This window comes from Bacteroides cellulosilyticus, from assembly GCF_020091405.1.
Classification (GTDB): Bacteria; Bacteroidota; Bacteroidia; order Bacteroidales; family Bacteroidaceae; genus Bacteroides.
In genome coordinates, this window is record NZ_CP081903.1 from 5,653,780 (window position 1) to 5,769,122 (window position 115,343).

At 43.2% G+C, this 115,343-nt stretch carries 87 protein-coding genes and 4 tRNA genes (2 of these 91 only partly in view); 44 read left to right on the forward strand and 47 right to left on the reverse strand.

Annotation, left to right across the window (positions count from 1 at the left end; translation table 11 throughout):
- On the reverse strand, positions 1-880 hold the 5' portion of the coding sequence (locus K6V21_RS21695) for a biotin/lipoyl-binding protein (protein ID WP_007213628.1). The gene continues 896 nt to the left of window position 1, outside the view; only the first 880 of its 1,776 coding nucleotides appear in the window; the start codon lies at positions 878-880; its stop codon lies off the left edge, out of view.
- A gap of 345 nt (positions 881-1,225) precedes the next feature.
- Positions 1,226-1,729, reverse strand: a complete 504-nt coding sequence (locus K6V21_RS21700) for an RNA polymerase sigma factor (RefSeq protein ID WP_007215087.1) — start codon at positions 1,727-1,729, stop codon at positions 1,226-1,228.
- A gap of 266 nt (positions 1,730-1,995) precedes the next feature.
- Between K6V21_RS21700 and K6V21_RS21705 the strand changes: the two genes are divergently transcribed.
- Entirely contained in the window at positions 1,996-4,896 is a 2,901-nt protein-coding gene (locus tag K6V21_RS21705) for a M16 family metallopeptidase (RefSeq protein ID WP_007217891.1), read from the forward strand.
- A gap of 137 nt (positions 4,897-5,033) precedes the next feature.
- Here K6V21_RS21705 and K6V21_RS21710 read toward each other — a convergent pair whose 3' ends face one another.
- Positions 5,034-5,666, reverse strand: a complete 633-nt coding sequence (locus K6V21_RS21710; RefSeq protein WP_044266995.1) for a trimeric intracellular cation channel family protein — start codon at positions 5,664-5,666, stop codon at positions 5,034-5,036.
- 121 nt (positions 5,667-5,787) lie between these two features.
- On the opposite strand from K6V21_RS21710, the gene K6V21_RS21715 reads away from it, so the two are divergent.
- On the forward strand, positions 5,788-6,891 hold the full coding sequence (locus tag K6V21_RS21715) for a UDP-N-acetyl glucosamine 2-epimerase (RefSeq protein WP_224319844.1): 1,104 nt from the start codon (positions 5,788-5,790) through the stop codon (positions 6,889-6,891).
- Positions 6,892-6,919: 28 nt separating this feature from the next.
- On the opposite strand, the gene K6V21_RS21720 is transcribed toward K6V21_RS21715, so the two are convergent.
- Complete coding sequence (locus tag K6V21_RS21720) at positions 6,920-7,780, reverse strand: glycosyltransferase family 2 protein (RefSeq protein WP_007217888.1); 861 nt, start codon at positions 7,778-7,780, stop codon at positions 6,920-6,922.
- 142 nt (positions 7,781-7,922) lie between these two features.
- On the opposite strand from K6V21_RS21720, the gene K6V21_RS21725 reads away from it, so the two are divergent.
- The 8 genes from K6V21_RS21725 to K6V21_RS21760 all read left to right on the forward strand — a co-directional run bounded on the left by K6V21_RS21725 (position 7,923) and on the right by K6V21_RS21760 (position 16,724).
- Positions 7,923-10,511, forward strand: coding sequence for a DUF5686 and carboxypeptidase-like regulatory domain-containing protein (locus tag K6V21_RS21725; protein WP_034753835.1), 2,589 nt, complete (start codon positions 7,923-7,925; stop codon positions 10,509-10,511).
- Between the two features lie 85 nt (positions 10,512-10,596).
- The gene (locus tag K6V21_RS21730; protein WP_217713653.1) at positions 10,597-11,874 is read left to right on the forward strand and encodes a replication-associated recombination protein A; all 1,278 of its coding nucleotides are present in this window, start codon (positions 10,597-10,599) and stop codon (positions 11,872-11,874) included.
- Positions 11,875-11,923: 49 nt separating this feature from the next.
- A complete protein-coding gene (locus K6V21_RS21735; RefSeq protein ID WP_195425984.1) occupies positions 11,924-12,877 on the forward strand; it encodes a D-2-hydroxyacid dehydrogenase in 954 nt (317 codons plus the stop codon).
- 94 nt (positions 12,878-12,971) lie between these two features.
- Positions 12,972-14,084, forward strand: coding sequence for an endonuclease/exonuclease/phosphatase family protein (locus tag K6V21_RS21740; protein ID WP_224319845.1), 1,113 nt, complete (start codon positions 12,972-12,974; stop codon positions 14,082-14,084).
- A gap of 60 nt (positions 14,085-14,144) precedes the next feature.
- Positions 14,145-14,390 carry a DUF3791 domain-containing protein gene (locus K6V21_RS21745; protein WP_224319846.1) on the forward strand — a complete coding sequence of 82 codons (246 nt, stop codon included), beginning with the start codon at positions 14,145-14,147 and terminating at the stop codon, positions 14,388-14,390.
- Positions 14,387-14,866: a DUF3990 domain-containing protein gene (locus tag K6V21_RS21750; RefSeq protein WP_224319847.1), complete on the forward strand. Its 480-nt coding sequence runs from the start codon at positions 14,387-14,389 to the stop codon at positions 14,864-14,866. Before K6V21_RS21745 ends, K6V21_RS21750 begins: the two co-directional genes overlap by 4 nt.
- Complete coding sequence (locus tag K6V21_RS21755) at positions 14,863-15,090, forward strand: hypothetical protein (protein WP_224319848.1); 228 nt, start codon at positions 14,863-14,865, stop codon at positions 15,088-15,090. Before K6V21_RS21750 ends, K6V21_RS21755 begins: the two co-directional genes overlap by 4 nt.
- A gap of 38 nt (positions 15,091-15,128) precedes the next feature.
- Positions 15,129-16,724, forward strand: coding sequence for an endonuclease/exonuclease/phosphatase family protein (locus tag K6V21_RS21760; RefSeq protein WP_224319849.1), 1,596 nt, complete (start codon positions 15,129-15,131; stop codon positions 16,722-16,724).
- Between the two features lie 384 nt (positions 16,725-17,108).
- Here K6V21_RS21760 and K6V21_RS21765 read toward each other — a convergent pair whose 3' ends face one another.
- From K6V21_RS21765 to ettA, 5 genes are all read right to left on the reverse strand, one after another.
- Entirely contained in the window at positions 17,109-17,873 is a 765-nt protein-coding gene (locus K6V21_RS21765; protein WP_217713649.1) for a hypothetical protein, read from the reverse strand.
- A gap of 317 nt (positions 17,874-18,190) precedes the next feature.
- Positions 18,191-19,480, reverse strand: coding sequence for a DNA/RNA non-specific endonuclease (locus K6V21_RS21770; RefSeq protein ID WP_195425864.1), 1,290 nt, complete (start codon positions 19,478-19,480; stop codon positions 18,191-18,193).
- A gap of 97 nt (positions 19,481-19,577) precedes the next feature.
- Positions 19,578-22,166 (reverse strand): hypothetical protein, encoded by a 2,589-nt coding sequence (locus K6V21_RS21775; protein WP_224319850.1) that lies wholly within the window; start codon positions 22,164-22,166, stop codon positions 19,578-19,580.
- A gap of 12 nt (positions 22,167-22,178) precedes the next feature.
- A complete protein-coding gene (locus tag K6V21_RS21780) occupies positions 22,179-24,926 on the reverse strand; it encodes a TonB-dependent receptor (protein WP_195425863.1) in 2,748 nt (915 codons plus the stop codon).
- A 237-nt stretch (positions 24,927-25,163) separates the two neighbouring features.
- Positions 25,164-26,861 carry an energy-dependent translational throttle protein EttA gene (gene ettA, locus K6V21_RS21785; RefSeq protein ID WP_224319851.1) on the reverse strand — a complete coding sequence of 566 codons (1,698 nt, stop codon included), beginning with the start codon at positions 26,859-26,861 and terminating at the stop codon, positions 25,164-25,166.
- A 145-nt stretch (positions 26,862-27,006) separates the two neighbouring features.
- Here ettA and K6V21_RS21790 point away from each other — a divergent pair.
- The 11 genes from K6V21_RS21790 (at position 27,007) to K6V21_RS21840 (ending at position 39,093) form a co-directional block, all read left to right on the forward strand.
- A tRNA-Lys gene (locus K6V21_RS21790) sits at positions 27,007-27,079 on the forward strand.
- A 239-nt stretch (positions 27,080-27,318) separates the two neighbouring features.
- A complete protein-coding gene (locus tag K6V21_RS21795; protein WP_224319852.1) occupies positions 27,319-31,524 on the forward strand; it encodes an acyl-CoA dehydratase activase-related protein in 4,206 nt (1,401 codons plus the stop codon).
- Positions 31,525-31,532: 8 nt separating this feature from the next.
- On the forward strand, positions 31,533-32,159 hold the full coding sequence (locus K6V21_RS21800) for a TetR/AcrR family transcriptional regulator (protein WP_217713646.1): 627 nt from the start codon (positions 31,533-31,535) through the stop codon (positions 32,157-32,159).
- A gap of 37 nt (positions 32,160-32,196) precedes the next feature.
- The gene (locus K6V21_RS21805; RefSeq protein ID WP_217713645.1) at positions 32,197-32,694 is read left to right on the forward strand and encodes a DUF4251 domain-containing protein; all 498 of its coding nucleotides are present in this window, start codon (positions 32,197-32,199) and stop codon (positions 32,692-32,694) included.
- Between the two features lie 64 nt (positions 32,695-32,758).
- The gene (locus K6V21_RS21810; protein WP_217713644.1) at positions 32,759-33,334 is read left to right on the forward strand and encodes a TMEM175 family protein; all 576 of its coding nucleotides are present in this window, start codon (positions 32,759-32,761) and stop codon (positions 33,332-33,334) included.
- 51 nt (positions 33,335-33,385) lie between these two features.
- Positions 33,386-34,204, forward strand: coding sequence for a helix-turn-helix domain-containing protein (locus tag K6V21_RS21815; RefSeq protein WP_217713643.1), 819 nt, complete (start codon positions 33,386-33,388; stop codon positions 34,202-34,204).
- 79 nt (positions 34,205-34,283) lie between these two features.
- The gene (locus tag K6V21_RS21820; protein WP_224319853.1) at positions 34,284-34,691 is read left to right on the forward strand and encodes a pyridoxamine 5'-phosphate oxidase family protein; all 408 of its coding nucleotides are present in this window, start codon (positions 34,284-34,286) and stop codon (positions 34,689-34,691) included.
- 152 nt (positions 34,692-34,843) lie between these two features.
- Complete coding sequence (locus K6V21_RS21825; protein WP_217713641.1) at positions 34,844-36,172, forward strand: MATE family efflux transporter; 1,329 nt, start codon at positions 34,844-34,846, stop codon at positions 36,170-36,172.
- Between the two features lie 95 nt (positions 36,173-36,267).
- On the forward strand, positions 36,268-36,942 hold the full coding sequence (locus K6V21_RS21830) for an OmpA family protein (protein WP_007213591.1): 675 nt from the start codon (positions 36,268-36,270) through the stop codon (positions 36,940-36,942).
- A 134-nt stretch (positions 36,943-37,076) separates the two neighbouring features.
- Entirely contained in the window at positions 37,077-37,811 is a 735-nt protein-coding gene (gene mtgA, locus K6V21_RS21835; protein ID WP_224319854.1) for a monofunctional biosynthetic peptidoglycan transglycosylase, read from the forward strand.
- Positions 37,812-37,845: 34 nt separating this feature from the next.
- On the forward strand, positions 37,846-39,093 hold the full coding sequence (locus K6V21_RS21840) for a DUF5103 domain-containing protein (protein ID WP_224319855.1): 1,248 nt from the start codon (positions 37,846-37,848) through the stop codon (positions 39,091-39,093).
- Between the two features lie 86 nt (positions 39,094-39,179).
- On the opposite strand, the gene K6V21_RS21845 is transcribed toward K6V21_RS21840, so the two are convergent.
- The 3 genes from K6V21_RS21845 to K6V21_RS21855 are packed head-to-tail and all read right to left on the reverse strand — an operon-like array spanning position 39,180 to position 42,210.
- Positions 39,180-40,325 carry a cytochrome d ubiquinol oxidase subunit II gene (locus K6V21_RS21845; protein ID WP_007213588.1) on the reverse strand — a complete coding sequence of 382 codons (1,146 nt, stop codon included), beginning with the start codon at positions 40,323-40,325 and terminating at the stop codon, positions 39,180-39,182.
- Positions 40,326-40,362: 37 nt separating this feature from the next.
- Entirely contained in the window at positions 40,363-41,916 is a 1,554-nt protein-coding gene (locus K6V21_RS21850; RefSeq protein WP_217713637.1) for a cytochrome ubiquinol oxidase subunit I, read from the reverse strand.
- Between the two features lie 36 nt (positions 41,917-41,952).
- Positions 41,953-42,210 (reverse strand): DUF4492 domain-containing protein, encoded by a 258-nt coding sequence (locus K6V21_RS21855; RefSeq protein ID WP_217713636.1) that lies wholly within the window; start codon positions 42,208-42,210, stop codon positions 41,953-41,955.
- Between the two features lie 191 nt (positions 42,211-42,401).
- On the opposite strand from K6V21_RS21855, the gene K6V21_RS21860 reads away from it, so the two are divergent.
- The 6 genes from K6V21_RS21860 (at position 42,402) to K6V21_RS21885 (ending at position 49,422) form a co-directional block, all read left to right on the forward strand.
- On the forward strand, positions 42,402-43,829 hold the full coding sequence (locus K6V21_RS21860; protein WP_224319856.1) for a TolC family protein: 1,428 nt from the start codon (positions 42,402-42,404) through the stop codon (positions 43,827-43,829).
- Between the two features lie 251 nt (positions 43,830-44,080).
- Positions 44,081-45,301: an efflux RND transporter periplasmic adaptor subunit gene (locus K6V21_RS21865; RefSeq protein WP_224319857.1), complete on the forward strand. Its 1,221-nt coding sequence runs from the start codon at positions 44,081-44,083 to the stop codon at positions 45,299-45,301.
- Positions 45,302-45,473: 172 nt separating this feature from the next.
- Positions 45,474-46,220: an ABC transporter ATP-binding protein gene (locus K6V21_RS21870; RefSeq protein ID WP_044270558.1), complete on the forward strand. Its 747-nt coding sequence runs from the start codon at positions 45,474-45,476 to the stop codon at positions 46,218-46,220.
- A 102-nt stretch (positions 46,221-46,322) separates the two neighbouring features.
- Positions 46,323-47,543 carry an ABC transporter permease gene (locus K6V21_RS21875; protein WP_044270557.1) on the forward strand — a complete coding sequence of 407 codons (1,221 nt, stop codon included), beginning with the start codon at positions 46,323-46,325 and terminating at the stop codon, positions 47,541-47,543.
- A gap of 109 nt (positions 47,544-47,652) precedes the next feature.
- Positions 47,653-48,711 carry a sensor histidine kinase gene (locus tag K6V21_RS21880; protein ID WP_217713634.1) on the forward strand — a complete coding sequence of 353 codons (1,059 nt, stop codon included), beginning with the start codon at positions 47,653-47,655 and terminating at the stop codon, positions 48,709-48,711.
- 9 nt (positions 48,712-48,720) lie between these two features.
- Positions 48,721-49,422 carry a LytR/AlgR family response regulator transcription factor gene (locus K6V21_RS21885; RefSeq protein ID WP_217713633.1) on the forward strand — a complete coding sequence of 234 codons (702 nt, stop codon included), beginning with the start codon at positions 48,721-48,723 and terminating at the stop codon, positions 49,420-49,422.
- A 518-nt stretch (positions 49,423-49,940) separates the two neighbouring features.
- Here K6V21_RS21885 and K6V21_RS21890 read toward each other — a convergent pair.
- The gene (locus K6V21_RS21890; RefSeq protein ID WP_224322079.1) at positions 49,941-50,978 is read right to left on the reverse strand and encodes a linear amide C-N hydrolase; all 1,038 of its coding nucleotides are present in this window, start codon (positions 50,976-50,978) and stop codon (positions 49,941-49,943) included.
- A gap of 184 nt (positions 50,979-51,162) precedes the next feature.
- Here K6V21_RS21890 and K6V21_RS21895 point away from each other — a divergent pair, with 184 nt between their 5' ends.
- Positions 51,163-52,206 (forward strand): DUF2776 family protein, encoded by a 1,044-nt coding sequence (locus K6V21_RS21895; RefSeq protein ID WP_007213544.1) that lies wholly within the window; start codon positions 51,163-51,165, stop codon positions 52,204-52,206.
- A gap of 20 nt (positions 52,207-52,226) precedes the next feature.
- Here the strand turns inward: K6V21_RS21895 and pgl are convergent, their stop codons facing one another.
- The 3 genes from pgl to gnd form a co-directional block, all read right to left on the reverse strand.
- On the reverse strand, positions 52,227-52,952 hold the full coding sequence (gene pgl / locus K6V21_RS21900; RefSeq protein ID WP_217713629.1) for a 6-phosphogluconolactonase: 726 nt from the start codon (positions 52,950-52,952) through the stop codon (positions 52,227-52,229).
- Complete coding sequence (gene zwf / locus K6V21_RS21905; RefSeq protein WP_217713628.1) at positions 52,949-54,436, reverse strand: glucose-6-phosphate dehydrogenase; 1,488 nt, start codon at positions 54,434-54,436, stop codon at positions 52,949-52,951. The genes pgl and zwf overlap by 4 nt, the downstream gene beginning before the upstream one ends.
- A 93-nt stretch (positions 54,437-54,529) precedes the next feature.
- Complete coding sequence (gnd, locus tag K6V21_RS21910; RefSeq protein WP_007217855.1) at positions 54,530-56,017, reverse strand: decarboxylating NADP(+)-dependent phosphogluconate dehydrogenase; 1,488 nt, start codon at positions 56,015-56,017, stop codon at positions 54,530-54,532.
- 127 nt (positions 56,018-56,144) lie between these two features.
- Here gnd and K6V21_RS21915 point away from each other — a divergent pair, with 127 nt between their 5' ends.
- The 6 genes from K6V21_RS21915 to K6V21_RS21940 all read left to right on the forward strand — a co-directional run bounded on the left by K6V21_RS21915 (position 56,145) and on the right by K6V21_RS21940 (position 64,339).
- On the forward strand, positions 56,145-57,299 hold the full coding sequence (locus K6V21_RS21915; RefSeq protein ID WP_224319858.1) for a dicarboxylate/amino acid:cation symporter: 1,155 nt from the start codon (positions 56,145-56,147) through the stop codon (positions 57,297-57,299).
- Positions 57,300-57,452: 153 nt separating this feature from the next.
- Complete coding sequence (gene gmd / locus K6V21_RS21920) at positions 57,453-58,529, forward strand: GDP-mannose 4,6-dehydratase (protein WP_217713626.1); 1,077 nt, start codon at positions 57,453-57,455, stop codon at positions 58,527-58,529.
- Between the two features lie 21 nt (positions 58,530-58,550).
- Positions 58,551-59,627: a GDP-L-fucose synthase family protein gene (locus tag K6V21_RS21925; RefSeq protein WP_224319859.1), complete on the forward strand. Its 1,077-nt coding sequence runs from the start codon at positions 58,551-58,553 to the stop codon at positions 59,625-59,627.
- A gap of 222 nt (positions 59,628-59,849) precedes the next feature.
- Positions 59,850-61,508, forward strand: coding sequence for a long-chain fatty acid--CoA ligase (locus K6V21_RS21930; RefSeq protein ID WP_217713624.1), 1,659 nt, complete (start codon positions 59,850-59,852; stop codon positions 61,506-61,508).
- Positions 61,509-61,544: 36 nt separating this feature from the next.
- Entirely contained in the window at positions 61,545-63,101 is a 1,557-nt protein-coding gene (locus K6V21_RS21935) for a sulfatase (protein WP_224319860.1), read from the forward strand.
- 5 nt (positions 63,102-63,106) lie between these two features.
- Positions 63,107-64,339 carry an LA_2272 family surface repeat-containing protein gene (locus K6V21_RS21940; protein WP_224319861.1) on the forward strand — a complete coding sequence of 411 codons (1,233 nt, stop codon included), beginning with the start codon at positions 63,107-63,109 and terminating at the stop codon, positions 64,337-64,339.
- Positions 64,340-64,480: 141 nt separating this feature from the next.
- On the opposite strand, the gene K6V21_RS21945 is transcribed toward K6V21_RS21940, so the two are convergent.
- The 5 genes from K6V21_RS21945 to K6V21_RS21965 form a co-directional block, all read right to left on the reverse strand.
- Positions 64,481-66,466, reverse strand: coding sequence for a fructose-bisphosphatase class III (locus K6V21_RS21945; protein WP_007213534.1), 1,986 nt, complete (start codon positions 66,464-66,466; stop codon positions 64,481-64,483).
- 153 nt (positions 66,467-66,619) lie between these two features.
- Positions 66,620-68,284 carry a putative transporter gene (locus K6V21_RS21950; RefSeq protein WP_217713621.1) on the reverse strand — a complete coding sequence of 555 codons (1,665 nt, stop codon included), beginning with the start codon at positions 68,282-68,284 and terminating at the stop codon, positions 66,620-66,622.
- A gap of 116 nt (positions 68,285-68,400) precedes the next feature.
- Positions 68,401-68,473 (reverse strand) — tRNA-Lys (locus tag K6V21_RS21955).
- Between the two features lie 17 nt (positions 68,474-68,490).
- A tRNA-Glu gene (locus K6V21_RS21960) sits at positions 68,491-68,562 on the reverse strand.
- A gap of 9 nt (positions 68,563-68,571) precedes the next feature.
- Positions 68,572-68,658: transfer RNA gene (locus K6V21_RS21965), tRNA-Ser, on the reverse strand.
- Between the two features lie 272 nt (positions 68,659-68,930).
- On the opposite strand from K6V21_RS21965, the gene K6V21_RS21970 reads away from it, so the two are divergent.
- The 4 genes from K6V21_RS21970 to K6V21_RS21985 all read left to right on the forward strand — a co-directional run bounded on the left by K6V21_RS21970 (position 68,931) and on the right by K6V21_RS21985 (position 72,260).
- Positions 68,931-70,271 carry an MATE family efflux transporter gene (locus K6V21_RS21970; protein ID WP_224319862.1) on the forward strand — a complete coding sequence of 447 codons (1,341 nt, stop codon included), beginning with the start codon at positions 68,931-68,933 and terminating at the stop codon, positions 70,269-70,271.
- A gap of 93 nt (positions 70,272-70,364) precedes the next feature.
- Positions 70,365-70,949 carry a Crp/Fnr family transcriptional regulator gene (locus K6V21_RS21975; RefSeq protein WP_217713619.1) on the forward strand — a complete coding sequence of 195 codons (585 nt, stop codon included), beginning with the start codon at positions 70,365-70,367 and terminating at the stop codon, positions 70,947-70,949.
- 243 nt (positions 70,950-71,192) lie between these two features.
- A complete protein-coding gene (locus K6V21_RS21980) occupies positions 71,193-71,825 on the forward strand; it encodes a YiiX/YebB-like N1pC/P60 family cysteine hydrolase (RefSeq protein WP_224319863.1) in 633 nt (210 codons plus the stop codon).
- A gap of 30 nt (positions 71,826-71,855) precedes the next feature.
- On the forward strand, positions 71,856-72,260 hold the full coding sequence (locus tag K6V21_RS21985; RefSeq protein WP_217713617.1) for a DUF4878 domain-containing protein: 405 nt from the start codon (positions 71,856-71,858) through the stop codon (positions 72,258-72,260).
- Between the two features lie 14 nt (positions 72,261-72,274).
- On the opposite strand, the gene K6V21_RS21990 is transcribed toward K6V21_RS21985, so the two are convergent.
- The 24 genes from K6V21_RS21990 to K6V21_RS22105 all read right to left on the reverse strand — a co-directional run bounded on the left by K6V21_RS21990 (position 72,275) and on the right by K6V21_RS22105 (position 102,293).
- Entirely contained in the window at positions 72,275-73,036 is a 762-nt protein-coding gene (locus tag K6V21_RS21990) for a creatininase family protein (protein ID WP_224319864.1), read from the reverse strand.
- 62 nt (positions 73,037-73,098) lie between these two features.
- Positions 73,099-73,971 (reverse strand): helix-turn-helix domain-containing protein, encoded by an 873-nt coding sequence (locus K6V21_RS21995; protein WP_007213525.1) that lies wholly within the window; start codon positions 73,969-73,971, stop codon positions 73,099-73,101.
- Between the two features lie 186 nt (positions 73,972-74,157).
- A complete protein-coding gene (locus K6V21_RS22000; protein ID WP_224319865.1) occupies positions 74,158-76,479 on the reverse strand; it encodes a TonB-dependent receptor in 2,322 nt (773 codons plus the stop codon).
- A 77-nt stretch (positions 76,480-76,556) separates the two neighbouring features.
- A complete protein-coding gene (locus K6V21_RS22005) occupies positions 76,557-76,886 on the reverse strand; it encodes a hypothetical protein (RefSeq protein ID WP_022210170.1) in 330 nt (109 codons plus the stop codon).
- Between the two features lie 55 nt (positions 76,887-76,941).
- The gene (locus K6V21_RS22010; protein WP_224319866.1) at positions 76,942-78,687 is read right to left on the reverse strand and encodes a bifunctional metallophosphatase/5'-nucleotidase; all 1,746 of its coding nucleotides are present in this window, start codon (positions 78,685-78,687) and stop codon (positions 76,942-76,944) included.
- 9 nt (positions 78,688-78,696) lie between these two features.
- Positions 78,697-80,631 (reverse strand): sensor histidine kinase, encoded by a 1,935-nt coding sequence (locus tag K6V21_RS22015; protein WP_224319867.1) that lies wholly within the window; start codon positions 80,629-80,631, stop codon positions 78,697-78,699.
- 204 nt (positions 80,632-80,835) lie between these two features.
- Positions 80,836-81,792 (reverse strand): MraY family glycosyltransferase, encoded by a 957-nt coding sequence (locus tag K6V21_RS22020; protein ID WP_224319868.1) that lies wholly within the window; start codon positions 81,790-81,792, stop codon positions 80,836-80,838.
- A gap of 21 nt (positions 81,793-81,813) precedes the next feature.
- Positions 81,814-82,788: an NAD-dependent epimerase/dehydratase family protein gene (locus K6V21_RS22025; RefSeq protein WP_224319869.1), complete on the reverse strand. Its 975-nt coding sequence runs from the start codon at positions 82,786-82,788 to the stop codon at positions 81,814-81,816.
- Positions 82,789-82,843: 55 nt separating this feature from the next.
- Positions 82,844-84,160: a UDP-glucose dehydrogenase family protein gene (locus tag K6V21_RS22030; RefSeq protein WP_224319870.1), complete on the reverse strand. Its 1,317-nt coding sequence runs from the start codon at positions 84,158-84,160 to the stop codon at positions 82,844-82,846.
- Positions 84,161-84,178: 18 nt separating this feature from the next.
- Complete coding sequence (locus K6V21_RS22035; protein WP_224319871.1) at positions 84,179-85,231, reverse strand: NAD-dependent epimerase; 1,053 nt, start codon at positions 85,229-85,231, stop codon at positions 84,179-84,181.
- Positions 85,228-86,352 carry a glycosyltransferase family 4 protein gene (locus tag K6V21_RS22040; RefSeq protein WP_224319872.1) on the reverse strand — a complete coding sequence of 375 codons (1,125 nt, stop codon included), beginning with the start codon at positions 86,350-86,352 and terminating at the stop codon, positions 85,228-85,230. Before K6V21_RS22040 ends, K6V21_RS22035 begins: the two co-directional genes overlap by 4 nt.
- A 3-nt stretch (positions 86,353-86,355) precedes the next feature.
- Positions 86,356-87,264, reverse strand: a complete 909-nt coding sequence (locus K6V21_RS22045; RefSeq protein ID WP_224319873.1) for an ATP-grasp fold amidoligase family protein — start codon at positions 87,262-87,264, stop codon at positions 86,356-86,358.
- 10 nt (positions 87,265-87,274) lie between these two features.
- Positions 87,275-88,378: a glycosyltransferase gene (locus tag K6V21_RS22050; RefSeq protein WP_224319874.1), complete on the reverse strand. Its 1,104-nt coding sequence runs from the start codon at positions 88,376-88,378 to the stop codon at positions 87,275-87,277.
- A gap of 39 nt (positions 88,379-88,417) precedes the next feature.
- Positions 88,418-89,167, reverse strand: a complete 750-nt coding sequence (locus tag K6V21_RS22055; RefSeq protein WP_224319875.1) for a glycosyltransferase family 32 protein — start codon at positions 89,165-89,167, stop codon at positions 88,418-88,420.
- A 681-nt stretch (positions 89,168-89,848) separates the two neighbouring features.
- Complete coding sequence (locus K6V21_RS22060; RefSeq protein WP_224319876.1) at positions 89,849-91,018, reverse strand: EpsG family protein; 1,170 nt, start codon at positions 91,016-91,018, stop codon at positions 89,849-89,851.
- 10 nt (positions 91,019-91,028) lie between these two features.
- Positions 91,029-92,258 (reverse strand): hypothetical protein, encoded by a 1,230-nt coding sequence (locus K6V21_RS22065; RefSeq protein ID WP_224319877.1) that lies wholly within the window; start codon positions 92,256-92,258, stop codon positions 91,029-91,031.
- Between the two features lie 111 nt (positions 92,259-92,369).
- Positions 92,370-93,362, reverse strand: coding sequence for an NAD-dependent epimerase/dehydratase family protein (locus K6V21_RS22070; protein WP_224319878.1), 993 nt, complete (start codon positions 93,360-93,362; stop codon positions 92,370-92,372).
- A complete protein-coding gene (locus tag K6V21_RS22075; RefSeq protein ID WP_224319879.1) occupies positions 93,359-94,543 on the reverse strand; it encodes an acetyl-CoA carboxylase biotin carboxylase subunit family protein in 1,185 nt (394 codons plus the stop codon). Before K6V21_RS22075 ends, K6V21_RS22070 begins: the two co-directional genes overlap by 4 nt.
- A 99-nt stretch (positions 94,544-94,642) precedes the next feature.
- Positions 94,643-95,749 carry a DegT/DnrJ/EryC1/StrS family aminotransferase gene (locus K6V21_RS22080; protein WP_224319880.1) on the reverse strand — a complete coding sequence of 369 codons (1,107 nt, stop codon included), beginning with the start codon at positions 95,747-95,749 and terminating at the stop codon, positions 94,643-94,645.
- A 12-nt stretch (positions 95,750-95,761) separates the two neighbouring features.
- Complete coding sequence (locus K6V21_RS22085) at positions 95,762-97,207, reverse strand: lipopolysaccharide biosynthesis protein (RefSeq protein ID WP_224319881.1); 1,446 nt, start codon at positions 97,205-97,207, stop codon at positions 95,762-95,764.
- 382 nt (positions 97,208-97,589) lie between these two features.
- The gene (locus K6V21_RS22090; RefSeq protein ID WP_224319882.1) at positions 97,590-98,066 is read right to left on the reverse strand and encodes a UpxZ family transcription anti-terminator antagonist; all 477 of its coding nucleotides are present in this window, start codon (positions 98,064-98,066) and stop codon (positions 97,590-97,592) included.
- 114 nt (positions 98,067-98,180) lie between these two features.
- On the reverse strand, positions 98,181-98,753 hold the full coding sequence (locus tag K6V21_RS22095; RefSeq protein WP_217713598.1) for a UpxY family transcription antiterminator: 573 nt from the start codon (positions 98,751-98,753) through the stop codon (positions 98,181-98,183).
- 1,055 nt (positions 98,754-99,808) lie between these two features.
- A complete protein-coding gene (locus K6V21_RS22100) occupies positions 99,809-100,960 on the reverse strand; it encodes an ISAs1 family transposase (protein ID WP_224319883.1) in 1,152 nt (383 codons plus the stop codon).
- Positions 100,961-101,141: 181 nt separating this feature from the next.
- Positions 101,142-102,293: an ISAs1 family transposase gene (locus K6V21_RS22105; RefSeq protein WP_224319883.1), complete on the reverse strand. Its 1,152-nt coding sequence runs from the start codon at positions 102,291-102,293 to the stop codon at positions 101,142-101,144.
- A gap of 659 nt (positions 102,294-102,952) precedes the next feature.
- Between K6V21_RS22105 and K6V21_RS22110 the strand changes: the two genes are divergently transcribed.
- Positions 102,953-105,079, forward strand: a complete 2,127-nt coding sequence (locus tag K6V21_RS22110) for a Tex family protein (protein WP_224319884.1) — start codon at positions 102,953-102,955, stop codon at positions 105,077-105,079.
- Here K6V21_RS22110 and K6V21_RS22115 read toward each other — a convergent pair.
- A complete protein-coding gene (locus K6V21_RS22115; RefSeq protein WP_224319885.1) occupies positions 105,018-105,920 on the reverse strand; it encodes a CPBP family intramembrane glutamic endopeptidase in 903 nt (300 codons plus the stop codon). The genes K6V21_RS22110 and K6V21_RS22115 overlap by 62 nt on opposite strands.
- 110 nt (positions 105,921-106,030) lie before the next feature.
- Here K6V21_RS22115 and K6V21_RS22120 point away from each other — a divergent pair, with 110 nt between their 5' ends.
- Positions 106,031-107,095 carry a leucine-rich repeat domain-containing protein gene (locus K6V21_RS22120; protein WP_224319886.1) on the forward strand — a complete coding sequence of 355 codons (1,065 nt, stop codon included), beginning with the start codon at positions 106,031-106,033 and terminating at the stop codon, positions 107,093-107,095.
- 80 nt (positions 107,096-107,175) lie between these two features.
- Here the strand turns inward: K6V21_RS22120 and K6V21_RS22125 are convergent, their stop codons facing one another.
- Positions 107,176-108,789 carry an ABC-F family ATP-binding cassette domain-containing protein gene (locus K6V21_RS22125; protein ID WP_217713594.1) on the reverse strand — a complete coding sequence of 538 codons (1,614 nt, stop codon included), beginning with the start codon at positions 108,787-108,789 and terminating at the stop codon, positions 107,176-107,178.
- A 218-nt stretch (positions 108,790-109,007) separates the two neighbouring features.
- Here K6V21_RS22125 and K6V21_RS22130 point away from each other — a divergent pair, with 218 nt between their 5' ends.
- The 4 genes from K6V21_RS22130 to K6V21_RS22145 all read left to right on the forward strand — a co-directional run.
- Positions 109,008-109,640 (forward strand): nucleotide exchange factor GrpE, encoded by a 633-nt coding sequence (locus tag K6V21_RS22130; protein WP_044270446.1) that lies wholly within the window; start codon positions 109,008-109,010, stop codon positions 109,638-109,640.
- A gap of 10 nt (positions 109,641-109,650) precedes the next feature.
- A complete protein-coding gene (dnaJ, locus tag K6V21_RS22135; protein ID WP_224319887.1) occupies positions 109,651-110,832 on the forward strand; it encodes a molecular chaperone DnaJ in 1,182 nt (393 codons plus the stop codon).
- Positions 110,833-111,099: 267 nt separating this feature from the next.
- Complete coding sequence (locus tag K6V21_RS22140; protein WP_224319888.1) at positions 111,100-113,727, forward strand: zinc-dependent metalloprotease; 2,628 nt, start codon at positions 111,100-111,102, stop codon at positions 113,725-113,727.
- 147 nt (positions 113,728-113,874) lie between these two features.
- On the forward strand, positions 113,875-115,343 hold the 5' end (the start) of the coding sequence (locus tag K6V21_RS22145; RefSeq protein ID WP_224319889.1) for a SusC/RagA family TonB-linked outer membrane protein. Its footprint extends 1,798 nt past the window's final position; 1,469 of the gene's 3,267 nt are visible here — the first part of the coding sequence; it begins with the start codon at positions 113,875-113,877; its stop codon lies off the right edge, out of view.

Sequence of the window (115,343 nt, forward strand, 5' to 3'; positions counted from 1 at the left end):
ACATGTGTTTATTGGTCGGATCCATGAAATAGCCCAGGAAGTCATCTATAAATTCCTGTGTCATGGCACGTGCCTTCATATATGCCTTCATATTGATATCGGGCACCTGGAAGCCCTTATCTTTCAGCATGGCTTGTACGGAGATTACGTCCGGATGTACTTTACCCCAGGACATCGGTTCCATAGCCACATCAATAATGTCGGCGCCATTCTCGCAAACTTCCAGGATAGAAGCCATCGACAAACCCGGTCCGCTATGACCGTGATACTGGATAATCACTTCGGGATGCCTTTCCTTAATCGTCTTCGTCAACCGTCCCAGCATACCCGGACGACCGATACCTGCCATATCTTTCAGACAGATTTCGGGTGCTCCCGCTTCAATCAGCTGGTCGGCAACATGGGCATAATATTCCACCGTATGCACAGGCGAGTGTGTGATACAAAGAGTTGCCTGCGGTATCATCCCTGCCTCCAATGCATATTTAATAGAAGGAATTATATTCCGTGTCTCGTTCAGTCCACAGAAGATGCGGGTGATATCCACCCCTTGCGCATGCTTCACACGATACATCAGACGGCGTACATCGGCAGGCACAGGATACATGCGCAAAGCGTTCAGACCACGGTCCAGCATATGCGTTTGTATACCCACTTCATTGAAAGGTTTGGTAAAAGCACGTACGGCTTTGTTAGGATTCTCACCATACAACAGATTCACTTGCTCAAAAGCTCCCCCGTTCGTTTCCACACGGGCAAAACACCCCATTTCAATAATCAACGGAGCGATACGTACCAATTGGTCTACACGAGGTTGATATTTACCGGAAGATTGCCACATATCACGGTAAACAAGACTGAATTTAATTTCCTTTTTCATCGCAGTCAGCAGTTAGCGGTTTAACATATATGAATTACTTGGTTAACTTAATAAGTACAAATATAAAGGTTTATTCTGACATATAGTCAAATTTAGATTTGAATTATTCAGCATAAAAGATATGTTTAATATCATATTGAAACAGTTTTTTCATTTTATAACATTTCCCACCATTTCATTCCTCTATGATTCAGACGATAATTTATCGGAAAGGATGGAGGGGAGTCATTACGGTTTAGAAAGAAACCAATCCCATCACTCCCCTCCCACAAAAAAACATGCCCAGAGCATTGCTCTGGGCTATAAATATTAAGTTTGTCAGTCTTCAGTCTGCACTGTTTGTTTTCAAACAAAGTCTTTCAGTTCTTGTTGTAGCCGTTGGCGGGTAAAGAAGATACGGCTTTTTACGGTTCCTAGAGGCAATCCGAGACGGTCAGCTATTTCACGATACTTGAAACCGGAGACATGCATGGAGAAAGGAACTTTATAATCGCGGGGTAACGAATTCACGATGCGATGCATTTCTTTTAAATCATAAGATCCTTCGGCATTTGCAAAACCGGAGTTTTGCGGCAGGTTTAAATGATAAAGGTTATCTGTCTGGTCCACGAAAGTTTGTTCGCGAACGATTCTGCGGTAGTTATTAATAAAGATATTCCGCATAATGGTGTACATCCACCCTTTGAAGTTGGTATCAGGCATGTACTTGTCTTCGTTGTCCAATGCCTTGAGCGAGGTTTCTTGCAATAAATCATTCGCCTCCTCTTTATCGGCTGTCAACTTATATGCAAAGCGAAGCAGTTCTTCTTGCACACTAATCAAATCCTTCCTAAAACTGTAGGTATTCATACTTTGCTCTTTTAAATAGTTAATAATTATTTTAAATTCACGATTGCAAGTATAGGGAAGTTCTGGGGTTTCCAAGAACCGAGTTTTGTTTTTATTTAGGGCGAAAACTATCAATTGACAGTTTTCACCCCCTTTTTGAGAGTTTTCTGGTGGTGATTTTTGTAAAAAGCGTATCTTTTTCCGAAGATTTCGTAAACTGTTTGTGATTTTTTTATAGTTTTGCCTACATATAGCAAAAACACTTTATTTAAAAACACTTTATTTTTATGAGACGAATTATTAAATCAATCACTCTTTTGGCTATCATGGCTATCGCTTTGCCGTCATTCGGTCAAGGATTGAAAGCTTTCAAGCTGAAAAACGGCCTTTCCGTATATATATGGGAAGACAACACGAAATCGGATGTATTCGGTGCTGTAGGTGTACGTACTGGCTCAGTCAACGATCCGGCTGAATATACCGGTTTGGCACACTATCTGGAACATGTCATGTTCAAAGGCACGGATAAAATCAGTACACTTGACTGGGCGGCAGAAGAACCCATCTACCAAAAGATCATCGCAAAATACGACGAGATGGCTGATGAAACTGATCCGGTAAAGAAAGAAGCTATCGGAAAAGAAATCAACGAACTCACAATCGAAGCAGCCAAAGTCAGCGTATCTACTGAATTCTCCAATTTAATGGAGAGCATGGGTGCTAAAGGGCTGAATGCCGGTACAAGCTACGACTTCACTTATTATCATAACTCTTTCCCGGCATACCAAATCAACAAATGGTTAGAAATCAGTTCTCAACGTTTCATTAATCCTGTATTCCGTACTTTCCAGTCCGAATTGGAGACGGTATACGAAGAATATAACCGCGCACAGGATAATCAAGGCAGAGTGCAACAACAATTCTTGTTGGATAAAGCATTCGAAGGACATCCTTACTCCCGCTCAGTACTGGGATTGCCCGAACATCTGAAAAATCCGCGACTGAGCAAACTGATTGAATTCTATAACCAATGGTATACTCCACAAAACATGGTATTGATTCTTGTAGGTAACGTCAATGCCCAGCAGATCAGCGGACGTATCAATGCTGCCTTCGGACGTTTGCAAAACCATGAATTGCCGGCACGCAAGGAATATCCCGATCTGAACATAAAAGGCCGTACGCAATATACAGCCAAAATAGGTTATTATCCCAGTGTCTACCTGGTTTACAAAGGTGTGCCTGCCGGACATCCCGATGAAAATGCACTGAAAATAGCTCTCTCATTGCTCTCCAACAGTAGCAACACAGGTGCGTTGAACAAGCTGATCATCGACGGTGAGTTGACCAGCGGCTATGCAGCTACCCTCACGTTCCGTGAACAGGGCCGTAACATAGTTCAGGTCACTCCATTATACGACGAGAACCAACGACGCTTCGAATCAAACAAAAGTGCAGAGAAGAAGGCACTGAAAGCCATTGAAAAGATTGCCAACGGAGACTTCGCAGACTGGACAATCGATGCCATCAAGAACAATATGTGCCGTGACTTCGACTTGATGATGGAAGACAACGAAACGAAAGCCGAAATGCTGTTGGAAGCTTTCACCAATGAGCAAGATCTGGGCAAAGTGCTCAACTACAAAGATGAAATTATGTCCATCACCAACGATGACATCAAGCGTGTAGCCAAACAATATCTGACCAATGATTATCTGGCACTCTACATCGAAAAAGGTAAGACAAGCAAAGAAGGCAAACTGAAGAAGCCCGAATACAAGCCTATCGAACCGCCTGTTGGCAAACAATCTCTTTACGCTACTCAGTTCAAGAGCATGCCTATCGGACAAGTAGACGAAAAGTTCATAGATTTCAGTAATGTGCAGACGAAACAGCTGAATGACCGCTCTAAGATGTATTATTCGCCCAACCCTGAAAACAACGTATTCAGCCTGACAGTAAGATATGGAGCTGGAACACGCGAATTCCCCAAACTGGGCATTGCCGCCAACCTGATGAACAATGCCGGTATCATGGGCACCTATGAGCCCCAACAACTGAAAGAAGAACTCAGTAAACTGAATGCTACCTGCCACGTTAGTGCAGACGATGATTATCTTTATGTTACAATGAGAGGATATGAAGAGACATTGCCACAAGCCTGCCAACTACTCGCCCGCCAAATCCTTATGCCGAAGTTGGACGACAAGCAGTTGAGCCGTATCAAAGGTTCCATGCTGGGAACCCGTCAGCAACGCAAGGAGAATGTAGCTCTATTGGCAGATGCCCTTTTCCAATATATCCGTTACCAGAATAAATCGGACTATATTGAAGAACTGACGGATAAGGAAGTCTATGAACTTCAGATTTCCGAGTTGACAGGAGACATCAACCGTGCATCCAATTACGAGGCCGAAATTTTCTACTGCGGAACTCTGCCTTTCGATAATGCTTATGAAATTCTCAGCAAGAATCTGCCGCTGGTAGCCAACGAGCGCCCGACAACTTCTCCACAAGACAAACCATTGGCACAGGTTACTGAAAACACTGTTTATTTCCTGCCGAACTCAGATGCAGAACAAGCTCAAGTATACCTTTACATGCCTATGCAGAAGTATGACAAGAAAGATGACGTTTTACGTGATGCTTTCTACCAATACTTCTCAGGTGGTTTCAATGGTTTGGTGATCAATGAAATCCGCGAGAAAAGATCCATGGCATACACGGCCGGTGCATACGTTTCCACACCTTCCCTGCCTGGCAATCCAACGTACCTGATAGGACGTATCGGTACACAGAATGATAAGGCAAACGATGCCATAGATGTTTTCATGGAACTGATCAGCGACATGCCGAAAAATGCAGAACGTATTGAGAATATCAAGAGCTACATGCGCCAGGAAGCATTGACTTCACATCCGGACTTCCGCTATAAAGCACAATACCTCCGGATGTATCAGCGTATGGGCTACCAAGGTGACCCTGCCGAGGAAAACCTGAAGAAAATTGATGCATTGACTTTTGACGATATCGTGAAGTTCTACGAAGAGAATATTAAGGGAAAACCTTACTGCATCGGCATCATGGGTAACCCGAAAGATATTGATCTGAAGAAACTGGAGAAATACGGCAAAGTAGTGAAACTGAACGAAAGAAAACTGTTCAACACGAAAGACGCGCTGTTCTAACAGTTACGAGCTACAAGCAACGAGCTACAAGTTGCTGCGCTATGACACTGAAAAGAGCTACAAACTACAAGTTGCTACGCTATGACGCTGAAAAGCACTTGTAGCTTGTAGCTCGTAGCTTGTAGCTCTTTCTCTTATTACTCCTTGCCTTCCTCCTCTTCTCCGCCTCCCGTAAGAATCGGCAGACAGATATTATACTTCACCGCCAGAATGCGCGTCACAAACACCGATACTCCGCCCACCACCTGACAAGCATAGGACTGCATTCCCAGCAGATCGCACAACCAGTAGGCCGTACCGCCTACCACACATGCCATCGCATAAATCTCTTTTCGGAAAATCAGCGGTATCTCATTGATAAACACATCACGGATCACTCCACCCGCAGCACCCGTAATGCTACCCATAATGATGGCTACCCAGAACGGATATCCCAATGCAATGCTCTTCCCTACACCGACCACCGTAAACAGTGCCAGACCGATACTGTCGAAGATGAAAAACGTATTATGCAAGTGAATGAGATGCTTTCCGAAAAGAATGACCCAAAGTAAAGCCAGTCCCGTACAAATCAGATAGATAGGATCAGTCATCCACCCCGGCGTCACTCCCAGCAATACATCACGGATGGTACCGCCGCCGATAGCCGTCACGAAACCTACCACGTACGCCCCAAACCAGTCGAACCGCTTTGCCGATGCCAGACGGATACCGCTGATGGCAAAAGCGAACGTACCTATAAAATCGAGAATTTGAACAAATGTAGGCATGATAATCAATGATTAACGTTAAATGTTTAATGATTTATAATCGGTATTCATTAAAATTATGGGCAAAGTAACGAATAATTTCCCTAAGAAAACGTATTTTTGTCTCATCAATTTATATGCAATGAAAATAACAATCGTATCGGGCGCACGCCCCAACTTCATGAAAATAGCTCCTATCACCCGGGCCATCAAAGCCGCGCAGGAAGCTGGAAAGAAGATTTCATACCGTCTCGTCTACACCGGGCGACAGGATGATACCAGTCTGGATGCCTCCTTGTTTTCCGACCTGGACATGAAGCGGCCGGACGGTTATCTGGGAGTCACCGGACACGACCATTCGGAAGTGGCAGCCGCCATCATGCTTGCTTTCGAGAAGGAACTGAACAATCATCCCGCGCAGGTAGTACTCGTTGTAGACGATCTTACCGCTACCATGAGCTGTTCCATCGTCGCCAAAAAGCGCGGTCTGAAAGTCGCGCACCTCATTGCCGGAACCCGTTCGTTCGATATGAATATGCCCCGCGAAGTAAACCGCACCATCGTAGATGCCATTTCCGACTATCTGTTTACCGCAGGCATGGTAGCCAACCGCAACCTGAACCAGGAAGGCATGATTCCCGAATACATCCATTATGTAGGCAATATATTGATAGATACCGTCCGCTACAACCGTCACCGTCTGTTGCAACCTGTATGGTTCTCCACCATAGGGCTGGAAAAGCGCGGTTACCTGTTGCTGACCCTCAACCGGCACGACCTGCTGACCAAGAAACATGTACTCAAATCGTTGATACAAACATTGATTGAGAAATCCGAAGGCATGCCCATCATTGCGCCCCTGCACCCTTATGTGCAAAAAGCCATCAAATCGCTGGACATCCCCGCGCCTAATCTGCACATCCTGCCGCCTCAAAGTTATCTGCATTTCGGTTACCTCATCAACCATGCAAAAGGCATTATAACGGACTCCGGAAACATTGCCGAGGAAGCTACCTTCCTCGATGTCCCCTGCATCACGCTCAACTCCTATGCCGAGCATCCCGAGACCTGGCGTGTAGGTACCAATGAGTTAGTGAATGAAGATTCCGTGGCTCTTGCCAATGCTTTGGAAAGACTAATGCTCGGCGAATGGAAACATACGACCCTGCCCGACCGTTGGGATGGACGTACAGCGGAACGTATCGTACAGACGTTGATTAACGGAGAATTAAAGGAGCATTACTGAATCAGGGGTTAACTCCTCTACCTCCTAACTAAACAGATAACCAACAGAAATAACCTAACTTATAGAAAGCGAAAAGCCGTAAAGAGGGGTGTTTTCCAGTCAGGTTCTTTTCCAAAAGACTCTCAGATATACGAAATAGGAAAGCGGTTAGTGCAACAGCATGAAACCGCTTTAAACTACTGTACCAGCGCAATAAGCGGACGTAAGGAAGCAATTCCTGTTCACAGCCCAAGAGGTTTTTCACAGAACGGCGTGTTTTCACCAAAAAAGAAGCCGCATCTTCCTCCACCAGATGCCAGACCGGATTTTCAATATGCAACACCGGTATACCCGCATCTTCCAGCCTCTTTCCGAAAGCGGTATCCTCATATCCCAGATGAAACGTTTCGTCAAAACGGACACGCAGAAAAAGCTCTCTCGGAATAAAAAAGTTCATACTTATAAATCGCTGATAAGGATGCTTGCGACGTTCGGCAGCCGGTTGCGCTTCCACCTGCGCTCCGTATTTATTGCGCAGAAAGGAGTCCCCCTCCTCCGGATAACAAAAGCCACCGCAAACTACTTGTCCGCCCGCATTCTTGAGGTATAAAGAAAGAAAGTCCTCACCTACCGGACTTGTGTCCGTATCCAGAAAAAGCAAATAAGGATAACGCGCCTGTTCACCCAAATAATTGCGGATAAATGCCGGACCATGATTCGTCTCCAGTTCCAGCACACGACATCCGTCCAACCGGTTCAACACACGATTTTCTTCCCTCACTTTCCGGCACGACGCGTCGTCCGCCAGCAAAATTTCGAAAGGAAACTCCGTCAGCAAGGCCATCTCATATAATTTCCGAACCAACGAGACGCAATTTATATTATACACCGGAATGAGTATGGACAGCATATTGTGAATTTTACGCGACAAATATAGCACAAATCATATGAAAGTTAAAGCAGATATAAACATTCCTCTTATTTCTTTAGATTATATTTACTTCTTATTTAACTGTATTTTGTTAACTTTGCGGCCTCATACTGACTTAAATATGAAACAACAATATATAGCTCTCATCCTTTTTCTGCTGTCATTATTCGTCGCACACAGCGCATCCGCACAGATTAAAGGTGTCGTGACCGACTCCCTCACCAATGAACCATTAATGTACATCACCGTTCAATACGAGGGAAAAGGCGTGGGTGCCATCACCAATGCCGAAGGCGAATACACAGTGGAAACCCGCAAAGGCTGGAATGAATTATCATTCTCCGCCATCGGATACGTGACCAAGAAAGTCACCCTGAAGCCCACCACCAAAGTACTGAACGTGAAGCTGGCACCTGCCGACGTCATGCTCTCCGAAGTTGTGGTGAAGCCCCAGAAAGAGAAATACTCCCGTAAGAACAATCCCGCTGTGGATTTTATGAGGAAAGTTATCGAGAACAAGAAAGAACTGAAACTGGAAGCCAACGACTTCTACCAGTATCAGAAATACGAAAAGATGAAGATGTCCATGAACGACGTCACCCCCGAAAAGATGGAAAAGGGCATCTACAAGAAATTCTCATTCTTCAAAGACCAGGTGGAAGTATCGCCCAAGACCAACAAGATGATCCTCCCCATCTCCATCAAGGAGACGTCTTCGAAGACCATCTACCGCAAAAGTCCCAAAAGCGAAAAAACCATCATCGAAGGTGTGAATTCCAGCGGTATCGAGGAGTTTTTCAATACGGGAGACATGTTGGGAACCATCCTGACCGATGTCTTCTCCGATGTCAATATCTACGATGATGACATCCGGCTCCTGCAACGCCGCTTCGTCAGCCCCATCGGTCGTGGGGCCATCAGTTTCTATAAATACTACCTCATGGACACCGTCATGGTGGACCGTCAGGAGTGTGTGCACCTCACCTTCGTGCCGCAAAACTCACAGGATTTCGGTTTCACGGGACACCTCTACGTAGTGAAGGATTCTACTTATGCCGTCAAGAAGTGTACCATGAACCTGCCCAAAAAGACCGGTGTGAACTTTGTGGACAACCTCGACATTGTACAGCAATTCGAGCAGATGCCGGACGGAAACTGGGTACTTACGGACGATGACATGACCGTGGAACTGCAATTCGTAAAAGGTATACAAGGACTTGAAGTGCAGCGTACTACCAAATACTCCAATTACAACTTTGAAGACATTGAGCCTCGTCTCTTCCGCCTGAAAGGCAACGTCATCAAAGAAGCCAATATGCTCAACAAGAGTGATGAATATTGGGCGAGTGTGCGTCAGGTTCCCCTCACAAAGAAAGAGAGTAACATGGACGTCTTCATGAACCGCATTGAGCAAATTCCCGGATTCAAATATGTCATCTTCGGTGCGAAAGCCCTGATTGAGAACTTCGTGGAAACGGGCACCAAGAAGCACCCCAGCAAGTTCGACTTCGGGCCTATCAATACCACCATCACAAGCAATTACGTGAATGGCACACGTTTCCGTCTCAGTGGTATGACCACCGGTAACCTCGATCCGCACTGGAGTTTCAGCGGATATGCGGCCTACGGTACGAAGGACAAGAAATGGTTCTATAAAGGTCAGGCAGCCTACTCGTTCAACAAGCGCGAATATGTATTGTGGGAATTCCCCAAGCACTACCTGGCTTTCGATTACAGTTACGACGTCATGTCTCCCATGGATAAATACCTCTCAACGGACAAGGATAATATGTTTGTGGGCTGGAAGTGGACCAAGGTAGACCAGATGTCGTACATGCGCGACGCTACCCTGACCTACGAACTGGAAACCAATACCGGTTTCTCCATCAAAGCCATGGCACGCCACCGCAACGACCAGCCTGCCGGGGGTGTATTGCAATACTGGAAAAACGATGGTAACATCGCCGGAATATGGGATGATACGAATACCTTCATCAAGGACATCACCACCACCGAGCTCGGTGTCACCCTGCGTTACGCACCGGGTGAGACATATGTCAACACGAAGCAGCGCCGTGTGCCCGTATCGCTGGATGCCCCGATCTTCTCCCTCTCCCATACCCTCGGTCTGAAAGGCGTGTTAGGTGGCGAGTACAACTTCAACCTTACGGAAGCCAGTATCCGTAAACGTTTCTGGTTCGGTTCGTGGGGTAAACTGGATATTACCGCCCGTGCCGGCGCGCAGTGGAACACTGTACCGTTCCCCTTGCTAAACCTGCCCATGGCGAATCTATCATACATCACCCAGCACAACGAGTCATTCAGCCTGATCAACAACATGGAGTTCCTGAACGACCGTTACGCCTCTCTCGCCCTGACCTACGACATGAATGGAAAGCTGTTCAACCGCATCCCGCTTATCAAGAAGCTGAAGTGGCGTGAAACTTTCCGCATCCGTGGTATGTACGGCACCCTGACGGACAAAAACAATCCGTACAAGAGCCATAACAGCGAGTTGTTCCTTTTCCCCATGCGCGACGGTGTCCCCACCAGCCACGTAATGGGCAGCACTCCCTACTTGGAAGCCAGTGTAGGTATCTACAACATATTCAAGCTGTTGCACATCGAATATGTACGCCGCCTCACCTACACCGATATACCGGGAGTGAAGAAAGATGGCATACGCTTCATGATATTAATGATATTTTAGAAATTACAAATTGCGAATTACAAATTACGAACTATTAATTTGTAATTCGCAATTCGTAATTTATAATTCGTAATTCGTAATTAAAATGACTCCATTAGCAGAAAGGCTTCGCCCTAAAACCTTAGACGAGTACATCGGTCAAAAACACTTAGTAGGACCGGGTGCGGTGCTGCGCAAGATGATTGACGCAGGACGTATTTCTTCGTTCATACTATGGGGTCCTCCGGGTGTAGGGAAAACCACTCTGGCACAGATCATCGCGAATAAGCTGGAAACTCCGTTCTACACATTGAGCGCTGTGAGTAGCGGGGTGAAAGATGTGCGCGAAGTGATAGACCGCGCGAAGAGCAACCGTTTCTTCTCGCAAGGCAGTCCCATCCTGTTCATCGATGAAATACACCGTTTCAGCAAGTCACAGCAAGACTCACTGCTCGGAGCTGTGGAACAAGGCACAGTGACGCTGATAGGCGCTACCACGGAGAATCCGTCTTTTGAGGTAATCCGTCCGCTGCTGTCACGCTGCCAACTCTATGTGCTGAAATCTTTGGAAAAAGATGATTTACTGGAACTGTTGCAACGTGCCATTACCACCGACCATATACTGAAAGAGCGTACCATCGAGCTGAAAGAAACCACCGCCATGCTTCGCTACAGTGGTGGAGACGCCCGTAAATTGCTCAACATCCTGGATCTCGTTATTTCTTCCGAAGCCGGAGATCCCGTCGTCATCACCGATGAGATGGTGACAGAACGCCTGCAACAGAATCCGCTTGCCTACGACAAAGACGGAGAGATGCATTATGATATCATCTCCGCCTTCATCAAGTCCATCCGTGGCAGTGATCCCGACGGTGCTATCTATTGGCTGGCCCGCATGGTAGAAGCCGGAGAAGATCCCGCATTCATCGCCCGCCGCCTTGTCATTTCCGCTTCGGAAGACGTGGGACTGGCAAACCCGAACGCCTTGCTGATTGCCAATGCGTGTTTCGACGCCGTAATGAAAGTGGGTTGGCCCGAAGGACGTATCCCTCTGGCGGAAGCCACCGTTTACCTTGCCACAAGCCCGAAGAGCAACTCCGCCTACATGGCCATCAACAATGCCCTGGAACTTGTACGCCAGACCGGCAATCTGCCCGTCCCCCTGCACCTGCGCAATGCACCTACCAAACTGATGAAACAGTTGGGTTATGGAGATAATTATAAGTATGCGCACGATTATCCCGGTCACTTCGTCAAGCAACAATTTCTGCCCGACGAGCTGAAAGACCGCCGTCTGTGGGAAGCACAGGACAATGCTGCCGAGCAGAAACATGCGGAACGGATGAGAGCGTTGTGGGGCGAGGATAAGTTCAGAAAATCGTAATCTCAAATCTTTTCCCTAAATTTGCGTACTCACTTTAAATATATACAAAATGAGAATTGTAGTATTAGACGGTTACACCACGAATCCCGGTGATCTGTGCTGGGATAAGTTGAAAGAGTTAGGCGAGTGCACGATCTATGATCGCACCGCTCCCGGCGAAGTTCTTGAACGTGCTGCCGGTGCAGAAGCCATCCTTACCAATAAGGTAGTGATCAACAGCGAGACAATGGCCGCCCTGCCCGATCTGAAATACATCGGCGTGATGGCTACAGGCTACAACGTGGTAGACATCAACGCCGCCCGCGAACGCGGCATCATCACCACCAATATCCCTGCATACAGCACCCCCTCTGTCGGACAAATGGTATTTGCCCATATCCTGAACATCACCCAGCAAGTACGCCATTATTCCGAAGAAGTCAGCAAGGGAAACTGGAGCAAGAATCCCGACTTCTGCTTCTACGACACTCCACTCATCGAGCTGCTCGGAAAAAAAATCGGTATCGTAGGACTGGGACAGACCGGCTACAACACCGCCCGTATAGCCATCGGCTTCGGTATGAAGGTATGGGCCTACACTTCCAAATCACGCCTCCAACTTCCTCCCGAAATCCGTAAAGCGGAACTCGACCAATTGTTCCACGAATGTGACATCGTCAGCCTGCACTGCCCGCTGAACGACAGTACCCGTGAACTGGTCAACGCCAACCGCCTCTCCTTGATGAAACCCACCTCCATCCTCATCAATACCGGACGCGGCCCGCTCATCAACGAACAAGATCTTGCCAATGCCCTGAATACCGGCATAATCTACGCCGCCGGACTGGATGTTCTTTCTGAAGAACCACCCCGTGCCGACAATCCGTTACTCACCGCCCGGAATTGCTTCATCACCCCTCACATCGCATGGGCCAACTTTGAAGCCCGCCAAAGGCTGATACATATTCTTATCAGTAACTTAAAAGCATATATTGACGGAAAACCGGTAAATGTAATAAAATAAGCTACGAGCTACAAGCTACGAGTTACAAGTGCCTTCGGTATGATAGCGCAGCCCCTCGTAGCTTGTAACTCGTAGCATGTAGCTTTATCACAACATGGGAAAATCAGAAATCAAAAGTTTATTCCGCAGCATTCCAGTCCTCCTGAGCATCGTATTGGCCCTTGTCACGATGATTGCTGCATTCTCCGGGAACTTCGACCCCGCCAATTCAAGGTACATGCCCGTACTGGGATTAGCACTGCCCGCACTATTACTGTGCAACCTGTTAGTCGCCATCTGCTGGGCATTCGCCCGCAGGCGTTGGGCATTCATTCCCCTTGCAGCATTAGTTTCCAACTACGGATATATCCTTGCCATCTTCCAGTTCAGCTTCACCAAGAAGATTCCCGAAGGCCACTACAGCAGCAATTATGCCGACGGATACCTGAAAATAGCCACCTACAACGTTGGCAATTTCGGAGGGGAGATTACAGGCTACTCCTGCAAGGAAATCGCCCGCTACATGAAAGAACAGGAAGTCGATGTCCTCTGCTTCCAGGAATGTGGCGACAACAAATACTTCCCGATGGACAGCATCCGTAACGTATTTTCCCACTGGCGCTACGCCTTGATCCCTACCGAGGATTCTATCCGCGGAGTGCTTCCTATCGCCGTGTTCAGCCGTTACCCGCTCGTCAATCCCCAGTTCATTTCCTACCAGCAAAGCGCCAACTGTAGCATGCAGTGCGACATTATCCTGGGACGCGACACCGTCCGTCTGCTCAACAACCACTTGCAGACCACCAGCGTCAGCCAGAACCGCCGGAAATGGGAACGCGGACTTGCCAACAGTAACGACACCCGTCGTGAGGCAGAAGTCGTGCAAGGCGCCATCACTTCCCTGCACGACAACTTCGTGAAACGCGCCGAACAAACGGACAGCATCCGCCAACTGGTAGTTGCCAGCCCCTACCCCGTACTGGCCTGCGGTGACTTCAACTCCCTGCCATCCTCCTACACCTATGCCGAACTGTCCGATGTCCTCAAAGACGGCTTCCGCACCAGCGGTCGCGGCTACATGTACACCTACCGCTACTTCAAACGCCTGTTGCGCATCGACTACATATTCCATTCGCCCGGCATCCAGGGATACCGTTACTACTCGCCCGATCTGGACCTGTGCAGCGACCATAATCCGGTGCTGATGGAAATGAAAATTAAGAAATGAAAGGTATATATTTTCAAAGAAAAGAATTATATTTGTCTATTACGTAAAAAAGCATCGTTTATGGATAAACAGAAAACAAATATACAGATACCCGATGTAAATGAGTTAAACTTTACAATAGCCCTCATTTCCGAATTTTCCAAGCGATTCAATTTGGGACAGAAACAAGCGTTCAATTATATTAACCGTTTCAAAGGTATGCAGTTTCTTCGTAAACACTATCAAAGTCTGCACACTCAATCATTTGATGATGCTATAGATGATATTCTCACCGTATGCCAACATAACGGAGGAAAGCTAAAATGAAATTATTTCATGGTTCAAATATTGAAATACATGTCCCCGATCTATCACGTTCAAAACCGTATAAGGATTTCGGACAAGGTTTTTATTTATCGGACAACTATCTACAGGCAGAAGAAATGGCTATGCATAAGGTAGATCAGCTTCGGACAGGCAGTAAATGTATCTCTGTTTTCGAATTTGATGAGCAGCATCTGATATCCGGAGAATTGGATATAAGAATCTTTGATGATTACAGTGAAGAATGGGCATATTTCATTCTTGCTAACCGAGATAAATATAACACTAAGCCGATACATCATCATGACATTGTCATAGGTCCTATTGCGGATGATGGAGTAACCTTTCAATTAAGACGTTTCTCCACAGGAATCATTCCAATGGAAAAACTGATAGAAGAATTAAAATTCCACAAAGGAAAAACAATTCAATATTTCTTCGGGACAGAAAAAGCCCTCAATTATTTGAAGAAGTTATGATAAAGCAAGAACAAATTCAATTCTTAATAGAAGAAATGACTCGTGAAATCATCATATATTTGATGCAAGACTTCGGGTATGACATGGATAAAGCTTTTGAAATTTTCTATAATTCAGATACTTTCGAACGCCTTAATAATACACAAAGCGGACTCTATTATCAAAGCTCCGGCTATGTATATAGTTTCCTGAAAGAAGAATTGCTTACTGGAAAAGTAGGATAATTTCAGAAATTTATTTCAACTATCTAATGAAACTACTTATGAAAAAACCGCTACTTCTACTTCTTAATCTGATCCCTATATTACTGTTTGCCCAGCAACCGGTTATTTTCCCCGATGACTTCAAAACAAACGCCCTGAACGGGAAAGAAGTGACCATTACAAACACCCTGACGCTGACAAACAACTACAGCTACACGTATGGCACACTGACCTTTTCCAACGGCCAGCTATGGACTCCTACCGAAAAGTTCGAACCGGGTGTGGATATGTTCAATCAGAAGAACCTGGAGAACCAGAAAAACCAACTCACCGTAAAGCAAGGTTCCTTCCCCATCGTCGATGCAGACGGAACCTGCCGCATCGGACAAACCATAGAAGGGCTGACCGGAAAAGCCAGCTACAGCAACGGCACATATACCATCACCCTGACCCGGAAACCCGAATTCAAAGGTAACGAACGCCCCACCTCCTGCGACATCCCGGAAACGTACAACTTGAAAGTGGTCAGCTTCAACCTGGAACACTTCGGCAAAAACGTAAGCACCTATAGCATCAAGCTGCCCAAAGTAGCCCTCGCACTGCAAGCACTGCAAGCCGACATCTACGCCCTTGTAGAAGTAGAAGGAGCCGCCGGACTGGAAGAACTCTGCCAGCTCCTGAACCGGAACTGCAACACGCAGAAATACAAGACACGCTATTATAAAGACAACGTGCAGGGCATGGCCTGTTTCATCTACAATAGCGATGCAGTTACCCCCGTGGGTGCCATCAGTCTGAACAAACTCGCCGACAATTACCTGCCGGAACGCAAAACCGCCCAAGGTTTCCAACTGAACAGCAATCAGGAGCGTTTCATTCTCTGCTGCAACCACTGGAAATCAAAATCAGGCAGCAATGTTCCGGAGCAATACAAAGATAAAGGTGACGGCCAGGGCGCCTATAATCCCCGCCGTGTGCAGGAAGCCGAAGCCACTTTGAAGTTCATCAAAGAAATCACGAAAACCTACAATGATCCCGACGTCCTGGTGGTAGGCGACCTGAATGCCTATACCTGTGAAGACCCCATCCGTACCCTCGAAGACGGTGGCCTGGTCAATCTGCTCACCACCTATGCCCCCAATCAGTACAGTTACGCTTACTTCAGCAATGGCAGCTACGCAGTAGGCTATCTGGATCACAGTCTGGCCACAAGTACCCTTGAAAAGCAAGTAACCGATGCTCGTCCCTTCCGTATCAACGCCGACGAACCACAGAAAATGGACGTCGACCAAAGCGGCGTACAGAAAGACAATATGTACCGCTGCTCCGACCACAGCCCCATCGTCACCTTCCTGAACCTAGGGAACGGCAGCACAGGTATAGAAACTCCGACAATTTCCCGCCCAGCTATCCGCCTGACAGGCGATCCGCGCAGCGGCTACCTCACTTTAGTAACTTCTGCCAACCTCGCCCTTGCCCGTGCAGAGATTGTCAGCGTCAGCGGACAAGTCATCGCCTCATACAACGCTCCCGATACAGGAAGCACCGACAATCATTTCACCCTGCCCGTCCGGAATCTGGCGCGCGGCTTCTATCTGGTACACGCTTACGACTACCAAGGTGGCTGCACCACCTGCAAAGCAGTGCTCCCATAACGAAAGAACACAGACTCATCGTCACTTTAGAGGTCCTTTAACTCGTTATACTTTAAACAGTCACTTTTTTGTATTATCACTCAGAAATGAAGTAGTACTGCCTAGATATTTAGATAACCTATTAACTATCAATAGATAGTATTTACAATTTATTTCCCTCACGGTGTAAAAGCATTTACTCCAGTATGTAACGGCCTTTACCTCCTATTGTAACGCTCTTTACCTCGGTATGTAACGACTTTTACCTCGGTATGTAAATGGAGTTACCATATGGGGTGAACCAAGTTACCATTTGGAGTAAACAGAATTTCCATGAAAGGAAACTGTCAATGCTTTGAGGTGTCATGCTTATAAGGCAAGATAACGGACTCAGATATGCAATAGTTAAATTAAAGGGAGGTTAAATTTCTTCATTTTATCATCCATTCTGTCAGTCATTGTAATCCAATTCGGAACAAAGGTAAAATATTTATTCTTTGTTCGTTTATGAACATCGTAATAAACTTGGTTATATATCAAAAATGATTCTCTCCACCACACATAATAGAAATGTATAGCTTTTATTGTTGCTTCATTAAATTCATAATAGGAAATTGTATCAAATAAGCGCGACAAAGCGGTGAATGCATGAAATTGTTGATATGTTTCATCCTCTAATATTTTTTTATACTCTTCCATATTTCCCCAAGAATCAAGAATAACATATTCGAAGATTCTCTCTAATTCCTTCTTTTCGATATCGGTTCTTAAATATTCACGAAAAAGCGAAGCCTTCTTTCTCATCTGTTCAGTTGATTCGGATTGTAATTCTCTGATTAATCCTAAAACAAGTGAATCGTATGTGTCCTCAGCCATCTTAAAATTGTGATTATTTGAGGTGTTTAGTTGATCCAATTGTTCACCTTGCAATTTCATCTGCTTATGTTGAAATACCAAAGTTATAGCAACTGTAGCTAGAGAAATTGAATTAATAAATACTCCACAGTATTGAACGAAAAATTGGGGCTTATCAGGTGTCCACCCTTCAATTGTTCCTAAATACAAAGGTGTCATACTCGCAGCAAGAGTTATTGTTATTAATACAGTTATTAATATAACAAGCCATGTCTGTGATTTCCCAACATTAAATATACCATTCTGTGTTTTCATAGTAATAAACTTTTGTGATTATTTCCACAAAGATATATTTTTTATTGAATAACCAAGCATATTATACGACCACTTTAAATTCATGATTGTTCCGGCACTTATATTCTTGAGAACCTCTATCCCTATCCTATGACAGTAATGGCAAAGAAAGTAATTTCAAATGGAAACGGGAAAGTGGAGCCAATGGAACAAACAAAAGAGTGCATGTGTTTTGAGGCGAAGAGGAAACAGTGGTAACAAAGAAAAAGGGAATCTAAAAAAAGAGGTTGTGTCAAAACGTTGACCCAACCTCTTCTATTTTTATTATATCTTGTCTTTTACCAAACCCAGTCTTCGGCATTGTAAACAGCTTCAACTTTTTTCTCTATCTCATTGGGCAAGTTACAGAAAAAGTCAATGCCTGTCTCATACTCCAAACTTTCAATGGAAACAGCATAAACCATAAACTCATTTTTTCCGGGATTATCTGGCAATAACTCTGAATGAGGAACAAAGAAAGCGATAGCATGATAAACGCCTGCCTTCTCACTCAACAGAGCCATGTAGTAATAACTGGGACAAATCAAACCACCAGGAGTCAGCCCCTCGGCATTTGTAGTAGGATAAAGTCCGTCATTGGCTTTCTTCACACCAGTGAAGTTAGTGAGTAAACGGTCGGTAGTACCGCCTTTCACCACATAAAGCTTATCATACACGCCATTGCCGGTAGAGCGTCCCCAAGTCTGTACCTGTTTCTCCAAAGCGGCCCAATACTTCTGATTAAAACTTCCTATCTGTGGTGAAATGTTACTGTAATAGAACGTCTGCTTATTAGCGCTCGTACTGTACACACGGTCTTCACTGGCACAGATGTGTCCTTTGTCATAGCCGTCACTCTTGTGCATGGATTCGGTCACCTCCACGCTGTTGTCTATATTAGGATCGTCTTGTTCCCACTCGTTGGTACGTTTAACATTGTCTTGCGAAGTAATGGGATCAAAATCGAATGCCACCCAAGCCGAATGCTTCTTAGAAGCAATATACTCTAAAGAGAAGTTAAGCACCTGCTCGGCACCCTCTTCATCGGATACACTAGCATAATATTCGATATACTGATTGGCAGCATTGAGAGCTGGAATTTCGAGTTTGTCTGCCTTATTACCATTAGCAACGTTGGCATTGTTCACGTCCACATCATCAGCGGCCACATACTCTATGCCCACTTCGTTGCCGTTAATATAGGCCACGCGAAGCTTTCCCATTTGATAATGGTTGTAACGATTGAAACGCACCCAATAGCAAGTAGCAGGTTTCACTTCAGCATTTTCGCTGAAAGCATTGGCAGCCGGAACGGTAGTAAGCCCTTCGAGCGATTCACCACTGACAGGAGCAAACGCATAGTTACGACCAGTAAAAGCCTTGGACTTAATATAGAAAGGAGTACCGATAGCCTCAGGTTTATAAACGTTGAAGCCATTACCAGTCGACTCGTAGCCTTTCATCACGTAAGTGTCAGAACCTTGCTCAGTAGGTATTATCTCGGGAATGAGCGAAGCGTCTGAAGAATCATCACAACCTGCCAGCCAAAGACCAGCCAGCAAAAGAAATAGGTAAGATAGTTGTTTCATCTTTGTTTCTCTTTTTGATTTAATAGTATTAAGAAAGCAAATGTGGTAATGATCATCTAAGTTCATTACCACATTGTCTATTGTATTCTCTCAGGAATTATTCCTTCACCACAAAGTTTCTCATGTAGAATGTAGGAGCAAATCCGGGTTCGCTAGTACTTACATAGCGGAATGCTACATATACCTTCTTGCCCACATAGTCGGCCATAGAAGAATGCATTTCAATCTCTTTAGTGCTTGTAGGCCACTCGAAAGACAACGGGTCGCTCCACGTCGCAGCCTTCAATGCAGCAATCTGCTCTTCTCTTTTATCAGAAGTAGAAGGAATATAATCCTCAGACACATGTACAGATACGGCATTTTCAATCTTTCCTCCAGACAAATAATCCGCTGAAGCCATGAACACCACCTGCGGAGCAATAGCCTCGGTAAGGTCTATCTCACCGGTAACAAGCCAAGACTCCGTATCACGATTGCGCTGATAGTATCCGCTTGCCTTAATGCGGGTATAGCCTGCGCCATCACTCCATACGTAAGACATACCATCGAGCTCCACTTCCACCTTATGGGCACCGTTGTGAACTACACCGGCAAAGTCGTTGCTGTAGTACTCTTTGGCTTCCACCCAACTGCCGGCAGTCTTCAAAAATGCCATTTCAGCAATTTCCGTTTCGGTGTTCTTCTTCACCCATGCAGTACCGTCGAAACCATATTCATCAGCCATCACCTTATAGTCCTTATTACCGAAATAAGCCACCGCCTTGGTATCACCACTCTGTGCATAGGGGAACGCATTCTTCAAATAAACAGGCAATACGGCATCGGCATTGCTCAAATAATCCGAACCGGTAGCAACATAATCGGCGGGTTGCATCACGCTGATGCCGATACTTGCACTTTCTTCGTATGCCGTCCAAGCCGAACCATCGTACCGATAGAGAGCGGCAGCATTGGGCTTCACGTCCGAAGCACGGGTAACAGCACGAGAAATAGCCTTAGTAGTAGTGGCTTCGCTCACTTTGACCGCCATAGTATTAATATACTTACCGCCACTTACGCCTAATGTATAACCTTCTACCGTCACTTGCTTACCATTAAGTGATTGGTCAACAACTCCATCAATAGGATATTGAATACTGCCCTGGCACTTATCCGTACCCGAAATGATTACATTATAATAAGTACCTGATATACTCAGCTTGCCGGTATATTCCACATAAGCGATATAAGGCGCGGTAAGATACTCTTCCATTGCAGCAACATCCAGACTCAAAGCTGCCGGAGCTTTAGCTGCACCATCCGACAATTTTTCGCATACAGGTGTTGTCCCAAACTGATTAAATCCAGAAAAATTAGTAACTTGGCCAGATACCTTTACAATGTCACCAGGTACGAATTCAAACCCGTTTTTGTCAAATACCAGAATTGTTCCGGAACCGTCACTCAACAAGAATCCACGCTGGTACTTGGCTATCACTTGTCCTTTTACAGCATATTCGCCAGGTTTGGCAAATGCAACCTCACCTATCGGGGAGAAAGTGCTCGTAGCATCTACCGGTTCAATCGATGTTGCCATAACATTATAACGGCTGGTTGCACCAATCAGATAGCCAATTACTTCCACCTGTTTTCCGCTCAAAGACTTATCGACCACACCATCAAACGGATATGAAACAGATCCTTGCTTAGTGGCTCCAGCCACATTCAAATTTATATAGTTACCATCAATGACCAATTCGCCTACAATTTTGGCATAATGGAATCCATCGACATTTGCTACATAAGCATCCAGTTGTGCTCCTGTGTATTCTTTAGGTTCCGGATAACTGAATGAATCAGCACGACCCAATCTTGTCACAACGGAAGTGTTACCAAACTGCATTACATTGGCATACTTACTAGTAGTTCCTTCTACGGTCACAATATCGCCCACCGTATAATTCGGCTTCACATTAAGATAAACCAATATTTGTCCACTGTCATCGCTCAACAAGAATCCGCGTGTATAGGTTGCTATTACAGTACCCTGCACCTTATAATCCCCGGCTTCGGCCAAAGCATCCGATATTTTATCAATTGTTTCAGGTAATTCTCCGCCGCCTGTACTAGGTTCGGTTTCCGACCAAGCATAATTTACTTGACGTACATCACCCTCCTTGGGACTCTTGACACCTTCTTTTAGCAAAGCGGGAATTTTCTTCAGTGTAGAGGGGGTGAGGTATTTTACCACCATACTCTCGCCCCATACTGTGGCATAATTAGCGGAAGTAAGGTCAAAATTCTCGGCCTCATTTATCTTGGAGAGATATTCGGGCTGCTCCTTACCGACATTATACCGTACCAAAATCTTTGAATTATCCGACAGATAAGCATAAAGCGAATCTACAAATGCGGGCAGATAATCCTCGGGAGCTACCATGTCGGTAAACATCTTGGTCTTGCCCAGCTGGTTCAACGCTGTAAGATAGGTTTGATTCTCCGGGTCCTTGGAGAGAGCCAGCCCCTGATTCTTCGGCATAGAGGCTATTTTGCCATAATGGGCATCAGTCAGCACGAGAGTATCCGTACGAACATCTGTGATGGTTTCTTTCTCGTCAAATCCGGGGAAATTATCCTCGTTGTAGTCGCAGGCTCCGAGCGTAAACAGTGAAGCCAATGCGATTCCTAATAATATATGTTTCTTCATAAATATGTTCACTTAGAAATTAAACTTCAGTTTTACACTATAAGTACGTCCCCAACCATAAATCACGCGTGTGGCAGTCTCCCAATCGTGATTGCTTCCATCGCGGGCATCGGCTATATACTCCTGATTGAACAGGTTGTTTACATTGCCGCTCAATGTAGCACGTATCTTACCCAAATCAAAGGTATATCCCGCACTAACATCAAATGTACTCCACGAAGGAATCTCCCAAGGTTTCTCCACCACATAAGGCTCTTTCTGTGTAGCCTGACTCGCATCAATATCATAATCAGCATAGTTGCGCGCAAAGAAGTTCCAGTCGGCATTGAGGCGCAAGCCTTTCAGCGGACGGAATGTCAATCCTAAAGCGGCTGTGGTCTGAGCAGAACCGCCTACCTGCACATCGTCCATCTTGATAGTATACTTATACTGGTCCACATTGCTCATATCTGTAGCAATCTCACCACGGCCGCTCGCCATAATCTGTCCTTCAGTATTCATCATGAAACCCTTTGCCGTACCGCTCCAACGCCAGTCTCCCCAAGAAAACATACCGTTAACTTCCATCCAACGGAAAGGTTTAGCAGTGAAGTCAAGCTCCACACCCATGTGGTTTGCCTGCGCACCGCTCATGTTCATAGTCCAGCGTTGAGAAGCTCCATTCTCATCTTCATAAGATCCGGTATCATACAAAGCTTTGTCTTTCCACATGGTATAGTAAGCATTCACATTAGCTGTAAAATAATGGCTACGATATCCATAACCTAATTCAAAAGAATAAACCTTCTCGTTCTTGGCATCGGGATTGCGTTCGTGCGAACTCTGAGAATTGATAAAAGTATTATCAAAAATAGGAGCGCGACTGATGAATCCGGTATTGAAGAATACATTATTGTATTCATCGAGGTTATAGTTCAAACCCGCTTTCACGTTTCCACCCAAATAATGTTTCTTCGAAGATACCTGCTTGTCACCACTATAGTAGAAACGGTCTTTACGCCAATAGCTGGTGTTGGTAAGACCACCCGATACAAAAGCACTTACTTTATCTTTATTATATTCCAACTGGGCAAAACCACCTTCGTACATCACAAAACCATCGTAATCGCGGCGAATCACATCACCAACGCCTAACTTCTGATTTACCCAAGAAGCAACGCCACCGTTTTGGCTATTCTCAGCCAATACTGTTTTACGGTTATAAGAGTCCACATAATACTGCCCTCCGAAAAGGTCAGTAATCACATTCTTGTGCAATCCTTTATAGTAACGGAAGTCAATACCACCATAGAAATCAAAGTAATCGCCAAGCTTGGTAGTATAGGTAGAAATCAAACCTGTCCAGAAGTGGTCGTTCGAAGCTTTGTTCATAATCATCAGCGAACCATTATAATTGGGCATACCGCTTACGTTCACCGGATTAGTATAGTTATCAGCATTGAGTTTATCCACAGCATCGTAATCGAATGTACCGTCAGGACAGCGGAACTGAGTATTCACCGTACCATCACTGCCCGTACCATACCAAGAGCTGCTGTAACCTGTCACACCTGTACCACTATAACCTGCACCCGTACCGATAGACATATAAGCAGCCGTACTGAGGCTTGACTTATGGTCAATCTGCCACAAGTGGTTGAGCGACATCTGAGGTTTGTGATACTCGTTGCGTGAAGAGTTCATCACTTGACCGTTGCGATAACCAAAAGTAGAGTTATAACGATAAGGGCTCTCTTCACCCATCCATTGTTTCACACGCTGATATTCCTTAATACTCAGCCCGTTCGGCATGCTACGCTGATTATGCCACTGAGGTGCACCAAAAGCGGTAAATGAAAGCTGATGATTATCGTTGAAACGCTTTGCCACACTCATAAACCAAGTGTAGGCTTCAGATTCTGTACCTTGAATATAACCGTCGCGCGAATCTCTGGCACCTAACAAAGTAAAGGCCCAGCCATCTTTTGTAAGCCCTGAAGATACACTAAACATCACCTTATTGTAGCCATCGTTACCCATGCCATAAGAAATAAATCCACCCATCTTGGCATCAGTGGTCTTGGTGATAATGTTTTGCGAACCACCCACCGAAGGAGTAGAAACCTTGCTGGCACCGAGTCCGCGCTGTATTTGAATACTGCTAGCCACGTCAATCAGACCACCCCAGTTACTCATATACACTTTCTGGTTCTCCATACCGTTCATAGGCACACCATTAATCATCATAGCCACATATTCCGACTTAAAGCCACGAATCTTTATGTTAGAGTCACCATAACCACCACCTTCATTGGAGGCATAAACACCTGGCGTTGACTTCAAGATCTGTGGCAACTCCTGCGAACCAATCTTATCCTCAATAGATATGGGATTAACAGTAGATACAGCCACCGGAGTCTTACGGGCTACTGCCACAGACGAAGTTATCACCACGTCCTTTAACACCACTGCATCCGGCTCCATTTGAATAGCACCCAAATCAACAGAAGCACCCTTCTGCGTAATCTTCTTCTTGAGGTCTTTGAAACCTACGTACTTGAACAACAAGGTTCCACCCTGAGCAACACTTTGCTTAAAATAACCATCAATGTCAGTCACCGTACCCTGTGAAGTGCCTTCTATCATAACGGCAGCTCCCACCAAAGGTTCGCCTGTTTCCGAGTCAACAAGCTGCCCCCTCACTGTAGTCTGGGCAAATGCCGCAGCACTGCATACAGACAGCACAGCCACCAACAGGAAATGAATTAGATGTTTTTTCATACTTCTGTTTTTTGTTAATTAAATGTGTTAATTACGAATGTTAATTAAGTATTAAATACTGTTTTAAGACGCAAATATAATTAATAAGATTTAGATTTGTATTACATTTCTGCTACAAAATTTTAGGGTATATAGGAGTTATTGAAACTTTTTATAACAAAAAAGCTCTACAAGTTTTTTGTAGAGCTTTCTATTTGTCATAAAAATATTAGTTATGCTATCAGATTCTCACTGTTATCAGTCATTCATAAGCTTTCTATAACGTACACGGGTAGGTTCTTCTTTCCCTAAACGTTTCTGTTTATTTTCCTCATATTCTGAATAAGAGCCTTCGAAATAGAAGACATTGGAGTCACCTTCGAACGCAAGTATATGAGTGCAAATACGGTCGAGGAACCAACGGTCGTGACTGATAATTACAGCACATCCGGCGAAATCTTCAAGACCTTCTTCAAGAGCGCGAAGTGTGTTCACGTCAATGTCATTGGTAGGTTCGTCCAGTAACAACACGTTGCCCTCTTCTTTCAGAGCCATAGCAAGATGCAGACGGTTACGTTCACCCCCCGAAAGTACACCGCAAAGCTTCTCCTGATCTCCACCGGAGAAGTTGAAACGTGACAGGTAGGCACGTGCATTGATATCACGTCCACCCATGCGAATCAGTTCCGTGCCACCGGAAATAACCTGGTACACGCTCTTGTTCGGGTCAATATCGCTGTGTTGCTGGTCGACATAAGCTACCTTTACGGTCTCTCCTACTTCAAACTCACCTTTATCTACCGTTTCCAGCCCCATAATCAACCTGAACAGCGTTGTTTTACCCGCACCGTTAGGACCGATTACACCCACAATGCCGTTGGGTGGAAGCATGAAGTTAAGATCATCGAACAGAAGTTTGTCGCCATAGGCCTTTGCCACATGTTTCGCTTCGATAACCTTATTTCCAAGGCGCGGACCATTAGGGATAAAGATTTCAAGTTTTTCTTCTTTCTCCTTGATATCTTCATTCATCAGTTTATCGTAAGAATTCAAACGTGCCTTACCTTTCGCCTGACGTGCTTTAGGAGCCATACGCACCCAGTCCAACTCGCGTTCCAATGTCTTGCGACGCTTGCTGGCGGTTTTCTCTTCCATTTCCATGCGCTTGGTCTTTTGTTCCAACCAGCTGGAATAGTTACCTTTCCAGGGGATACCTTCGCCACGGTCGAGCTCAAGAATCCAACCTGCCACATGGTCGAGGAAGTAACGGTCGTGGGTTACGGCAATCACCGTACCTTCATATTGCTGCAAATGTTGTTCCAGCCAATCGATGGATTCAGCGTCAAGGTGGTTGGTAGGTTCGTCCAGCAACAGTACATCGGGCTTCTGCAACAGTAAGCGGCAAAGTGCCACACGGCGACGCTCACCTCCCGAAAGATGGTCTACAGTTGCGTCTTCGGGCGGACAACGGAGGGCATCCATAGCGCGTTCCAGTTTACTGTCGAGATTCCAGGCATCAGTTGCATCGATGATATCCTGAAGTTCTCCCTGACGGGCAAAAAGCTTATCCATCTTGTCGGCATCCTCGTAATACTCCGGCAGACCGAATTTCTGGTTAATCTCTTCGTACTCAGCGAGTGCATCCACAATGGGTTGTACGCCTTCCATAACAATTTCTTTTACGGTTTTCGTAGGATCCAGGTAAGGTTCCTGAGCCAGATAGCCCACTGAGTAACCCGGTGAAAACACCACTTCGCCCTGATAAGACTTGTCCAACCCGGCGATAATCTTCAGCAAGGTAGATTTACCGGAGCCATTCAAACCGATGATGCCAATCTTTGCACCATAAAAGAACGAAAGGTAGATGTTCTTCAGCACCTGCTTGTTGTTCTGTTGAATGGTCTTGTTCAGCCCTACCATAGAAAAGATAATCTTTTTATCGTCAACTGTTGCCATAAAGTTTTTAAGTGTATTATATTAATAATGTATATGCTATTCTCATTCGATGAATATCGGGCAAAGATAGCAAAAAAAGAGATATTCTTTTGCATTTTCAAAAAATGTCTCTATCTTTGCGCCCGCTTAACAGCAATAAAGGATTGATTCAGTAGCTCAGCAGGTAGAGCACAACACTTTTAATGTTGGGGTCCTGGGTTCGAGCCCCAGCTGGATCACAGAAAAGAAAAAGCCTCTGCAAGTCAGAGGCTTTTTCTTTTTGATAGCAATTTCAATCTCCACTAAATCCGTCAGACAGGCTCCCTACCAGTAGAGCTCAGGAAACAGTTTCAAAAGTTAAATAAAAACAATCGCTCACCTTTTCCAAAAGATTTCGTACTTTTACAACGTCTGACATTAGTGTCAGACTAATATATCTGATTTTATTATTTATATACCAAATCAGCAGAATTCTATTATGGATACTTACAAAGTCGGCCTGGATATCGGCTCTACTACCGCTAAAATAATAGTGCTGGATAAGAGTGAGAGAAATGTCCTTTTCTGCAAATATGAAAGGCATCAGGCAAAAGTTCAGGAATGCCTACTGGCATTTTTCCATCAGCTGAAAGAACAGATGGACGATGTTACTTTATCAATCAATATCACCGGTTCAGTAGGCATGGGAATTGCAGAGAAATACTCTCTGCCTTTCGTGCAGGAAGTGGTAGCGGCAGCCCAATATATCCGGCAGAATCATCCCGGAATATCTTCCATGATCGACATCGGAGGAGAAGATGCCAAAGTCGTCTTCTTCCAGAATAATCAAGCCACCGATTTACGGATGAACGGAAACTGTGCCGGAGGAACAGGGGCATTTATCGATCAGATGGCCATATTATTGGGAGTATCGATGGATGAACTGAACGGACTAGCTCTCCGGGCAACACGAGTGCATCCGATAGCTTCCCGATGTGGTGTATTCTGTAAGACGGATATTCAGAATCTGATAGCCAAGAATATACCGAAAGAAGATATCGCGGCTTCTATTTTCCATGCTGTAACGGTGCAAACCATCGTTACACTTGCACACGGATGTGATATTGTTGCTCCGATATTACTTTGTGGAGGACCGTTGACATTTATTCCGGCACTCAGAAAATCATTCGCCAACTATTTGCAGTTATCAGAGGAGAACGATTTTCTGCTGCCGGAGAAAAGTAATCTTATTCCAGCCTGGGGAGCAGCACTGGCAGAGAACTCCCGGAAAATGAAGATAACTGAGTTAATCGGACTTCTGGAAAATCTATCAGAAAAGGCATACCAGCCACAAAATAGCCTTCCACCTTTTTTCAAGGATGAAACGGAATATCTGCAATGGAAGGACAGATTGGCACAATATGATGTGCAGCGGACGGAATTAACATCCGGAATACAACAGGCTACCATAGGAATAGATTCCGGCTCTACCACTACCAAAATAGTAGTGCTTGATGAAAATAACCATATCCTGTACTCCTACTATCACGACAACAAAGGAAATCCGATAAAAGCCGTGGAAGAGGGATTGCAGAAACTGCATAAAGAATGTCAGAAAAAAGGGGCAATCCTACAAATCAAAGGAGGATGTTCCACCGGATATGGAGAGGATCTGATAAAAGCTGCCTTCCAAATGGATGCCGGTATCATTGAAACCATAGCCCATTACATGGCTGCCAAACATATAAATAAGGATGTGTCTTTCATCCTGGATATCGGCGGACAGGATATGAAAGCCATTTTCACAAATGGCGGAATTATCAACCGGATTGAAATAAACGAGGCTTGCTCATCCGGATGCGGTTCTTTTATCAGCACCTTTGCACAGTCACTGGACTACAAAGTGGAGGACTTCGCCAAAGCGGCTTGTTTATCAAAGGCTCCGTGTGATTTGGGAACACGCTGCACCGTTTTCATGAATTCCAAAGTGAAACAAGTGCTCCGTGAAGGGGCATCCGTGGCGGATATAGCGGCCGGTCTTTCTTACTCTGTCCTAAAGAACTGCCTGTACAAGGTGCTTCAACTTAAAAAGCCGGATGAACTTGGAAAACATATCGTGGTGCAAGGTGGAACCATGCGCAATGATGCCATCGTACGAGGTCTGGAGAAGCTGACAGGAAAAGAAGTATTCCGTAGCGATTGTCCCGAATTAATGGGTGCTTTAGGCTGTGCACTTTATGCAAAGCAACTTAAGACGGCCGAAGTAACAAATCTGGAAGATATGATGCATCAGGCCCAATTCACTTCCCGACAGGTTCAGTGCAACGGATGTGAAAACCAATGTGCCATCACCCGGTACACCTTCGGCAGTGGAGAACATTATTTCTCCGGCAATAAATGCGAAAAGGTGTTTACCAATAAAGGGAATGTTTCGGAGAAAGGCGTAAATGCTTATGAAAAGAAAATCGAACTCCTGTTTGACCGGCAAGTAAATATAGCCGCTCCACTACTGACCATAGGTATTCCTCGCTGCCTGAATATGTACGAAGAATATCCCTTCTGGCATTCTTTGTTCACTGAGTGTGGCATCCGGGTATGCCTGTCGGATGCTTCGACGTTCAATAAATATGAGAAGGCGGCCAATATGGTAATGTCCGACAATATCTGTTTCCCTGCAAAACTGGTGCACAGCCATATCCAAAACCTTATCGAATACAAAGTAGACCGGATATTTATGCCGTTTGTCATATTCGAAGAAATCGATAAGCAACAACAGAACAGTTACAACTGCCCCATTGTGTCCGGATACTCACAGGTTATCAAGAATGTCCAGACAGATAATTTACCGATTGACCATCCGGCCATCACTTTCAAGGATACAGGATTGCTGTATAAGCAATGCCGTGACTACCTGAGCACACTGGGCGTACAAGAGCAGGTAGTAAAGAAAGCATTCGACCATGCACTGAAAGCACAAGACGATTTTGAAAAAGAACTTATCGCCTATAACCGGCAAATAGTTGAAGAAGGAAATAAGAGGCAGAAGCTGATTATTCTCCTTGCCGGACGTCCATATCATTCGGACCCGTTGGTACAACATAAGATTTCGAATATGATCAGTGCTATGGGCGTTTATGTAATTACAGATGATATCGTCCGTCATCAGGATATTCCACTGAAAGAGGTGAATTTTCTGGCTCAATGGGCATTTACCAACCGTATTTTGAAATCAGCCAAATGGGCAGCGCAGCAGGGAAACCACGTGCAATATATGCAGCTGACTTCTTTCGGATGTGGACCGGATGCTTTTCTGATAGACGAAATTCGCACTTTACTGAAACAATACAATAAAAATCTTACTTTATTGAAGATAGACGACGTAAGTAACACCGGTTCCATCAAACTGCGTGTACGTTCGCTGGTAGAGAGTCTGCACATCAGTTTGCAACAAGCTGAAGAGAGACAGGTACAGAAACCTTTATCCCTCCCTCCTTTCACCCAAAAGGACAGAAAGAAGAAGATTATCGCCCCATTCTTCACCCCTTTTATATCACCACTTATTCCTTCCATTTTTAAAGTGGCAGGATATGAAATGGAGACTCTGCCCATAAGCGATGAATGTTCGTGCGACTGGGGTTTGAAGTATTCCAACAATGAAGTTTGCTACCCGGCTACACTGATTGTGGGTGACATCGTGAAAGCTTTTAAAGAAGGACGATATGATCCGGACAACACTTGTGTAGCCATTACGCAGACGGGAGGGCAATGCCGTGCCAGCAACTACATCTCTTTAATAAAAAAAGCATTGATAGAAAACGGATACACTCATACTCCCATTCTGGCAATAGCATTCGGCAGCGGAATAGATAATCAGCAACCCGGCTTCAAAGTAAATTGGCTGAAAGTATTGCCAATAGCGCTTGCCGTTGTTCTATACAGCGACTGCATAGCTAAATTCTATTACGCCGCCGTTGTCCGTGAGAAAAAGCCGGGACAGGCAGCTAAATTAAAAGATATGTACCTGGAAGCGGCAAAGCCTCTTATCCTGAAAAACAGACCGGAAGATTTGCTCAGTTATTTATCTCTGGCAGTTGACGAATTCAATCAGATCTGTCAGCAAAAATCATGTCCTAAGGTGGGTGTGGTAGGAGAAATCTTCCTAAAGTTCAATCCTTTTGCACAAAAAGATATCACCACATGGCTCATAGACAGAGGTATAGAGGTGGTTCCTCCATTAATGACAGACTTTTTCATGCAAAGTTTCGTCAATATGAAAGTAAATCAGGATAGCCATATAAAAAAGAAATATATTCCTGATTTCGCTATCGACTGGCTTTATGGAAAAGTTCAGAAACAGATTGATAAAATCAACAAGATAGGAAAAGCCTTCCTTTACTTTCAACCCTTTGAAAATATTTACGAGAAAGCGGAAAAAGCCAAGCAGGTTATCTCGCTGAACACGCAGTTCGGTGAAGGCTGGCTGATTGCCGGAGAGATGTCGTCTTTTGCCAGTCAGGGTATCAATCATGTCATCAGTTTGCAACCATTCGGGTGTATAGCTAACCATATTGTGGAAAAAGGAATAGAAAAACGCATAAAGTCTGTCTACCCTCAGATAAATATATTATCTTTAGATTTTGACAGTAGCGTCAGCGATGTGAATATCACCAATCGCCTGTTACTTTTTGTTGATAACATAAAATAAATAAGACCATGGGAGCTACAGAAAACAATGAGTTGGAATATCAAATAATTGAAACAGCGAAACAGCTTTTTATAGAAAAAGGCTTCGTTGAAACCAGCATGAGTGATATTGCCGCAAAAGTAGGAATAAACCGTCCTACCCTACACTACTATTTCAGGACAAAAGACAGAATGTTTCAGGCTGTATTCGGTTCGATAGTGATGTCGCTATTACCGAAAGTACAGGAAATAATACAGCAGGAACTTCCGTTCATAGATCGCGTAAGTCTTATATTGGATAAGTATATATCACTCTTCACCGAAAACCCTGACATTCCAAAGTTTATATGCGGGGAAATACAGCGCGATGTCAACCACCTGCTTGATGCAGCTAAGGAAATGCAGTTTGAAAGAACGTTCCTGATAATAAAGGAACGACTGCTCATGGAAATGGAAGCAGGCAGACTAAAGAAAGTACCCATACATACAGTATTCATAACTTTCTATGGTTTGCTTACTTTTCCTTTGATTACAAAAAATTTGATCACCAGCATATTCCTGAAAGATACTACCGATTTTTCGGTTTTTATGCTGGAGTGGAAGCAATATATTCTTTTTCACTTGATGAATTTGCTGGGTATTGAGAAGGAAAATTGATTGTTACTCATATACATAACCGATAAAAAAGTATAGTATGAAAACGATTCGAATTATTTTCTCCTTATTGCTGATAACTGCAATGAGTATGCCTACTCTTTCGGCACAAACTAAGAAAGAGAAAAAAGAACTAAAGAAGCAGGCCGTTGAAAAGCTGGTCACATCCGGGAAGTATAAAATAAATGTAAACAGAGCTCTTCCTGCACGAGGACGGTCTGTTACACTAACTTCACCGTACTCTGTGGAAATAAGAAATGATTCCGTTATATCTTATCTGCCTTACTATGGGCGTGCTTACTCTATTCCTTATGGCGGTGGAGAAGGGCTAAACTTCAAAGCTCCACTCACTGACTATAAGTTGGAGCGGGATAAGAAGGAAACAGCCAAGATAAAGTTCTCTGCACGAAGTGAAGAGGATAAGTTCGATTTCAGTATAGACGTTTTCAGTAACGGATCATCTACGATATTCGTGAATATGCAGAACCGTCAGTCCATCAGTTTCCAGGGAGAACTGGATATACCGGAAGAAAAATAGCCAAATCGGGAAAACGAAATCGCCCCATCTTTGTTGTATATTCAGATATATAACATAAGGGAATATGAATAAAGGGAGATTAGAAGCATTCAGTGATGGAGTACTGGCTATCATCATCACTATCATGGTATTGGGTATGGATACGCCGGAGGATGTGACGTTAAAAGCATTACTCCCGCAGGTTCCGGTATTCGTGAGCTATGTACTCAGTTACATCTATGTCGGTATCTACTGGATCAACCATCACCACATTATGCAGGTTACCCGTCGTATCAACGGTACGATTTTGTGGGCAAACCTGCATTTGCTTTTCTGGCTGTCGCTGATACCGTTAACAACAAACTGGATTGGCAAGAATCACTTGTCACCCGTGCCTGTGGCATTCTATGGAGGAGTATTATTGATGTGCGCCATCGCTTTCCGCATATTTGAGAATACCTTAATCCGCTATCATGGGGAAGACTTTCCTCTACGGAAATTTCATGGCGGAGGTATGAAAGAGAAACTATCTATTGTTATTTATTTCAGCGCCATACCACTTGCGTTTGTCTGTGTATGGATTTCGATCTTTTTCTACTTTTTAATGGCTTGCCTATGGGTCATTCCAAGTAAACGGCTGGAAAAAGAAATGGAAAAATGAGGAATGTAACTTACCAATGATTACCTTTGTACATGATATCCTTTTAAATTTATGTATAAAGAATACCAACCCTGCGCACTACTTTCTCCCTATATAGACAAGTATTGGGAATTCAAAGGGAATCCGGAGTACGGAATGCGTATCAACATACTTCCTGATGGATGTACAGACTTTATCTTCACCCTTGGGGAAGCAACACAAGCGGTGAATGGCAGTCTGACCATGAAACCTTATCGTACTTATTTTATAGGTCCGATGAATAGCTATTCGGAATTGGTAGCGTATGCGGAAACGGTTCACATGTTAGGGGTTCGCTTCCTACCTTGCGGATTATCCCGTTTTATCCGTCTGCCACTGCACGAACTGACTAACCTGAGAATCAGTGCAGACGAAGTAACCTGCTTTTTCGATACTTCTTTTGCAGAAAGGTTATGCGAAGAAGACTGTTTAGAAAATAGGGTAAAGATCATAGAAGAATTATTTATCAAATCTCTTTATAAACACGATTTGCCGACAGATCCGCAGATTGTATTTGCAATAAAACAGATTAACCGGCATCAGGGAAAACTGCCCGTGCAGTCATTGATGGAGGATATTTGTCTGTGTCAGCGACAATTTGAACGCAAATTCAAGATGAACACAGGTTATACCCCGAAAATATACAGCAGAATCATGAAATTCAAGAACGCGGTGGATTTATTAAGGGGCACTACCAGTGACAATCTGCTCTCTACTGCTGTCCACGCAGGCTATTATGACGTGCCGCACCTCTCAAGAGAAATTAAAAGGTTATCCGGCAATACTCCCTACTCTTTCCTTTCTATTCCTCTGACAGAAGAAGATGTCACACTGACTTATGTAGAAGCATAAATGTCGTTTTTGTACAATGCAGGAATATCTCCGACTACCTATATTTGCACCATTCAATTAACAAAACAAATTCTGCATTATGGAAACAATGAGAGAAAAAGCCGCACAAATGTTGCGCGAAAGTGAAGTAGTCGTTCTGACCTCAGTAAATGAAGAAGGATATCCACGCCCCGTACCTATGAGTATGGTTAAGTCCGAAGACATTTCAACAGTATGGATGTCAACCGGAAGCGACTCCATGAAGACCGAGGATTTCCGCAAGAATCCGAAAGGCGGCCTATGCTTCCATGCACAGGGAAACAGTGTTTGCATGACAGGTGATGTGGAAGTAATCACAGACCAAAATGTAAAACAAGAGCTTTGGCAAGACTGGTTCATCAATCATTTTCCCGGCGGACCGACTGATCCCAACTATGTAATACTGAAATTTACAGCAAACCACGCCACTTACTGGATTGACGGAGAGTTCATTCACAAGAAAGTTTAAAGATAAAAAGATATATATATTGCAATTGCAACATATCAAATAGGTATCCGGTCCGTACCTGCAAGGACGATATAGACAGAAAAGCAACCGGCAGCGTGGTTATTAACAAATAATCCGTAAATTTGCAGCCCGAAATTTAGAGACTGTAAAGAATGCAAGGAACAAAGAATCTGACTAAAGGTCCCATTAACCGCCAACTATTCAATCTGGCGATGCCCATTATGGCTACCTCGTTCATCCAGATGGCATACAGCCTGACGGATATGGCATGGGTAGGCCGTATAGGTAGTGAAGCTGTTGCCGCCGTTGGTGCAGTGGGAATATTGACGTGGATGTCCGGCTCCATAGCCTTGCTAAATAAAGTAGGTTCGGAAGTCAGCGTAGGACAATCCATAGGTGCACGCAACGAACAGGATGCCCGACAGTTCGCTTCGCACAATATCAGTATTGCCTTGCTCATCTCCATCTGCTGGGCTGCTTTGTTATTCTTGTTTGCCAATCCCATCCTGCGTATATTCGAGCTGAAAGAGCATATCACGGAAAATGCCGTGACTTACTTGCGTATTGTCTCAACAGGACTACCGTTCGTGTTTCTGTCCGCAGCCTTCACCGGAATATACAATGCGGCAGGACGAAGCAAAACACCCTTCTATATCAGCGGCACAGGATTGATTATGAATATCATACTCGATCCGCTTTTCATCTTCGGTTTCGGCTGGGGAACGGTAGGTGCAGCACTTGCCACATGGTTGGCCGAGGCTACGGTATTCGGTATATTCATCTATAAGCTACGTTATAAGGACGATCTGTTAGGTGGATTTCCCTTCCTGACACGTCTCAAGAAGAAGTATACCCGACGTATATTCAAGTTGGGACTTCCGGTTGCCACACTGAATACTTTGTTCGCTTTTGTCAATATGTTCCTTTCACGTACAGCTTCGGAACAAGGTGGACACATTGGTCTTATGGCCTTTACCACCGGAGGACAAATAGAAGCCATCACCTGGAATACTTCACAAGGCTTCTCTACCGGACTAAGCACTTTCATTGCACAAAACTATGCCGCCGGAGAGAAGTCGAGGGTAAAGAAAGCCTGGTACACTACATTATGGATGACGTCCATATTCGGTACACTATGTTCGCTGCTGTTTATCTTTTTCGGAAGCGAGGTATTCTCTATTTTCGTACCCGAACCGGAAGCATTTCGCGTAGGTGGTGACTTCCTGCGCATAGACGGTTATTCACAACTCTTCATGATGCTGGAAATCACCATGCAAGGGGTCTTCTACGGATTAGGAAGAACGATTCCTCCTGCCATCATCAGTATATCATGCAACTATATGCGTATTCCCGTAGCACTGTTCCTGGTACACATGGGAATGGGCGTAGACGCCATATGGTGGGCTGTAAGCGCAACAACTATTGCCAAAGGAATTATCCTTACCTCGTGGTTTATATTGATAAAGAGAAAAATACTCTAAAAATGCAGAACAAAAGACCTAAACATAATAACAATAGAATTGTTATATAACTAACTTTGCATTATAAACATAGTAACATTTTAAAAGAATAAAGTATGAAAAAGATTAAGATTAGTGTACTGCTATTGAGCGGTGCTATATTATTAGGAAGTTGCAGCACAATGAATAACACTGCCAAAGGTGGTGTGATAGGTGGTGGATCGGGCGCTGCTGCCGGTGCCATTATCGGTGGATTGATCGGTAAAGGTAAGGGTGCGGCTATTGGTGCAGCAGTAGGTGCAGCAGTAGGTACGGGTGCAGGTGTTGCCATCGGTCATAAGATGGATAAGAAGGCTGCCGAAGCTGCCAAGATTGAAGGCGCACAGGTAGAGAAAGTAACAGATACCAATGGGCTTGCCGCTGTAAAGGTGACTTTTGAATCAGGTATCCTGTTTGGTTTCAATTCATCTACATTGAGCAATACTTCCAAGTCTTCTCTGCGTGAACTGGCCCAGATATTGAAAGAAGACCCTACAACAGATATTGCAATCGTAGGCCATACGGATAAAGTAGGTACGTATGAAGCTAACATGAAAGTTTCAAAAGACCGTGCATATACCGTAGAGAATTATCTGCAAGATTGCGGTGTGTCTCCTTCACAGTTCAAGAAGGTGGAAGGCGTAGGCTACAATCAGTATGACGACAGCATGTCAGCCAGCCAGAATCGCCGCGTAGATATTTACATGTACGCCAGCGAGCAGATGATTAAGAATGCAGAAGCAGGCAAGTAAGCTCTATTAGCTACGAGTTACAAGCTACGAGCTACAAGTTGCCACGCTATCAGTCCGAAAGGCACTTGTAGCTTGTAACTCGTAGCTTGTAGCTTTTTGTAACTCGTAGCTTTTTAACATTAAAAATCACGACAATGAGTATAAAGAAAGTCTTGCGGATAGTCCGCAACCTGATACTCTTTTTCTTTATTTCCACTATTCTGGCAGTGGTGCTGTATCGCTTTATCCCTGTTTACACCACTCCCCTCATGGTAATCCGCAGTACCCAGCAACTCTTCAAAGGCGAAAAGCCGGTATGGCATCATACTTGGGTTTCTTTCGATAAGATCTCCCCTCACTTGCCGATGGCAGTTATCGCTTCGGAAGATAATCGCTTTGCCACCCACAACGGCTTCGATTTCGAAGAGATAAAAAAGGCCATGAAAGAGAATGAAACCCGCAAACGGAAACGGGGTGCCAGTACTATTAGCCAACAGACCGCAAAGAATGTATTCCTTTGGCCGCAATCCTCATGGATACGAAAGGGATTCGAAGTTTATTTCACCTGGTTGATAGAACTATGCTGGTCGAAAGAACGGATTATGGAAGTTTATCTCAACTCCATCGAAATGGGACAAGGTATTTATGGAGCAGAAGCTGCCGCCAAATATAAGTTCCATACCACTGCCGCCAAACTGACTGCGGGACAATGTGCATTGATAGCGGCAACACTCCCCAATCCTATACGTTTTGATTCGGCGCATCCGTCAGCTTACATTCTGCGGAGACAGTCGCAAATCCTGAGATTGATGAAATTGGTTCCCAAATTCCCTCCGGTAGAAAAGAAAGAAGTCAAGAAGCAGAAGACTGAGAAGAAGAAAAAGAAATAATCTGTGTATATTTGTATGCTTAATATGGTAAGGAATGAAAAAAGTCTTGTCGCTATTCTTGATTTGTATCATCTGTTGCGGGGTGCATGCCCAGCGTACGGAGGTTTATAATCAGCATATACATACAGTGCAGGTCATTGCCAACAATGATTATATGTCTCCTGCCGTCATCCGGCTGGGAGAGAATGAAACTGTAGAAATATCTTTCGACCACCTGACTCACGATTACCACCGCTACCAGTACATCCTCACACACTGCAATGCGGACTGGACACCTTCGGATCTTTCCGAAACAGAATATCTGGACGGTTTCAATGACAATCCGATAGAAGATCATGATATTTCCGTCAATACTACCCTGCCCTACACGCATTACCGTCTGACACTTCCTAACGACCAGGTACAACTGAAACTTTCGGGTAACTACCGTCTGACGGTTTATGACGATGCGGAGGGAAAGAATAAGCCGGCTTTCACTACCTGCTTCCGGGTATTGCAAAAGGAGGTGAACGTATCGGCACAAGTCAGCAGTGACACTGAGATAGACCGGAATAAGACGCACCAGCAGGTGAGTTTTAGTATTCAGTATAAAGGATATCCTATCCGCAATCCGCAGAATGAAGTCAAAGTACACGTCTTACAGGATAATCGTACGGATAACTGGGTAACGAATCTGCACCCTTCCTATATTGGTCCTGATCAGCTACGTTACGAACATAACCGGGCCTTGATATTTCCTGCGGGAAACGAGTACCGGCGTTTTGAAATGGTGAGTACCCGCTATGCTTCGCAAGGTGTGGAGAGTATTCGTTATCATGCTCCTTACTATCATGTCACACTCCGCCCGGACGAGCCTCGCTTACTAAACTACAGTTACGATCAGGATCAGAACGGACGCTTCGTAATACGATATGACGAGGCGGTAGATAATGCTACGGAAGCAGATTACTTCTTCGTTCATTTCTCTTTGCTATGGGAGAACCCGCTAACTGAAGGGAACTTCTATCTGCAAGGAGCTTTTACTTATGATAATTTTAATGAAGAGAGTCGGTTGAAGTATAATGCAGAAGCGCATGCTTATGAATGCACGCAATTGCTGAAACAGGGAGCGTATAATTATCAATACTTATATGTGGCTCCCAGTACCACCGCAGGAAGTACTGCACAGGCAGAGGGGAATTTCTATGAGACAGAGAATGAATATCTGATCCTTGTTTACCACCGGGCCTTTGGAGAAAGGTACGACAGGCTGATCGGGATGCAACAGGTACATTATAAATAGTTACGAGTTACGGGCTACAAGCTATGAGTACTTTTCAGTGTGACAGCGCAGCTACTCGTAGCTTGTAGCCCGTAACTCGTAACTATCTAATACGCATGTCCTCCATCTTTCATTTCCTTTTCACTAATCTTATGTATATCAATACTTCTCCAAGCATAGAAGATATACGCAAGAACAAACGGAACCAGGAAGGAAACATAGAACATTACCCTCAGCGTAAACTGGCTGGAGCAACTGTTTGCCAACGTCAGTGAACTCTGCAAATCATTGGTAGAAGGATAATAAGCCGTATTATTATATCCTGCAACCAGCAACAATGCAAGTACCGCCAGCACCGTACCTATGCCCGTAAACCAGATACCTTTATCAAACTTTGTCTTCAACAAACTCTTTCCTATACCGAACAGCACCAGCACCACTCCTATCAGGAACAACACCAATACCAGCGGCATTTCGATAAAGTTCGTCAGATACTTATATGGTTCCATAAAGACTTCACCCGTCTCCGGATTCACCGCATATCCATCTGCCAACAGCGTGCGGATAACAAACGACAGGAAGAACACCAGGAACAGCACGGAATTACCTATCAACGAACGGCGGCTACGTGCCACCAGATCTTTATCATCAATATTATTAATAAAGTAAAGAGCTCCCAGAATACGAGCCAGGAAGAACACCGCCAACCCAAGCACTACATTCCATGGATTAGTCAACGCATCCAGACCATGCCAGCCATTTGCCCAATGACTGATAACCGGCATCACCGTATTCGTCATATTCCCCTTATCGATATAAAACTCCGAACCGGTGAAAAACGTAGCCACCGCACCGCCCAGCAGCACCGGACCTACTACTCCATTAATCACCAGGAATGTACGGTATGTATTCTTTCCCAGCAGATTTCCCGCCTTGCTCTGGAACTCATAGCTGACAGCCTGCAACACAAAACTGAACAGAATAATCATCCAAAGCCAGTACGCACCACCAAAACTCGTGCTATAAAACAATGGGAAAGATGCAAAGAACGCACCACCAAACGTTACCAGCGTAGTGAACGTAAACTCCCACTTCCGACCGGTAGAGTTAATCATCATTTTCCTGTGCTCTTCCGTCTTGCCCAGGCAGAAAATAAGCGAATTACCACCCTGCACAAACAGCAGGAATACAAGAAGGGCTCCCAGCAATGATACCACGAACCACCAATATTGTTGTAGAAAAACGTAGGTCATATAATTTAAGTATTAAGTATTAAAGATTAAGTCTTAATTAATCCTCATTTTCCGGTCCTTTCTTTATCGCTTTCAGCAAGATACCGATTTCGGCTATCAGCATGACGGTAAACAATACCAGAAAGATGAAGAATGTTGTCTGCACGGAGCCGACATCCAACTTTGAGATAGCTGCATTTACAGGCAGCATATCCTGTATGGCCCATGGCTGACGCCCACATTCGGCAACCACCCATCCGGCTTGTCCGGCCAGATAGCCCAATGGAATAGTCAGCAGAGCTACCCAGTGCATCCATTTCATTTTTGACAAATCCCGCTTGTATGCCAGGAACAATACAACTATAAAGAATAGTATAAAGTATCCGCCCAACATCACCATCACGCGAAATGCATAGAATGTCAGTGGCACATTAGGCACCAGGTCATTTACATCCTTAATATATCCATAACCAAAATAAGCTACATTTTCCTTCAACACCTTGGCAGCTTCCACAGCTTCGGCATCGTTATCCGCAGCCTGTGCGGCACGATAAGCAGCCAGCGCACCAATCGCTGTTTTCCCGCGTTCTATCTTCTCCTCGGCAGAAAGTGCCTGCGTTCCATCCTTCAACTGATAACCACCCTCAATAAGATCCGTGATACCGGGCACGAATCCATCCAACTTCCTTTCCGCCAGTAACGAAAGCATCTTTGGTATCTCTATTCTGAACAGGAAAGGATCCTGTCCGTCATTATAAGTCTTTTTTTCAGGATTCAGCATACCGATGGCAACCAATCCGGCCCCCTGCTGCCCCTCATAATATCCTTCCATGGCAGCCAACTTCATCGGCTGCGTCTGTGCCACCTGATAGCCCGAACCGTCTCCCGTCCATGCAGAGAGCAGGGCCGAAACTAAACCTACCCAGGCAGCTATCTTTATGCTGGACAATGCGAACTTCTTATTCCGCTTCTTCAGCAGAAACCAGCACGCCACACCTACCACAAACACGGCACCCAGCACCCAGCCGGACAACACCGTATGGAAAAACTTATTCACCGCCGTAGGCGACAAAGCCACTGCCCAAAAGTCCACCATCTCATTTCTCACTGTATCCGGATTGAACTCCATCCCCACCGGATTTTGCATCCATGCATTTGCCACAAGTATCCACCAGGCCGAAATCGTAGCACCAAGTCCCGTCAGCCAGGTAGATGCCAGGTGAAACTTCTTGCTCACCTTGTCCCAGCCAAAGAACATGACCGCGATGAAAGTAGCCTCCATAAAGAAGGCCAGAATGCCTTCGATAGCAAGCGGCGCCCCGAAGATATCGCCCACAAACCAGCTGTAATTGCTCCAGTTGGTTCCGAACTCAAACTCCAGAATCAGTCCCGTCGCCACGCCTATGGCAAAGTTGATACCGAATAGTTTCATCCAAAACTTGGCGGTGCGTTTCCAAAACTCATCACCCGTACGATAATACATGGTCTCCATGATACCCATGATGACTGCCAGCCCCAGCGTGAGCGGCACAAAAATCCAATGATAAATAGCGGTCAGTGCAAATTGTGCCCTCGACCAGTCAATCAGAGAAGTGTCGATGTGTTCAAGCATAAGAAATCGAGTTATAGTTATTAATTGTTAGTTGCTTTACTCAGGAGTTAAAGGAGCTATTGCTTCGCCTGGCGGATCACCAATAGCACGATGGATGAGCTCCCTGCCCACATACTCTTCTTTATCCCCGCCTACGGCCGGCGTATTCAGATAATTGGGAAAGAAGAAAAGGCGCAATATGAAGAACATGATGAAGAGTTTCACCAGAATAATGAACCATAAGGTTCTCCCAAGTGTCATACCTCGGAAACCATCGACGTAAAAACGCCAGATTTTCAGGACTGTATTCTTCATAATAGAAAATTTATAATCATTACAAATATAAAACTTTTATATATTAAATAACAAATAAAAGGGTAAAAAGTTAGTCATCGACACAAAAAAGCATTCCGACGACGAAAAATTCAGAACTGTCTATCTCTTTTGCGGGGCATTTTCCGACACCGTATCTTCGCAAGCGTTAAACAATATAGCATAACGAAGATATGAGAAACGTAAGAAGATTGACAGTGATAACACTCTGCGTAGCAAGCGCCTGTGTCGGCAGCACGACACTGCGGGCACAGGACGCCGCTCCCATTGCATCGCAAGAGTTAACGGCATCCGATGCCGCTCCCGAAGCTGACACTGCACTTCCCGCTCAGTGGGATTTGCAGACTTGCATCGACTATGCCTTGCAACACAACATCACCCTGAAGCGTAACCGTATCAGTGCGGAAAGCGCAGAAGTAGATGTAAAAACGGCCAAGGCTGCTCTTTTTCCCAGCCTCTCGGCAAGTATCAGCCAGCGCATTGTGAACCGCCCGAACAGTGAAAGCGGTACCATCATCAGTGGCGACAACATCACCAGCAGTAGCAGTAAAACCTCGTACAACGGCAGTTATGGCATTGATGCCAACTGGACTCTTTACAACGGTAGCAAACGTCTGAACACCATCAAGCAACAGCAACTGAACAATCGCATCGCCGAGCTCAACGTTGCCGAGAGTGAAAATTCCATCGAGGAAAGCATCGCACAGATATACGTACAGATACTCTATGCCGCCGAAGCTGTGAAAGTGAACGAAAATACACTTGCCGTCAGCCAGGCCGAACGTGACCGCGGACAGCAATTGTTGGAAGCCGGAAGCATCGCCAAGAGTGACCTTGCGCAACTGGATGCACAGGTCAGTACAGATAAATATCAGTTAGTGACGGCACAAGCCACCCTTCAGGACTATAAACTACAACTGAAACAACTACTTGAACTGGATGGTGAAAAGGAAATGAACCTGTATCTGCCCTCACTGGGAGATGAGAATGTATTGATACCCCTACCCACCAAGACGGATGTGTATCAAGCCGCCCTCACTTTCCGCCCGGAGATAGAGTCGGGCAAACTGAATGTTAAGGCATCCGACCTTGACATCAGCATCGCTAAAGCGGGATATATTCCGACATTAAGCCTCAGCGCAGGTATCGGTACAACGAATGCCAACGGCAACGACTTTTCCTTCTCCGAACAGGTAAAGAATAATTGGAACAACTCACTGGGACTGACCGTAAGTATCCCCATCTTCACCAACCGTCAGACCAAGAGTGCCGTGCAAAAGGCCCGTCTGCAAAAGCAGACCAGTGAACTGGACTTGCAGGATCAGCAGAAGACTTTATACAAGACCATAGAAAACCTTTGGCTGGATGCCAACAGCGCACAGCAGCAATATGTTGCCGCTGCCGAGAAATTGCGCAGCACACAGACCAGTTACGATCTGATTCAGGAACAATTCAACCTGGGCATGAAGAATACCGTGGAACTGCTGACTGAGAAGAATAATCTGCTCAACGCACAGCAGGAAACACTGCAAGCCAAGTACATGGCAATACTGAATGCACAGTTGCTCCGCTTCTACCAGGGCGAAGGCATACAGTTGTAACCGTATGACGTAAACGAACCTACATGTCAGCATATTTCCCAGTAGCTCATTCGATTTCAATTCCCTGATTATCAATTATTTTAGAATAACCAGAATAAGGTAACGACTGAAATAGGATGAAGTAACGACTGAAATAGGATAAGGTAACGACTGATTTAGGATGAAGTAACGACTGATTCGGGAACAAGGTACAATGTAAAAATTAATTCAGAGATATAATATATCATTCAACGAGATAAGAAACATAAGGTATGAATAAAAAGAAAATTATCAGCTTAGCGGTCGGAGTCATTATTGTAGCCGGCATAGCTATTTGGGCATTTGGCGGACAAGCCAAAAAGCGGAAAGTGGTATATGAGACGGCCACCGTAGACCGCGCCAACATCTCCAATTCCGTGACGGCCACAGGCACTATCGAACCGGTGACCGAAGTGGAAGTAGGTACACAGGTCAGCGGTATCATCGATAGGTTGTACGCAGACTATAACTCAGTAGTAACCAAAGGGCAGCTCATTGCCGAAATGGACAAAGTAACCCTGCAAAGCGAATTAGCATCGCAAAAGGCTACTTACGACGGTGCCAAAGCCGAATATGAATATCAACAGAAGAATTACGAGCGTAACAAAGGATTGCATGAGAAACAACTCATCAGTGATACGGATTACGAGCAAAGTCTTTATAACTACCAGAAAGCAAAGAGCGCCTTCGACAGCAGTAAAGCCTCTCTGGCCAAAGCAGAGCGCAATCTGTCATACGCAACCATCACCTCTCCTATCGACGGCGTTGTCATCAGCCGCGATGTGGAAGAAGGACAGACGGTAGCTTCCGGCTTCGAAACCCCGACCCTCTTCACCATCGCTGCCGACCTGACACAGATGCAGGTAGTAGCTGACGTGGATGAAGCCGATATAGGCGATGTGGAAGAAGGACAGCGTGTAAGTTTCACGGTAGACGCTTATCCGAATGATGTGTTCGAAGGAAAAGTGACACAGATTCGTCTGGGAGCCACAAGCAGTTCAAGCAGCACCACTACCACCACTACGGTAGTTACTTATGAAGTAGTCATCTCCGCCCACAATCCGGACTTGAAGCTGAAACCGAGGCTGACGGCAAACATCACTATCTACACTCTGGATAAACAAGGAGTACTGAGCGTTCCGGCAAAAGCGCTGCGCTTTACGCCTGCCGTTCCACTGGTAGGATCGAATGCAGTGGTTAAAGATTGCGAAGGTGAACATAAAGTCTGGACTCGTGAAGGTGACACATTCACTGCACACCCGGTCAGCATAGGTATCTCTAACGGGATTGTCACCGAAATTACAGGCGGTATCAACGAAGGTACACAAATAGTATCCGATGCGGTGATTAGCACAGGTGCCGAAACCACTATAGCCGAAGGACAGGGAGATGGCGAAAGAAGTCCTTTCATGCCGGGCCCTCCGGGAAATAATAAGAAAAAGAATAGTAAATGATAATTTATCGCGCAAAGCGCGATAAGTAACGAGCTACAAGCTACAAGTGACAAGTACCTTTCGGCGTGATAGCCGGGCGAATTATTATTCGCCCACGAGTACAGCGCAGCAACTCGTTACTGGTAGCTCGTAGCTCGTAACTTAATTTATTCAACGAAACAATTCCGAAACAATGAGCAAAACAGTTATAGAATTACAAAATATCCGGCGCGACTTTCAGGTGGGCGATGAAACGGTCCATGCCCTGCGTGGCGTCTCCTTCTCCATCACCGAAGGGGAGTTCGTGACCATCATGGGTACATCCGGCTCCGGTAAGTCAACGCTGTTGAACACCCTGGGCTGCCTAGATACTCCCACCAGCGGCGAATATCTGCTGGATGGCATATCCGTACGCACCATGAGCAAACCTCAACGCGCCATCCTGCGGAACCGGAAGATAGGCTTTGTCTTCCAGAGCTACAATCTGTTGGCAAAGACCACTGCCGTAGAGAATGTGGAATTGCCCCTGATGTACAACGCCTCCGTCTCAGCAGCCGAACGCAGGCAACGCGCCATCGAAGCCCTGCAAGCAGTGGGGCTCGGCGACCGCCTGGAACATAAGTCGAACCAGATGTCCGGTGGACAGATGCAGCGTGTAGCCATCGCCCGTGCCCTGGTGAACAACCCTGCGGTAATCCTTGCCGATGAAGCAACGGGTAATCTGGATACACGTACTTCTTTTGATATATTGGTTCTCTTCCAGAAACTGCATGCCGAAGGACGTACGATTATATTTGTCACCCATAACCCCGAAATAGCTCAATACAGTAGCCGGAATATCCGTCTGCGCGACGGGCACGTGACGGAAGATACGGTGAACCCGAAAATCCTTTCAGCGGCAGAAGCTCTGGCAGCGCTGCCAAAAAGTGATGAAGATTGATAAACCAGCTACAAGCTACCAGCTACGAGTTACAAGTAGCTGCGCTGCCATGCTGCCAAGCACTCGTAGCTTGTAGCTTGTAGCCCGTAACTAAAAAAAACAATGAACGGAACAAACCTTTTCAAAATAGCCCTCCGCGCCCTTGCCAACAATAAGCTTCGCGCCTTCCTCACCATGCTGGGTATCATCATCGGTGTGGCATCCGTCATCACCATGCTCGCCATCGGGCAAGGTTCGAAGAAAAGTATTCAGGCACAGATCGCGGAAATGGGTTCGAATATGATTATGATTCATCCGGGTGGTGATACGCGTGGCGGTGTCCGCCAGGATGCCTCGTCCATGCAGACACTGAAGCTGACCGATTACGAAGCCCTGCGGGATGAAACCAACTTCCTGGCAGCCGTCAGCCCCAATGTATCGTCCAGCGGACAGCTCATTGCAGGAAACAATAACTATCCTGCCTCTGTAAATGGTGTAGGTACCGAATATCTCGAAATCCGCCAGTTGAGCGTAGAGAGTGGCGAGATGTTTACCGAAGCGGACATTCAGAGTGCCGCCAAAGTCTGCATCATCGGTAAGACCATTGTGGACAACCTTTTCCCGAACGGACAGGACCCTATCGGACATATCATCCGTTTCAACCAGGTGCCCCTGCGCGTAGTGGGCGTACTTAAAGCCAAAGGCTATAACTCCATGGGTATGGACCAGGACGAAATCGTACTGGCACCTTATACCACGGTAATGAAACGTATGCTTGCCGTCACATACCTGCAAGGTGTCTTCGCCTCCGCCCTCTCCGAGGATATGACGGATTATGCAACGGATGAAATCACCACCATCCTGCGCCGCAACCATAAGCTGAAAGAGAGTGATGACGACGACTTCACCATTCGCAGCCAACAGGAACTCAGCACCATGCTGAACTCCACTACCGACCTGATGACGACACTTCTGGCATGTATCGCCGGTATCTCCCTGGTAGTAGGTGGTATCGGTATCATGAACATCATGTACGTCAGCGTGACGGAGCGTACCCGTGAAATCGGTCTGCGTATGTCTGTCGGTGCCCGTGGTGTGGATATTCTCTCGCAATTCCTGATCGAGGCCATCCTTATCAGTATCACAGGTGGTATCATCGGAGTCGTCATTGGCTGCGGAGCCTCCTTCATCGTAAAGAACGTAGCCCACTGGCCTATCTACATCCAGGCATGGAGTGTATTCCTCTCCTTCGCCGTTTGTACGGTCACCGGTGTATTCTTCGGCTGGTATCCGGCTAAGAAGGCGGCGGATCTGGACCCGATAGAGGCTATAAGATACGAATAAATGAAGAATGAAAAATGAAGAATGAAGAATTATGCCGCGCAGTCATATTTGTATGGAAATTCTTCATTCCTCATTCTTCATTCTTCATTAAAATTATTATTTTTGTAACATGATTATGCAAGACTCCCAACCTCGCCGGATTGTAGAAGTTCTCATCCACATCATCGGATGGGGAATCGTTTTCGCTTTCCCGTTTCTGCTGATGAATCGTGGCGGATTTACGATAAGCTGGGTAGACTATTTACGTCATGGCAGTGCGGTTCCGATATCATTCCTGATCGTGTTCTACATAAACTACTGTTTCTTCATCCCTCATTTCTTATTTGAGGGACGCATCAAGCAATATGTAGTACTGAATCTTCTGCTCATACTTTGCACAGCTGTCGGTGTACACTTTTGGCAAGATTTCATCTTCCATACGTATGTGAAACCCGAAGCTCACAAACGTCCCGGGCCTCCCAGCTGGATCTTCATCCTGCGTGATGTCTTCTCAATGGTTCTCACCGTAGGGCTGGCAGCCGCTATCCGTATGAGTGGCCGTTGGATAAAAGTAGAAGCTGCACGCCGGGAAGCCGAGAAGAGCCGTACGGAAGCGGAACTGAAAAACTTGCGTAATCAACTGAATCCGCACTTCCTGCTCAACACCCTGAACAACATCTATGCCCTTATCGCCTTCGACAGCGATAAAGCACAAGCCGCCATTCAGGAATTAAGCCGCCTGCTGCGTCACGTCCTATACGACAACCAACAGAATTTCGTCTCTCTTGGCAAAGAGATGGATTTCATCCGCAACTACATTGAACTGATGCGCATCCGCCTCTCCGCAAACGTAACCGTAGAGACGCAAATAGATGTTCCTGCTGATAGTCGTACGGAAATAGCCCCGCTCATTTTCATCTCCCTCATAGAGAATGCCTTCAAGCATGGCATCTCTCCCACCGAACCCAGTTTTATCCACATCCATTTCAGTGAAAGCCCCGGTCAGGTATGCTGCGAAATTACCAACAGCTACCACCCCAAAAGCCAGACTGACAAAAGTGGAAGTGGCATAGGACTGGAGCAAGTGCGGAAACGCCTGGAATTAACTTATCCCGGACAGTATGAATGGAATCAGGGAGTGAGCGATGATGGGAAAGAATATAAATCGGTTTTAAGTATTAAGTATTAAGTAGTAAGTATGAATCTGACTTGTGCCATAGTAGATGACGAACCTTTAGCTTTAAATTTACTGGAAAGCTACGTCAACAAAACTCCGTTCCTGACATTGAAAGGAAAGTATTCCAGTGCCGTACAGGCTATGAAGGAACTGCCGGATAAGCAAGTGGATTTGCTTTTCCTTGACATACAGATGCCTGAACTTAACGGTCTGGAATTCTCTAAAATGGTGGATGCACATACCCGCATCGTTTTTAGCACCGCTTTTGAGCAATATGCTATTGACGGTTATAAGGTGAATGCTTTGGATTATCTGCTAAAACCTATTTCTTACGTAGATTTCTTGCAGGCAGCTAATAAAGCCGTACAATGGTTTGAACTATTGCAACAGCCTAAAGAAGAAATAGAAAGTATATTTGTAAAAAGTGATTATAAACTAGTACAAATAGAACTTAAAAAGATACTTTATGTAGAAGGTTTGAAGGATTATGTTAAGATTTATACAGAAGATACAGCCCGGCCTATTTTATCGCTTATGAGTATGAAATCGATGGAGGAATTATTACCAACATCCCGTTTCATGCGGGTTCACAGATCTTATATTGTACAGAAAGAAAAAATAAGAGTTATTGATCGGGGACGAATTGTGTTTGATAAAACGTATATCCCTGTCAGCGATAGTTATAAACAGGTATTTCAAACCTTCCTGGATAAAAGGAGCTAAGAAATAACATTCATTTGTCGATAAAATATCCGAATCTGTCGACAAAATATAATTTCCTATTGCATATTAAAAAATGTTTTTTTACCTTTGCATCGAACAGATAAAGGAAGTTGTGAAACTTCCCCCAATAGAATAGTTTAGTTAAGTCTAGTTTAGTTTTTGTGTGAAGCACTTCCTCCGTGAGCGAACGACAGGAAGTGCTTTTTTATTTACCGTCCGCCCAAAATCACAAGATATATAAATATCTAATATCCAAATGATTTAGATTTTTATTTATACACCCGGAGACTTTTATTTATAACAAGTAAAAAAGAATTAGGGACATTTCTTTCAAAATTAGCTTCCTTTGCAGATACAAGGTTTTTTGGATAGAAAACCTAAGATATATTCGTAGTATATATAGTATATCTCAGTTTTGATCATAAAAGGTTGAAACTGTTTGTTTGTTTTGCAGAGATGCACCCTTTCTAAGCGTAGTCAGGGTGCATTTCATTTTTTTTATGAGCGTAAAATCCATACTATTTGATTCCCAAGAACCGGAAAGGTTTTGCAGCAACAAACTCTTTGGCAGTATTTCCCGCATACGTTTTACCGGAAAGAAGATTCAACTTCTTGACAGGCGCTTTCTCTGAGAAATCCACATCCTTAAAGTCAACCCAAAAAACATTGGGATATAAAGTAGATTCAAAGTAATAAACTTTATCCTTCTGATCGGAAACCGTCCTCCATCGGGTTGAAGAAATATTCGGCTGATCAGGAGTGCTGATACCGAACGGAACGGAAGTATTGCGTATCACGCTGAATACACTGGCCAAGGCTGTACGGGTATCTTCTGTTTTAGGAATAGCATTTATATAGAAAGAAGCTCTCACAAAACGGTCGGCAGCACGATTGGTACCCGGCAAAAAAGTGGTTCCTCCAATATTCTTCCAGTAATCATCAAGCGCCAGTTGCTGACCAAACACAGGTGAGTTTGTCATAACCTGATATGCTTTGCTATGATGAATATCCAACTTTCCGCCTACATACTCAAAAATAGCATTATCACCCGTAGCGTCCGAAATGGAAAGATGAAGGGTAGCCATACGCGTACCGTCGGGCATCATATCCGACACCACATCGAAAGTATTCTTTTCTACCTCGGCAACAGCCTCATCCACCGTTGCAAAATTATCAAGCATATATTGCACCCAGGCGGCTATGGACAAGGCCGGCCTCTCACCGTTCCACTGGGGATAGGATGATTCTGCCAGCCACAACAGATTGGCAACGAGTCCTTTTTCATTCATACCGTCAGTGCTACAGATGTCATAAGCCGAGGTTATCACACTGCCGTATTTAGATTTCCAACGCATCGGGTCCTTACCTACCTCTCCGTTGCGCTCCATACCTCGCGGGAAAATCCAGATATTACTACGGGTATCTTCTTTCCAATCCATAGTACGACCGGTTATTATCATATTATTATCACCATGATAGACTACACGGGTACAAGCATTTGCACGATTATGAGGTATTATCGACAGGATAACCAGGAGTGCTGTGATGAGAAACATATTGATCTTACACATAATTTATTTGACGTTAAGTTGTTAGTAAGTATAAATACAAACAAATGAATATCTTGCAAAGTTCTTGGAAAGTACAGGAGAATATCATACGGAAATAAATAAATATTAAAACCGAAAACAAACCATAAGGAATACTGTTGGAAGGGGAAACTTAAAAACGATAACAGTTATGAATTACGGTATTAGTATCCTTTTCAGGGCTATCCCATTGCTGATGGCCCTTTTTTGTTTCGGCTACGGAGCCTTTGTGCTCGACATGGGGACGGACACGAACCGATTCGTTGCGGGACCCGTGGTCTTCTCTTTAGGAATGATATGTATCGCGCTGTTCGCTACGGCAGGTACCATCATCCGGCAGATTATCCACACGTATAGTACGGCGGCAAAATATGCCCTGCCCATCATCGGCTATCTGGCTGCCGTGGTGTGTTTCATCGGTGGAATGACATACATTAATGACGGCAGTACGGTGGCCCATTTCGTTGCGGGACATGTCATCTGCGGGGTAGCTTTCATTACTGCATGTGTAGCCACCACTGCCACCTCTTCCACCCGCTTCACCTTCATCACGCAAAATTCCAAAAAGACGGACCATGCCGTACCTGCCAAGTCATTCTCTTCGGCACAGGCGGACATACTCATCATTCTGGCTGTTGTTTTCGCCGTCATCACATGGGTTTGGGCATTCTGGTTATTGGGACAAAGCGATATCCACACCGCTTACTATGTGGCCGGACACGTAATGGCCGGACTGGCATGTATCTGTACGAGCCTGGTTGCACTGGTTGCTACCATTGTCCGGCAGATACGTAACTCTTATAGTGGTGCCGAACGGAAATGGTGGCCCGCCCTCGTATTGGTGATGGGTACACTGAGTATCCTGTGGGGACTTTGGGTGCTGACGAATGCCGACCCGGGCAAGTCTTCCACCGGATACATTATGATAGGTCTGGGTTTAGTTTGTTACAGTATATCCAGCAAAGTAATTCTGCTGGCTGTTATTTGGCGGAACGTCTTTAAGCTGGCAAACCGAATTCCGCTCATTCCGGTGCTCACCGCGCTTACTTGTCTTTTCCTCTCTGCTTTTCTGTTTGAAATGACAACGCTGAATGATGTCTACTTTGTTCCCGCACGCGTATTGGCAGGATTAGGCGGCATCTGTTTCACGCTGTTCTCCATCGTCAGCATTCTGGAAAGCGGAACGTCCAATTGACGATAAATCACTCTCTTTTTTTATAAATCACTCTCATGGATGGGTTGGGGTTTCGCCAGCTCATCCATAAACACTTCCACATTCCAGGCATGGTGCGCCACATAGGCAGCCGGACCGGTATCCCCCGAATCCAGAATATCGCGCACAACGTTGGACTTGTTTCTGCCTGTCACAAAGAAAATCAGCTGCTTGGCATTAAAAAGCAGACAGCCGGTCATGGCTATGCGCTTCTGCCCATTGTAGGGATTAACACTTACCTCATAAGGATGGAAAGAAGAAAGCAAATACTCCTGACCGGGGAAAATGGACGAGGTATGTCCGTCTTCTCCCGCCCCCAGCAGAACAATATCAAGAGCCGGAAAGCCATGCCAGAGTGGCGCATTGCAACGCACTATGCGAGAATAGCTATTCGCCTCATCATCGGGATCGTTGCTGCCATCAATAGGAAAAATATATTCCTCAGGCATTCCCACTTCATCCAGCAACAACCGGCGCATATTACCATAATTACTCTCCGAGTCTTCGGCAGGTACACACCGTTCGTCCACCCAATAAATACGCATACGACTCCACGGAGTGACATCCTTGAATTCTTCTGCCCACAAATCGAACATGAGCGAGGGCGTGCTGCCTCCACTGAATGCTATGTGAAAAATCTTCTGCGGCTCTTCCTCCATCAAACTAATAAGATGCTTGATGAGAGCTCGTGCCGTTTCAGCAGCTGTACTATAGATATAAGTTTTCATAACTCACAATATTGATCAGTGTTCGTAAGGTTCTTACACGGATTGGTCCAGTCGGCACCATGTTCGTGCATCATAGCTTCACTTTCCAGCGGGCCCCAGGTTCCGACAGGATAACCGTAGAGAGGCGCGTCAGGATATTCATTCCAATAGCGCAGCACAGGATCAAAGAAACGCCAGGAGGCTTCGACAGCATCACTGCGGGTAAAGAGTGTCGGGTCGCCCTGAATGCAGTCTTCAATCAGACGGGCATAAGCATCGCCCGTAGCGTGTCCGCCCAGTTGGTCGTAACTGAAGTCCATCATCACTTGCTTTACATCGAAGCCCGGTCCGGGAACTTTCATGCCGAATTTCAGCACAATACCTTCGTTGGGTTGCAGGCGGAGGATTAGTTTGTTAGCCCGCGGACAGTGTCCGCCATGGCAATGAAACATCTGATGGGGCGTTTCACGGAAGTGCACTACGATTTCCGTTACCTTGGTAGGCATCTGCTTTCCTGTGCGGATGTAGAAAGGTACGCCGCTCCAACGCCAGTTATCAATACCGATCTTCATGGCGATGTAAGTTTCAGTGCGCGAGTCGGCGGGGACGTTCTTCTCTTCACGGTAGCCCTTTTTAGAACCGGAAGCGGTATATTGTCCGCGGACTATATGTTCATTCAAATCTTCATCCGTCAGAGGTTTCAGTGACTCGTAGACTTTTACCACTTCGTTACGGAAATTATCGGCGGTGAAGACAGCGGGAGGCTCCATGGCAGTGAGGGCCACCAGTTGGATAAGGTGGTTCTGCACCATGTCGCGCAAAGCGCCTGTACCGTCATAGAAGCCGCCACGCTGTTCGATACCGAGATTCTCGACAGCGGTAACTTCTACATAATCGATGTAATTACGATTCCATAACGGCTCGAAGATGCCATTGGCAAAACGGAAAGCAAGGATATTTTGTGCCGTCTCCTTGCCGAGAAAGTGGTCGATACGATAAATCTGAGACTCTTCGAAAACGGAAGCATAGATATGGTTTAATTCTTGTGCCGACTTCAGGTCGTAGCCGAAAGGCTTTTCGACGATGATGCGGGTATGTTTACGATTCAATCCGGCTGTTTTCAGGTGTAGAGGGATGACGCCATAAAGTGAGGGGGGCGTAGCGAGATAGAACAGTAAATTGTCCGGTTTCTTTTCACCGGTGATTTCCTGCAAACGGCTGTCCAGGGTTCCGTAACCTTCTTCTATGGCAGGGTCCATACTAAGGTAGTGCAAATGAGTGCAGAACTCTTTCATTCCCACTTCGGCCGGTGTGACAAAATGCTCCAGCTCATTCAGGATATAGTCGCGATAAGTTTCATCCGCGTAGTCGGTACGGCCGATACCGAGAATGGCAAATCCTTCGGGCAAACGATTATCCTTGTAGAGCGAGTAGAGTGCCGGCATCAGTTTGCGTTTCGTCAAGTCGCCCGAAGCACCGAATATGATCATTACAAATTTACTCATAGAATCTTGTTTTTTTTGATTAGCTTCTGCAAATTAGCCCTTGTAATAAAGTCATTAGCTCTTGCTTCATAATTTTATTACCAGGGCTTCATTTTATACATTATAGGTACCTGATTTTGTATCTCCGCCATGTCCGGTCCAGTTTTCATGGAAGAACTGTCCGCGGAGTTCATCGGTACGCTCAAAGGTATGTGCGCCGAAATAGTCACGCTGAGCTTGAATCATATTAGCGGGGAGCTTCGCAGATACCAGCGAATAGAAATAGTTCAATGCGGAAGAGAAAGCCGGAACAGGCAGTTCCTCTTTCATCGCATGGGCTACGAGGTGTTTCCAGCCGGAGAGCAACTCTTTGATTTCTTCCCGGAAATAAGGAGCGAGCAGCAAATGCTTCGGCTTCTGCTGTGCCTCAAAAGCAGCAGCTATATCATTCAGGAATATACTGCGGATGATACAACCTCCGCGCCACATACGGGCAATGGATGCCAGATCGAGATCCCAGCCGAAAGATTCGGACGCCTTTTGCAACACGGCGAAACCTTGTGCATAAGATACCAGTTTGGAAGCATACAAAGCGGAATAAATATCTTTCACCAGTTCCGGTTTATTATAGACCACTTGTGAGCGCTGACAAATGAATTGTTTGGAAGCTGCCTCACGCAGATTTTTCTGCGCTGAAAGACTACGCTCAAAAACAGCCGTTGCAATCAGTCCCAGGGGCATACCCAATTCCATTGCATTGATAACGGACCATTTACCGGTGCCTTTCTGCCCGGCGGTGTCCAGTATCTTGTCAATCAGGTAACCGCCCGCCTTATCCTTATGCCGAAGAATATTGGCTGTGATTTCTATCAGATAGCTACGCAACTTACCCTCATTCCAGTGGGCAAAGACGGAAGCCATGTCTTCATTATTCAGTTGCAGAAGATTCTTCATCACCCAGTAGGCTTCGGCTATCAACTGCATATCACCGTATTCGATACCATTATGTATCATTTTAACGAAATGTCCCGAACCGGCCGGACCAATCCAGTCACAGCAAGGAGTACCATCGGCAGCACGTGCAGCAATACTTTGCAGGATGGGCTTTACTTCATCCCAGGCAGTAACGGAACCACCCGGCATAATAGAAGCACCGTTCAACGCTCCTTCTTCACCGCCCGAAACACCGGCACCGACAAAACGGAAACCTTTCGATTCGGCCAATGCCACACGGCGGTTGGTATCTTCATAGTTTGAGTTGCCTCCATCTATCAAGATATCTCCCGGAGAAAGATGCGGAAAGAGTTGTTCCATCAGTTCATCTACGGCACTGCCGGCACGCACCATCATCATGATTTTGCGCGGGGTGGAAATGGACTCTACAAAGTCAGGAATTTCAGTGTATCCTTCAATACTTTTCCCTTTGGCACGACCGTTGATAAAGCGTTCTACCACACCTTCTTCCACTCCCGGAACAGTGCGGTTAAACACGGACACATGCCATCCCTTGTCCGCCATATTCAAAGCTAAATTCTCCCCCATCACGGCAAGTCCGATTAAGCCGATGTTTGTCTTTTGTCCTTTTTCTGTCATAACTTGCATTTTTTTGTTATTGTTTCATTGAAATGGAAACAATATGTCAAGGGCATTTGTTCGTATGAATTTCGAATAAAAATCGTACTTTTGCAAACATAACTCTATTTCAATGGAGAAACTTAAATTCAGTTTTATGAAAAAACTACATATCGGCTTACTGCCGCGTATCCTTATAGCCATCGCATTAGGTATTCTTTTTGGTAATTTTCTTCCCGGAGAATTGGTACGCCTGTTCGTTACATTCAACGGCATCTTCAGCGAATTTCTGAATTTCTCCATACCGCTGATTATTGTGGGATTGGTTACCGTAGCTATCGCCGACATCGGTAAAGGTGCCGGGCGACTGCTGTTGATTACCGCACTGATAGCTTACGGGGCAACCCTATTTTCCGGTTTCCTCTCTTACTTTACAGGAGTAACGATATTTCCTCATCTGATAGAGTCCGGTGCCCCGTTGGAAGAGGTCAGCGAGGCGCAAGGGATATTGCCGTTTTTCTCAGTCGCCATTCCACCACTCATGAATGTAATGACGGCACTGATACTGGCTTTCACTTTAGGGTTGGGACTTGCACAACTAAAAAACGATACACTGAAGAATGCAGCACGTGATTTTCAGGATATCATTGTCCGTATGATCAGTGCAGTGATCCTGCCGTTGCTTCCTATTTATATATTCGGTATATTCCTTAATATGACACATTCGGGACAGGTATTCTCTATCTTAATGGTATTTATAAAGATTATCGGCGTAATCTTCCTGCTGCACATCTTCCTGCTGGTATTTCAATATTGTATCGCTGCGCTGTTTGTCCGCAAAAATCCCTTTAAGCTGTTGGGGCGGATGCTGCCCGCTTATTTCACGGCTTTAGGAACACAGTCATCCGCTGCCACTATTCCTGTTACTCTGGAACAGACAAAGAAAAACGGCGTATCCTCTGATATTGCCGGTTTTGTTATCCCTCTTTGTGCCACGATACATTTATCCGGCAGCACGCTGAAGATCGTAGCATGCGCCCTTGCTCTGATGATGATGCAAGGCATACCTTTTGATTTCTCTTTATTTGCCGGTTTCATTTTCATGCTGGGAATCACGATGGTAGCCGCTCCGGGAGTTCCCGGTGGTGCCATCATGGCATCTCTGGGTATCCTGCAATCCATGCTCGGTTTCGATGAATCGGCACAGGCACTGATGATTGCACTCTACATTGCAATGGATAGCTTCGGCACTGCCTGCAATGTAACGGGAGATGGAGCCATTGCGCTGATAGTAGATAAAATATATAAGTAACAAGCTACAAGCTACGAGCTACAAGTTGTTTGTAACCCATAGCGCAGCTACTTGTCACTCGTAGCTCGTAGCTTGTAGCCAATAAGTTTTGTATTCTCGTAAAAAATAACGAATTTTGCCCTCGAAAAAATAATCAATAAAGAAGCCTACAATATGAAAACAGCTTTAATCTCCGGAATAACAGGTCAGGACGGTTCGTTTCTCGCCGAATTCTTATTACAGAAAGGATATGAGGTACACGGTATCCTCCGCCGTTCTTCTTCATTCAATACAGGGCGCATCGAACATCTGTACTTCGACGAATGGGTACGCGATATGAAGCAAAAGCGCACCATTAACCTGCATTACGGTGACATGACGGACAGCAGCTCGCTGATCCGCATCATCCAACAGGTACAGCCGGACGAAATATATAACCTCGCTGCGCAAAGCCATGTAAAAGTATCTTTCGACGTACCGGAATACACCGCAGAGGCAGATGCCATCGGCACGCTGCGTATGCTGGAAGCTGTCCGCATCCTCGGAATGGAGAAAAAAACTAAGATTTACCAGGCCTCCACTTCGGAGCTTTACGGTAAAGTACAGGAAGTTCCCCAATCAGAAACAACTCCTTTCTATCCCCGCAGCCCATACGGAGTAGCCAAACAATACGGCTTCTGGATTACAAAGAACTACCGCGAAAGCTATGGTATGTTTGCCGTAAACGGTATCCTCTTCAATCACGAAAGCGAACGCAGAGGGGAAACATTCGTAACCCGTAAGATTACGTTGGCCGCCGCCCGCATAGCCCAAGGTTTCCAGGACAAACTGTATCTGGGTAATCTGGATGCACGCCGCGACTGGGGATATGCAAAAGATTATGTAGAATGTATGTGGCTGATTCTTCAGCACGATACACCGGAAGACTTCGTGATCGCCACAGGCGAAATGCATACCGTCCGCGAATTTGCTACGCTTGCCTTCAAGGAAGTAGGCATCGAACTGCGCTGGGAAGGTGAAGGCGTAGAAGAAAAAGGTATCGATGTGCAAACGGGAAAAACGCTTGTAGAAATAGATCCTAAATATTTCCGCCCTGCCGAAGTGGAACAGCTGTTAGGTAATCCGACAAAGGCCAAAACCCTTTTAGGCTGGAACCCGAGACAAACCAGTTTTGAAGAATTGGTAAAAATCATGGCAGCACACGATATGAAGTTTGTGAAGAAGCTATATCTGAGATCACTTGACAAATAATATATAAAAATCAGAACTATAATGTTAGACAAGAACGCCAAAATCTACGTAGCCGGACACCGTGGTCTGGTAGGCTCCGCCATCTGGAAAAACCTGCAAGATAAAGGATATACCAATCTCATTGGCAAAACCCACAAAGAACTCGATTTGCTGGATGCCGTTTCCGTACGTAAATTCTTTGATGAAGAGCAACCGGAATATGTATTCCTTGCCGCTGCTTTCGTTGGCGGCATCATGGCAAACAGCATTTACCGTGCCGACTTCATCTACAAAAACCTGCAAATACAGCAAAACGTCATCGGTGAAAGTTTTCGCCACAATGTGAAGAAACTCCTCTTCCTGGGAAGCACATGCATCTATCCGCGTGATGCCGAACAACCCATGAAAGAAGAAGTGCTCCTCACCTCTCCGCTGGAATATACCAACGAACCGTACGCCATCGCCAAGATTGCCGGACTGAAAATGTGCGAGAGCTTCAACCTGCAATATGGCACGAATTACATCGCCGTAATGCCCACCAACCTCTATGGTCCGAATGACAACTTCGATCTGGAACGCAGCCATGTGCTCCCTGCCATGATTCGCAAGATACATCTGGCTCATTGCCTGAAGCAAGGCGACTGGGATGCAATATGCAAAGACCTGAACCAGCGTCCGGTAGAAGGGATCGACGGCAGCAGCAGTAAGGAAGATATCCTTGCCATCCTTGCCAAATACGGTATCGGCAACAGCGAAGTGAAATTATGGGGTACAGGCACACCTCTTCGCGAATTCCTCTGGAGCGAAGAAATGGCAGATGCCAGCGTCTTCGTCATGGAGCATGTAGACTTCAAAGACACCTACAAACAAGGTGATAAAGATATTCGTAACTGCCATATTAATATAGGTACAGGCAAGGAAATCTCTATCCGCGAACTGGCCGAACTGATAGTTTCCACCGTGGGTTACCAAGGTCAGCTGACTTTCGACAGCACCAAACCGGACGGAACCATGCGCAAACTGACTGATCCCTCGAAACTGCACGCTCTGGGCTGGCAACACAAAGTGGAGATCGAAGAAGGCGTACAACGCATGTACAACTGGTACTTAGGGCGGTAATGCATTAAATTCACCACAGAGTAACACAGGGTTCCACAGAGTTTAATCAATTTGAACTCAAGGAAAATAAACTCTGTGGAACTCTGTGTTACTCTGTGGTGAGCTTCATCCGCCCAAGCTAAATTGTACATATCCCCCGCTTTTTTCAGTTAAAAATTTGCATTCTTTCTATAAAGCCTTATATTTGCACAATTTTCAACTAAATGTGCAATATATAATATCATGGAACAAAGTTTTATCGCCTATATTGAGAACAGCATTAAACAGAATTGGGACCTGGATGCCCTGACCGATTATAATGGGGCTACCCTGCAATACAAAGACGTAGCCCGCAAAATAGAGAAAGTACATTTAATCTTCGAAGCAAGCGGCATCAAGAAAGGAGATAAAATTGCCATCTGCGGACGTAACAGTTCACACTGGGGAGTTACTTTCCTCGCTACACTGACCTACGGAGCCGTTGCAGTTCCCATCCTGCACGAATTTAAAGCGGATAATATACATAACATCGTAAACCATTCCGAAGCCAAATTACTATTTGTGGGCGACCAGGTATGGGAGAATCTGAACGAAGCCGCCATGACCATTCTGGAAGGCATCATCCTGATGACGGATTTCTCTATCCTGATATCCCGTACGGAAAAGTTGGATTATGCCCGCGAGCACCTGAATGAGTTGTTCGGCAAGAAATATCCCAAGAATTTCCGCAAGGAACACATCGAATATCACAAGGACCAGCCTGAAGAACTGGCAGTAATCAACTATACTTCCGGTACGACGAGTTATTCCAAAGGCGTAATGCTACCCTATCGCAGTCTATGGTCGAATACAGCATTTGCATTTGAGGTATTGCCACTGAAGGCCGGGGATAAGATTATCTCCATGCTGCCGATGGCGCACATGTATGGGCTGGCATTCGAATTCCTGTACGAATTCGCCGCAGGATGTCAGATATACTTCCTCACCCGTATGCCAAGTCCGAAGATTATCTTCCAGGCATTCTCGGAAGTGAAGCCGCACCTGGTGGTAGCCGTACCGCTTATTATAGAGAAGATTATCAAGAAAAACGTGCTTCCGAAACTGGAAACACCAACCATGAAACTATTGCTTAAAGTCCCCATCATCAACGACAAGATCAAGACAACCGTACGCGAAGGAGTAGTCAGTGCCTTCGGTGGACGTTTTGCGGAAGTCATTGTAGGGGGTGCCGCTTTCAACCAGGAAGTAGAACAGTTCCTACGCATGATAGAATTCCCCTACACGGTAGGTTACGGAATGACAGAATGCGGGCCGATCATCTGTTACGAAGACTGGTCACGCTTCAAACCGGGTTCCTGCGGTAAGGCCGTCCCCCGTATGGAAGTGAAAATCCTTTCTCCTGATCCGGAAAACATAGCGGGAGAAATCGTATGCCGCGGACCTAACGTCATGCTGGGATACTATAAAAATGAAGAAGCCACCCGTGAGGCTATTGATGCCGACGGTTGGTTGCACACCGGTGACCTTGCGTTGATGGATGCCGAGGGCAATGTAACCATCAAGGGACGCAGCAAGAACATGCTGCTCGGTGCCAGCGGACAGAATATCTACCCCGAAGAAATAGAAGACAAGTTGAACAACCTGCCGTATGTTGCCGAAAGCATTATCGTACAGCAAAATGAAAAGCTTGTCGGACTGGTATATCCTGACTTTGACGATGCTTTTGCACATGGTCTGACCACTACGGACATCGAACGTGTCATGGAAGAAAACCGCGTTGCGTTAAACGCAGAGCTTCCGGCGTACAGCCAGATACTCAAAATGAAAATCTATCCCGAAGAATTTGAGAAAACGCCCAAACGCTCCATCAAACGGTTCTTGTACCAAGAGGCGAAGGGATAAGATAAAGAAACTAACCTTTATAAAGTATCATCTCAAATGAAAAACGAATTATTACTGTCTGCTGCCATATTGCCCATGTGTGGTATGGCAGGAGAAGCGATTGCGGCATCTCCGGCAAAGGGAGCGCCGAAAGAAAAGCAACGTCCGAACATAGTTCTGTTTTTGGTTGACGACATGGGATGGCAGGATACTTCGCTGCCTTTCTGGACTCAACGAACGCATTACAACGACACTTATCACACGCCGAACATGGAACGTCTGGCGGCACAAGGGAAGATGTTCACACAAGCATACGCTTGTAGTATCAGCTCCCCCACCCGGGTCAGTCTTTTTACAGGGATGAATGCCGCGCGGCATCGTGTGACAAGTTGGACATTACGCAAAAATACAACGCATGAACAACCGGACTCTGTGATGATCTATCCGGAATGGAATGTGAATGGTATTTGTCAGGAACCGGGAATCGAACGCACTACACAAGTCACTACGCTTGCACAAGTGCTTAAAGAGAACGGATATCAGACCATTCATTGCGGTAAAGCCCACTTTGGAGCAAATGATACTCCTGGAGCTGATCCGCTGACGATGGGCTTTGAAGTGAACATAGCCGGACACGCTGCCGGTTCACCGGCCAGTTACTACGGCAAGAATAATTTCGGTAATAAGCCGGACGGGAAAAGTCCGTTGGCAGCAGTTCCGGGATTGGAAAAATATCATGGTACGGATACCTTCCTCAGCGAAGCACTTACACTGGAAGCAATGAAGGCTTTGGATAGTGCACAGCAAAAGGATGAACCATTCTTCTTATATATGGCTCATTATGCCATTCATACGCCTATACAACCGGACTATCGCTTCTATCAGAAATATCTGGATAAAGGACTTCCACCCGTAGAGGCCGCCTATGCCACCCTCATTGAAGGGATGGATAAAAGTCTGGGAGATCTGATGGACTATCTGGAACGCAACCATCTGACAGAAAATACAGTCATTCTTTTCATGTCCGATAATGGCGGACTGGCTGCACATACCCGTGCCGGAGAACTGCATACACAGAATTACCCGCTCAACAGCGGAAAAGGTTCCGCTTACGAGGGCGGTGTACGCGAACCGATGATCGTGAGCTGGCCCGGTGTAGTAGCTCCGGATACGAAATGTGGAGATTATCTGATGATTGAAGATTTCTATCCGACTATTCTTGAGATAGCAGGTGTCCAGAAGTACACTACCGTGCAACAACGGGATGGTATCAGTTTTATGCCGTTGTTGACAGGAAAGGGCAAAATCAAGGATCGCGATATCTATTGGCACTATCCCCATAGTTGGGGACCTTCGGGCCCGGGTATTGGGGCCACCTGCTCCATCCGTTCCGGTGACTGGAAACTTGTATATTACTTTGCGGACGGTAAACGTGAACTGTTTAATATTCCGGAAGATATCAGCGAGAAAGACGACGTGGCTATAAAGAATCCACGTATCGTAAAGAAATTAGCACAGAAATTAAGTAACTATCTCCGGTCGGTAGATGCGCAGCGTCCTACGCTTCGTGCCACCGGCAAATTGGCCCCCTGGCCGGACGAAATTAAAGATTGAAACCAATGAGACGATTATTTCCATCCATTATTGCATTACTGATGGTTGCGGGTACACTCCCTGCACAAACCACTGACAGTCCGTCAACAACAAAGAAAGACAGAGAGCCTGTCGGCATCAACCTATCCTTGTGGAAGAACATGTCTACGCAGCCGACTGACACTGTCGGCAGTACCTGCCTAAACCTCGGTCTTTTTTCCTCCATGAACCGCCTGAACGGTGTGGGTATCAATCTACTGGGCGGAGTGGTGCTGCGTGACATGAACGGTGTACAAATCACAGGACTTGCCAACTTAGTAGGAGGCAGTATGCGAGGCGTCCAGATTGCCGGTATCAGTAACGTGAATGGGAATAATCTCAGTGGCGTATCCATATCCGGTTTAGTCGGTATCACAGGAAATCATGCACAAGGTGTCATTTTTTCGGGGCTCACCAATATAACAGGAGACAACACCAGTGGTGTTATCATAGGTGGTCTGCTGAACATTAGCGGTGAGAACTCTTCGGGTGTGCACTTGGCAGGATTAGCCAATATTGCGGGTGAGAGCTTCAATGGCATCACCACTTCCGGGCTTCTGAATATTGTAGGCCAAAGTCTGCGAGGCATACAAATCAGCGGCTTGGGCAACATCACAGGAGAAAACATGCACGGTATGCAAATATCCGGACTCGGCAACGTGGTAGGCGGAAGTTTTACCGGTGCACAACTTGCCCCCATGAACATGGCAAAAAGCGGAAAAGGATTACAAATCGGATTATTCAATTACTATAAGGAGAACTTCGATGGCTTCCAGTTAGGTCTGGTAAATGCCAATCCGGATACGAAAGTACAGCTAATGCTTTTCGGAGGAAACACTACAAAGCTGAATGTAGGTGCCCGTTTCAAGAACAAGTTGTTCTATACCATCTTAGGCGGTGGTACGCACTATCTGGATTTCAGCGATAAGTTTTCCGCCTCCCTCTTCTATCGTGCCGGCCTCGAATTACCCTTGTACAAGCAGTTGTTCATCAGCGGTGACCTGGGCTTCCAGCACATCGAAAACTTCAAGAATAAAGATTACGGTTTCCCTGCACGCCTCTATGCCCTCCAGGCACGTGTCAATCTGGAATATCGCTTAACAGACCGCCTCGGTATATTTGTCACCGGTGGTTACGGTGGCAGCCGCTACTACAACAAGGGAGTTACTTACGATAAAGGAGTGATCCTGGAAGGAGGAGTGGTGGTGTTTAAATACTAAGTATTAGGTATTAGGTATTAGGTATTAAGTATTAAGTATTAAGTATTAAGTATTAAGTATTGGCTGCTACACGTAATGCACTGGCAAATGTTTGAACGCTTAATACTTAATACCTAATACTTAATACCTCATATTTAGTCTTCAGTTCTTTTCCTTTATAAACCCCGTCCTATACGCTACCAGCAACTTCTTCAGGTCCTGTATCTGCGTTACTAGTACTTTTCCCTTATCGGTATCTTTCACCATCATGCGTTGTGAATTGAACTCGACGACGAAAGTATTGGATTTGATATCCTGTCCCTCTTCTATTGCTTTCTGACGGCTTTGGAACGGTTCATGTTGCACTAGCTGTAAGCCATGCGAATGATATACCAGCGTATATCCGGCAATTCCGGTTTCCGGCTGATATGCTTTGGAGAATCCACCGTCAATCACCAGCAGTTTACCGTCTGCTTTTATCGGCTTCTCACCTTTGATAATCTTCACAGGCACATGCCCGTTAATGATGTGTGAATGAGGACCTGTAACCTCAAATTCCGCAAGAATACGCTCGCAAATATCCGCACGGTTGCGCAAAGTATAATAATATCCTTTGGTTTCTTTAGATAATTCTTTATCTCCTATAAAATAGCGTTCAAACGTTGCCATCTTATCCTTGTCAAACGATGGAGCATTTGGGCCACACCACATATACCACACATAATCCAGCGCAAAACTCTTCTCCTCCGTACCGTCTTCGTCAAAATAAGCTGTACGTATCAGTTGATCCGTTTTACACAATAATTTCTTGCCCCAATATTCTTTCTTTCCGATGCGGACACGCTTGAAACTGCCATCTTCATTCAGAGGCATCGAAGCATGATACAACAGGTTACTATTACAAATCAGATACATACCACCATACGTAAACAAACAACGCATGTGCTTCTTCAGTTTTTCACTGTTCATGAACGAAGCATGAATCTTATCAATCAACTCCCGTTCTTCATCTGACAGGCGATACGGATCAGCCGGATCAATCGTCGGGAAGTTGGTGTCGCGAAGCGGATATTCCTTTCCTTCGTACACAAAGACGCCTTTCTCGAAATCAATCTTTTCCAGCAACTTTCGGTTCTGCATGCCAAACTCAGGACGACGATCTATAATCTCCGCTTCCAGTTTGAACTGTATCACCGTAATGGCTTTATGCATTTGGGTAATCAACCGTAAAGTCTTCTCGTTATAGTTACCATCTGCGAAGTTCATCTTCGGTGCAAAAATTGTACAGGGATCATCCGCATAGGTATCCATGGCAAACGTGGCAAGCGGCAGCAAGTTGATGCCATACCCGTCTTCCAATGTCGCCAGATTAGCGTAACGCATCGACATACGGATCACATTGGCAATACAGGCGTCATTACCCGACGCTGCTCCCATCCAAAGAATGTCATGGTTTCCCCACTGGATATCGAAATTATGATAATCGCAGAGTGTATCCATAATGATATGCGCTCCCGGACCACGGTCGTAGATATCTCCTACGATGTGCAGGGAATCAATCGTCAGCCGCTGGATAAGATTACACATCGCGATGATGAAATCATCTGAACGCTTGGTAGAGATGATAGTGCTGATAATCACATTGATATAGGCATGCTTATTAGGCTCTACACTCGACTCATGCAGCAATTCCTGAATGATATACGAAAATTCTGCCGGAAGTGCCTTGCGTACCTTTGAGCGTGTATATTTGGAAGATACATTCTGGCAAACTTTCACCAGTTGGTTCAATGTTATCAGATACCAGTCGTCCAGGTCAGCCTCCTGTTCTTTAATCAGTTGCAGCTTCTCTTCGGGATAGTAAATCAGCGTACATATCTCTTTCTTCTCACTTTCACGCAGGGTATGCCCGAAGATTTCATTCACTTTTCGCTTCACGGCTCCCGAAGCGTTCTTCAACACATGCTGAAAGGCTTCGTATTCACCATGAATATCGGTCAGGAAGTGTTCTGTCCCCTTCGGGAGATTCAAAATAGCTTCCAAATTAATAATTTCTGTACTGGCATCCGCAATTGTAGGGAAACTGCGTGACAGCAACTGCAAATAACGCAAGTCGCTCATGATGCTTTCAGGGGTAATATTACTCATGATATCTAATTACAAATTACAATTTACAAATTACATATGGGCTTGTGTCTTCATTCCAAACCTCAACTCTACGTTTCTAATCCTCAACTTTGCATTCCCAAACCTCAACTCTACGTTCCTAATCCTCAACTCTACATTCCCAACTCTTCACTATCAACTTAAAAAGAACATCAACAGCACTTGGGCGATAATCACACGCAGAAACATGCACAAGGGATAAACCGTAGCATAAGAAACTGAAGGATTATCACCGGGAATGGTATCATTCACATAATTCAATGCCATCGGATTCGCCATACTACCGCACAGCATCCCTGCCACCGAACCGAAATCTATCTTCATCCAACGGAAAGCAATGATTCCCATTATCAGTACAGGAAGCACAGTCAGCGCACAGCCGATAGCTATCCACAACAAACCTTCCGGACGGAACACCGTATCGAAGAAATGGGCACCCGCATCCAATCCCAGACAAGCCAGATAGAGCGACAAGCCCAAGGCACGAAGCATCAGATTGGCACTGCGGGTTGTGTAGGTCACCATGTGCATTCTGGGGCCGAAAGTACCGATAAGAATGCCTACTATAATCGGGCCTCCTGCAAGTCCCAACTTCACGGGAGTGCTGACACCGGGGATAGCGATAGGTATTGCTCCCAATGCAAGGCCGAGGACAATGCCCACGAATACAGCAACCAGATTAGGTTCTTTCAGGCTCTTGACAGCATTGCCCAATACTTTTTCCACATTTTGTACGGCAGCCGCCTCACCTATTACCGTCAGTCGGTCGCCCAACTGCAAAGTCAGTTCCGCCGTAGCCAGCAACTGCACGCCACTGCGATATACGCGACTGATATTGATGCCGTAATGATTGCGCAGATGCAGCGAACCCAGTTTCTTTCCGTTCAGTTCGGGACGTGTCACCACGATACGTTGCGAAACCAACTGGCTGTCAATGGCATTCCAGTCGATATCCTCCTTGTTCCAGTCCGTATTTTCCTGTTCGCCGAACAGCACCGTCAGTGCAGGCGCACTCTTTTCGGAAGTGATGACCAGCAGACGGTCACCTTCTTTAATCACCTTCTCGGAAGTGGGGATACTCACATTCCCGTCCCGCCACAAACGGGATATCACGAATTTAGGATAGCTCAATTGCGCTATATCCTTTATGCTCATATTAAAGATTGCCGGATTGTGCACCTGGAATGCAACGATATATGGTTTGTTCACATCGTCTTTCTCTTTGACTTCCAAATCTTCCTTACGCACCAGCATTTTGCGTATCAGCAGGATACCGAGAATCACTCCCACTACGCCCAACGGATATGCCACCGCACATCCCAAAGCCGGAGTATTCGCCTCAATGCCCATCTGTTTCAAGGTTTGCTGTGCGGCACCCAGCGCAGGGGTATTGGTCGTGGCACCACAGAGGATACCCACCATGTCCGGCAGGGAAACTCCCAGTCCATAGCTGCCCAACACCGTCATCACCGTACCGATCAGCACCACGCCCACTGCCAGCATATTCAGTTGCACACCACCCGTCCTGAACGAACTGAAAAAGCCCGGACCGACCTGCAATCCCAGTGCATACACGAATATCACTAAACCGAAACTCTCAGCATAGTTCAGCATCTGCGGGTCAATGGACAGCCCGAAATGTCCGGCAATGATACCTGCAAAAAACACGAAGGTCACTCCCAACGATATACCGCAGATATGTATCTTTCCCAGCCCCAAACCAATAGCGGAGATCAACGAGAGTACCACAACCGCCTGCAGAGCGGAATGTTCAACGAATAAACTGTATAACCAATCCAATGTGTTTACGCTTTTAATTGATTTCGGAGTGCAAAGATAGGAAGTATTCCCAGAGAATGAGAATTAATTGCATAAAAAAAGCGGTCATCATTATTTGATAACCGCCTTATACCTTGTACACCCTCAGGGACTCGAACCCTGGACCCATTGATTAAGAGTCAATTGCTCTACCAGCTGAGCTAAGAGTGCATTATGCTTTTTTACCGTAGTGGATACGAGAATCGAACTCGTATTACATGCGTGAGAGGCATGTGTCCTAACCGTTAGACGAATCCACCGGCTGTTTGCGGAAGCGGGGGGATTCGAACCCCCGGTACAGTTACCCGTACGTCAGTTTAGCAAACTGGTGGTTTCAGCCACTCACCCACACTTCCTTAAACCTGCATTGTTTCTCAAATGCGGTGCAAATGTATGGGAAACTTTTGGACTATGCAAATCTTTCCATCATATTTTTTTCTGACTTTTTTCACAAAAAGATGTAATCTGTTAAAAGTCAAAAGCAAAGGGAGAAAAAAAAGATTTAAGAAAAGCATCAGGGATTAAGTTTGAATCCCTTTTTCTTTATTTGACTCACATCAATCTCTCTTTTCACCTCTTTGCGTATCTTTGCGCGATTTTTCATCACCGTGTCTCAAACACATACGAAATGGTACATCAGGAAAGCTTGAAAAAGCGGCTTGCAAAGCTTGCTGCCCCCATCTTTATAGAAACCCTGCTCATCATGATGCTGGGCGCCGTGGATACTATTATGCTGAGTCGCCACTCCGACAGCAGTGTGGCTGCCGTCGGAGTAGTCAACCAAATTATTATGCTTACCTTTCTTGTGTTCGAGGTCATTAATCTCGGTACATCCGTTCTTTGCTCCCAATATCTTGGCGCCCGCCTGCAAAAGAAAGTGGTACAAGTGGTCGGTGTTTCAATCCTTGTGAACATAGTGGTAGGCGTATCCGTCAGCCTGCTCCTTTTCTTTGGTGCCGGGCCTATCCTGCGCCTAATGGGACTGACTTCCGAACTGATGACTGACGGCATGGACTATATGCGTATTGTAGGCGCTTTCGCCTTCTTCCAAGCCATCTCACTAACACTTTCCGCCTCCCTGCGCAGTGCCAATAAAGCCATTTACCCGATGCTGGTAACCGTTGTTGTCAACATTCTCAATATTATAGGTAACTATTCCCTCATCTTCGGGCAGTTCGGTTTTCCCGAACTGGGTGTGGAAGGTGCTGCCATTTCCACCGCTTTCAGCCGTGGCGTGTCTATGGTTCTCCTGTTCATCATCCTGTTCCGCAAGCATATCCACCGCTTCCCCATTGCCTATTTCCGTCCGTTCCCGTGGATAGAACTGAAAAATCTGATGAAGGTGGGACTCCCTTCTGCCGGCGAACAACTTTCTTACAGTTCTTCGCAAGTAGTGATTACCTTCTTCATCAATATGCTGGGCGTCGAAGCTCTTGCCACACGCACCTATTGTGTCAATATCATCATGTTTGCCTATCTGTTCAGCATCTCCATGGCGCAGGGTGGTGCCATTTGCATCGGGCATCTCATCGGAGAAAAGAAACCTCATGCCGCTTTCCTCATGGGTAAATATGTTATGAAGAAATCCGTCATGATCACCGTTATACTCTCCACCATCCTTGCTATATTCGGAAACACGATCTTCCATTGGCTTACTACCAATGAAGAAATCATCCGGCTCGGAACCACCATCCTCATCATCGACGTCATTCTCGAAATCGGACGTCCCATCAATATCTTTGCAACCAACGCCTTGCGTGCTGCCGGAGATGTTACCTATCCTTTCTATGTCGGCCTGGTAGTTCAGTGGAGCGTTGCCGTCGGCTTGGGCTACATCATCGGTATCCCTCTGGAGTGGGGCATCTGCGGTATGTGGGTCGCCTTCTTGCTGGACGAGAACATCCGTGGAGCCATCTTCGTAAAACGCTGGTACAGTATGAAGTGGACGACAAAAGGGTTTGTTAAGTGATTACTAACCGCTAATCACTTAATAAGATTTGATATAAATCAAATCTTTTATACCTTTGTCCCCGGAAACAGTTACAGAAACCAGCGAACAATTATGGATACACTATTAAAAGAGACAGTTAATGCCACTGTGAATTCCCGTTATCCGGGCATGGCACCTGAAGGTAGAAAACTGATAGAAGATATTCTGATCCGCAAAGAGCTGGAAAAGGGTGAACTCTTATTCAAGGAGGGACAAGTCTGCCACCACATGGTATTTGTTGGAAAAGGCATGATGCGCCAATTCTATTACAAAAACGGTAAGGACGTCACCGAACACTTTTCCTACGAGGGTTGTGTCATCATCTGCATCGAAAGCACCCTGAAACAAGAACCGACCCGCCTGATGGCAGAGGCCCTGGAGCCTTGTACAGTCTACCTTCTCCCCTACGACAAATTCATGAGATTGACTGAAATCTCCTGGGAAATCAATATGTTCTATCGCAAGATACTGGAATATTCACTCATAGTATCCCAGGTGAAAGCTGACTCCTGGCGGTTCGAAACAGCACGCGAGCGCTACAATATGCTGATGCACACCCACCCGGAAGTCATCAAACGGGCACCATTATCACATATCGCATCTTATTTGCTGATGACGCCCGAAACTCTCAGCCGTGTTCGCGCAGGGATATTGTAAGAAATACGATAAGAATATTCAGTTTTTGATTTATATCAAATCATTTTTCCCTGAAACTCTCTACCTTTGCGCCATCAGAAAAGAAATAGAATTAGTTTTTATAGGTAAAAGAGATTAGTTTTTAGGGTATAAATTAAAAAAGAGGTAACAACTGAGTAAGGTTGTTGCCTCTTTTTTCGTTTACACTACAAAAATCATTTAAAAAACATGTAATGATGCAAATTAATTTATATATTTGTACGGATGGAAATGAAGACACACGTATCACTGCTGAAAACAATATTGTTTCTTACCCTTGTACTGGTCGGATGCCAGGGAAGTTCAGATAAAGAGACACCTCCGGTAGAGCTACCACAAGAACTATTCCGGGATGGAGATATCGCTTTCAGAAGAGGAACAGGGATTACCAGTAGAGTGGTGTTGGCTGCAGACCGGGAAGGTGCTTATTCGCATACCGGCATCCTGAAAAAGAAAGCCGGACAATGGTATGTGATACATGCCGTGCCTGGTGAACCGGATTTTAAGGACGACCCTGACCGTGTAAAAATGGAAACCGTAGAAGTATTCTTTGAGAAAAGAAAAGCTGTTAACGGAGCTATCATGCGTGTATCAGGGGATTCGGTAGCCAGATACCGGGCAGCAACTCACGCGGAACAGCTTTATGCGAGCCATGTGTTATTCGATCATGATTATGATTTGGCAGACACCACCAAGATGTATTGCACGGAGTTGATAGACTTTGTATACAGAAAAGAGGGAATAGATTTACCTGAAGGGCGTGTCAGCCACGTAAATATTCCCGGATTCAGAGGAGATTATCTCCTGCCCAACGATATTGCGCAGAGCAAGCGTCTCTGTTTGATATACTATTTTTAAATACATATTAATCACTTTAAAAAAAAGCGTATGAAAAAGGTATTTTATTTTAGTCTGATGGTTATGACTATGTTTTTAATGACAGCTTGCTCTTCAAGTGGCCCGGGAGATGCTATGAAAAAGTATGGTAATTATCTCATCAAAGGTGACTATGAAAAGTTTGTAGACGGACTTGCATTCGATGAGAGCGTAGGTGCGGAGAAAATGAAAGAGCAAAAGGACGGGCTTGTGTCCATGCTGAAAGAGAAAGTTTCCAAAGAATATGAAAAAAAGGACGGACTGAAAAGTATAGAGATCATATCAGAAGAAATATCGGAAGATGGAAACAGCGCAACAGTAAAGATTAAGCAAACCTACGGAAACGGAGAAACGCAGGATGGTACGCAATCAATGGTAAAAAGAGATGGCAAATGGCTAATGTCAGTAGATAAGTAAGCTTTTCACTTTGCTTAGTAGAGCTCACCTTGCCCAACTTCCGTAAAGAGTTGGGCGAGCTTTTCTATTACTGGTTTTACATAATGTGCTCCTTTTTCTGCTGAAGCTTTCCTGGGATTCCCTACCCCACTATCTATCGTAGCTTTATCCCAATGACGAGGTGCCCAGCCCACCTTCTCATTCAGCGAAGGAATGGCAAACGGCTTGGATTCTCCATCGCCTGCTTCATCCATATTCACTAATTCCGGATGGTAATGCATCATCACAGAAGTTTCCGATTCACCGGCATGATCGTCTATTTCAGCTTCAAAGTAGCCTTTAGGAGAAACAATACTGAACCAGTCAGTGGCTATAATCAGGAAATCCGGATAGACAAAAGCAAGGTCACGTATCATGCCTTTGAAGTTATTGCCTCCATGCCCGCTGATAATAATCAATTTACGCATCCCCTGAGCATACAGGGAAGCTACAATATCTTCCAGAATGGCCTGCTGGGTAGAGTAGCGGGTGTGTATGCAGAAAGGAAGTTCACGCTGTCCGGGATTATGAGCACCAAAAGGTACGGGAGGCATCACCATACAGCGCACACCTGAATGCTCCAGTGCCAAAGTAGCGGCATCTACGGCTATATCATGGGGCAGAATACAATCAGTAAGATACGGAAGATGCAGATTATGGGGTTCCGTAGCGCCCCAGGGAAGTATAACAACATCATACTCCACATCCTTTACTTTTCCATAGCAGGATACAGTAAGATCAATTTCTCTTTTTTCCATGCTTTCTTATTTTTGAGGGTATTTAATACCTGCAAAAATAAAGAATATTCCGATACTGTGCACTATTGCTTACGATATTCTTTCGGAGACATACCTGTGTGATGCTTGAAGTATTTGCCAAAGAAAGACTGATTGGCAAAATGAAGCTCGTCTGAGATCTCCTGAATACTCATTTCAGAAGATTTCAACAGAGCTTTGGCTTCCAGAATAACGAGACTGTCAATCCATTCACCGGCTGTCTTTCCGCTCACCTCCTTTACAGCCGTAGAAAGATGCTTGGCTGTGAGGAACATCTTGTCGGCATAGTAAGCCACACTTCGTTCCACTTTGTATGATTCGGAAATCGAACGGATAAAACGTTCAAAGAGATCTTCTTTCCGGGTTTTCGTCTTTCTGACCGCAGGTTCATTGCCCTGATAGATACTGTATATCTCATAGAACAAAGAAAGAATCAGTCCTTGTGTAATCTCTTTACGGAAAGGATTGTCTTTCAGTTTTACTTTCTTCTGAAGGAAAGAATAATATTCCTGAATGGCATCCATCTCTTCCGGTTTAAGGTGTACACAGGGCTGTTCCTTAATCATGAAAAACAAAGGAAACAACTGCTGTACCGTAGGAAGCACATCATCAATGAACTGTCCGGACACTACAATGAAAACTCCGGTAAAATCATCCGAGCGCTCCACTTGCTGCAATATCTGCTCGGGCAGTGTGACCACCAGGACACCTGCGGTTAGCTCATGCTCTTTCAGATTGATGCGTATCCGGCAATGCCCTTTCAGGCAAAGTGTCAGGCAAGACGCATTCAGACGCGTAGGGTAACCAAACAAGGGAATATCTCCTATATTGTCGAATATGGCAAAATCATTCCCGATAAAATCCATTGCCGGAAAACGGCGAATAGTTGCTATGTCTACGTTCTTTATATTTTTCATCTCCCTTTCTTAATTACGTGGCAAACATAAGCAATATTTCGCTGAAAACCGTCCGAAATCTCCTAAAAAAAAGAAAAAAGGAACATTTGTATAAGAAAGGGCCTCTGAAATTATGCTCTTACAACAAATTCATAAGCCCTTGCAATAATTTCGGAAGCCCCCGCAATATTAAATTTAGACCTTAATCTAATTCATAATCTTAAAACCGATAAAGAACGTTCGCGGCTGTGTAGGTCCGTAGAAGTAACCGGAGTCACGGAACTCCCCTTTATCCAGGTCTTTTTGGAAACTATTAAAGATATTTTGTACACCGGCATTGAGTTGCAACTTGATATGGTCACGCAAGACAAAAGTGTAATTCAACTTCAGATTGAGATCGAAGAAATCGGGAGTGTTCTCCATACGGTCTTTCTCGATATTGCAGAAAGCTCCTTCAGGAGCATCTACCGGTGCATAGTGAGGAACGATCATCTTACCGGTGTAGATACCGGACAAAGAGAAATCAAAGTTCTTCAACGGCGCAGAAGAGAAAGTAAAATAACCGTAGTAATCCGGTGTACGCATCATACGTTTGGTGGTCAACTCTTCATCATCTACTTCGGTCCAAACTTCAGCTTTCGTATAGCGGCTACGCTGTGCCGTGAAACCTAACTGGAACTGCGCCTCTTTGCCATGAGCCAGCTTTGCATCCAGATTGACACCGTATACATGTGCGCCACTACCATTGCGACGTTCTTTTATCTTGTCACCGTTCTCATCTTTACCGATATCTTCCAACACGAATACATGGCGCAGATCTGTGTAGAAACCTTCCAACAGAACGTTTGCCTGCCAGTGTCCGAGGTATGTACTCCAATCTATAGAACCGCTGTAACTATTAGAGCGCTCTTCACGCAGATTGTCAGCCAGCTTAATCTGAACGCCCTCACCGCCTACAGCGGTCACGTGCAAGTCTTCATCATAAGCCTGTGGTGCACGGAAACCGGTAGAATACGTCAGACGAGCCTGAAAATCTTCAGTCGGCTTATAGAGGAAATTGACGCGCGGACTGAAAATTAGTTTGTCTATCAGATTATGCTTGTCGAGGCGGGCACCTACCAGCATGGTAAGTTGACTCATCTTCCATTCATTCTGGACAAAAGCACTGGCAATGCGTACATCCTGCTTCATATCACGGTGATAACCGGTCATGACATCATGCAGGGAGTTATTCTGATATTCCAATCCACCGGTAAAAGTAGCCGGAGCAAAGAAACAGTTATTCATATTACCAACATACATACCACCGGCAACCCAAGTCAGATCATCAGTTTTACCATAAGCATTCAAGTCTTGCTGAGCCCCATAGTAACTGTTTCTGTCTGTATGCTGCACAGAGCCGTAAAGAGATATTTTATGCTTATATTCACGCCAGAACAGGTCGTAGCTGGCACCTCCACTATTGATGATGTGCTTGGTCTGTTCTGTGATGTCGGACTCATGGGGCTGCAAATCAAACTTATTGCCACCGCGTCGGAACTCGTTGGTTGTATGATATTCCAAATTGATGCGACTGAAGTGTGTAGGACGATAGTAGGCACGGAAACCAAAGGTATTCATGTTCAGCTTACCAAGTTCGGAGAAGCCGTCATCGTCACGGTCATAGGGGTTACGGTTGCGATAGCTTTCATACAAGGCAATACCATAGGAATTATCTTTAGCAACCAGGGAGACGTTACCGCCCATATATTGTTCCCACGACTGTCCGTCCATGCACGAAAACATACTGGAAACTTGGAAGGAATTACTGATAGGATCTTTGGTGATAATGTTGATAGTACCTCCCACTGCATTCGCTCCGAACAGGGCAGACCCACCACCACGTACAACTTCTACCCGCTCTATCATATTTACAGGAATTTGCTCCAGTCCATACACGCCGCTAAGGGCACTAATGATCGGACGACTATTAATCAGAATCTGAGAATACGGACCTTCCAGACCATTGATACGCACCTGGGGAAAACCGCAATTCTGACAATTGTTCTCTACACGCAAGCCGGACTGGTAATTCAGAGTCTTTGCCAAGTCGGTGGAGTTCACCATCTCAAAAAGTTTGGCACTCATCACATTCACCACAACCGGGGCATTCTTCCGGCTCACTTCATTGCGATTGGCAGATACAACCACTTCATCAGTCATGAAGCTTTCCTCCGCCATCGGGAAGTGCACAACTGCGGTAAAATCCTTACTGACAGTTACTTCTTTTTCCTGCGTCTTATAACCTACAACTGATACCCGAAGCGTATATTTTCCGGCAGGAAGCTTGCGAAATTCGAACTGGCCTTCTTCATTTGAGACTGTTCCCTGGCCGTTTTCTTTAATCAATATAGTTGCATAAGGTATATTTTCTTCTGTTCCTTTCACAATCACGTGACCGGAAATCATGTTGCCTTCCTTTATAGGATTTACAGCATAGAGGCTGATGCAAACCACCGTAAGCACCAGCGCAAGTATATGTTTTTTCATTAATTTGCGCTCAAAAAATGTATGTATTGATAAAATTAAAAGAGGAAAGAGAAATGATAATTTAAATGAATTCCCATTTATGCCGCGAGCGCCGGCGGAGCACGAAGAGAAATTGTCTGCTCTCCCCCTCCTTTTACCAAAGGCGACACCTGTTCAGCTTCCAGCACTGCCAGAAGTATTCGCATGGGGTGCAGATCTTCATATACATCAACCTCCGGGGCCTGGAAAGTTGACAAACGACCAATAACGAGAAGTTCGGATTTGGAGTGTGTATGTTTACCGTGAAACGGATGGGAGTGCGTAATGATCACTCCATTGACATAGTGAACATGAGTAAAAGCTGTAATACTTGTCTGATATGCCACAAACAGCACCAACAAGCATACAGCTCCTATAATTCTTTTCATCTCTTTGTTCACGTTCCTACCACCCTTTTAAAATTTGCGACTGCAAAGATAGCGATTATTTCTCCACTTTTCCAAACAAGTATTCATAATCCCTTTTGGCGGCAGGCTCTACCCATTCTTCGGGAATAAATTTCCACTGCCCTAATGCATGTGGCTCAATCACTCCCTTTTTCTCTATATACTGCATCAAGTAATAACGCAGATCTTTATCTGTAGAGAACAAGATACGCCCTTTCAATTCATCTTGAGGAATCCCGGCTCCCTTAGTCAACAATTCTCCACCACCATTACCACGGTATGAATTCAGTGCTACTTTATACATCTTGTCCATAGAAAAAGGGGTACCATCAGCCATACTGATAATAGTAACCTTCTCCCCTTTCGGCTTTGTTACATCTACCGTATATATGATGCCGGCTGCCGAATCGAAGTTAAAACTAAAGTTCTGGAAAGAAGCACGATCCGTTGCACCTTCACGACGTTGCTTGCGGAACAATAACAGATGGTCATCAGGAGATTTCATCTGATTCGTCCATATATCATATGACATTTCCAGAGCATCCTTCACTTCCTTACCGGACAGTTTCATGGTATAGAGCATATTCTCATACTTATATAAGTTGAACATATCGCTCACAAACACATCTCCCTTACTAATTTCCGTATCATACGACAGGGGCGCAGCAAGCGATATATCAGCATTGGTTATTTCAAGCTGCAACAAATGAATCAGGTCAATAAAGGCAGAAGAGCCGAAATAGGCAGGACGCGTGGAAATGGTCTCTGTGAAACTGCCTATTTTCTTGGATACAAACCCCTGAACCGTATTGAGCTGGGGAGCAAAATGCTTCATGAAATCCTCACTTGCAGCATAATCTTTCATATCTGTCAAAGCGCCGTCAATATGCTTCTCTATGACTTTTCCTTTTCGAAGTTTCAAAGTAACATCTGCGTTTGCCACAACAATTCCCTTGCTTGCGGGATCCATAATCAAGACAGAATCTCCAGCTATATTTTTAATCTTCTTCAATTCACGGGCATGATCGTGTCCCATCAGGACGATATCGAATCCGGGAACGTTACGAGCTACTTCTACAGAAGCATTTTCACGATACTTACCGCCCATCAGCAATGCATCCTGTCCGGCATGGAAAATACCGATCACCAGATCAGGCTTCTCTTTTTCCCGGATAATCTTCATCCATTTGCGAGCCGTTTCTTCCATATCATCAAAGCGCAGTCCTTTCCATAAGTTCTCCGACAACCATACAGGAATAGCAGGAGTAATCATACCCAACACTACGATCTTCACGCCATCTCGCTCCAAAACTTCATAAGGTTTGAAATGAGTCTTTCCCGTAGCCGTATCAATAATATTAGCACCTAAAATGGGAAACTTGCAGTCTCCTGCCCAACGGTCGAACACGGCACGCCCGGTCTCCACATCATGATTACCCATATTGCCGGTATCATACTGCATATAGTTCAACACTTCAGCTGCCAGATGCGGAGAAATAGTGTCAATATAATTGTAATAATAGGCACAAGGCTGGCCTTGCAGAATATCCCCGTTATCTAATAGAAGCAGATTATCTTTATAGACTTCACGCTCTTTCTGCACAAAAGCATGTATGCGCGCCAAACTTCCTCCAGCCTCATGGCGGAGTATGAAATCATAAGGATAATAGTTCCCATGTATATCACTGGTCTCTATTATTTTCAGCTTTACGATCTTATCCTGGGCTGATACAGCTACTATCAGGAGGAATATCCACCCTAAAAAAAAGGAAACTCTTTTCATAGTTATTAGTTATTTCTTTGGTTGTTCGATGTCTAATGGATGTGTAAATACAAATCTTGCCCCATCCGTATATCCCGGATCCACCCAGATCTTTCCTCCCCACTTCTCTACGGTCAACTTACAGATGGAAAGTCCCAATCCTGTGCCCTGTACGTACTCGTTCAGTTTTTCAAATCGCTCAAATACAAGCTTCTGTTTTTCCAAAGGAATACCTGTACCCGTATCCGAGACAGAAAACAGGACTTCTCTCTGCTTCTCATCCACTTTCAGTCCCAAAGTAATCTTACCGTTCCGGGTAAACTTATCGGCATTGGAAAGCAGATTTATGATAACCTGTTGCAGGCGCTGAGTGTCAGTGCGCATATCCATGCTTTCACGGTCGCACTCAAAGATAAACTCATTTTCCGACTTGCGAGCCTGACTGACAGAAGCCAAAACGCGTTGGCACAACGGCACTACATCACATTCCTCAAATGTAAACGTAACCCGGTCCGCCTCCAGACGGGAAACATCCAGAATATCATTTATCAGGCGAAGCAGCAAATCAGAATTGGTTTTAATGATATCAACATACCCCTGCTGTTCATCTTCCGAACTTCCCCCGGAAGCCAACACATCCGAGAATCCCACAATTGCATTCAGCGGAGTACGGATTTCATGACTCATATTTGCGAGGAAGGCACTTTTCAGACGGCTGGACTCTTCTGCACGGTCTTTCGCATCTCTCAAAGCACTCTCCGACTCTTGCAGTTCATCTTTCAGCTTTTTGGTATGGTAATAGAAGTACAATGAAACAAACAACCCCGCAGATAACACGACTAAAATGGTTGCAACAGTCCAGATATGATATTTATATTGTTCATAGAACGATGGATTCTCATTCACCATTTCTATCGGCTGATGAATAAAAGACAGATCCAGACGCTTTTCCTTCACAATCTTACTATCCATCATCACTTTATTAGGGATGACTTCTACTTCTATACGATCACTGTCAGCTCCTTGCAGCAGACGGACTGCCTGATACGCCATATCCTTGCCTAATGGCCGATAAGAGGGTGTCACTCCACCTATAGCCCAATAACCAATACCGACAGAGCTAATGGAAAATGTAGGCACATCACCCGCAGCTTCCATCATGGTATAAGTTGCATTACGCATAAAATATCCGTCGTACATATCCACACGCCAGGTACCCATCAACAAAGCTGTATTCGGGGGCAATTCATGAAGTTTATCACTGATGGTATAAATCGTATTGGTACGTCCATCCAGTAGAATCAGATTTAACTCCGGATGTTTCTTCATCTCCTCTACTACATGGGCTTGCAAGGAAACGCCTCCATAGCTGTTATCAGAAACAAAAGCTATATTTTTAGTATTCGGATATAAGTGTTTTATCAGATTGATATTGGCTTCCACATCATATTCGTAAACAAAACCGGCTTTGACTGAAGAATCAGTAAAGTCATTAAAGAAATCCACTGCACCAGGCATCCATGTTTTCAGATTTACAGAATCATCCGGAAGAATAATGGCATTGCGGCTTGCCAATGAAGTCAATACCGGAAACCTTCCGCGTATAGAGTCTTCTTGCGATAGATAGGCAGCCCAAGCCTCCTGACCAATTAAAACAAGTAATACAGGCGCACGCTTTCCCTCATACTTATCCAGTATCTCCGTCATTTTCGATTTCCACTGTGGCGACTCGGAGAAGCTTTTGCAGTTCATGTTTTCCAAAGCTATCGGAGCTTTTCCACCCAGACGCTCAAACTCTTCCATGAAATCGTATATATTTCCGGAAGTCTGACGAGCATCCGGATTATACGAACTGATAATCAGTACCGGGTGTTCCCCAGTCACTGCAAAAACTGATGAAAGCCCCAAAATGGATACCAGTAAGAAAAGAAAAAAACTATATATTATTTTCCTAAATAAGCCCATTCAGTGAATATAGAATTGTTTTGGCAAATATACAATAAAGTTATAAGGATAGAAATAAAGTTGTAGAATTTTAAACTATAAAAAAAGAAACAGGCGGTAAGAGATAGTTCATCAAACTACCGCCTTACCGCCCGTTATTATTTAAAAAAAGAATGTTTTTATCAGATATTCATCGCATTGCTTCCTAAAGCCGAAGACTCATTTTTATTTTCTCTTTTGAATATGCAAATGAAAATACCTTCTCATAAACAACACATAAATGCCACTCAATAATACAATTATCCCCAACAAATACCAATAACCATATCCCACGAAACAGAAATAACCCAATATGACCAAAGCCTGTGCCGCCATATAAATTAATGATACCCCCACATGAGGTATTTTCAACTCGTTTGCCATCAATTGATACATGTGTTTCCGGTGGGGCAAACCGATGTTCTCATGAAGCATCAGGCGATGAATAATAGTCAGGACACTATCGACACCATAAACGGATAACAGGATTATCCAACTGAAATCTTCTGTTTTAATTATAAGTCTCCCTATCAGAAAAAGGAGAATAAAAGCGATACTCACAGAACCGACATCACCCGCAAAACACTTCGCCTTCTTACGGAAATTGAAGAAACAAAAGACCAGGACTGAACAAAGAACGGTATTAATCAAAGCCGGTTCAACAAACGTAGTGATCTCAGAATTGATATAAGCTAATGCACCAAGGATAACCAATGAATAACCACCTGTGATGCCATTGATGCCATCCATAAAGTTATAAGCATTAATGATACCCGTACAGATAATCAAAGCTATGATAATCCACCACCAGGAAAGTGAGAATAAGCCCCATTGGTAAAACATTAGAGCCATAGCAGTAAAGTGAAACACCAACCTCAGACCTTGGGAAGTAGAACGGATATCATCTACAAAACTGATAAAAGTGATCAGAGTCAATGCCAACATAAACCATGGATACTCCCAATGATTACTCAGGAAATAGGCTAAAGCTCCAAAATAGAAGATTATACCGCCACCACGCAAAGTTATCCGTGAATGAGAACTACGTTCATTGGGCTTATCAATGATATTAAACTTATCAGCCACTCTAAAATAAAAAAGTTCTGCTACAAAGAGCAGAACTAATATAATGATATAATACACGATTTACAATTTATAAATAGGTTAGAAACTCCGTATTGTTTTCATTATTCCATCCGCCGCACGGACAGGCATCCGGTCAATGCCAAGAGCAGATTTTATCTTCTCATTACTTACCACGTAATTCTCAGTCAGTTTTCTCAGCCGTTCTGTATTCAAAGGCAGATGAAGCAGCGTACCCAGTCCTGCGCAACCTTCCATCATTTTCCTGTTCATTTTCCAGATGTGAGGCTCCTTACCCATAGCTTCACACATAAGGGCTATCAGTTCATTCGTAGACAAGGCTTCATCATCACCCATGTGATAAATACCGCTCGCTACGTCTTTTGTCAACAAACCTTCCACTACATAGCAAAGATTATCTATAGAAGTAAAAGAACGCTTGTTCTCAAAATCACCTAAAGGCCAGGGGATACCTTTCTTTACCACATTATAAAGCAAGTTCAAATTACCTTTATTACCAGGACCGTGGATCATACAAGGACGAAGTATATACACCTGTTTATCGCGCTGCATAGCAACTTTCAATTCCCCATGCTCACTTCTCAACTTACTAAGAATATATTCTTCAGCTGCAATCTTACTTTCTCCATAAGGACCAACCGGAGTAGGTATCACATCTTCTGTCAGCATATCCCCCACTACACTGTCTGCAGCAGCTTTCACAGAACTGAAAAAGATAAATTTCTTCGCAGAAGATTCTAAAAAGAAATCAAATATCTTCTGCGTCAGCCCTGTATTGATATCAAAATATACCTGAGAAGCAGACTGATTCTTTGTATCATGCGCTTTGCCTGCCAAATGGATGATAGCATCAAACTTGGGTAAAAACTGCATCGGAAAAGAAGTTGTTTCAATATCTTTCCAAGCAAAAGTCTTTACCACTCCCTCCTTTTCAGGGGCGACAATATCAAGGCCATAAAGGGAATGATGTCCTTTTAAGGCAACAACAAGATTGGAGCCCACAAAGCCGTGAACTCCGGTAATAAGTATATTCATGGAGATAAAATAATATTCAGATATTAACGCAACTTAAAATGCTTTCATTTGCAGTTCAGAGTTTTCCAATACATCTATACTCAACCCCTATTTCCTGTAACTCATTCTTATCATAAATATTACGACCATCAATCACTAATGGTTGCTTCATTGTTTTTTTCAACACTCCCCAACTTGGCATCCTGAACTCTTTCCATTCGGTCACCACCAGCAAAGCATCAGCATCCAATACAGCATCGTACATATCCGTAGCATAAATAACCTTATCACCTACTCTACGTTTGCATTCCTTCATGGCAATAGGGTCATACACTTTCACTGTCACACTGGATTCTACTAATTTATCTATCAGTACCAAAGCCGGAGCCTCACGCATATCGTCCGTTTCCGGCTTGAATGCCAATCCCCACATAGCCACCTGCTTACCTTTTATATCACCATTGAAATGCTTCAACAACTTTTCGAAAAGAATACTCTTTTGTTTTTCATTTACCTCTTCCACTGCTTCAAGCACCCGCATCGGATAACCATTCTTTTCCGCTGTTTTTATTAACGCTTTTACATCTTTCGGAAAACAGGATCCACCGTAACCACAACCTGGATAAAGGAACTTGCTTCCAATACGACTATCTGCACCAATGCCCTTGCGTACCATATTTACATCTGCACCTACCAGTTCACACAAGTTCGCAATATCATTCATGAAGCTGATACGAGTAGCCAACATCGAATTGGCTGCATACTTTATCATTTCAGCACTCGGAATATCTGTAAATATCAAACGATAATTATTCATCATGAAAGGTTTATAAAGACGCTCCATAATGTCCTTTGCTTTTTCAGATTCAACACCGACCACTACACGATCCGGTTTCATAAAATCATCCACTGCATCCCCCTCCTTCAGGAATTCAGGATTGGACGCCACATCAAACTCAATCTCCTCATGTCGCTTATCAAGTTCTTCCTGAATAGCAGCTTTTACTTTCTGTGCAGTGCCTACAGGAACTGTACTCTTAGTAACTACCAGTACATACTTTTTCATGTTACGCCCAATGGTACGGGCTACTTCAAGCACATACCTCAAGTCTGCACTTCCATCTTCATCGGGAGGCGTCCCTACAGCGCTAAACACCACCTCCACATCATCCAGACAATCTGATAAACAGGTCGTAAAGTTCAATCGCCCTGCATTATAGTTGCGATGTACCATATCCTCCAATCCCGGTTCATAAATGGGGATAATTCCTTTCTTCAAATTCTCAATTTTACTTTCTTGTACATCTACACAAGTAACATCTATCCCCATTTCCGAGAAACAAGTTCCAGTTACCAAACCGACATAACCAGTTCCGACAATTGCTATTTTCATAATTTCTTGATTTACTCTTTATAATTGATAAAAAGAACGATACCACTCTATTGTATCTTTCACTCCTTCTCCAATAGATTTATTAGGTTTAAATCCCAATTCATTCTGCAATGCTGTAGTATCTGCATTTGTCTGATAAACATCACCGGGTTGCATCGGAAGAAATACCTTCTCTGCCGGATGCCCAATCGCTTCTTCTATGGCCTGTATAAAATCCATCAACTTCACAGGATGCGAATTACCAATGTTATAAATCTTGTAAGGTGCAGTGGAGGTACTGGGATCCGGTGTTTCCGCTTGCCAGTCAAAATCAGGAGATGGAGTATGATCTATCACTCGCAAAACACCCTCTACAATATCGTCAATATAGGTAAAGTCACGAAGCATATCACCGTTATTGAATACCTTTATAGGACGATGGTGTAACATGGCATCTGCAAACAAGAAAGGAGACATGTCAGGGCGTCCCCAAGGACCATATACCGTAAAAAAACGGAGTCCTGTTGAAGGAATGCCATAGAGATGACTGTATGTGTGAGCCATCAATTCATTAGACTTCTTCGTAGCAGCATATAAACTCACCGGATGAGCTATACTATCCCTTTCTGAAAAGGGAACTTTACCATTCAAACCATATACACTACTGGAACTGGCATATATCAAATGTTTTACTTTGTAATGACGACATCCTTCTAAAATATTTAGAAATCCATCCACATTACTTTCTACGTAAGCATAAGGATTTTCAATAGAATATCTTACTCCCGCCTGAGCTGCAAGATTCACTACCTTATCAAAATGCTCATTGGCAAACAGCATCCGCATAGCTTGTTTGTCCTCAAGATTCATACGAACAAAACGGAAAGAAGAATATTCTGAACTTCCTACAAACTTATACCAGTCTATATCATCCTTAGAGATACCCAGTGTACCCAAACGACCATATTTCAGGTTCACGTCATAGTAGTCATTCAAATTATCCAGCCCAAGAACCTCATCACCACGACCCAATAGATGCCTACACACATAAGAGCCTATAAAACCGGCTGCACCGGTAACTAAAATTTTCATGCTTTACTCAACTGACTATATATTTCAAGATGTCTATGTATTACATTCTCTATTGAAAAATCTTTTTCAGCCAAAATACGCGAGTTGCGCCCCATATTTTGTCTCAAATTCTCATCTTCAAAAAGAAGGTTCAATTTCTCCGCTAAAGTATCACTGTCTTTTACAGGAATTAGATAACCATTATAGCCATCCACCACTGTTTCTTTACATCCAATGGAATTCGTAGTCACTATAGGACGACCAACAGCAGCAGCTTCAATTAATGACTTTGGAAGACCCTCTTTATAATAGGAAGGGAATGCTACTATATGGCAAGATTTCAATAACTCCAACACATCCGTACGATATCCTAGCCACTGAATATATCCACCATCACATACAGATTTAAGTTCCTCCTCTTTTATTGCTTTTGGGTTATCATCCAATCCACCACAAAGCAGAAACTCTACTTTATCTCTATATTTTTCTTTAAGTTTCAACGCAGCATCTACTAACACAAATACCCCTTTTTCTACAATCATACGGGCAGTAAGCAAAACTTTGATTTTTTGACTTTCCAGTTCAGGAGTATAACAATATTGGTTCAAATCTACTCCTGACCCTTTTATCATGAAAGCCTGTTCTTCTTTTATAATCCTGTTTTTTAAGAATAAACCTTTATCTTCTTCATTCTGAAAAATTACTGCAAGATTTTTACGATGGTGAGAAAAGTGAAGTACCCTAGGGAGAAGTTTTGAAACTAATGATGTATTTTCCTCTGAGAAAAAGATTCCCAATCCACTAACAGCATTAACTACTCCATGTACTTTTGCCAGTTTTGCAGCTAAAGTCCCCCAAAGTATAGTCTTTAAGCCTACATGATGAACAATATCCGGTTTTTCACGTCGATAGAGACGATACAAAAACCAACATGTATACAACTCCTCTATAATGTTTTGCCCGGAACGGTTCATAGGCAAATCAATCACCTTCAATCCCAAAGCTTCGATAGTCGATTTTTTACCGGTATCTTTCGTCACAACAGTAACTTCATAACCTTTTTTTTGAGCACTTAAAGCAATGTCTTTACGATGAGAGAGAAAAAACCAATCGACATTGACAACAATAAAAAGTTTAGCCATTACTTAGAAAGGTAAAAAAGAAGAAATATCAAACTGTTTTCCTAATATAAAATCAAATTCATCTGGATTAAATTGTACATAGCCACTCCAAGGATAAAAAGTTAATTCTCCAAAATACACCTTATTTCGAATATAATACAAATCAACGCGCACAAAAGGGAAATCTGCAGATAATACTTCTGCTACCATTAACATATCATCCAAGCCTTTAGGCTTCTGTCCAGAATCAAAAAATGAAGGACAATCACTAGAAACATTCAAACAGCACCATTTAGTATCATAAAAATTACGTTTATGACCAATGTATCGATCTATATCATATACAATACAATAAGGTTTCCCGTTAAAACAAAATATTTTATAATCAGATATTCCAGCATCAGGATTATCTTCATTTACAAGTAATTCCTCAATTATATATTGAGATTTTGTAATCCCAGTATATGCCCATTCGCGTCCTGCATTTATATCCTTCTTATTTTTCCAAGCAACTAGATGGCTTTTCACAGACTCTATATCCAGGTCTGATTTATTCTTACATATAAAAACATTTTCCCCTCCACCACCATCTGTCGTTTTGATAACAAAACTATCTGGTAACACTTTCCAATCTATATCTTTACAATCTTCATACACTCCATATAAAGTATTTAATATGGAAGTTAATCCCTTAGTAGCTACATATTCTCTAACTCGGTATTTATCAACGCATTGAAACAGAATTGGGTTACGATAATACATTTTATATAACTGCAACTTCTCCGTATAGCGTTGAGGACTATTTAAATCAAGTTTGCGTCCCATTTTTATACGATACTGCCATTTCAGCATAATAGTATCTGGAACAAAAGCTAAAAATTTCAGAATTAGGAAACGCAGTTTTTGGCTTTGGATAATTCTTTTATAATTCATTGCATAAACATTATAAAAAATTCTCTAAATAAAAATTTTGCAACCAAGAAGCTGTTTCTTTTACATCATACCCCGATTGAGAAGCTACATTCTCTTTGCCTCTCTCATATTCAAGTAAATATTCCACTTCAGAAACCCATTTTTCAACATCTAGAGGTAATTGATGAAATAATGAAGATATATTTGCTTCTACCGGAATATTATTAGAGACAATTGTAAGCATCCCCGATGTTTGTGCTTCAACCGCAACAATTCCCAACCCCTCAAATATGGAAGGAAATAAAAGACAATCAGCAGCCATCATAAATTGATTAACATTCTCCCTCACCCCTAAAAGCTCAACACTATCAATTATTCCTAATTTCATAATTTTATGTTCTACTTCTTTCTTCAACGGTCCTTCTCCAATCAACCAAAGTTTGGAATTTGGATATTTTTGATGAAATCGAACAAAAAAATTCAATAAGAATATATGATTTTTCTGTTTTACAAATCGCCCTACATGAAGAAATACAAACTCTTTCTCAATATTAAATGTATTGCGAATTTCTATTCGAATCTTTTCATCAAATAAATATTTTGTAGAATAAATCGCATTTCTAACCAAATAAAAATTTGGAGATGATGTGTTTTTTTTACCAAACAGCCATTTCCCAGCCATTATAGAGCATGCAAAATTGTGAGTGGAATATCGTCGTAACAACAATTTTGTATATATTCGAAAAGGAGTCTTTATGCTCAAAGAAGGATTTGCAATGTGACTATGAGCAATTCTGACAGGAATTCCAGCTTCCTTAGCCGCTCTAAGTACATACATACTAAAAGTATTTATATGAGAATGAACTATTTTATATTCTGGATGAGAAGCAAAAAAACAGTTCAAAGAATCTATATATTTACTATGATGAAAAGGATGCAAAGAAGGAACAGAATAAATCCTTCCCCCCATTTTAAGAATTTCATTATCATAGAAACCTTCAGAATTCCGATGAACTAAAAAATCAAACTGTACTTTACTTCGATCCATTTGCCTATAAAATGTCATAAGTAAAGTTTCTATGCCTGCTGCATCCATCTTAGTAACAACATGCAAAACACGGATCAAATTTGTCATTATATATATATCTTATTGCTCAATGTTTGTAATAATACACTAATACAACCTATGCCTTATATATTCTATAAACTTTCTAAACCATGTTTTTTTTCTCCATGTGCCTGTACAACAATGAATAGCATAAGATTTAGAAGTTACTAATTTAGGATGAGGAGCAAACACCTCTGATGCATAAAGTTTAATATCAAGTAACTTTTGTTCTCTATTAATATATTTAAAACCAAAATTTCTTGCATAAAAAGCCATAATATCTGGAAGTATTATTTTATTATTAAAAAGTCCATCAGCAAGAATAAAATTCTTACCTATATAATAATCCAAACAACTCTTTATATAACTATTTCCCTTTTCTGCACCTATCACGGCGGCTTGCACTTGAAGCCCTAAACCTATTTGTATTGAATCATATAATAAGTTTCCTTCGTCATCAAAAAAACCATTTTGCAAAGCAATAGGATATATTTTAGGATTAAATTCTATAGCAGAAAATGCAGGATCGCTTAAAAAAATATCAAAACTTTTAAGCACCCGCACATCAGAATCTAAATAAATACCACCTTCTGTGTATAAGGCATGTAAACGAATATAATCTGCTGCAAAAGCCCATTTTTTACATTCATATGCCTCTTTGACAAAAGGAACAGAAGTTACATCAAAATTAGTTGTATCCCATTTTTTTATTGTATAATCAGGCAGTTTCTCCTTCCATGATTCAATACATTTCTTTATCAAATCGGGATATGGTTCATTACTTAGCCAACAAAAGTGAATCACTTTAGGTATCATAATAAGTATATTTTACTTTTAATTTCTAATATAAAATTTATCTGTAAATACTCATCGTATAGCTCTATAAGGCCTTTTACCAGCATCACAGTCTACTTTGAGTTACATTTTATTAACAATTAAGTTATTTTACAATATTCATCGTCAAAAGCTTCATATAATCCATTGTCTCTGAAACGAAATCTCTTAAAATCTTCGTAATATATTTAACTGGACGCAACCTATTTATCTATGATTGAATAAATCAAAGAAGTGTTTTAGCTGTCTATTTCGAGCCACAGAATAAATAATTTTTCTGACCTAAACAAATCAATTTTATCAGAGTCTTACCGATAAATTTATTGAAGACCTTGACCAATTCTATAATTTTATCATAAAATTGGAAACTACCATTATTCAGGAGAACATTATGCAAATACGGTAATAACATCTTACTCCTATATACTTTTCAAGATATTAAATAAACTTGAAACGCATAAATCTTAATAAAAAAAATGATACACAAATAATTAAAACCTCACAAGCTAATATTTTAATTCATTACAAAGGTAAAAATACAGAGAACACCAGTAAATGTTATACACAATGTGAATTTACAATTATTACAGATATATCAAATTAAATAAATCCTTTAAACCTATGTCTTATTTTTCTCTGAAAGACATCACCGAGTCCTTCACATTAATATAGATTTATATTATATAAATATTCCCGATCCGGGTTCTTTTGTTTTGTTAGATAAGACGAATAAGGGATATAACGACAATCATACCCTATATTACCTCTTGTTTCTAACGAAGATGGTAAATAAAAAGCACGAATTCCTACATATAATGAATAGATGAAACAGCAGCGAATATACAACATTCTATAAGTATTTTTATGCATAAAGAAGGAGTTAACTACCATTACTATCAACAACAAGTCCCAATAGTTCACAATACGGGATAAAATTAACAACTTTAGTCTAAGAACAATAAAGAACATGTACAAAACCAGCAGTTTACATTTTTCCTCATTGGTTTCTTTCAAAGAAACTATCAAATAAGGATACAATACCTGCGTAAGCAATATAAATATTATCCCAACAATAGTTATATTAATAAAACCATAGTCGTCACTTGCCAAATAAAAGACAGAACGTTCAGTCATATTATCTGGTAGAAAAAGATCTAAAAATAAAAAGTATTCAAAAAGTCCATTAGCATCAAAAAGGAATAAGGATAAAAGAGCCACAACAGTACAAAATACGATCAAACGCTTTAATGATATAAAATGTACAACAACAGTCAGTATTATAACTATAAAAGAGAACCAATGAATAAATAAAATTGGAATAGAAAACAACAAAAACTTATAAATATTTTTATGAGTAAAATAAGCGAGTAAAATATTCAAATAAATTGCAACACACAAAGACTCTCTCATTATCTCAAAATTAAAGTTCCACCACATTATACAATAATATGCTAGTATCACAAGAAAGTATTTAGTAGTAGTTTTATAAATAAAACGAAAAACTAAAATATTAACAGCAAATGCTTGAACAAGTTGTACTAGTACGAAATCATTATAAATACTTTTACAAACAATATTTATCAACAACCATAATGGCTGATTTGCAATACTGAAATCAACACTCAACCAATCAGATAGTTTTGGAAGTTTTTCAAATACTTCCATATATCTCATAGAATCAACACCTATACGATATCTTAATCCAGCAACGAGACTGAGAATAACACAACACAAAATGAAAAAATTCTTTTTATTTTTATTTTGTGTTGAAGAAAAATCATATATTAATGACAAAATCACAAAAAACAAAAAAAGAGAGATATATACTAGCATAAGCGAACGACTAATTACATATCAAAGAAAGTTTCTTATAAAAAGCACTTCCTCCAATAGCTATTAGTACTTTTTTACAAAACAAAGAAAAAGAATAATGTAGTTTAGAAAAAGAATAGTACACTTTCTCTTGACATGTTTCTTCCAAGAAAGAAAAATGTATTGCAAAATCTTTCTTACTCTTTTCCTCTTTTACGCATGTTGAAATATACAATTCTTTATGCACTAAAACATCATTTAATACATTGTGCATTTCAATTTTAACTTCATCATCATTTCTATATAAAGTGTTTTGAGTTGTCACCCCAAGCACTCCTATTGGTTTAAAATCATTACTATCAATTGTTATGACTGGAACACCCACATCACGTACAGCACGTGCTGTACCTGAATTTGAGATACAAACATCCATTTGGTCAATCAACCTCAGTGGCATAGGAAAAAGAAAACCAGTCATAACCAAACGCACATTATCAAACATTTGATATTGCTTAACGATCTCTTTCATTATATCTTCACCACCATTAGCATTTCCACCTATATATATAATTACAAATGTATTTTTTCTATTATTCTTCTGCAAAAACGTAATTATATCAGAAACCGTCATAATTACAAAAGGTTTATCCAAGCGTCCTATAATCCCAATGACATAATCTGCTGCAAAATTTCTAACAGTATCTATTAATGAAGAATCAATATCCATAATAGAAGGCAAAGTGTAATAAGCAGGAAGATGATAGCATTGACATTGAGGTATGTTCTCATTAGAAAAAAAAGACTTCATTGTTTTTTCATGAATAAAAACCAATTCCTTACGATCAAATTTAAACTTCATAAAAGAAGATAATACCGGAGGGCATTTGGGAGTTTCAGTTATATCAAAAATTAAATGTTTGACACGTGTTTGCTCAGCCAATAATTCCCCCCAAGTAGAAAGCGATGAAGAATGACTCTCAATTACGCATTGCTTATATGAACAAATATCACAACACCTCAACATTCTTTTTAGAAGCTGTTTTCTTTTGAACAAAGTATAATAATAGGCTGGTAACAATAACTCTTTCATAACTCCACTTTCATATTGAGAGAAATCGTCTATCAGAAAATTTCCAGCCGTAGTTGAATATACAAAAATATCCCAACCTTTACTCTTCAAGTATTCAGCCTTACTTTTAATATACATCTGCCCACCACCTACATCCGCCACACTATAAGTTATAAATACATATAAATTCATCGTCACTAATTAGATAACATAAAGTAATACTAATCTTTATTTATAAAGAAAATCTAATCAGACATTAATGACAAAATTCTCTTCTTCTAAGTTCGCACATACATTTCATTTTTACGCATTCCCCCATAACTTATTAAAACGATTCATTTCCATTTCATCTTTCATATCCCTCAGATATTCAAGATATCCATATTTAGGAGTATATCCTAAATCTATTTGGGTCTTAGTAATATCTAATACAAATTGAGGAGATGAGGGCTTTGAAGGACAATATATTTTAGGACTCGGATTATTTTTAGAGGAAAAGACTTCTATAATTCCATCTATCTGTTCTTCTAAAGACACTCCTACCCCCGTTCCTACATTATAAATTCCACCTTGAACAGTCGTTTCCAAACACCCTCTTATTATTTGAAGTAAATCCTTTATATAAGTAATTTCTTTTTTCTGTGCAGGATTTCCCCAAACCTCAATAGGCTCACCTCGCATAGCTTTTTCTATCAACAAACGATAAGCTAAATATTTTCTTTCACCATTAACATAATAATAAGGCGAACCATGATATGCATAAATTGTAGGAAGACGAAGAATGAAATACTTAAAGTTATAAGTTATCGCATAATGCTCTATAAAGTTAACAGCAGCATTTTTACATATAGAATACACAGAATGATCACCTGTTACAGGAAAACGTCGCTCTACATCTGCTGAAATTTTATTTTCAGATCCAAATAAATACAATATATCTGAAATTGATTGAGAGAAAACAAATCTATTACAATTAATTCTTTTCGCATATTCTAATACATTCAATGTCCCCATAACAATCGTATTGACATACTCATAAGGATTATATCCCTCCATCTTTGCAGGCATAGCACCTGCAAAATTCAATACAGCCTCTATATTCTTGTGAGGTAATACCTCAAAGCTTTCACTATCAGAAATATCAATCGAATAGTACGATATTTGATGATCCGAAAAAAAATTATTATCAGATTTTCTCCTACCAACAGCTATAACATCATATCCTAAATCTTTCAGAAAAAGGGAAGTATATGCACCAACTGTGCCTGTAGCTCCAAAAATTATTACTTTTTTCATATAACATTTACTTTTATAAAATTACAAGGATTGTCAAAAAATAAATCCATATCTAATCGAGTTTCAAACTCTAACAAAAGAATACCAATAGTCTGATTAGAACCTAAAAAAACGCCTACTTCAGTTCCTTCTTCTATAAAGATATAAGCCCCATTTAATTTCCCACTAAAATCTGTAGTAATCTGATATCCTCTATAAATACCAGAGACAGAACTATGAAGCGCATAATAGGCAAAATTGTGATCATTCTTACTGATATGAATAGGCAAAGTATTCCCCAAAGCCGCTTCTACAGCTAAAGCAACCATATTTACACCCGTATAATTTTGAATAACTTCCGGTATACAGTTTCCACCATTGCGAGGTCCCAATTCCATTATATAAATACACCCAGATTTATCTACCATGACTTCTAAATTAAAAGATAGATTTCTCAACCCAGATAGAGAAATAACATGCTCTATTTCTTTTGTTATACGTTCCTTAAGAGAGGAAGGTAATTGAGCGGGAAACTTCATTCCACATGGCACATATCCTGTAATATTATTATCAACAACCTGTTCACCATAACACACGAATTCCAAATGATCCATCCCATAAAATCCATCACCACCAATTTGAGGTCCAACTTTTTCTATATATTCCTCTATTATTATGATCTTCTTACGAGAAAAAGATAAAGCATATTCAAAAGCTGCAGAGATATCTTGCTTATTACAAACCTTAGTTATCCCTTTACTACCAGAAGAATCTACAGGCTTCACCATTACAGGATAATTCCATTCATCCAAAGAAATATCAGAATAACATATGTATGATTTAGATTTCGGAACATGAAATCCATTTGATTCTAAGAATTGACGCCAAAGATGTTTTTCACCCAAAAGACAAACTTTATCATAGGGATTACCTGGCAATCCTAACTGTTCTGAAACATAAGCCGCAATAGGTGCTGCAGGATCTGAAGCAAAACACAGAATACCGTCCACTCTTAAAGTCTTTGCTAAGAATAATACAGCTTCTTTATCAGTAGTACTCACATTATGATACTCATCCGCATATCTATGCCCTGGATTGCTCGGTAGATAATCACATGTTATGACATAATATCCTTCAGATTTCGCATATTGAATAGCTGGAAGCTGAAACCAGGTTCCACCTAAAATCAAAATTTTCTTCATTTATTCCTTAACATTATATTCAACTTCGCAGCTACAATTCAACAAAATTCACTTATAGAAAAGCCAATATTAAACTCAACATTCAAAACCAGAATTATATTACACAATTAATTCTAAAATGCGAGCTATATCTTCATCAGTAAGATCATGATACATTGGTAAACAAATAACTTCATTTGCCTTTTTAATAGAATTTTGCAACCCTTCAGGTTTGGCAGATTCTAATCCACGATAAGTAGAAAATTCACTTATCAAAGGATAAAAATACCGCCTACCTAAAACATTATGTTGTTTCATTTTAAAGTAAAGTTCATCACGGCTCATTCCATATTTTTCAGCATCTACAAAAATAGGAAAATAAGAATAGTTATGACGGACATTAGGCATATCTTCCATAAAATGAATACCGGGCACTCCTCGTAATGAATCACGGTATTTCATTGCAACTTTACATCTTGCATCTATCGCGGAATCAACTTGTTTCAAATTTAATAATCCATAAGCAGAACGTATCTCATCCATCTTACCATTAATACCAGGAGCTACAATTTCAGTTTCTCCTGCAAATCCAAAATTCTTCAAATAATCGATACGTTTTTTTGTCTTCTCATCATGGCAAATTAAAGCTCCACCTTCAACTGTATTGTAAACTTTCGTAGCATGAAAGCTTAAAGTAGACAAATCACCCGCTTCTAAAATCGATCTTCCATCCACTTCAACACCAAATGCATGTGCTGCATCATAAATAACTTTTAGACCATATTTGTCTGCAATCTCCTGAATACGATTAATATCACAAGGCTTCCCATACACATGAACAGGCATAATAGCAGTTGTTTTAGGAGTTATTGCCGCCTCAATCTTATTTGGGTCTATATTACAAGTCTCCGGATCTATATCTACAAATACAGGTTTAATGCCATTCCACCACAAAGAATGAGTAGTAGCTATAAAACTATAAGGAGTAGTTATTACCTCACCTGTTATACGAAGAGCCTGCAAAGCACACATTAAAGGCAATGTTCCATTTGTAAATAGACTAATAAAAGGAACTTTTAAATACTCACATAAAGCTCTCTCCAATTCCTGGTGATAGTATCCATTATTAGTCAACCATTTTCGATTCCAGATATCTTGCAAATAAGGAAAAAGGTCATCAAGTGAAGGAAGTAATGGAGAAGTAACTGTAATTAATTTATTTTCCATCTTTAATATTATTTATTTTCGCTTTATTATTCCAATCATCAACCGCTTTATTTCAAGATACTCTGACAAATGCATTTTTTCATAAATTAAAAAAATGAGAATTACCCCCAATAATAATTGACAGGGGAAAATTATATAAGCAGAGAGATTTAAAAGAGAAAGACTCCACATAGCTGCCGATGTAAAGAGAGATACTAAGAATGTAGGTAATATATCAGTTATCTGTTTTTTAGTTGAATAATTAATTAAATCAGCTGAATAGTAACTATTCAAGAAATAAGCAATAAAAGACGTGCATACACTTCCATAAAGCATATATTCAATACCATAAAAGATTCCAATAATAATAGGAGCAATTGCTATAACTTTTTTCAGAATTTCTAATTTCAAGAACAAATCTGAACGTCCTTTTACCTGAAGTATATTCAGATTTATAGCATGAAGAGGATACAACATGCCTGAAAAACAAATAATCTGTAAAAAGTGAACAGCAGGTAACCATTTCTCACCTATCAAAATTAGCAATAGTGACTTGGAGACAGCAGCGAGTCCCAACATACAAGCAAATGTTACTAACATTGTAGTTTTAATAACCTTTCTATATGCTTCGCGTAAACGTTCTGGCTCTTCTTGGATAGAACTAAGTACTGGATAACTAACACGTTGAACGACGGTTGTCAAATTACTGGAAAAGATTGTTTTAAACTGTTCCGCACGCGTAAATTGCCCCAATTGACTAGAAGTATAAAAACGCCCAATAACTATATAATAAATATTTTTATATATTGTATCAAGTAATCCAGATAGCAATAATTTAGAACCAAAACCAAATAACTCCCTAAAACTTTTTATTGAAAACTCCCAAACAGGCCTCCATCTACAGAAAATCCACAAAAATAAAGTATTCAAAAGCTGACGAGATATTTGCTGCCCAACTAAGCTCCACACTCCCATATTACATAATGCCATTCCAATACCAATTATGCCACTAGAAACAGAAGAGATTAAAGATATTTTAGTCTGAGTTTTAAAATTAATATTTCTAACAAATATCGTACGAGGAATAATCGCTAATGCATTAATAATAACCACCCATCCAATTATCCTTGTAACATTTATCAAAATAGGCTCCTTAAAAAAAGAGCTAATAGCTGGAGAAGCCAAAAATAAAAGAAGATATATAACAATACTAACCAACAGGTTAAAATAAAAGACTGTATTATAATCAATCCGATCTATATGGATTTTTCGAATCAGAGCATTAGAAAAGCCACTATCAGTAATAGAGTTTGATATAGCAATAAATATAGCAATCATCGCCATTATACCATACTCTGCTGGTGTAAGCAAACGAGCTAAAACTAATCCAACCAAAAAGGTAACACCAGAACTAGCTATATTATCAATAAAACTCCAACCGACTCCCTTAACGGTTTTATCTGTCAAAGACTTATACACAAAATAAATATTCTTTTAAATAAATATATAGAAGTTATAGCCCCCCCTTCATATCTCATAAATTAAGCACATTATTTATTACCGCTTAACCGGATATTAATTCTCGTAAAACATTCACAATCATTTTACTGAATAAAGTCTATTTCATCTTGCATTTTTTACAATACATTAGAATTCAATTTATTCAATAAAGTTCTGAAATTCAGTAAAACAACTTTAATTGAACAAGTATTCTGCTTAAAGTATTCACAAGCCTACGCAGCACATCGTCACATAACTGTAGCGGATATTTCTTTTCAAGTCATAAGCATAAATAAGATGCAACGAGATCATATCAAGATTCGTAAAATATCACAATAGCATCATTATAGTTCATCTGAAATTATTCTTCTACCTCCTCAAACGGATACTGATTCTCCTCAAACTCCTTCAACTCCTCTGCAATCTCCGCCTGCTCCGGGCTCAACCCTGCCTTATCCCAAGTATTGATAATTTCATGAGCCTCCTTTGCTAAACTCTCATCATAGAACTCACCATAACAATAAGTTAACAAACGTACCTTCAGCAATGACGCAGAAAGCTTCGGAAGCACCTCCCAGCTACGATCCAGGACACTCTGAATATATTCCTGCTTGCAGCCATTATCATAAATCGTTGCAGCGAAAGCCACTAACAAACCAAGGCAAAGTTCAGCCTCCTCTTCGGCCGTAGCTCCATGAATGTTGTAAAGTTCGATAGCCCGTTCGTAAACATCACGGTTCAAACGTGTAAATTGGTCCGCATAAATGGGACTTCCATCAAGCCCGTAGGTTAGAAGATCATGGGCTAAGGAAAATAATGATGAAGAATTAGAATTCATATTATTAAATGTTTTATTTCAAAAAGAGAAGATGCTTCGAAAGATTTAAGAGAACACAATACTATGCATCAACTAATAATTATTGTCAACAGCAATGCCAATCAATGATTAATGTCAATCAACAGTTAACGGCTCAACAAGCGAAGGCGGGATAAAAGTAGTAGCTACAGCCATGACACCTTCAATATTGACTACCACACGGCGATCATGGCGAATACGGACAAACTCACCGATTACACCTTTGAAAACACCATCAGTGATACGAACCTTCTGACCTTTTACCAAATTCAGTTCGGCTGCTTCCATATAAAGAATTGGCTCATCATGACTACCCGCTACCAGAATAAAACTGCGCATCTGCGCATCAGGAATAACTACCGGACGGCAATGTTCACGATTCATAATGAAACGTATAGGCATCGTTCCCTCAAGTTCGTCCTTCAAAGCATCAATACGCTTGCGCGTAGAATGAACGAAGACAAGATTATGTATGGCGGGCACCAATCTACGGACACGCTTACCACCTTTCATCACCATTCCATAGCACATAGGAATAAAGCTCTCTATGTTCTCCTTATCAAGAATAGACTTAAGAGTCAGTTCACGACTATAAGAGACACGAATAGCAAACCAATGGAGATTTTGAGAGTTGAAAGTTGAAAGCTGAGAGTGAGTACTTTCAGTCATGATATTTTCGCAAAGCAACTTCGCGTAAGGATATTTTTTAGGGACACCGGAGTAGTGAAATACCTACCGATCAAGTTATGTAATGCGATTATTTTAAATAACTTATGCTGCATTCATTTCATTTCAGAACTTCCTACCATCGCGGAAAAAGAAGCTGTGAAACATCTATGTGGAGCTTCTGGAGTCAAAAGCTATAAACGGGTGATTAAGGAAGATTAGTTGTCTTTTAATCGTTCGTTTAATGGGCGCAAAGATAAAAGGTATTTTTTGAATGACCAAAATGTTTGATAAAAATATTTTCTCAGACCCTCTTTTTGCATGTAAGTATCTCATGTGTAAGGTTTTATATTCTGAAAAAATATCATTAATATCTATTCAACTTGATGTTTTAATAAGAGATATTTTCTTTACAAATATTGGTGTCCATTAAACGAACGTTTTTTGAACACCTATCCATTTTTACTCCAATAAATTATATATCAGCCAATTAATCGTCGTAAATCAGTATATATAATCAATATTATTCTAAGATTCTTACTTACTCTTTCTTTTTTACACTAAACTTCGTAGCTTGAAACATATTTTTCCATCACTAATTCAGACATTAAAAATCATAGAAGTATGGTAAAGAACAAATTTAATAGAGCTATACACAACGAACCTCCTGTGTACATATGGAAAAATAGATTGACTGTAATTACACATTTCTTGTGCAAAAAAGGAATATCTATAAACAATAATAATAAACATAAAGCTATTAATATAGACATTAATAGATATTACCGAAGAATACAATTACTAAAATTGAAGAAGTAAGAAAGGTCTATTTAAAAAAATGCGTAGTTAAATCATTATTTACCTCAATAGCCTTATAAACGTTTACCTGCTGAAATACACAGCTACAATAGTCTGTTGGTGAATGCTTTGTACCTACTTCCTTATGAATTACATGCCCTTTTACTTGTTATTACATAGCTTTTTCTTTGGATTCAGATCCTTTCTCCTTTGTTTTAGAATGTTGCATTTGGATGTGTGTACAGTTCAGGGCTGACGCATTAAAAATATTTCATGGATAAAAGTTCACAAAGTAGTTCATTATCCCATCCTGCTGCCTTTCTTTTCCCTTTTACGCTTCCTTTTCTTTCATTTTTCTTAATAACCATCAGTGCTATTTTATTCATAAGTGAAACGTTTTGTGCCGCATTTCCGGTTTTTCTGCCTGCATCTTCATTAAAAGAGACATCCAACTGCCAATGCAAATTGTTTTCAATAGCCCAATGTGCCCGTATAGACTCTGCTATTTTTTGAGGTTCCAGCCCTAAAGAGGTGATATAAAACCTATGGCTTACAGAGGTTTCGCCTGTTGTTTTGATTGTTCTTTGTGAAGATATTCTCACAACCGCCTTCAATCCCTTCCATTCTTTGAACATTCCGGTTAAAGCCTGGCAACTGTACACAAAACATTCACGGCGTTCGTGTCTGCCATGAGACTCTTCCTCTGTTATATATTTGCCGTATCTGGTGGCATAATGTGCTTTGTTCACATCGATATTTTTATCATCCAAATCATCAAACCAACTTTTGACGGTATTATAAAGATTCTTATGGTTTTCTTTCAGAGCTAAGACATAATCTGCTCCACCCTCTATTATTTTTTTAGCAATATCCGTTTGACACCCCATTGCATCAATGGTTACAATGCACTTGACTAAATCCAAGGCTTCTAACAACAACGGGATAGCCACGATCTCGTTATGTTTTTCATTAACTTTCAGCTGTCCAAGACTGATGCCATTAGCTGTAGCCCAAGCACTAACCATATGAAGTTTAAAATTTCGATTACCAGTGGGGTGAGATGAGCTACATTTACTGGCACCACGAATGGTTTTGCCGTCAATAGCTACAACACCCTCATATTTCTCGCAGATTTCAAACATCCAATGCCGAAAAATACGTTCGAAATACTCAGGATTCAGAGCACTGAAAAAACGATTGAAGGTATCGTGACTGGGGATAGATTCCAATCCGGGCAGCCGTTCGCGGAAAAAGTCAATCTTGGCATTGCCGAAATCTTCTACTTCATACCAGGATTCTGCACCACATATTACAGCAGCCATTGAAATATAAACGATAGCATCGGCAGAATGTACACGTTTTCTGTCAATACGAGGATCATTGATTTGTTTACAAATACTAAATATTGCCATTATTTTAGTCAATTTATGTTTCTTAATTGCTTATAAAGATAAGAATTTAAGATGACATATAAAAATAGTTTATACATTAATTGTCAATTATATATAGTGCGATTTTAATAAATTGAATATAAGTATTTATGGTAAAAACTATAATGCGTCAGCCCTGGTGTACAGTTGCAGGGCTGACGCATTAAAAATATTTCATGGATAAAAGTTCACAAAGTAGTTCATTATCCCATCCTGCTGCCTTTCTTTTCCCTTTTACGCTTCCTTTTCTTTCATTTTTCTTAATAACCATCAGTGCTATTTTATTCATAAGTGAAACGTTTTGTGCCGCATTTCCGGTTTTTCTGCCTGCATCTTCATTAAAAGAGACATCCAACTGCCAATGCAAATTGTTTTCAATAGCCCAATGTGCCCGTATAGACTCTGCTATTTTTTGAGGTTCCAGCCCTAAAGAGGTGATATAAAACCTATGGCTTACAGAGGTTTCGCCTGTTGTTTTGATTGTTCTTTGTGAAGATATTCTCACAACCGCCTTCAATCCCTTCCATTCTTTGAACATTCCGGTTAAAGCCTGGCAACTGTACACAAAACATTCACGGCGTTCGTGTCTGCCATGAGACTCTTCCTCTGTTATATATTTGCCGTATCTGGTGGCATAATGTGCTTTGTTCACATCGATATTTTTATCATCCAAATCATCAAACCAACTTTTGACGGTATTATAAAGATTCTTATGGTTTTCTTTCAGAGCTAAGACATAATCTGCTCCACCCTCTATTATTTTTTTAGCAATATCCGTTTGACACCCCATTGCATCAATGGTTACAATGCACTTGACTAAATCCAAGGCTTCTAACAACAACGGGATAGCCACGATCTCGTTATGTTTTTCATTAACTTTCAGCTGTCCAAGACTGATGCCATTAGCTGTAGCCCAAGCACTAACCATATGAAGTTTAAAATTTCGATTACCAGTGGGGTGAGATGAGCTACATTTACTGGCACCACGAATGGTTTTGCCGTCAATAGCTACAACACCCTCATATTTCTCGCAGATTTCAAACATCCAATGCCGAAAAATACGTTCGAAATACTCAGGATTCAGAGCACTGAAAAAACGATTGAAGGTATCGTGACTGGGGATAGATTCCAATCCGGGCAGCCGTTCGCGGAAAAAGTCAATCTTGGCATTGCCGAAATCTTCTACTTCATACCAGGATTCTGCACCACATATTACAGCAGCCATTGAAATATAAACGATAGCATCGGCAGAATGTACACGTTTTCTGTCAATACGAGGATCATTGATTTGTTTACAAATACTAAATATTGCCATTATTTTAGTCAATTTATGTTTCTTAATTGCTTATAAAGATAAGAATTTAAGATGACATATAAAAATAGTTTATACATTAATTGTCAATTATATATAGTGCGATTTTAATAAATTGAATATAAGTATTTATGGTAAAAACTATAATGCGTCAGCCCTGTGTACAGTTGTAGTGCACGTGCTTCACTGTTGTAAAGCACGTGTATCACTACTGTGAGTCACGATGTTCACAATCGTGGTCATATCTAAAACACTCTATGTCAACAGAGTATACATGCGTAGTTTGCGCAATGGACATAAGGGATTGACACTTACAATCCATGCTTTGGATGGACAAAAGTAGGTGGAAAAACGCCTGAAATGAAAGGGTGTAAAAACGAATAGTGTAGGCAAAAAAGAGAGATAACAAAAAGATAATCAAAGATATATCTCTGACATAGGTAGAGTGTAGGTAAATTTGCCTACACTCTACCTACACTTACCTACACTCCACTCTATTACCGATGAACAGGACGATGCAGAAGGTGAGTGTAAGCGTGTAGGTAAAATAGTGCATAAACTCAATGTATAGGTTGAAGCCCAATAATATGTTTTTCGGCTACAGAGATATCTTTTATTCTTTTTTCGTATCTTTGACCCTCATTATTCAAAAACAACTCAACATGATACAGTTATTCCATCGCATGATTTCCGCCGCCCTCGGCATTTCCGAGAAGCAAATCGGCCATACACTCGATTTATTGGAAGACGGAGCTACCATTCCCTTCATCAGTCGCTACCGCAAAGAAGCTACCGGCGGACTGGATGAAGTGCAAATTGAAGCCATCAAAACACACTATGAGAAGCTGAACGAAACAGCCAAACGGAAAGAGACCATCATCAACACCATCAACGAGCAGGGGAAAATGACTCCCGAACTGCAAAAACGTATTGATGAAACATGGGACAGCACCGTTCTTGAAGACATCTACCTACCTTATAAACCCAAACGCCGCACACGTGCGGAAGTAGCCCGCCAGAAAGGACTGGAACCACTGGCGACATTGCTGATGCTGCAACGGGAACCCAACCCCGAGAAACGTGCGGAAGCATACGTCAAAGGAGAAGTGAAAGATGCCGAAGACGCACTGAAAGGGGCACGGGACATCATTGCCGAACAGGTCAGTGAAGACGAACAGGCACGCAACACCGTGCGTTTTGCCTTCTCCCGGCAAGCCGTCATCACCGCCAAAGTAGTGAAAGGAAAAGAAACTGAAGCAGATAAATACCGGGATTATTTCGAATTCAGTAAACCACTGAAAAAATGTACCTCGCACCAGTTGCTCGCCATCCGTCGTGCCGAAGCCGAAGGTCTGCTGAAAGTCAGCATAAGTCCTGATGACGAGGAATGTGTAGAGCGTCTGGAACGCCGCTTTGTCCGTAGCAACAACGCTTGCGGAGAACAAGTGGCGGAGGCCGTACAGGATGCCTACAAACGCCTGTTGAAATCGTCCATCGAAACTGAGTTTGCCGCACAAAGTAAGGAGCAGGCCGATGAAGAAGCCATCCGGGTATTCGTCCAGAACCTGCGCCAGCTATTGCTCGCCTCCCCACTGGGGCAAAAACGGGTAATGGGCATTGATCCGGGCTTCCGTACAGGCTGCAAGGTAATATGCCTGGACGCACAAGGCAATCTGCTCCACAATGAGAACATCTATCCGCATGCTCCGGTGCACAAAACCGCAGAGGCTGTATCCAAAATACAAAAGATGGTGGAAGCTTATCAGATAGAAGCCATCGCCGTAGGCAACGGAACCGCAAGCCGTGAAACCGAAGAATTTCTGAAACACCAAACTTTCAGACAGGATATTCAGGTATTTGTGGTGAGCGAACAGGGTGCTTCGATTTATTCCGCATCCAAAATCGCCCGGGATGAGTTTCCCGAATACGATGTCACGGTACGTGGAGCCGTATCTATCGCCCGCCGCCTGATGGACCCATTGGCGGAATTAGTGAAAATAGATCCGAAGTCCATTGGCGTGGGACAATACCAGCATGATGTGGATCAGACGAAATTAAAAAAATCACTGGATCTGACCGTAGAAAGCTGCGTAAATCTGGTTGGTGTAAATCTGAATACGGCAAGTAGCCACCTGCTGACGTATATTTCCGGTCTAGGCCCTCAGCTGGCACAAAACATCGTGAACTATCGTGCGGAAAACGGTGCATTTACCTCCCGCAAGCAACTGATGAAAGTACCGCGTATGGGAGCCAAAGCATTTGAACAATGCGCCGGTTTCCTTCGTATTCCACAGGCTGAAAACCCCTTGGATAATACGGCCGTACACCCTGAGAGTTATTGCATCGTAGAGCAGATGGCAAAAGACCTGGGATGCAGCGTAGCAGAACTTATCGCCAGCAAGGAGCTCCGCCTGAAAATAAAGCCGGAGAAATACCTCACTCCTACCGTGGGTATGCCGACATTAAAAGATATTCTGCAAGAATTGGAAAAACCCGGACGCGACCCGAGAGGTCCGATAAAGATTTTCGAGTTCGACAAGAATGTACGCACCATCAACGACCTGCGCGAAGGCATGGAACTCCCCGGTATCGTAGGCAATATCACCAACTTTGGCGCATTTGTCGACATAGGTATCAAAGAGAATGGTCTGATCCATCTTTCGCAGCTGGCCGACCGTTTCGTTTCAGACCCGAATGAGATTGTCTCTATTCACCAGCATGTCCGGGTCAAGGTGCTGAGTGTGGATATGGACCGCAAGCGGATTGCCTTGAAGCTGATTTCAGAATAATCGCAATAGCAATAATCATCAACGCGGTGCACAGGACAGAACCTTCGAAACCGAATGCACCGCCGTTGATGATATTCTCTTCCGGTAATTCTAAAGACAATAAAGTACCGCCTAATCGTCCTCCGCTTACTTCGAAACCAAGAATCGGACCTTGCAGCCAATTCCAGAAAAGATGAAGAGCGATAGGAAACCACAAATTACGCGTATATATGTAGGTAGAACCTATCATAATCCCCGCCAACAATATATTCAGAAAAGCGATCAGAGAAAAGTTGGGATTAAAAATATGCATCAGGGAAAACAATGCGGATGAAAGAAACAATGCCACAAAACGATTGACACCTGCGGTCAGCAAATGCCCCAGGACAAAACCGCGAAAGGCAATCTCTTCTGCAAGAGCAACCAGCAACATTAATATCCAAGACAGCAGAAAATCGTATGCGCTAAAGCGTACGGCAGCAATTTCAACCTCTCCCAACCCATATAATATTCCAAATCCGACAGCATAGATAGCCAAGGCAACGAATGTACCCCAAAAGATGTCTTTAGCCCGCCCTTTCAAGGATAAGCCCAAGTCTGTAATCGGAAGGTGGTCCCAATTCTTCAGCAGAACCCAGGCCGCCAGGAAAGTTCCCGCCAGAAAACTACTTTGCATGACAACTTCTTTCAAAATTCCATCTATCTTAAAAAAAGAGACCGCTTTGATGCAAACAGCTCCCAATACTCCGGCAAATCCCAGCATCAAAAGTATATAAACGATAACTTTTGCCGCAACAACCAGATAAATGACAAGTTTCGACTCTTGCGGGGCAATATTTATATCTTCGTTCATTGATTCCATATCCTTAGTTTCTATATGTTAATACCCCGGCAAAAATACCTATAAAATTAAAAATAGAAAGCAAATTCCTACAAAAAGCGTATATTTGTCTAAACATATCTATTACTGTCATGAAACTAAAACGAACATTAGCCACTATAATGCTGACTGCATGTACTTACGCAGCAATTGCCCAAAATGCAGGCACACCAGCTAATAATAAAACTTTTTTTGTAGCCAAGCCCGGCACTCTGGTATCCATGCTCACTGAGGATGAAGCCAACAGCGTCACCCATCTTACATTGACCGGAAAACTAAATGCCATTGACTTCAAACATCTGCGCGATGAATTCAAGAATCTGAAAGTGCTGGATATCTCCAACGCATCCATCAGTACATACGCAGGCAAAAGCGGCACTTACCCCGACCGTTTCTATATTTATCCGCCCAACTGTGTACCGGCTTATGCATTCTGCCAGCAGACCAGCGACAGTACTTTCACCGGAAAAGCAACTCTCCAGAAAATTATTCTTTCAGAGAAAATCAAGAACATAGAAGACGCGGCCTTCAAGGGTTGCGAAAATCTGAAAATATGCCAGTTGAGAAAGAAGACTGCTCCCAACCTATTACCGGCCGCCTTGGCAGATAGCATAACGGCCATTTTCGTTCCGTTGGGTAGCAGCGACTCCTACCGTGGCAAGAAGCATTGGGAAACCTTTGCCGTGATAGAGGGAGAACCTGTAGAGGCTTTCGTACAAGTAGGCTTAATGGGAAGTCTTGCCAGTGAATTAGTGGCTGCGGGCTTGCAACCGAAAGATGTGAATTTCCTGACCGTAGAAGGAAAACTGGACGAAGCTGACTTCACCGTAATACGTGATTATATGCCCAATCTTGTGGCTGTTGATCTGAGCAAAAGTAACACTACGGTTATTCCCGAATATACTTTTACCCAGAAAAAAGATCTGTTGCGCATCCAGCTTCCCAAAGGTTTGAAAAGTATCGGACAACGTGCATTCAGTGGATGCGGTCGCTTGTGCGGTACGCTTGAATTGCCAGCCGGAGTGACTGCCATCGAATATGGTGCATTTATGGGATGTGACAACCTGCGTTATGTAGTAGCTACAGGAAACAAGATTACGACTTTGGGGGATAGCCTGTTCGGAGAGGACGGGAGGAATAAGCTGATTTATAAGTGACAAGCGATAAGCTACGAGCTACAAGTACCTTTCGGCATAATAGCGCAGCAACTCGTAGCTTGTAGCTCGTCACTCGTAGCTTAACTGTACATCTTAGCTCTTAATTCCTTAATATGGTCAGAAGTGATGTATTCGTCATATTCCATCATCTTATCAATAATACCGTTCGGAGTCAGCTCAATAATACGGTTGGCAACGGTCTGTATGAACTCGTGGTCATGAGAAGAGAACAGGATATTACCTCTATACGTCTTCAAGTTATTATTGAATGCCTGGATGGACTCCAAATCAAGATGATTGGTAGGAGTATCTAAAATCAGACAGTTGGCATTGCGCAACTGCATACGGGCAATCATACAACGCATCTTTTCACCTCCCGACAGCACACTTGCTTTCTTCAAAACCTCTTCACCGGAGAACAGCATACGACCCAGGAAACTCTTCATATAAACTTCATTTCCTTCACCAAACTGGCTCAACCAGTCCACCAGATTCAGATCCGTATTGAAATATTGAGTATTATCCAGCGGCAAGTATGCCGTAGTAATAGTGACACCCCAACTGAAAGTTCCTGCATCCGGCTTCATTTCTTCATTTATAATCTCGAACAATGAAGTCATGGCACGGGGATCGCGGGAAAGGAATACCACCTTATCCCCTTTCTCTATATTGAAGTTTACATCGCGGAAAAGCACAGTGCCGTCTTCCAAAGTCTTGGTCAGTCCGGAAACTTCCAGAATCTGGTTACCCGGTTCGCGCTCGGGAGTAAAGATAATGCCCGGATACTTACGCGAAGAAGGCTTGATTTCTTCCACATTCAGTTTCTCCAACATCTTCTTACGGCTGGTAGTCTGCTTGCTCTTCGCCACATTGGCACTGAAACGGCGAATAAATTCTTCCAACTCTTTCTTCTTCTCTTCTGCCTTAGCCTTCTGGTTCTGTTGCTGACGCAGAGCTAACTGGCTTGATTCATACCAGAAACTATAGTTACCGGCAAACAGGTTAATCTTACCATAGTCAATGTCTACCGTGTGCGTACAGACAGAGTCGAGGAAGTGACGGTCGTGACTCACAACCAACACCGTATGTTCAAAATTAGCCAGATAATCTTCCAGCCACATCACGGTTTCCATATCCAGGTCATTGGTAGGCTCATCCAGCAACAAGTTATCCGGATTACCGAACAAAGCCTGTGCCAGCATCACACGTACCTTCTCCTTACCGCTGAGGTCACCCATCAGCACATAATGCTTATCTTCTTTAATGCCCAGACCGCTCAACAAAGCCGCCGCATCGCTTTCTGCATTCCAGCCGTCCAGTTCCGCAAATCTTTCTTCCAATTCGGAAACCTTCAAACCGTCCTCATCCGTGAAATCTTCTTTGGCATAAAGCACTTCTCGCTGTTTCATGATATCCCACAAAACAGTATGCCCCATCATCACGGTATCCATTACCGTAAGTGCATCCCACTTAAAGTGGTCCTGACTTAATACGGAGAGGCGTTCACCCGGACCTAACATAATAGAACCGGTCGTAGGGTCCAAATCACCGGATATAGCACGCAAGAAGGTAGATTTTCCGGCACCATTGGCACCGATAATACCATAGCAGTTTCCACTTGTAAACTTCAGGTTTACATCATTAAATAACACCCTTTTTCCAAACTGTACGGAAACATTAGAGACTGTAATCATTGATTTATTTACTATTTATCGATTTACAATTTATACGAATGAGTCGCTTTTTTATTCACCACAGGGTGCAAAGATAGGCATTTTTCCATGAATACTCGTAGAAATGCGCTGTCAATCTGACATAAAAGTATTACCTTTGCGGCGTTTTAGACAAATGCTGCCTATTTGGCAAAGTTTTTGTTAGTAGAGCGATATACTAACTTAAACCCTTGACAGCAATGAAAACAAATCCTTTTTACAAGTATAATAAGAATAGAAATATGGACCCGAAAGAAAAAGAAAACATCAACGAAGAAGAGTTAATGTCCGAAGCTACGCAGGATGAAGCCACGGAAAATGAAGAAATTCAAGAGGAGGACGCACAGGACAGTGCAGCTCCGGCAGAAGAGGAAAAGCTTGCCCAGGAACTAGAAGAAGCAAACAAAGTGATAGAAGAGCAGAAAGATAAATATCTGCGCCTCTCCGCCGAGTTTGACAACTACCGCAAACGTACCATGAAGGAAAAGGCCGAGCTGATTCTGAACGGTGCCGAAAAAACCATCAGCAGCATTCTTCCTATTGTAGACGACTTCGAACGCGCTCTGAAAAACATGGAAACTGCCACAGACGTAGCAGCCGTGAAAGAAGGAGTGGAATTGATTTATAATAAGTTCATGTCTGTATTGGGACAGGACGGTGTGAAGGTGATTGAGACCAAAGACAAACCTCTTGACACCGATTTTCACGAAGCAATTGCCGTTATCCCTGCACCGGACAAATCCTTGAAGGGAAAAATTCTGGATTGCGTACAGACCGGCTACACGCTAAACGACAAAGTAATCCGCCATGCCAAAGTGGTGGTAGGAGAATAACATAATATATATGGAAAAAAGAGATTACTACGAAGTACTGGAAGTCGAAAAGACAGCATCGGTAGAAGAAATTAAGAAAGCCTACCGCAAAAAAGCCATTCAATATCATCCTGACAAGAACCCGGGTGACAAAGTGGCGGAAGAAAAATTCAAAGAAGCGGCAGAAGCCTACGATGTACTAAGCAATGCGGACAAGCGTGCCCGTTATGACCAGTTCGGTCATGCCGGAATGAGTGGCGCTGCCGGAAACGGTGGACCGTTCGGCGGTTTCAGCGAGGGCATGTCTATGGATGATATCTTCTCTATGTTCGGAGATATTTTCGGTGGACGTGGCGGTGGCTTCGGAGGCGGATTCAGTGGTTTCGGAGGCGGATTCGGAAGCGGAAGTTCACAACGCCCGCGTTTCCGTGGTTCGGATTTGCGCGTAAAAGTAAAACTGAATCTGAAAGAGATTTCTACCGGAGTAGAAAAGAAATTCAAACTGAAAAAGTACGTTGCATGTGATCACTGTCACGGTTCAGGGGCTGAGGGTAACGGTGGTTCGGAAACCTGCTCGACCTGTAAAGGTAGCGGTACGGTAATCCGTAACCAACAGACAATTCTTGGCACGATGCAGACACGTGCCACCTGTCCGACTTGTGGCGGTGAAGGTAAAATCATCAAGAATAAGTGTAAGGTATGTGCCGGAGAAGGTATCGTTTACGGCGAAGAAGTGGTAAGCGTAAATATTCCTAAAGGCGTAATGGAAGGCATGCAGCTTTCTATGGGCGGCAAAGGAAATGCCGGAAAACACAACGGCGTTCCGGGCGACTTGCTGATTCTTGTAGAAGAGGAACAAGACAAAGAACTGATTCGCGACGAAAATGACTTGATTTACAACCTGCTTCTCAGCTTCCCGACAGCCGCTTTAGGTGGTGCGGTAGAAATACCAACCATTGACGGAAAGGTGAAAGTAAAGATCGAATCGGGTACACAGCCGGGCAAAGTGCTCCGCCTACGCGGAAAAGGTCTGCCAAGTGTAAACGGATACGGTACGGGAGATTTATTGGTAAATGTCAGCGTATATGTACCGGAAACGCTTAACAAAGACGAGAAAAAAGCACTTGAAGAAATGGAAAGCTCGGATAACTTCAAGCCCAATACTTCGATTAAGGAAAAGATTTTCAAGAAGTTCAAGAGTTTGTTTGACTAAACTGACGAATCAGTTACGAGCTACGGGCTACAAGCTACAAGTGCCTTTCGGAACATAGCGCAGCTACTTGTAGCTTGTAGCCCGTAGCTCGTAACTAATACGCTTTAACTGATACTGTTTTTTTATAATTGAAAGATTCTTTGCGTTATAAAAGAAAAAACGTCAAAACTAACCCCATTCATCTGGTAGCATAGATAGTTTTACTATCTTTGCCGATACTTAATTCTATGAGTAGAATAGGTAACCTGATGATAATTGATATAACTGATGAGACTAAAAACAATTCTGCTAACTACAGTGGCTACAGGCGCCTTGATGTGTGAACCTGTGATGGCGTATGCTGTAGATTCTACACCCGATTCTATGGGATGGTTCCGAAAGAAAAAGAAGAGTGAACCAAACGACAGTGTTAAATCCAAAAACGAGTACGAGAAACTGACCGGAGACGGTAGCATCATTCACCGTGGTATGTTCAATGTGTACCAGAAAAAGAACGACTATTATTTTGAGGTACCGGCGAACTTACTGGGCAGGGATATGTTGGTAGTGAACAAGCTCCAACGCGTTCCTTCCGAACTAAACGAGGCCGGAGTGAACCGTGGTACGAATTATGAAAACCAAATGGTACGCTTCGAACAGGATAAGGCTACGAATAAGTTGCTTATCCGTCAAAGCCGCCCTCTCCCCCTCGCTCCTGCCGGAGACGCAATCAGCCAGTCAGTACGTGACAACTACATCTCGCCATTGATAGCCGGCTTCAAGATTGAGGCATTCAATAATGACTCTACGACGATGGTTATCAAGGTGAATGATATTTATGATGGAACGGAGACGAGTATCAACAACGTATTTACCAATATTAATCTGGGAACGTCTTCCATCAAAAATCTTTCGCGTATTCTTTCCATCAAAGCATTCGAGAATAATGTAGTGGCCACGTCCGAGCTGACAACGAAAGTGACCGAAGGAACAACTTCCGTCTACGTAACCGTTGAAGTTAGTTCTTCACTGATGCTACTGCCGGAAACACCTATGACCGGTAGACTGGATAATGCCCGTGTAGGCTATTTTACCAATCCTTTGCTCAGCTATAGCGACGGACAACAACGGGTCAGCAAGCAACAGTTCATTACCCGCTGGCGTCTGGAGCCTAAATCGGAAGACCGCGAACGTTATCTGCGTGGCGAATTGGTAGAACCGGCTAAACCGATTGTATTTTATATAGAAAACTCTACTCCGTATCGTTGGCGTAAGTATATCAAACAAGGTATTGAAGACTGGCAAGTGGCATTTGAACGTGCCGGATTCAAAAATGCCATTATCGCTAAAGAGATCACCGACAGCATGACGGTAGATATGGATGATGTGAATTACTCCGTACTGACCTATGCAGCCTCCACCAAAGCAAACGCTATGGGACCGTCTATTCTGGACCCCCGATCAGGGGAAATCCTGGAAGCGGATATCATGTGGTGGCACAATGTACTGAATATGCTTCAGGAATGGATTACCGTACAAACAGGTACTGTACGCCCGGAAGCCCGCGGCATCAAGTTATCCGATGAACTGATGGGAGACGCCATGCGTTTTGTAGCCTGCCACGAAGTAGGTCACTCTTTAGGGTTACGCCACAATATGATGGGATCATGGGCATTCCCCACCGATTCCTTACGCTCCAAGTCATTCACCGACCGGATGAATTCGACCTCTTCTTCCATCATGGATTATGCCCGTTTCAACTACGTGGCACAACCCGGTGACGGAATAACCGCTCTTTCACCGCATATCGGTCCTTACGATATCTTTGCCATCGAATACGGTTACCGTTGGTATGGAAAAGAAAATCCGGAAGAAGAAAAGGATTTACTTTATGATTTCCTGAGCCGCCATACCGACCGTCTGTATAAATACAGCGAAGCGCAGGATGTGCGTGATGCCGTAGATCCCCGTGCACAGAACGAAGATCTGGGTGATGATGCTGTACGTTCTTCCCAATATGGTATTGCAAACCTGAAGCGGATCGTTCCCGAAATTATAAAATGGACGACGACCGGAGAAAAAGGACAGACTTATGAAGAAGCTTCCCGCTTATACTATGCCGTAATCAATCAATGGAATAACTATCTGTATCATGTACTCGCCAACATCGGTGGTATCTATATAGAAAATACAATTGTGGGTGACGGACAGAAGACTTATACTTTTGTAGAAAAAGAAAAGCAACAAGCTGCCCTGAAGTTTTTGCTGGATGAAGTGCTGACTTATCCGAAGTGGTTATTCGACACAGAAGTAGGTGAATATACCTATCTGCTTCGTAACACTCCGCTGGGTGTTGTAGAAAATGCACCGACGCAGATATTGAAGAATGCCCAGTCCTATATTCTGTGGGATCTTTTATCCAACAACCGCCTGGTACGTATGCTTGAAAACGAAGCGGTAAATGGTAAAAAGGCTTTTACTGCCGTAGAACTGATGGATGGTTTACATCGCAGCATTTTTGCCACAACGGAACGGGGAGCATTGCCTGACGTCATGACACGCACCTTGCAGAAAAACTTCCTGGATGCCTTGATTACAGCCGCTGCCGAAAGCGAAGGAGTAAAAATCAACAAGAAGTTAATGGACAATCATTTCCTGCTGGATAACCAGTTACCGCTTTGCAGTTGTGATGAACATGCTCATCGCTCGTTGGATGCAGACCGGATGGGTGCCCGTCGCGAATTGAACTTCTACGGCTCTCAACTGAACCGCATCTCAGATGCCATTTCCGTGAAGCGAGGTGAACTGTTGCGGATCAAGGATCTGCTTCAAAGTCGCCTGGGAACATCAGATGTGGCAACCAAATATCATTATAAAGACATGATTCTCCGTATTAACACGGCATTAGGACTTTAAATTTAGCGCTATGCGCTAAATTTAGTTACGAGCTACAAGCTACAGGCTACAAGTACCTTTCGGCATGATAGCGTAGCAACTCGTAGCTTATAGCTTGTAGCTAAAAACCAGTTTTCAATTTAAGTATTAATTTTATTATTTTAACGGATGAAAAGACGCTTATCTGTCGCATTCCTATTACTAATAGGAACGTTCACGTACGCCCTTGCCGCAAACCGGCAGGTAGAGGGTGTAGTCATCTCTTCTGAGGATAATCTGCCTCTCATCGGCGCTTCTGTCTATGTGACAGCCGATGATTTGAAGAAAGTTGGGAATAATCAGTCCACCATTGGTGTCATTACTAATATTGACGGTCAATTCTCCATCTCCATTCCGGAGGGAGTTACCCGTTTTTATTGTAGTTATGTCGGCTATGATGTACTGGAAGTAAAGCTCATACCGGGCAAGAATAAATATGATATCACTCTCCAACCTTCCGCCCACATGCTCGATGCGGTAGTTGTGACGGGATATCAAACTGTGGAACGCCGTAAGTTGACGGCCGCCGTATCAAAGATCGATATCTCGGACCAGATGATGGGTGCAACCAAGAGTATAGACCAAGCATTGGCCGGACAGATTGCCGGACTTTCCGTAAGCAACATTTCCGGTACTCCGGGTGCTCCTGCCAAAATCCGTATTCGCGGTACATCCTCTCTGAATGGTACGCAGGACCCTTTGTGGGTGCTGGACGGTATTCCATTGGAAGGAACGAACATTCCCAATATGGAAGTATTGAAAGACATCGATAACATAGGTCAAACCGCTATTGCCGGTCTGAATCCTGCCGACATCGATAATATCACCGTTCTGAAAGACGCTGCCGCAACTGCCATTTACGGTGCCCGTGCCGCCAATGGTGTAATCGTGATTACTACCAAGAAAGGTAAAGTGGGCAAACCGGTTATTAACTTCTCCACTAAACTGACCTATTCTCCAAAGTTGAATATAGACCGTTTGAACCTGTTGAACTCAGAAGAGAAAGTAGGTCTGGAACTTGACTTACTGGCATCCGGTTATCCATACAGGGAAACCAAAGGCGAGGTATACCGCATTATCTCCGGGTTGGGAGAACTCAACAATTTCAAAGACGGAGGTTGGAACGCCTTGTCATCCAATGCTCAAAGCGCAATAAATAAACTGAAGGCAACAAACACAGACTGGAGTGATATCCTCTTCCGCGACGCATTCACACAAGAGTATAACCTGTCTCTTTCCGGTGGTAGTGAAAAGGCAACTTACTATACTTCTTTCGGATATATGAAAGAGAATGGTAACGTTCCGAATGTATCTGCCGAACGTCTGAACTTAGTGATGAAGACCAGTTATAAAGTGAACAGCATTCTGAAAGTAGGTGCCTCTATGTTTGCCAACCGCCGTAAGAATTCAAGTTATCTGCCGGATTCGGATGGTTTAACCAATCCGATATTCTATTCTCGTCTGGCTAACCCTTACTTCACGCCATATGATGCCAATGGTAACTACAATTACGACATCGACGTGGAGAATGATGTGGATATGGACTTTGGCTATAATCCGTTTGAAGAACAAAGAAACACCACTAACGAAACCACCAT

Coding starts and splice junctions, on each gene's coding strand:
- mtgA (WP_224319854.1), top strand. CDS start 37,077: ATGAGTATAAAGAAAGTCTTGCGGATAGTCCGCAACCTGATACTCTTT.
- pgl (WP_217713629.1), bottom strand. CDS start 52,952: ATGAAAACTTATATCTATAGTACAGCTGCTGAAACGGCACGAGCTCTC.
- K6V21_RS21770 (WP_195425864.1), bottom strand. CDS start 19,480: ATGAAACAACTATCTTACCTATTTCTTTTGCTGGCTGGTCTTTGGCTG.
- K6V21_RS21990 (WP_224319864.1), bottom strand. CDS start 73,036: ATGGAAAAAAGAGAAATTGATCTTACTGTATCCTGCTATGGAAAAGTA.
- K6V21_RS22120 (WP_224319886.1), top strand. CDS start 106,031: ATGAAACTAAAACGAACATTAGCCACTATAATGCTGACTGCATGTACT.
- K6V21_RS21875 (WP_044270557.1), top strand. CDS start 46,323: ATGAACGGAACAAACCTTTTCAAAATAGCCCTCCGCGCCCTTGCCAAC.
- K6V21_RS21795 (WP_224319852.1), top strand. CDS start 27,319: ATGGATACTTACAAAGTCGGCCTGGATATCGGCTCTACTACCGCTAAA.
- K6V21_RS21880 (WP_217713634.1), top strand. CDS start 47,653: ATGATTATGCAAGACTCCCAACCTCGCCGGATTGTAGAAGTTCTCATC.
- K6V21_RS22090 (WP_224319882.1), bottom strand. CDS start 98,066: ATGAATTCTAATTCTTCATCATTATTTTCCTTAGCCCATGATCTTCTA.
- K6V21_RS21925 (WP_224319859.1), top strand. CDS start 58,551: ATGTTAGACAAGAACGCCAAAATCTACGTAGCCGGACACCGTGGTCTG.
- K6V21_RS22105 (WP_224319883.1), bottom strand. CDS start 102,293: ATGGCAATATTTAGTATTTGTAAACAAATCAATGATCCTCGTATTGAC.
- dnaJ (WP_224319887.1), top strand. CDS start 109,651: ATGGAAAAAAGAGATTACTACGAAGTACTGGAAGTCGAAAAGACAGCA.
- K6V21_RS21915 (WP_224319858.1), top strand. CDS start 56,145: ATGAAAAAACTACATATCGGCTTACTGCCGCGTATCCTTATAGCCATC.
- ettA (WP_224319851.1), bottom strand. CDS start 26,861: ATGGCAACAGTTGACGATAAAAAGATTATCTTTTCTATGGTAGGGCTG.
- K6V21_RS22040 (WP_224319872.1), bottom strand. CDS start 86,352: ATGGCTAAACTTTTTATTGTTGTCAATGTCGATTGGTTTTTTCTCTCT.
- K6V21_RS21970 (WP_224319862.1), top strand. CDS start 68,931: ATGGTACATCAGGAAAGCTTGAAAAAGCGGCTTGCAAAGCTTGCTGCC.
- K6V21_RS22015 (WP_224319867.1), bottom strand. CDS start 80,631: ATGGGCTTATTTAGGAAAATAATATATAGTTTTTTTCTTTTCTTACTG.
- K6V21_RS22140 (WP_224319888.1), top strand. CDS start 111,100: ATGAGACTAAAAACAATTCTGCTAACTACAGTGGCTACAGGCGCCTTG.
- K6V21_RS21755 (WP_224319848.1), top strand. CDS start 14,863: ATGATAAAGCAAGAACAAATTCAATTCTTAATAGAAGAAATGACTCGT.
- K6V21_RS21745 (WP_224319846.1), top strand. CDS start 14,145: ATGGATAAACAGAAAACAAATATACAGATACCCGATGTAAATGAGTTA.
- K6V21_RS21780 (WP_195425863.1), bottom strand. CDS start 24,926: ATGAAAAAACATCTAATTCATTTCCTGTTGGTGGCTGTGCTGTCTGTA.
- K6V21_RS22100 (WP_224319883.1), bottom strand. CDS start 100,960: ATGGCAATATTTAGTATTTGTAAACAAATCAATGATCCTCGTATTGAC.
- K6V21_RS22065 (WP_224319877.1), bottom strand. CDS start 92,258: ATGAATTTATATGTATTTATAACTTATAGTGTGGCGGATGTAGGTGGT.
- K6V21_RS21845 (WP_007213588.1), bottom strand. CDS start 40,325: ATGACCTACGTTTTTCTACAACAATATTGGTGGTTCGTGGTATCATTG.
- K6V21_RS21760 (WP_224319849.1), top strand. CDS start 15,129: ATGAAAAAACCGCTACTTCTACTTCTTAATCTGATCCCTATATTACTG.
- K6V21_RS21935 (WP_224319860.1), top strand. CDS start 61,545: ATGAAAAACGAATTATTACTGTCTGCTGCCATATTGCCCATGTGTGGT.
- K6V21_RS21740 (WP_224319845.1), top strand. CDS start 12,972: ATGGGAAAATCAGAAATCAAAAGTTTATTCCGCAGCATTCCAGTCCTC.
- K6V21_RS21730 (WP_217713653.1), top strand. CDS start 10,597: ATGACTCCATTAGCAGAAAGGCTTCGCCCTAAAACCTTAGACGAGTAC.
- K6V21_RS22125 (WP_217713594.1), bottom strand. CDS start 108,789: ATGATTACAGTCTCTAATGTTTCCGTACAGTTTGGAAAAAGGGTGTTA.
- K6V21_RS21720 (WP_007217888.1), bottom strand. CDS start 7,780: ATGCTGTCCATACTCATTCCGGTGTATAATATAAATTGCGTCTCGTTG.
- K6V21_RS21975 (WP_217713619.1), top strand. CDS start 70,365: ATGGATACACTATTAAAAGAGACAGTTAATGCCACTGTGAATTCCCGT.
- K6V21_RS22000 (WP_224319865.1), bottom strand. CDS start 76,479: ATGAAAAAACATATACTTGCGCTGGTGCTTACGGTGGTTTGCATCAGC.
- K6V21_RS22095 (WP_217713598.1), bottom strand. CDS start 98,753: ATGACTGAAAGTACTCACTCTCAGCTTTCAACTTTCAACTCTCAAAAT.
- K6V21_RS21840 (WP_224319855.1), top strand. CDS start 37,846: ATGAAAAAAGTCTTGTCGCTATTCTTGATTTGTATCATCTGTTGCGGG.
- K6V21_RS22075 (WP_224319879.1), bottom strand. CDS start 94,543: ATGAAGAAAATTTTGATTTTAGGTGGAACCTGGTTTCAGCTTCCAGCT.
- gnd (WP_007217855.1), bottom strand. CDS start 56,017: ATGCAAGTTATGACAGAAAAAGGACAAAAGACAAACATCGGCTTAATC.
- K6V21_RS21830 (WP_007213591.1), top strand. CDS start 36,268: ATGAAAAAGATTAAGATTAGTGTACTGCTATTGAGCGGTGCTATATTA.
- K6V21_RS21860 (WP_224319856.1), top strand. CDS start 42,402: ATGAGAAACGTAAGAAGATTGACAGTGATAACACTCTGCGTAGCAAGC.
- K6V21_RS22115 (WP_224319885.1), bottom strand. CDS start 105,920: ATGGAATCAATGAACGAAGATATAAATATTGCCCCGCAAGAGTCGAAA.
- K6V21_RS22045 (WP_224319873.1), bottom strand. CDS start 87,264: ATGAATTATAAAAGAATTATCCAAAGCCAAAAACTGCGTTTCCTAATT.
- K6V21_RS21710 (WP_044266995.1), bottom strand. CDS start 5,666: ATGCCTACATTTGTTCAAATTCTCGATTTTATAGGTACGTTCGCTTTT.
- K6V21_RS21705 (WP_007217891.1), top strand. CDS start 1,996: ATGAGACGAATTATTAAATCAATCACTCTTTTGGCTATCATGGCTATC.
- K6V21_RS21985 (WP_217713617.1), top strand. CDS start 71,856: ATGAAAAAGGTATTTTATTTTAGTCTGATGGTTATGACTATGTTTTTA.
- zwf (WP_217713628.1), bottom strand. CDS start 54,436: ATGAGTAAATTTGTAATGATCATATTCGGTGCTTCGGGCGACTTGACG.
- K6V21_RS21865 (WP_224319857.1), top strand. CDS start 44,081: ATGAATAAAAAGAAAATTATCAGCTTAGCGGTCGGAGTCATTATTGTA.
- K6V21_RS21850 (WP_217713637.1), bottom strand. CDS start 41,916: ATGCTTGAACACATCGACACTTCTCTGATTGACTGGTCGAGGGCACAA.
- K6V21_RS22025 (WP_224319869.1), bottom strand. CDS start 82,788: ATGAATATACTTATTACCGGAGTTCACGGCTTTGTGGGCTCCAATCTT.
- K6V21_RS21700 (WP_007215087.1), bottom strand. CDS start 1,729: ATGAATACCTACAGTTTTAGGAAGGATTTGATTAGTGTGCAAGAAGAA.
- K6V21_RS21855 (WP_217713636.1), bottom strand. CDS start 42,210: ATGAAGAATACAGTCCTGAAAATCTGGCGTTTTTACGTCGATGGTTTC.
- K6V21_RS21995 (WP_007213525.1), bottom strand. CDS start 73,971: ATGAAAAATATAAAGAACGTAGACATAGCAACTATTCGCCGTTTTCCG.
- K6V21_RS21930 (WP_217713624.1), top strand. CDS start 59,850: ATGGAACAAAGTTTTATCGCCTATATTGAGAACAGCATTAAACAGAAT.
- K6V21_RS21725 (WP_034753835.1), top strand. CDS start 7,923: ATGAAACAACAATATATAGCTCTCATCCTTTTTCTGCTGTCATTATTC.
- K6V21_RS21825 (WP_217713641.1), top strand. CDS start 34,844: ATGCAAGGAACAAAGAATCTGACTAAAGGTCCCATTAACCGCCAACTA.
- K6V21_RS21945 (WP_007213534.1), bottom strand. CDS start 66,466: ATGAGTAATATTACCCCTGAAAGCATCATGAGCGACTTGCGTTATTTG.
- K6V21_RS22070 (WP_224319878.1), bottom strand. CDS start 93,362: ATGAAAAAAGTAATAATTTTTGGAGCTACAGGCACAGTTGGTGCATAT.
- K6V21_RS22030 (WP_224319870.1), bottom strand. CDS start 84,160: ATGAAAATAGCAATTGTCGGAACTGGTTATGTCGGTTTGGTAACTGGA.
- K6V21_RS21810 (WP_217713644.1), top strand. CDS start 32,759: ATGAATAAAGGGAGATTAGAAGCATTCAGTGATGGAGTACTGGCTATC.
- K6V21_RS22005 (WP_022210170.1), bottom strand. CDS start 76,886: ATGAAAAGAATTATAGGAGCTGTATGCTTGTTGGTGCTGTTTGTGGCA.
- K6V21_RS22110 (WP_224319884.1), top strand. CDS start 102,953: ATGATACAGTTATTCCATCGCATGATTTCCGCCGCCCTCGGCATTTCC.
- K6V21_RS21750 (WP_224319847.1), top strand. CDS start 14,387: ATGAAATTATTTCATGGTTCAAATATTGAAATACATGTCCCCGATCTA.
- K6V21_RS21980 (WP_224319863.1), top strand. CDS start 71,193: ATGGAAATGAAGACACACGTATCACTGCTGAAAACAATATTGTTTCTT.
- K6V21_RS21715 (WP_224319844.1), top strand. CDS start 5,788: ATGAAAATAACAATCGTATCGGGCGCACGCCCCAACTTCATGAAAATA.
- K6V21_RS22050 (WP_224319874.1), bottom strand. CDS start 88,378: ATGACAAATTTGATCCGTGTTTTGCATGTTGTTACTAAGATGGATGCA.
- K6V21_RS22035 (WP_224319871.1), bottom strand. CDS start 85,231: ATGAAAATTTTAGTTACCGGTGCAGCCGGTTTTATAGGCTCTTATGTG.
- K6V21_RS21775 (WP_224319850.1), bottom strand. CDS start 22,166: ATGAAGAAACATATATTATTAGGAATCGCATTGGCTTCACTGTTTACG.
- K6V21_RS21765 (WP_217713649.1), bottom strand. CDS start 17,873: ATGAAAACACAGAATGGTATATTTAATGTTGGGAAATCACAGACATGG.
- K6V21_RS21800 (WP_217713646.1), top strand. CDS start 31,533: ATGGGAGCTACAGAAAACAATGAGTTGGAATATCAAATAATTGAAACA.
- K6V21_RS21815 (WP_217713643.1), top strand. CDS start 33,386: ATGTATAAAGAATACCAACCCTGCGCACTACTTTCTCCCTATATAGAC.
- K6V21_RS21870 (WP_044270558.1), top strand. CDS start 45,474: ATGAGCAAAACAGTTATAGAATTACAAAATATCCGGCGCGACTTTCAG.
- gmd (WP_217713626.1), top strand. CDS start 57,453: ATGAAAACAGCTTTAATCTCCGGAATAACAGGTCAGGACGGTTCGTTT.
- K6V21_RS21805 (WP_217713645.1), top strand. CDS start 32,197: ATGAAAACGATTCGAATTATTTTCTCCTTATTGCTGATAACTGCAATG.
- K6V21_RS22060 (WP_224319876.1), bottom strand. CDS start 91,018: ATGCTAGTATATATCTCTCTTTTTTTGTTTTTTGTGATTTTGTCATTA.
- K6V21_RS21940 (WP_224319861.1), top strand. CDS start 63,107: ATGAGACGATTATTTCCATCCATTATTGCATTACTGATGGTTGCGGGT.
- K6V21_RS21890 (WP_224322079.1), bottom strand. CDS start 50,978: ATGTTTCTCATCACAGCACTCCTGGTTATCCTGTCGATAATACCTCAT.
- K6V21_RS21735 (WP_195425984.1), top strand. CDS start 11,924: ATGAGAATTGTAGTATTAGACGGTTACACCACGAATCCCGGTGATCTG.
- K6V21_RS22010 (WP_224319866.1), bottom strand. CDS start 78,687: ATGAAAAGAGTTTCCTTTTTTTTAGGGTGGATATTCCTCCTGATAGTA.
- K6V21_RS22130 (WP_044270446.1), top strand. CDS start 109,008: ATGAAAACAAATCCTTTTTACAAGTATAATAAGAATAGAAATATGGAC.
- K6V21_RS21820 (WP_224319853.1), top strand. CDS start 34,284: ATGGAAACAATGAGAGAAAAAGCCGCACAAATGTTGCGCGAAAGTGAA.
- K6V21_RS22080 (WP_224319880.1), bottom strand. CDS start 95,749: ATGGAAAATAAATTAATTACAGTTACTTCTCCATTACTTCCTTCACTT.
- K6V21_RS22055 (WP_224319875.1), bottom strand. CDS start 89,167: ATGATACCTAAAGTGATTCACTTTTGTTGGCTAAGTAATGAACCATAT.
- K6V21_RS21895 (WP_007213544.1), top strand. CDS start 51,163: ATGAATTACGGTATTAGTATCCTTTTCAGGGCTATCCCATTGCTGATG.
- K6V21_RS21885 (WP_217713633.1), top strand. CDS start 48,721: ATGAATCTGACTTGTGCCATAGTAGATGACGAACCTTTAGCTTTAAAT.